This window comes from Caballeronia eucalypticola, assembly GCF_047608185.1.
Lineage (GTDB): Bacteria > Pseudomonadota > Gammaproteobacteria > Burkholderiales > Burkholderiaceae > Caballeronia.
The window spans coordinates 1-115,343 of record NZ_JBLKRU010000012.1; the positions used below are offsets into that span (position 1 = coordinate 1).

General features: G+C 60.3%; 103 protein-coding genes, 1 tRNA gene, 1 other RNA gene and 2 pseudogenes (1 of these 107 running past the window's edge). 55 read left to right on the plus strand and 52 right to left on the minus strand.

What is annotated here, in order from left to right:
* Positions 1-981 precede the first annotated feature (981 nt).
* Complete coding sequence (locus ACMX25_RS15830; protein ID WP_414950936.1) at positions 982-2,151, minus strand: MFS transporter; 1,170 nt, start codon at positions 2,149-2,151, stop codon at positions 982-984.
* Positions 2,152-2,389: 238 nt separating this feature from the next.
* Here ACMX25_RS15830 and ACMX25_RS15835 point away from each other — a divergent pair, with 238 nt between their 5' ends.
* Positions 2,390-2,842: a hypothetical protein gene (locus ACMX25_RS15835; protein ID WP_414950937.1), complete on the plus strand. Its 453-nt coding sequence runs from the start codon at positions 2,390-2,392 to the stop codon at positions 2,840-2,842.
* Here ACMX25_RS15835 and pdeM read toward each other — a convergent pair.
* The 6 genes and pseudogenes from pdeM to ACMX25_RS15865 all read right to left on the minus strand — a co-directional run bounded on the left by pdeM (position 2,836) and on the right by ACMX25_RS15865 (position 11,075).
* On the minus strand, positions 2,836-3,501 hold the full coding sequence (gene pdeM, locus ACMX25_RS15840; RefSeq protein ID WP_414950938.1) for a ligase-associated DNA damage response endonuclease PdeM: 666 nt from the start codon (positions 3,499-3,501) through the stop codon (positions 2,836-2,838). The genes ACMX25_RS15835 and pdeM overlap by 7 nt on opposite strands.
* On the minus strand, positions 3,498-6,128 hold the full coding sequence (locus tag ACMX25_RS15845) for a ligase-associated DNA damage response DEXH box helicase (RefSeq protein ID WP_414950939.1): 2,631 nt from the start codon (positions 6,126-6,128) through the stop codon (positions 3,498-3,500). The genes pdeM and ACMX25_RS15845 overlap by 4 nt, the downstream gene beginning before the upstream one ends.
* Complete coding sequence (locus tag ACMX25_RS15850) at positions 6,125-7,795, minus strand: ATP-dependent DNA ligase (RefSeq protein ID WP_414950940.1); 1,671 nt, start codon at positions 7,793-7,795, stop codon at positions 6,125-6,127. Before ACMX25_RS15850 ends, ACMX25_RS15845 begins: the two co-directional genes overlap by 4 nt.
* Positions 7,792-8,892 carry a ligase-associated DNA damage response exonuclease gene (locus tag ACMX25_RS15855; protein ID WP_414950941.1) on the minus strand — a complete coding sequence of 367 codons (1,101 nt, stop codon included), beginning with the start codon at positions 8,890-8,892 and terminating at the stop codon, positions 7,792-7,794. Before ACMX25_RS15855 ends, ACMX25_RS15850 begins: the two co-directional genes overlap by 4 nt.
* Positions 8,893-9,087: 195 nt before the next feature.
* A pseudogene (locus ACMX25_RS15860) lies at positions 9,088-10,058 on the minus strand (2-hydroxyacid dehydrogenase).
* 36 nt (positions 10,059-10,094) lie between these two features.
* Positions 10,095-11,075, minus strand: a complete 981-nt coding sequence (locus tag ACMX25_RS15865; protein ID WP_414950942.1) for a LysR family transcriptional regulator — start codon at positions 11,073-11,075, stop codon at positions 10,095-10,097.
* Between the two features lie 587 nt (positions 11,076-11,662).
* On the opposite strand from ACMX25_RS15865, the gene aspT (ACMX25_RS15870) reads away from it, so the two are divergent.
* The 3 genes from aspT (ACMX25_RS15870) to ACMX25_RS15880 all read left to right on the plus strand — a co-directional run bounded on the left by aspT (ACMX25_RS15870) (position 11,663) and on the right by ACMX25_RS15880 (position 16,178).
* The gene (aspT, locus tag ACMX25_RS15870) at positions 11,663-13,345 is read left to right on the plus strand and encodes an aspartate-alanine antiporter (RefSeq protein ID WP_414950943.1); all 1,683 of its coding nucleotides are present in this window, start codon (positions 11,663-11,665) and stop codon (positions 13,343-13,345) included.
* Between the two features lie 122 nt (positions 13,346-13,467).
* Positions 13,468-15,213 carry an aspartate-alanine antiporter gene (aspT, locus tag ACMX25_RS15875; RefSeq protein ID WP_414950944.1) on the plus strand — a complete coding sequence of 582 codons (1,746 nt, stop codon included), beginning with the start codon at positions 13,468-13,470 and terminating at the stop codon, positions 15,211-15,213.
* Positions 15,214-15,332: 119 nt separating this feature from the next.
* Complete coding sequence (locus ACMX25_RS15880; protein WP_414950945.1) at positions 15,333-16,178, plus strand: aldo/keto reductase; 846 nt, start codon at positions 15,333-15,335, stop codon at positions 16,176-16,178.
* 1,068 nt (positions 16,179-17,246) lie between these two features.
* Here the strand turns inward: ACMX25_RS15880 and ACMX25_RS15885 are convergent.
* The 10 genes from ACMX25_RS15885 to ACMX25_RS15930 all read right to left on the minus strand — a co-directional run bounded on the left by ACMX25_RS15885 (position 17,247) and on the right by ACMX25_RS15930 (position 28,800).
* Positions 17,247-17,666 (minus strand): hypothetical protein, encoded by a 420-nt coding sequence (locus ACMX25_RS15885; protein ID WP_414950946.1) that lies wholly within the window; start codon positions 17,664-17,666, stop codon positions 17,247-17,249.
* Positions 17,667-17,786: 120 nt separating this feature from the next.
* A complete protein-coding gene (locus tag ACMX25_RS15890; RefSeq protein WP_414950947.1) occupies positions 17,787-19,859 on the minus strand; it encodes an ABC transporter ATP-binding protein in 2,073 nt (690 codons plus the stop codon).
* Positions 19,856-20,719: an ABC transporter permease gene (locus ACMX25_RS15895; RefSeq protein ID WP_414950948.1), complete on the minus strand. Its 864-nt coding sequence runs from the start codon at positions 20,717-20,719 to the stop codon at positions 19,856-19,858. Before ACMX25_RS15895 ends, ACMX25_RS15890 begins: the two co-directional genes overlap by 4 nt.
* Complete coding sequence (locus ACMX25_RS15900) at positions 20,716-21,747, minus strand: ABC transporter permease (protein ID WP_414950949.1); 1,032 nt, start codon at positions 21,745-21,747, stop codon at positions 20,716-20,718. The genes ACMX25_RS15895 and ACMX25_RS15900 overlap by 4 nt, the downstream gene beginning before the upstream one ends.
* 64 nt (positions 21,748-21,811) lie before the next feature.
* On the minus strand, positions 21,812-23,497 hold the full coding sequence (locus ACMX25_RS15905) for an ABC transporter substrate-binding protein (RefSeq protein WP_414950950.1): 1,686 nt from the start codon (positions 23,495-23,497) through the stop codon (positions 21,812-21,814).
* A gap of 265 nt (positions 23,498-23,762) precedes the next feature.
* Positions 23,763-24,257 carry a cupin domain-containing protein gene (locus ACMX25_RS15910; RefSeq protein WP_414950951.1) on the minus strand — a complete coding sequence of 165 codons (495 nt, stop codon included), beginning with the start codon at positions 24,255-24,257 and terminating at the stop codon, positions 23,763-23,765.
* Positions 24,258-24,412: 155 nt separating this feature from the next.
* Positions 24,413-26,518 carry an elongation factor G gene (fusA, locus tag ACMX25_RS15915; RefSeq protein ID WP_414950952.1) on the minus strand — a complete coding sequence of 702 codons (2,106 nt, stop codon included), beginning with the start codon at positions 26,516-26,518 and terminating at the stop codon, positions 24,413-24,415.
* A gap of 323 nt (positions 26,519-26,841) precedes the next feature.
* Positions 26,842-27,396 (minus strand): DUF192 domain-containing protein, encoded by a 555-nt coding sequence (locus ACMX25_RS15920; RefSeq protein WP_414950953.1) that lies wholly within the window; start codon positions 27,394-27,396, stop codon positions 26,842-26,844.
* A 239-nt stretch (positions 27,397-27,635) separates the two neighbouring features.
* Complete coding sequence (locus ACMX25_RS15925; RefSeq protein WP_031359822.1) at positions 27,636-27,830, minus strand: hypothetical protein; 195 nt, start codon at positions 27,828-27,830, stop codon at positions 27,636-27,638.
* A 391-nt stretch (positions 27,831-28,221) separates the two neighbouring features.
* The gene (locus ACMX25_RS15930) at positions 28,222-28,800 is read right to left on the minus strand and encodes a pseudouridine synthase (RefSeq protein WP_414950954.1); all 579 of its coding nucleotides are present in this window, start codon (positions 28,798-28,800) and stop codon (positions 28,222-28,224) included.
* A gap of 421 nt (positions 28,801-29,221) precedes the next feature.
* Between ACMX25_RS15930 and icd the strand changes: the two genes are divergently transcribed.
* Complete coding sequence (gene icd, locus ACMX25_RS15935; RefSeq protein WP_414950955.1) at positions 29,222-30,475, plus strand: NADP-dependent isocitrate dehydrogenase; 1,254 nt, start codon at positions 29,222-29,224, stop codon at positions 30,473-30,475.
* A gap of 449 nt (positions 30,476-30,924) precedes the next feature.
* Positions 30,925-31,341: a DUF2442 domain-containing protein gene (locus ACMX25_RS15940; protein WP_414950956.1), complete on the plus strand. Its 417-nt coding sequence runs from the start codon at positions 30,925-30,927 to the stop codon at positions 31,339-31,341.
* Between the two features lie 169 nt (positions 31,342-31,510).
* On the opposite strand, the gene ACMX25_RS15945 is transcribed toward ACMX25_RS15940, so the two are convergent.
* Together ACMX25_RS15945 and ACMX25_RS15950 are read right to left on the minus strand one after the other, a co-directional pair.
* Entirely contained in the window at positions 31,511-31,720 is a 210-nt protein-coding gene (locus ACMX25_RS15945) for a cold-shock protein (protein ID WP_031359827.1), read from the minus strand.
* Between the two features lie 142 nt (positions 31,721-31,862).
* Positions 31,863-32,147: a hypothetical protein gene (locus ACMX25_RS15950; RefSeq protein ID WP_414950958.1), complete on the minus strand. Its 285-nt coding sequence runs from the start codon at positions 32,145-32,147 to the stop codon at positions 31,863-31,865.
* Between the two features lie 213 nt (positions 32,148-32,360).
* On the opposite strand from ACMX25_RS15950, the gene clpS reads away from it, so the two are divergent.
* The 6 genes from clpS (at position 32,361) to ACMX25_RS15980 (ending at position 39,716) form a co-directional block, all read left to right on the plus strand.
* Complete coding sequence (clpS, locus tag ACMX25_RS15955; protein ID WP_031359828.1) at positions 32,361-32,675, plus strand: ATP-dependent Clp protease adapter ClpS; 315 nt, start codon at positions 32,361-32,363, stop codon at positions 32,673-32,675.
* Positions 32,672-34,972 (plus strand): ATP-dependent Clp protease ATP-binding subunit ClpA, encoded by a 2,301-nt coding sequence (gene clpA / locus ACMX25_RS15960; RefSeq protein WP_414950959.1) that lies wholly within the window; start codon positions 32,672-32,674, stop codon positions 34,970-34,972. The genes clpS and clpA overlap by 4 nt, the downstream gene beginning before the upstream one ends.
* Before the next feature lie 142 nt (positions 34,973-35,114).
* On the plus strand, positions 35,115-36,488 hold the full coding sequence (locus ACMX25_RS15965; RefSeq protein WP_414950960.1) for an amino acid permease: 1,374 nt from the start codon (positions 35,115-35,117) through the stop codon (positions 36,486-36,488).
* An 81-nt stretch (positions 36,489-36,569) separates the two neighbouring features.
* Positions 36,570-37,376, plus strand: a complete 807-nt coding sequence (locus ACMX25_RS15970) for a DeoR/GlpR family DNA-binding transcription regulator (protein ID WP_414950962.1) — start codon at positions 36,570-36,572, stop codon at positions 37,374-37,376.
* Positions 37,377-37,450: 74 nt separating this feature from the next.
* Entirely contained in the window at positions 37,451-38,428 is a 978-nt protein-coding gene (locus ACMX25_RS15975) for a tagatose kinase (RefSeq protein ID WP_414950963.1), read from the plus strand.
* A gap of 4 nt (positions 38,429-38,432) precedes the next feature.
* A complete protein-coding gene (locus ACMX25_RS15980; protein WP_414950964.1) occupies positions 38,433-39,716 on the plus strand; it encodes a D-tagatose-bisphosphate aldolase, class II, non-catalytic subunit in 1,284 nt (427 codons plus the stop codon).
* 23 nt (positions 39,717-39,739) lie between these two features.
* On the opposite strand, the gene dut is transcribed toward ACMX25_RS15980, so the two are convergent.
* The 6 genes from dut to ACMX25_RS16010 form a co-directional block, all read right to left on the minus strand.
* On the minus strand, positions 39,740-40,186 hold the full coding sequence (dut, locus tag ACMX25_RS15985) for a dUTP diphosphatase (RefSeq protein ID WP_414950965.1): 447 nt from the start codon (positions 40,184-40,186) through the stop codon (positions 39,740-39,742).
* The gene (locus ACMX25_RS15990; RefSeq protein WP_414950966.1) at positions 40,183-41,196 is read right to left on the minus strand and encodes an LLM class flavin-dependent oxidoreductase; all 1,014 of its coding nucleotides are present in this window, start codon (positions 41,194-41,196) and stop codon (positions 40,183-40,185) included. The genes dut and ACMX25_RS15990 overlap by 4 nt, the downstream gene beginning before the upstream one ends.
* A 15-nt stretch (positions 41,197-41,211) precedes the next feature.
* Positions 41,212-42,429 carry a bifunctional phosphopantothenoylcysteine decarboxylase/phosphopantothenate--cysteine ligase CoaBC gene (gene coaBC / locus ACMX25_RS15995; protein WP_414950967.1) on the minus strand — a complete coding sequence of 406 codons (1,218 nt, stop codon included), beginning with the start codon at positions 42,427-42,429 and terminating at the stop codon, positions 41,212-41,214.
* Between the two features lie 20 nt (positions 42,430-42,449).
* Positions 42,450-42,956 (minus strand): signal peptidase II, encoded by a 507-nt coding sequence (gene lspA, locus ACMX25_RS16000; RefSeq protein WP_414950968.1) that lies wholly within the window; start codon positions 42,954-42,956, stop codon positions 42,450-42,452.
* Positions 42,956-45,790, minus strand: coding sequence for an isoleucine--tRNA ligase (gene ileS, locus ACMX25_RS16005; RefSeq protein ID WP_414950970.1), 2,835 nt, complete (start codon positions 45,788-45,790; stop codon positions 42,956-42,958). The genes lspA and ileS overlap by 1 nt, the downstream gene beginning before the upstream one ends.
* Positions 45,791-45,941: 151 nt before the next feature.
* On the minus strand, positions 45,942-46,931 hold the full coding sequence (locus ACMX25_RS16010) for a bifunctional riboflavin kinase/FAD synthetase (protein WP_414950971.1): 990 nt from the start codon (positions 46,929-46,931) through the stop codon (positions 45,942-45,944).
* A gap of 201 nt (positions 46,932-47,132) precedes the next feature.
* On the opposite strand from ACMX25_RS16010, the gene purN reads away from it, so the two are divergent.
* From purN to hutG, 15 genes are all read left to right on the plus strand, one after another.
* Complete coding sequence (purN, locus tag ACMX25_RS16015) at positions 47,133-47,783, plus strand: phosphoribosylglycinamide formyltransferase (protein WP_414950972.1); 651 nt, start codon at positions 47,133-47,135, stop codon at positions 47,781-47,783.
* Positions 47,780-49,093, plus strand: coding sequence for an RsmB/NOP family class I SAM-dependent RNA methyltransferase (locus ACMX25_RS16020; protein WP_414950973.1), 1,314 nt, complete (start codon positions 47,780-47,782; stop codon positions 49,091-49,093). Before purN ends, ACMX25_RS16020 begins: the two co-directional genes overlap by 4 nt.
* Before the next feature lie 281 nt (positions 49,094-49,374).
* Complete coding sequence (locus ACMX25_RS16025; RefSeq protein ID WP_414950974.1) at positions 49,375-50,571, plus strand: DesA family fatty acid desaturase; 1,197 nt, start codon at positions 49,375-49,377, stop codon at positions 50,569-50,571.
* Positions 50,572-50,707: 136 nt separating this feature from the next.
* Complete coding sequence (gene nadA, locus ACMX25_RS16030; RefSeq protein WP_414950975.1) at positions 50,708-51,838, plus strand: quinolinate synthase NadA; 1,131 nt, start codon at positions 50,708-50,710, stop codon at positions 51,836-51,838.
* Positions 51,838-52,749, plus strand: coding sequence for a carboxylating nicotinate-nucleotide diphosphorylase (gene nadC, locus ACMX25_RS16035; protein WP_414950976.1), 912 nt, complete (start codon positions 51,838-51,840; stop codon positions 52,747-52,749). Before nadA ends, nadC begins: the two co-directional genes overlap by 1 nt.
* A gap of 386 nt (positions 52,750-53,135) precedes the next feature.
* Positions 53,136-54,002 (plus strand): transporter substrate-binding domain-containing protein, encoded by an 867-nt coding sequence (locus tag ACMX25_RS16040; protein ID WP_414950978.1) that lies wholly within the window; start codon positions 53,136-53,138, stop codon positions 54,000-54,002.
* A gap of 84 nt (positions 54,003-54,086) precedes the next feature.
* Positions 54,087-54,809: an ABC transporter permease gene (locus ACMX25_RS16045; RefSeq protein WP_414951107.1), complete on the plus strand. Its 723-nt coding sequence runs from the start codon at positions 54,087-54,089 to the stop codon at positions 54,807-54,809.
* A gap of 40 nt (positions 54,810-54,849) precedes the next feature.
* Positions 54,850-55,629, plus strand: a complete 780-nt coding sequence (locus ACMX25_RS16050) for an ABC transporter permease (RefSeq protein WP_414950980.1) — start codon at positions 54,850-54,852, stop codon at positions 55,627-55,629.
* Positions 55,630-55,648: 19 nt separating this feature from the next.
* Entirely contained in the window at positions 55,649-56,440 is a 792-nt protein-coding gene (locus tag ACMX25_RS16055; protein WP_299711734.1) for an ABC transporter ATP-binding protein, read from the plus strand.
* An 84-nt stretch (positions 56,441-56,524) separates the two neighbouring features.
* Positions 56,525-58,048, plus strand: a complete 1,524-nt coding sequence (locus ACMX25_RS16060) for an HAL/PAL/TAL family ammonia-lyase (protein WP_414950981.1) — start codon at positions 56,525-56,527, stop codon at positions 58,046-58,048.
* Between the two features lie 274 nt (positions 58,049-58,322).
* Positions 58,323-60,005, plus strand: coding sequence for a urocanate hydratase (gene hutU, locus ACMX25_RS16065; RefSeq protein ID WP_414950982.1), 1,683 nt, complete (start codon positions 58,323-58,325; stop codon positions 60,003-60,005).
* A 2-nt stretch (positions 60,006-60,007) separates the two neighbouring features.
* On the plus strand, positions 60,008-60,589 hold the full coding sequence (locus ACMX25_RS16070; protein ID WP_414950983.1) for a HutD/Ves family protein: 582 nt from the start codon (positions 60,008-60,010) through the stop codon (positions 60,587-60,589).
* Between the two features lies 1 nt (position 60,590).
* A complete protein-coding gene (hutI, locus tag ACMX25_RS16075) occupies positions 60,591-61,823 on the plus strand; it encodes an imidazolonepropionase (RefSeq protein ID WP_414950984.1) in 1,233 nt (410 codons plus the stop codon).
* Positions 61,820-63,205 (plus strand): formimidoylglutamate deiminase, encoded by a 1,386-nt coding sequence (locus ACMX25_RS16080; protein WP_414950985.1) that lies wholly within the window; start codon positions 61,820-61,822, stop codon positions 63,203-63,205. The genes hutI and ACMX25_RS16080 overlap by 4 nt, the downstream gene beginning before the upstream one ends.
* A 12-nt stretch (positions 63,206-63,217) precedes the next feature.
* The gene (hutG, locus tag ACMX25_RS16085) at positions 63,218-64,018 is read left to right on the plus strand and encodes an N-formylglutamate deformylase (RefSeq protein ID WP_414950986.1); all 801 of its coding nucleotides are present in this window, start codon (positions 63,218-63,220) and stop codon (positions 64,016-64,018) included.
* A 26-nt stretch (positions 64,019-64,044) separates the two neighbouring features.
* Here hutG and nadB read toward each other — a convergent pair whose 3' ends face one another.
* The 4 genes from nadB to radC form a co-directional block, all read right to left on the minus strand.
* A complete protein-coding gene (nadB, locus tag ACMX25_RS16090; protein WP_414950987.1) occupies positions 64,045-65,643 on the minus strand; it encodes an L-aspartate oxidase in 1,599 nt (532 codons plus the stop codon).
* Between the two features lie 243 nt (positions 65,644-65,886).
* Positions 65,887-66,054 (minus strand): 50S ribosomal protein L33, encoded by a 168-nt coding sequence (rpmG, locus tag ACMX25_RS16095; protein WP_006478046.1) that lies wholly within the window; start codon positions 66,052-66,054, stop codon positions 65,887-65,889.
* A gap of 11 nt (positions 66,055-66,065) precedes the next feature.
* A complete protein-coding gene (gene rpmB, locus ACMX25_RS16100; protein ID WP_031359861.1) occupies positions 66,066-66,299 on the minus strand; it encodes a 50S ribosomal protein L28 in 234 nt (77 codons plus the stop codon).
* 339 nt (positions 66,300-66,638) lie between these two features.
* Positions 66,639-67,415 (minus strand): RadC family protein, encoded by a 777-nt coding sequence (gene radC / locus ACMX25_RS16105; protein WP_414950988.1) that lies wholly within the window; start codon positions 67,413-67,415, stop codon positions 66,639-66,641.
* A 315-nt stretch (positions 67,416-67,730) separates the two neighbouring features.
* Between radC and ACMX25_RS16110 the strand changes: the two genes are divergently transcribed.
* Together ACMX25_RS16110 and ispH are read left to right on the plus strand one after the other, a co-directional pair.
* Positions 67,731-68,186, plus strand: a complete 456-nt coding sequence (locus tag ACMX25_RS16110) for an FKBP-type peptidyl-prolyl cis-trans isomerase (protein WP_414950989.1) — start codon at positions 67,731-67,733, stop codon at positions 68,184-68,186.
* Positions 68,187-68,188: 2 nt separating this feature from the next.
* Positions 68,189-69,145, plus strand: a complete 957-nt coding sequence (gene ispH / locus ACMX25_RS16115) for a 4-hydroxy-3-methylbut-2-enyl diphosphate reductase (RefSeq protein WP_299712187.1) — start codon at positions 68,189-68,191, stop codon at positions 69,143-69,145.
* A gap of 77 nt (positions 69,146-69,222) precedes the next feature.
* On the opposite strand, the gene ACMX25_RS16120 is transcribed toward ispH, so the two are convergent.
* On the minus strand, positions 69,223-69,585 hold the full coding sequence (locus ACMX25_RS16120) for a hypothetical protein (protein WP_414950990.1): 363 nt from the start codon (positions 69,583-69,585) through the stop codon (positions 69,223-69,225).
* 50 nt (positions 69,586-69,635) lie between these two features.
* Between ACMX25_RS16120 and ACMX25_RS16125 the strand changes: the two genes are divergently transcribed.
* The 5 genes from ACMX25_RS16125 to ACMX25_RS16145 all read left to right on the plus strand — a co-directional run bounded on the left by ACMX25_RS16125 (position 69,636) and on the right by ACMX25_RS16145 (position 74,795).
* On the plus strand, positions 69,636-70,934 hold the full coding sequence (locus ACMX25_RS16125; protein ID WP_414950991.1) for a branched-chain amino acid ABC transporter substrate-binding protein: 1,299 nt from the start codon (positions 69,636-69,638) through the stop codon (positions 70,932-70,934).
* 185 nt (positions 70,935-71,119) lie between these two features.
* Entirely contained in the window at positions 71,120-72,070 is a 951-nt protein-coding gene (locus ACMX25_RS16130) for a branched-chain amino acid ABC transporter permease (protein ID WP_414950993.1), read from the plus strand.
* A gap of 16 nt (positions 72,071-72,086) precedes the next feature.
* Positions 72,087-73,256 (plus strand): ABC transporter permease subunit, encoded by a 1,170-nt coding sequence (locus tag ACMX25_RS16135; RefSeq protein WP_414950994.1) that lies wholly within the window; start codon positions 72,087-72,089, stop codon positions 73,254-73,256.
* A 25-nt stretch (positions 73,257-73,281) separates the two neighbouring features.
* A complete protein-coding gene (locus ACMX25_RS16140) occupies positions 73,282-74,058 on the plus strand; it encodes an ABC transporter ATP-binding protein (RefSeq protein ID WP_414950996.1) in 777 nt (258 codons plus the stop codon).
* A 32-nt stretch (positions 74,059-74,090) separates the two neighbouring features.
* Positions 74,091-74,795, plus strand: a complete 705-nt coding sequence (locus ACMX25_RS16145; protein WP_097265852.1) for an ABC transporter ATP-binding protein — start codon at positions 74,091-74,093, stop codon at positions 74,793-74,795.
* A 74-nt stretch (positions 74,796-74,869) separates the two neighbouring features.
* On the opposite strand, the gene ACMX25_RS16150 is transcribed toward ACMX25_RS16145, so the two are convergent.
* The 3 genes from ACMX25_RS16150 to ACMX25_RS16160 all read right to left on the minus strand — a co-directional run bounded on the left by ACMX25_RS16150 (position 74,870) and on the right by ACMX25_RS16160 (position 77,817).
* Positions 74,870-75,292, minus strand: a complete 423-nt coding sequence (locus tag ACMX25_RS16150; protein ID WP_414950997.1) for a GNAT family acetyltransferase — start codon at positions 75,290-75,292, stop codon at positions 74,870-74,872.
* Positions 75,289-76,473, minus strand: a complete 1,185-nt coding sequence (locus ACMX25_RS16155) for an acetylornithine transaminase (protein ID WP_414950998.1) — start codon at positions 76,471-76,473, stop codon at positions 75,289-75,291. Before ACMX25_RS16155 ends, ACMX25_RS16150 begins: the two co-directional genes overlap by 4 nt.
* A gap of 312 nt (positions 76,474-76,785) precedes the next feature.
* Positions 76,786-77,817: a CDP-6-deoxy-delta-3,4-glucoseen reductase gene (locus ACMX25_RS16160; RefSeq protein ID WP_414950999.1), complete on the minus strand. Its 1,032-nt coding sequence runs from the start codon at positions 77,815-77,817 to the stop codon at positions 76,786-76,788.
* 59 nt (positions 77,818-77,876) lie between these two features.
* Here ACMX25_RS16160 and ACMX25_RS16165 point away from each other — a divergent pair, with 59 nt between their 5' ends.
* Positions 77,877-79,013, plus strand: a complete 1,137-nt coding sequence (locus tag ACMX25_RS16165) for an NAD-dependent epimerase/dehydratase family protein (protein ID WP_414951001.1) — start codon at positions 77,877-77,879, stop codon at positions 79,011-79,013.
* Here the strand turns inward: ACMX25_RS16165 and ACMX25_RS16170 are convergent.
* The 3 genes from ACMX25_RS16170 to ACMX25_RS16180 form a co-directional block, all read right to left on the minus strand.
* Positions 78,979-79,155 carry a hypothetical protein gene (locus ACMX25_RS16170; protein ID WP_414951002.1) on the minus strand — a complete coding sequence of 59 codons (177 nt, stop codon included), beginning with the start codon at positions 79,153-79,155 and terminating at the stop codon, positions 78,979-78,981. The two genes, ACMX25_RS16165 and ACMX25_RS16170, sit on opposite strands and share 35 nt — an antisense overlap.
* Before the next feature lie 154 nt (positions 79,156-79,309).
* Positions 79,310-80,179, minus strand: a complete 870-nt coding sequence (locus ACMX25_RS16175; RefSeq protein WP_414951003.1) for an alpha/beta hydrolase — start codon at positions 80,177-80,179, stop codon at positions 79,310-79,312.
* A 91-nt stretch (positions 80,180-80,270) separates the two neighbouring features.
* A complete protein-coding gene (locus ACMX25_RS16180) occupies positions 80,271-80,984 on the minus strand; it encodes a pseudouridine synthase (protein ID WP_414951004.1) in 714 nt (237 codons plus the stop codon).
* A gap of 320 nt (positions 80,985-81,304) precedes the next feature.
* On the opposite strand from ACMX25_RS16180, the gene poxB reads away from it, so the two are divergent.
* The 3 genes and pseudogenes from poxB to ACMX25_RS16195 form a co-directional block, all read left to right on the plus strand.
* Positions 81,305-83,026 carry a ubiquinone-dependent pyruvate dehydrogenase gene (poxB, locus tag ACMX25_RS16185; RefSeq protein ID WP_414951005.1) on the plus strand — a complete coding sequence of 574 codons (1,722 nt, stop codon included), beginning with the start codon at positions 81,305-81,307 and terminating at the stop codon, positions 83,024-83,026.
* Positions 83,027-83,111: 85 nt separating this feature from the next.
* Positions 83,112-83,405 (plus strand): hypothetical protein, encoded by a 294-nt coding sequence (locus ACMX25_RS16190; protein WP_414951007.1) that lies wholly within the window; start codon positions 83,112-83,114, stop codon positions 83,403-83,405.
* An 84-nt stretch (positions 83,406-83,489) separates the two neighbouring features.
* Positions 83,490-83,603, plus strand: a pseudogene (locus ACMX25_RS16195) (2-hydroxycarboxylate transporter family protein); the annotation flags it as partial.
* Here ACMX25_RS16195 and ACMX25_RS16200 read toward each other — a convergent pair.
* Positions 83,600-84,505, minus strand: coding sequence for a LysR family transcriptional regulator (locus ACMX25_RS16200; protein WP_414951008.1), 906 nt, complete (start codon positions 84,503-84,505; stop codon positions 83,600-83,602). The pseudogene ACMX25_RS16195 and the gene ACMX25_RS16200 overlap by 4 nt on opposite strands.
* Positions 84,506-84,626: 121 nt before the next feature.
* On the opposite strand from ACMX25_RS16200, the gene ACMX25_RS16205 reads away from it, so the two are divergent.
* Genes ACMX25_RS16205 through ACMX25_RS16215 form a run of 3 tightly spaced genes read left to right on the plus strand, consistent with a single transcriptional unit; the run spans position 84,627 to position 87,639 of the window.
* Positions 84,627-85,931, plus strand: coding sequence for a CitMHS family transporter (locus ACMX25_RS16205; RefSeq protein ID WP_414951009.1), 1,305 nt, complete (start codon positions 84,627-84,629; stop codon positions 85,929-85,931).
* Positions 85,932-85,958: 27 nt separating this feature from the next.
* The gene (locus tag ACMX25_RS16210) at positions 85,959-87,329 is read left to right on the plus strand and encodes an acyclic terpene utilization AtuA family protein (protein WP_414951010.1); all 1,371 of its coding nucleotides are present in this window, start codon (positions 85,959-85,961) and stop codon (positions 87,327-87,329) included.
* 1 nt (position 87,330) lies between these two features.
* Positions 87,331-87,639: an AtuA-related protein gene (locus ACMX25_RS16215; RefSeq protein WP_414951011.1), complete on the plus strand. Its 309-nt coding sequence runs from the start codon at positions 87,331-87,333 to the stop codon at positions 87,637-87,639.
* A 120-nt stretch (positions 87,640-87,759) separates the two neighbouring features.
* Here ACMX25_RS16215 and ACMX25_RS16220 read toward each other — a convergent pair whose 3' ends face one another.
* From ACMX25_RS16220 to ACMX25_RS16235, 4 genes are all read right to left on the minus strand, one after another.
* Positions 87,760-89,379: an NYN domain-containing protein gene (locus ACMX25_RS16220; protein ID WP_414951012.1), complete on the minus strand. Its 1,620-nt coding sequence runs from the start codon at positions 89,377-89,379 to the stop codon at positions 87,760-87,762.
* A gap of 217 nt (positions 89,380-89,596) precedes the next feature.
* A tRNA-Leu gene (locus tag ACMX25_RS16225) sits at positions 89,597-89,681 on the minus strand.
* Positions 89,682-89,803: 122 nt separating this feature from the next.
* The gene (locus tag ACMX25_RS16230) at positions 89,804-90,964 is read right to left on the minus strand and encodes an ABC transporter substrate-binding protein (RefSeq protein WP_414951013.1); all 1,161 of its coding nucleotides are present in this window, start codon (positions 90,962-90,964) and stop codon (positions 89,804-89,806) included.
* Positions 90,965-91,086: 122 nt separating this feature from the next.
* Entirely contained in the window at positions 91,087-92,028 is a 942-nt protein-coding gene (locus ACMX25_RS16235; RefSeq protein ID WP_414951014.1) for a CysB family HTH-type transcriptional regulator, read from the minus strand.
* Between the two features lie 220 nt (positions 92,029-92,248).
* On the opposite strand from ACMX25_RS16235, the gene ACMX25_RS16240 reads away from it, so the two are divergent.
* The 6 genes from ACMX25_RS16240 (at position 92,249) to cobA (ending at position 98,386) form a co-directional block, all read left to right on the plus strand.
* Positions 92,249-93,928 (plus strand): nitrite/sulfite reductase, encoded by a 1,680-nt coding sequence (locus tag ACMX25_RS16240; protein ID WP_414951015.1) that lies wholly within the window; start codon positions 92,249-92,251, stop codon positions 93,926-93,928.
* Positions 93,929-93,960: 32 nt separating this feature from the next.
* On the plus strand, positions 93,961-94,503 hold the full coding sequence (locus tag ACMX25_RS16245) for a DUF934 domain-containing protein (protein WP_414951017.1): 543 nt from the start codon (positions 93,961-93,963) through the stop codon (positions 94,501-94,503).
* A complete protein-coding gene (locus tag ACMX25_RS16250) occupies positions 94,500-95,231 on the plus strand; it encodes a phosphoadenylyl-sulfate reductase (protein ID WP_414951018.1) in 732 nt (243 codons plus the stop codon). The genes ACMX25_RS16245 and ACMX25_RS16250 overlap by 4 nt, the downstream gene beginning before the upstream one ends.
* A 67-nt stretch (positions 95,232-95,298) precedes the next feature.
* Positions 95,299-96,261, plus strand: a complete 963-nt coding sequence (cysD, locus tag ACMX25_RS16255) for a sulfate adenylyltransferase subunit CysD (RefSeq protein WP_414951019.1) — start codon at positions 95,299-95,301, stop codon at positions 96,259-96,261.
* A 31-nt stretch (positions 96,262-96,292) separates the two neighbouring features.
* A complete protein-coding gene (locus ACMX25_RS16260; protein ID WP_414951108.1) occupies positions 96,293-97,618 on the plus strand; it encodes a sulfate adenylyltransferase subunit 1 in 1,326 nt (441 codons plus the stop codon).
* 9 nt (positions 97,619-97,627) lie between these two features.
* Positions 97,628-98,386: a uroporphyrinogen-III C-methyltransferase gene (cobA, locus tag ACMX25_RS16265; protein ID WP_414951021.1), complete on the plus strand. Its 759-nt coding sequence runs from the start codon at positions 97,628-97,630 to the stop codon at positions 98,384-98,386.
* A gap of 161 nt (positions 98,387-98,547) precedes the next feature.
* Here the strand turns inward: cobA and ACMX25_RS16270 are convergent, their stop codons facing one another.
* The 5 genes from ACMX25_RS16270 to lptF all read right to left on the minus strand — a co-directional run bounded on the left by ACMX25_RS16270 (position 98,548) and on the right by lptF (position 103,165).
* Complete coding sequence (locus ACMX25_RS16270) at positions 98,548-99,852, minus strand: type II toxin-antitoxin system HipA family toxin (RefSeq protein ID WP_414951022.1); 1,305 nt, start codon at positions 99,850-99,852, stop codon at positions 98,548-98,550.
* Positions 99,842-100,183, minus strand: coding sequence for a helix-turn-helix domain-containing protein (locus tag ACMX25_RS16275; protein ID WP_414951023.1), 342 nt, complete (start codon positions 100,181-100,183; stop codon positions 99,842-99,844). The genes ACMX25_RS16270 and ACMX25_RS16275 overlap by 11 nt, the downstream gene beginning before the upstream one ends.
* Before the next feature lie 320 nt (positions 100,184-100,503).
* The gene (locus ACMX25_RS16280) at positions 100,504-100,872 is read right to left on the minus strand and encodes a sirohydrochlorin chelatase (protein WP_414951024.1); all 369 of its coding nucleotides are present in this window, start codon (positions 100,870-100,872) and stop codon (positions 100,504-100,506) included.
* Positions 100,873-100,914: 42 nt separating this feature from the next.
* Positions 100,915-102,063, minus strand: coding sequence for an LPS export ABC transporter permease LptG (gene lptG, locus ACMX25_RS16285; protein WP_414951025.1), 1,149 nt, complete (start codon positions 102,061-102,063; stop codon positions 100,915-100,917).
* Between the two features lie 4 nt (positions 102,064-102,067).
* Positions 102,068-103,165: an LPS export ABC transporter permease LptF gene (lptF, locus tag ACMX25_RS16290; RefSeq protein WP_414951026.1), complete on the minus strand. Its 1,098-nt coding sequence runs from the start codon at positions 103,163-103,165 to the stop codon at positions 102,068-102,070.
* A gap of 256 nt (positions 103,166-103,421) precedes the next feature.
* Between lptF and ACMX25_RS16295 the strand changes: the two genes are divergently transcribed.
* The 3 genes from ACMX25_RS16295 to ACMX25_RS16305 all read left to right on the plus strand — a co-directional run bounded on the left by ACMX25_RS16295 (position 103,422) and on the right by ACMX25_RS16305 (position 105,963).
* Entirely contained in the window at positions 103,422-104,933 is a 1,512-nt protein-coding gene (locus ACMX25_RS16295) for a leucyl aminopeptidase (RefSeq protein ID WP_414951027.1), read from the plus strand.
* 37 nt (positions 104,934-104,970) lie between these two features.
* Entirely contained in the window at positions 104,971-105,396 is a 426-nt protein-coding gene (locus ACMX25_RS16300; protein WP_414951028.1) for a DNA polymerase III subunit chi, read from the plus strand.
* Positions 105,397-105,552: 156 nt separating this feature from the next.
* The gene (locus tag ACMX25_RS16305) at positions 105,553-105,963 is read left to right on the plus strand and encodes a DUF2486 family protein (RefSeq protein WP_414951029.1); all 411 of its coding nucleotides are present in this window, start codon (positions 105,553-105,555) and stop codon (positions 105,961-105,963) included.
* Positions 105,964-106,086: 123 nt separating this feature from the next.
* On the opposite strand, the gene ilvD is transcribed toward ACMX25_RS16305, so the two are convergent.
* Complete coding sequence (gene ilvD / locus ACMX25_RS16310) at positions 106,087-107,760, minus strand: dihydroxy-acid dehydratase (protein WP_414951030.1); 1,674 nt, start codon at positions 107,758-107,760, stop codon at positions 106,087-106,089.
* Positions 107,761-107,865: 105 nt separating this feature from the next.
* Between ilvD and ACMX25_RS16315 the strand changes: the two genes are divergently transcribed.
* On the plus strand, positions 107,866-108,813 hold the full coding sequence (locus ACMX25_RS16315; protein WP_414951031.1) for a LysR substrate-binding domain-containing protein: 948 nt from the start codon (positions 107,866-107,868) through the stop codon (positions 108,811-108,813).
* Positions 108,814-108,834: 21 nt separating this feature from the next.
* A complete protein-coding gene (gene lgt, locus ACMX25_RS16320) occupies positions 108,835-109,740 on the plus strand; it encodes a prolipoprotein diacylglyceryl transferase (RefSeq protein WP_414951032.1) in 906 nt (301 codons plus the stop codon).
* 84 nt (positions 109,741-109,824) lie between these two features.
* Here the strand turns inward: lgt and ACMX25_RS16325 are convergent, their stop codons facing one another.
* The 5 genes from ACMX25_RS16325 to ACMX25_RS16345 form a co-directional block, all read right to left on the minus strand.
* On the minus strand, positions 109,825-110,550 hold the full coding sequence (locus ACMX25_RS16325) for an SIMPL domain-containing protein (protein WP_414951033.1): 726 nt from the start codon (positions 110,548-110,550) through the stop codon (positions 109,825-109,827).
* A gap of 84 nt (positions 110,551-110,634) precedes the next feature.
* Entirely contained in the window at positions 110,635-111,093 is a 459-nt protein-coding gene (locus tag ACMX25_RS16330) for an EVE domain-containing protein (RefSeq protein ID WP_414951034.1), read from the minus strand.
* Positions 111,094-111,249: 156 nt separating this feature from the next.
* Positions 111,250-111,431: non-coding RNA, 6S RNA (gene ssrS / locus ACMX25_RS16335), on the minus strand.
* Positions 111,432-111,648: 217 nt separating this feature from the next.
* Positions 111,649-111,963, minus strand: coding sequence for a cell division protein ZapA (locus ACMX25_RS16340; RefSeq protein ID WP_158936365.1), 315 nt, complete (start codon positions 111,961-111,963; stop codon positions 111,649-111,651).
* Entirely contained in the window at positions 111,960-112,343 is a 384-nt protein-coding gene (locus ACMX25_RS16345; protein WP_414951035.1) for an ATPase, read from the minus strand. The genes ACMX25_RS16340 and ACMX25_RS16345 overlap by 4 nt, the downstream gene beginning before the upstream one ends.
* 892 nt (positions 112,344-113,235) lie before the next feature.
* Between ACMX25_RS16345 and ACMX25_RS16350 the strand changes: the two genes are divergently transcribed.
* The 3 genes in view from ACMX25_RS16350 to cobT are tightly spaced (at most 2 nt apart) and all read left to right on the plus strand, a layout consistent with a single transcriptional unit that may run on beyond the window.
* Complete coding sequence (locus ACMX25_RS16350; protein WP_414951036.1) at positions 113,236-114,228, plus strand: FecCD family ABC transporter permease; 993 nt, start codon at positions 113,236-113,238, stop codon at positions 114,226-114,228.
* On the plus strand, positions 114,225-115,010 hold the full coding sequence (locus ACMX25_RS16355; RefSeq protein WP_414951037.1) for an ABC transporter ATP-binding protein: 786 nt from the start codon (positions 114,225-114,227) through the stop codon (positions 115,008-115,010). The genes ACMX25_RS16350 and ACMX25_RS16355 overlap by 4 nt, the downstream gene beginning before the upstream one ends.
* 2 nt (positions 115,011-115,012) lie before the next feature.
* A protein-coding gene (gene cobT / locus ACMX25_RS16360; RefSeq protein WP_414951038.1) for a nicotinate-nucleotide--dimethylbenzimidazole phosphoribosyltransferase crosses the window boundary here: on the plus strand, positions 115,013-115,343 show its beginning. 725 nt of this gene lie beyond the right edge of the window; the window shows 331 of its 1,056 coding nt (coding positions 1-331); the start codon lies at positions 115,013-115,015; the stop codon falls past the right edge of the window.

Consider the following 115,343-nt stretch of genomic DNA (forward strand, 5'->3'; position numbering starts at 1 on the left):
AGACGCCTCACCAAATCAATGATGAGCGCGTCTTTCTGCTCGTCCGTTAGATTTTTAAGGTTGGGCACAAATGTCATCTCCGAATCATGCCGAGCTTCGCAGCAGTTTACAAGTGCTGACTAGTTACGTCCAAAGCGACAAAGAAACGAAGCAAAGAAAACGCTTTCACCTCTCTAAAAATTAAGTGTCCACAACGTGCGGTTTTGATTCATTGGTACCCCAAAAGCACGGTGCTCGCCAGAGCCACGGATGTGTGAACCCCTCTTTCTCCGAACACGGATACCCCACGCTTCGCCACCAGTGAGTGAACCTGCCAAGGGGCACCCCGCGCTATCCGCCTAGAACCACCCACCAAATTGTTCGCATGCCGAAACATGCCGCGAACCCGTTCGGGAAACAAAGCCTCCAAAATGCGTGAGGCCGTACCCGACAAAATGACTGCAAGCCACCAGCCGCTTCGCAAAAAACTGAAGCAGTAGTACACCTTGGTCCGCAATCCGCGAAACTGGCCATGCGTCTCTGCAGCCCAGACCGCACAACCAAACTTTAAAGGAACGGAACTTGGAAAGTGCGTGCGGCCGTGCGGGTTTGCTTGGAAAAGGTGCTAGCCCGAGAGCGTACGGGGCGAAGCGTTTTACTGTCAGGATTCGCGAGAAGGAGGGGTTCAAACATCCTTCGCTCTTGCGAGCACCGTGCTTTTGGGGCACCCATGAAATGGAACTGCACGCTGTGGACACTTAGGGTAGAGCGGTGAAAGCGTTTTCTTTGCTTCGTTTCTTTGTCGCTAAGGACCAAGAAATGACGCGCCGCCACGCGCAGTGGCTAATAGTGATAAAGAGAACAACTAACACTAAACGCGCGAAGACCTGTAAAGCAGCAACCCGGCATTGACCCCGACCGCTAACGCGAGAATCTAGCAACCCAGCATCAACCCCGCCCGCTAACCCCAGGACCTGCCCCCCGTCCACCGGCGCGAGCGAACTAAACCACCCCGATACTCGCCCGCCGCGCCCGTCGATCCATCGACGCAGACAGCAGGGTCAATCCAAACGCGCAGCACGCCATCAGCACCCCTACCCAAGGCAGCGAGCTAAGCGCTGCACCCGCGCCGATTGCCATCCCGCCGAGCCACGCGCCTATCGCGTTGCCAAGATTGAAAGCGCCCTGATTCAACGTCGACGCAAGATTCGGCGCATCGCTCGCGCGATTCACGATCAACATCTGCAACGGCGGAACAATCGCGAAAGCGAGCACGCCCCAAACAAAGACGGTGATCATCGCGGGAATGGCGGCGTGCATCGTGCCGGCAAAAATGGCCAGCACCACGACGATCGATACAAGGAACGTCAGCAGCGAGCGCAACAACTTCCAGTCCGCGAGCTTGCCACCAAGCGTGCTCCCCACCGTCAATCCAAGCCCGAACAACAGCAGCACCAACGTGACCGCATGCGGCGAGAAACCGGTGACGTCTTCGAGGATCGGCGTGATGTACGTGAACACGGAAAAGAGACTCGCCGATGCCAGCACGCTGATGCCGAGCACCATCAGCACTTGCGGATTCTTGAGCACATTGAATTCGCGCAAGATACTCGATTCCCGCATCTCGATGTGCTTCGGCAAGCACACGGCCAGCGCACCGGCCGCGCCCAGGCCGATCAGCGTGACTACCCAGAAGGTCGCGCGCCAGCCGGCTACCTGACCGAGCGCCGTGCCAAGCGGCACGCCGAGCACGTTCGCGAGCGTGAGGCCGGTGAACATCAGCGCAATGGCTTGCGCGCGACGATTCGGCGCGACCAGGTCCGCGGCGACCACCGAGCCGATGCCGAAGAACGCGCCGTGACAAAACGCGGTCAGGACGCGCGCGATCATCAGCATCCAGTAACCCGGCGCGACGGCGCACAGCAGATTGCCGACGATGAACACACCCATCAGGCCCATCAGCGCTTTCTTGCGCGGCATTTTCGCGGTGACGATAGCGAGAATGGGCGCGCCGATAGTCACGCCCAGCGCATAACCCGACACAAGCATGCCGGCCGCGGGGATGGACACCCCAAGATCGCGCGCGACGTTGGGCAACAGGCCCATGATGACGAATTCGGATGTGCCGATACCGAACGCGGCGATGGCGAGGGCGAGAAGGGGCAGAGGCATGGAGTGAGCAATGACTGTGCTGGCCGGTCGCGCGTTATCGGAGTGAAGAACGCAGGCTCGGGCAAGCTGAAGGGATCAAATTGTACCGAACGTTGTCGGGTTTGCTTGGTGAAAACCCTGAGATTTGTACAGTTGATTCAACGAGTTGGGTTTTCAGGCTGCTCCGAGCCGTTCGGTGTTGCTTTTTGCCATCGGGCGGACTAGGTTGCGGGTTCCCGCCTTTCAACCAAGGACCTTCATGACCGCGTTCCGGCATTTTTCCCCGTCGATGGTTGCCGCGCTGCTGATGTTCGCGGTCGTGCCGGAGGTGTTTGCTCAGGAAGCCGACGCGAGCGCGGGACCCATTCGAACCACGGGTGGGAGCGTGGTCTTCGTTCAAGAAGGCGCCACGATCGAAGCGCAAATCGATGGCAAACCGTTCGACAAGCTGAACGCTAGCCGCATTGCGCATTTCGAGGAGCCGTCGGGGGCGCGGATGCTTGTCGAAGCATTCGATACCGGCGCGCCGGAACTCGTTCTCTACGATTTCACCAAGCGGCCGCCCACGGTTGAGCGCATGACAAAGCGCATGAAACTCACCGGGGTTTTCTGGCAGCGCGACGAAGTGGTGATGAGAAGTGCCGATGGCTGGTACAGGTTCCAGCGCGGCACGCTGACGAAGCTGACGTCATCGAAGATGACTTATCACTGAGTTCGGACCGCCATCACGCGTTCCCCCGCAACCACGAAGATCCGCTCGCCGCGCGCGCTTTCGTTCACCTCAAAGCCGCCGGTAAACGCACCGAACGCAGGCAGCACGCCGGCATCGGCGCCAAAACGAAAACACGGCAATCTCGCGCTATCGCGTCGCGTGGCAACGCGGTACACCGGATGTTCATGCCCCGCCAACGCATACGCATTCGCCACGCGCTGCGGGTAATGACACAGCGCCCAAGGCCCGAACCTGTACGGCTCGTCGACCACGTCGAGCGCGAGCGCGTCGGGCGGCCCGCCGGCATGGCGATCATGATTGCCTTCCACCAGAATCAGCCGTAAGCCGGCATGCCGCTCGCGCCACTCGGCCAGCGCGCCGAGCGTGGTCAACGCGTGCGACTCACGGGCATGCAGCAAGTCGCCAAGAAATACGATCGTCGCCGGCCGGTGCATGAGGATCAAGGCGTCCAGGCGCGCAAGCGTTTCCGCCGTCGAACCTTCCGGCACCGGAATGCCCCGGGCGCGAAACACGGCGTCCTTGCCGATATGCGCATCGGCGACGAACAATGCCTGCCGCACCGGATCGAACGCCGCCCGTGCCGCCGACAACACTAGCGCATGCCCGCCAATATCCACCGTCAATGCCTCGAGCATCATGCGCGCGCCGCCTTTTCCAGATCGGCGAGCATGCGCGCGACGCGATCGGACATCTTCTCGGTGCTCACCTTCTCCCGCAACCGCGCGATGATCAGCGGAAACGCAAAGGGCGTCGGCTTCTTCGGTCGCGTCAGCGCGAGCCGGCTCGCGCTCATGCTTTTGAGCGCGGCCCGTATTCTGTCGAGTTCCAGTTCTTGCAACATCACCTCTTCCTCGGCCTGCGCAAGCAGCAGGTTGCCGCTGTCGTGCCGGCGAAAAACTTCGTAGAAAAGTCCGCTCGATGCCTGCAGTTGCCGCGCGCTTTTTTGTTGTCCCGGATGACCCTGGAAGATCAGCCCGGACACCCGCGCGATCTCGCGAAAGCGCCGTGCGGCAAGCTCGGACGAATTGAGGCTGGCGAGAATGTCGTGTTCGAGATTATCGGGCGAAAAAAGTCCGTCCTGTATGAGCGCCTCCCAGTCGAACGGTTGCGCCGATAACAACTCGAAGCCGTAATCGTTCATCGATATGGAAAACGTACTCGGTCGGTCGCGCGCCACGCGCCAGCCGATCAACGACCCAAGCCCGACGTGCGCCATCCGTCCCGCAAACGGATAACAGAACAAGTGATGCCCCTCGCGCGAACGAATTAGCTCGACCAGCAACACGCCCGGCTCGGGCAACGCCGACCACTTCGCTTGCAGTTCGAGCAGCGGCCGCACGGCTTGCATCTCGGGTTCATCGTAGATGTCGTTCACGGCGCGCGCGAGCATCATCAGCGTGGCATCGGCGAGTTCGGACGAGAGCGGCATCTTGCTGCCGGCCCATTGCGGCATTGCGCCGCGTGAGGACGTCGCGCGTTTTACGTACGCGGTCATCTCGCGCACGCGCACGAGTTCCAGCGCGCGGCCGCCGAACGTGAATACATCACCGGGCTTCAGACGCGAGACGAACGACTCTTCCATCGCACCAATCCGGCCGCCCGTCATGTACGCAATGTTGATGGTCGCGTTGGCCACGATCGTGCCGACATTGTTGCGATGACGCCGGACCAGATCTTCACGCGGCACGCGATACACACCGTCAGCATCGAGCGTCACGCGATGAAAGTCGGGATACGCCGCAAGCGACGTGCCGCCGCGTTCGACGAACGTCAGCGCCCAGTCGAACTCTTGCTGCGTCAGGCCGCGATACGCATATGTCGTGCGGACTTCATCGAAGAGATCCTGGGCCGTGAAGCCGCCGCCTATCGCAATGGTCACCAGATGCTGGACGAGCACATCGAGCGGCTTGTCGGGCATCTCGCGGCCTTCTATGCGCCGTTGCTCGACGGCCCAGCGCGCCGCGGCCGCTTCCACGAGTTCGAGCGCGTGCGTCGGTACGATGGTGACCCGCGATGCCCGTCCCGGTGCATGTCCCGAGCGTCCGGCGCGCTGCATCAGGCGCGCGACGCCTTTGGGCGAACCGATCTGGAATACGCGATCGACCGGCAGGAAGTCGACGCCGAGATCAAGGCTCGATGTGCAGACCACCGCTTTCAGCTGGCCGGTTTTAAGGCCGAGCTCGACCCACTCGCGGACTTCGTGATCGAGCGAGCCGTGATGCAACGCGATCAATCCTGCCCAGTCGGGACGCGCTTCAAGCAGCGCCTGATACCAGACTTCGGCTTGCGAGCGGGTATTGGTGAAGACGAGCGAACTGCGCGCCTGGTCGATCTCGGCAGCAACGGGGCCTACCTGACGCGTGCCGAGATGACCGCCCCATGGAAAACGTTCGATGGTGTCGGGAATCAGCGTATCGACGATCAGCGTTTTCGGCTGCGCGCCGCGCACCACGACGCGCGGCGTCTTGACCGGCGCGAGCAACGCATCGCGAGCGAGATCGAGATTGCCGAGCGTCGCCGATAACCCCCATACCTGCAAATCAGGCCGCCAGTGCGCAAGGCGAGCGAGGGCGAGTTGCGTCTGCGTGCCGCGTTTATTCCCAAGCAACTCATGCCATTCATCGACGACAACCAGCCGCACGTGCTTCATCTCCTCCGCGCCGTTTGCGCGTGTGAGCATTAGCGTGAGACTTTCGGGCGTGGTGACTAGCGCGCTCGGCATGCGCTTGTTTTGCCGGGCGCGTTCGGCGGACGGGGTATCGCCGGTGCGCAAACCAATGCTCCACGGCACGGCAAGTTCTGTCACGGCAGTTTGCAGCGCGCGGGCGGTGTCGGCGGCGAGGGCGCGCATGGGCGTGATCCACAGCACCGTCAACGGCGCGGGCAGGTTGCGGCTGGGGAGCTTGTCGGAATAGGCGGCCAGCGCGCCCAGCCACACCGCCCACGTCTTGCCGGCGCCGGTGGTCGCGTGGAGCAGGCCGCTCGCGCCGCCCGAAATCTCCTCCCACACCTCCCGTTGAAACGGAAACGCTTGCCAGCCGTGCCGATCGAACCACGCAGCGAGACGTGCTTCGAACGGCAGGTTCGCCGCGTCCTGATCGATGACTATCGGCACGGGCCGGAATAGTTCGGCAACCGCATCGGCCTTCGCTTGCGCGGCACGTGTTTTCGGCACCCGGCGCGGACGAGGCGAACGGCGTTTTGCATCGCTACTTGGTTGGGTATCCTGACGGTCTCTATCGTCTTCGTCCGAGGGCGCGCTCATGGCGTCGCTCCTTCGAGGAAACCCTTGAGCATGTCGAGCGTATCGGCGTCGTCAATATGCTTGTCCGTGCGCCATCTCAACATGCGTGGAAACCGCACTGCAATGCCGGACTTATGACGTGGACTCGCCTGAATTCCTTCAAAGCCGATCTCGAATACGAGTGTCGGCGTGACGCTGCGCACCGGCCCGAACTTTTCGATGGTCGTCTTGCGCACGACCGCGTCGACCTTGCGCATCTCTTCGTCCGTCAAGCCGGAATACGCCTTCGCGAAGGGTACGAGGGTGCGCACGCCATCGGCTTCGTCCCACACGGCGAACGTGAAATCCGTGTATAAACTCGCGCGCCGGCCGTGGCCGCGTTGCGCGTAAAGCAAGACGGCGTCGATGGCGTAAGGCTCGATCTTCCACTTCCACCATGTTCCGGAAGCCTTCGTGCGTCCCACGCCATACATCGATTCACGTCCCTTCAGCATCAAGCCTTCAACGCCACGGCCGCGGCTTTCGTCGCGCAATGTGGCGAGGGTTTCCCAATCGGGCGCCTGGACCATTGGCGATACCCGCAGCAAGTCCACCGCCAAGGTTTCGCCCAACGCGGTGGCCAATGCATCGAGTTGCGCGCGGCGTTCGATCAGCGGCGTGACGCGCAGATCGCGGCCTTCGGCTTCCAGCAGGTCGTAGGCGAGAAACGTGGCGGGCGAGTCGGCGAGCACTTTCTTCGACAAGGTCTTGCGCGTGATGCGCGGTTGCAGCCGCGCGAAAGGCAATGGAGCATCGCCGCCGGGTTCCCACGCGAGAATTTCGCCATCGATAACAGTCCCGTCCGCCAGCGCGGCGCCCAGCGAGGCGAGTTCGGGAAATCGCTCGGTGATGAGATCTTCACCGCGCGACCACAGCCACACCCGGCCGCCGCGTTTCACAAGTTGCGCGCGAATCCCGTCCCACTTCCATTCGATCACCCAATCCGACGGCGCGCCGAGCGTCGACGGATCGGCTTGCAACGGATGAGCCAGGAAAAATGGATACGGCAAACCAAGATCGCTTTCGTGCGGCGTGGCGGAGTTTTCATCGTCCGGGCTTTCCGGAGCGATCAGCCGCAAATAACGCGCCGCGCCCGGCGCTTGCTGCGAGTCGGTCCAGCCGACCATGCGCTGGGCGATGCGTTTGTGATCCACGCCCGCGACTTCGGCGAGCGCGCGCACCACAAGCTGCCGTGCGACGCCCACTCGGAAGCCGCCGCCTATCAGCTTGGTCAACAAGAAACGCTCGCTCCAGTCGAGTTCGTCCCAGTAGCCGAGCAAACGGGTTCGAAGCTCGCCCGGCTCCAGGCCGCGCAAGGTCAGCACGCGTCCCTCGATCCATTGCGCGAGGCCGAGTTCGGATGTGCGTTGCGCGGGCGGCAGGATATGCGCGATGGTTTCGGCCAGATCGCCGACCGCCTGATACGACTCATCGAAGAGCCATTCCGGCAGGCCGGCGCGCTCGCGGGCGAATTCGGTGAGAAGGCGGGTGGGCACCGATTGTCGAGGTTTGCCGCCGCTAAGAAAGTACGACGCCCACGCGGCGTCCTCGGGTTCGGCCGCCGAAAAATACGCGATCAGCGCCTCGAGTTTTTCTTTTGTCGACGTGGTGCCGTCCAGAGCGGTGTAGAGCGCGGCGAAGCGTTTCATTGCGAGTCGGCCCCGGGCGAAGGAGGGGCTTCAACGGCCGGCTGCTCTGGTTGCGCTGACGGACCCACCGGGCCGCTTTCCGCCGCGTCGGCTTCTATGGCGTCATCGCCGTATTCGGTTGTGAATGCGCCCGCTTCCAGACCTTGTTCGCGCAGCCAGCGCACCATCGGCTCGATCTGTCCGTGCGTGACGATCACCCGGTCCGCGCCCGTTGCGCCAATCGCTGTCTGTAATCCCGGCCAGTCGGCGTGATCGGACAGCACGAAACCGCGATCCAGGCCGCGTCGGCGCCGGGTGCCGCGAAGCCGCATCCAGCCCGACGCAAACGCGTCGCTGTAGTCGCCAAAGCGGCGCATCCACGCGCTGCCTTGTGCGGACGGCGGCGCAATGATCAGCGCGCCCTGGAACGCGGTCTTGTCTTTCGTGGCGATGTCGCTGACCGGCCGCGTCGGCGGCAGATCAACGCCCGCTTGCACATAGGCCCGATTCAGCGGCTCCACGGCGCCATGGCAGAAGATCGGCCCTATGGCCGGATCGACGCCACCGAGAATCCGCTGCGCTTTGCCGAACGAATAGCAGAACAGCACGGAAGCGCGTCCTTCAGCCGCGTTATGCCGCCACCACGAATTGATGCCGTCGAAAATCACACTGGACGGTTCCCATCGATAAATCGGCAGGCCGAACGTGGATTCTGTAATGAACGTGTCGCAGCGAACCGGTTCGAACGGCGCGCAAGTGGGATCGGGCTCGACTTTGTAGTCGCCTGAGGCCACCCAGACCCGGCCCGCGTGTTCCACGCGCACTTGAGCGGAGCCGAGCACGTGGCCGGCCGGATGTAGCGACACGGAGACGCCGTTGATGACCAGGCGTTCGCTGTAGGGAACGCCTTGCAACGAGATGCCCGGCAGTCGCGACAGCAACACGCCGACCCCCGGCTCAGCCGCGAGATAACGGGCGTGCCCGAAGCGGGCGTGATCTGCATGGGCGTGAGTAATGATGGCCCGGTCGACGGGACGCCACGGGTCGATATAAAAATCGCCCGGCGGGCAATAAAGGCCTTCCGGCCTCGCGACGATCAAGTCTTGCAATGCGTCCAACCGTCCCTCGCTCGCAATAAGAGATTCCGACAGTAAGAGAGCGATACAGCAAACGGCATGCCGTCGAACAGGAATGAAACGCTAATAAATTAGTAAATATTAATTATATGAAGAATAAATGGATTATCCGAAAAGCTGATTTATCGCGCGGGAAGTATAAAAACTTCCGCTCGATAAACTTCGCAATGGGATTGTCTACGGGAATACCTGATGGAGCGGAGAGCCATCGAACCAGGCTTTCACATTTCCGAGCGTGGTAGTGGCGATCTCTCTAAGCGCTTCGCGTGTGAAGAACGCCTGATGAGAGGTAACAAAGCGCGCAAGCACGTCGTCCTGCAGCATGTGATTCGAATGGTCTTCGAAAAAGAGTCCGCTCTCTTCCTCGTAGACGTCGAGGCCAAGGTGGCCCAGTTGCCCGCTTTTCAACGCGCCGATGAGTGCGCCACTGTCGATCAACCCGCCGCGGCCGGTATTAATCAGCATGGCGCCGTGTTTCATGCGGGCGAGTGCGGCGGCATCGATGAGGTGATAAGTGGAGGGTAAAAGCGGGCAATGCAGGCTGACGACGTCCGACCCAGCCAGAAGCGTATCGAGTGAAACATAACGTGCTCCGGCTTGTATAAGATCGGTTGCTGGCGTTCCAGGATCAAACGCCAGCAGCGTCATGCCGAAGCCGGCCATGATGCGGCCGAATACCCGCCCGATTACGCCCGTGCCAATAATGCCAAGCGTCTTGCCGTGCAGGTCGAAACCCAGCAGGCCGTTAAGCGAAAAGTCGCCATCGCGAGTCCTGGCATAGGCGCGATGCAACTTGCGATTCAGCGTCAGGGTCAGTCCGGCCGCGTGCTCCGCCACTGCGTACGGCGAATAAGCCGGCACGCGCACCACGCCGATTCTGAGCCTGACTGCCGCCGTGAGGTCGACGTGATTAAAACCTGCCGAGCGCAGCGCGACGAGCTGCGTGCCGCCCTCGCGAAGGGTTTCCAGGACAGTTTCGTCAAGGATGTCATTCACGAACGGGCATACCACTGCGCACCCGTGGGCCAGAATTGCCGTTTGCGCGTCAAGTTGTGATTCCTGGAAATGCAGGGAATAACCAACGCGGCGTTAGCCTCAATGAAGACGTCGCGATCATATTGCCGGCTGCTGAAGACGATCATCTGAATTGGCATCGAACGATCTCCCGCCAGCAGGCAATTAAATCAACTGGCAACTGCGCTCGCCGGAGGCACCATGGAAAGCCGGGAGAGAATGGTTTCCGGCTGCAGCAATCCAACTTCTCCGCCCGGGCCCATATGTTCGAGCGTGTAATCAATGAAGGCGCGCGTCTTGGCCGGCAGATACTGCCGTCCCGGATAAACGATAGATACCTTCACGTCCGGGTCATCAATGGCGTAATCACCCAGCACCCGTACCAGCGAGCCGTTTTCCAGATCCGCCGCGACAATGCCTTCCGGAATGATCGAAATGCCCATGTGCGCAAGCGTTCCGAGCCGGACCATCAAGGCGCTGTTGACCGTATAGACGGGGGCGAGCGTGACCTGGTCGGCGCTGCCGTTGTTGCGGTGCCGGAAGTGCCAGGTGGCGCTGCGCATTTCGCTGGGGAGCGCGACGAACGCGTGGTGCAGCAAATCGGCTGGCGTGCTGGGCGAGCCGTGCTCTTCCAGATAAGCGGGCGTGGCGACGGGAATCAGCGTGTTAGTGGCGACCGGGCGTTCTACCAACGCCGTGCTCGTCACCATGAATGCCGTGACAATACCGACATCGAAACCGTCTTCCACCAGATCTACGTGGCGCTCGGATAAGGTGAGCCGCACATTCACTTTCGGATAAACCTGCCGGAAGCCATCGATCAGCGGCGTCAGCGCCATGAGCGAAAGCGATCCGGACGCCACCACGCGCAATGTACCGCTGGGGTCGCCTTCGGTATGCGCCACCATTGACTCGAGGTGATCGAGTTCTTCGAGCAATGCGCGGCAGCCTTCGAGATAACGCGTGCCGGCTTCTGTGAGTGAGAGGTTGCGAGTAGTGCGGTTGATTAACCGGGTGCGCAAATGCGCTTCCAGCATTGCAATTGCGCGAGTCACAAGTGCGTTTGATACATCCAGTTGTTGTGCGGCACGCCGAAAACTTTCGGTTTCCGACACCCGCACGAACACACGCATGGCATGAATTTGATTCATTGTCTCTTACCTCTCAGTGTCCAAATCAGCGTGGAACCGTATTGCGAATCACCGCGCATACGCCATTTTTTTAGATCAGTGCCAAAAAGCGTATTGACACTCATGCGGAATTGCAATATCTCAGTCGTTTCATGTTTGCATTCCACATTAACCGCAAGACTTTCACATTTGCTAATTCATTGCAAATGAAAAATTACACTTCTCCGGATTTTGGAATGGATCGTCTGATTTATGCAGATTTATGTTTCAGGAGTTGTGTTAAGTCATTCGACTTCTGGAGGAGATCGATATATCGCTTGTCTTATTGCATGCAAACTGGCGATCCGACCTGCGGCAAGGCACGATAAGCTCTGCCGGGCGTTGCCAATAAAGATGTTTTATTGACCGGAAACCATCCCGGGGAGTGACCAAATGAAGTTGGGCGTTAAATTCTTACCGTCCCGACTTACCGGCTGGCAAACTGGCGTCTAAAAAGTACATTGTTCAACGATCTCAAAATCATGGTCAAAATTAATCGAATCCTTAATTCAAGTCATTCCAGGGCGCTTGATAGTTGCATTTAGATAATCAATGGAGACGATAATTTCATGATCTGGAATTTGCTGGCGAGCCAACTCGAAATCGCATTGTTTGCGAGTCTGGCAATCGGCTTTTTCATTGGTTCTTTCAAGCTCGGACCCATACAGCTCGGCGGCGTATGCGGCACCTTGATCGTGGCGCTGATTCTCGGACAAAGCGGTGCGCGCCTTTCACCAGATTTGAAGAATATTGCTTTCGCCCTGTTTATCTTTGCGCTGGGCTTCACCGGCGGACCGCAATTCTTCGCGAATATCGGGCGCGGCTGGCGCTATGGGCTGCTATCCGTTGTTGAACTCGTGGTGGTGCTTGGGCTGGTCCTCGGGGCTGTCGCGCTTTTCAAGCTGGACCGCGGCACTGCGGCCGGTCTGCTTGCCGGCGCCGCGACGGAATCGGCGGTGGTCGGCACGGCGTCCGAGGCAATCGGCAAGCTCGGGCTGCCTGCTGCCGAGATCGCCCGGCTGCAGGCCAATATCGTCACTGCCTATAGCGTGAGTTACCTCTTCGGGCTCGTCACTATCGTGTTGTTCACCAGCCAGATCGCGCCGCTCATGCTGCGCGTGAATCTGCGCGATGAAGCCGAGCGCCTGTGGCGCGCGCTCGGTGGCGACAGCGCGCTGGCGGAGGGCCAGCGGCCGGCGGCGCCGTCGCTCGTCGCACGCGAAGTCCGCGTCACGAGTGCGGCGGATCTGAGCATCAGTGCCCTTGAAAAACGCCATGGCAACGAGCTTACCGTGGCGCGCGTGATGCGTGGCCGCTCGATCGTCAAAGCGCAGCCGAATCTCGTGTTGAAGACGGGGGACCGGATCGTGATCGGCGGGCGCCGCGCGGCGCTCGTGGCGGCGTTGCCATCCATTGGTGAGGAAGTCGCCGGGGGCGATGTCGCCGATGTCTACGCTGACACTGTCGATGTCATGCTCACGCGGCGCGAAGTACACGGCCTGACGGTCGCGCAAGTGCGCGACCGGGCGACGCCCGCCGATAGCCACGGTATTTATATCTCGGCCGTCACGCGGCTGGACAGCATGATTCCCGCGTTGCCGGGGACGGAGCTGCATCGGGGCGACGTACTGACCTTGATCGGCGCAGCCGAGGACGTGCAGCGCGGCGTGGCGAAGCTCGGCTACGTGGTCCGCGCGACGCTGAAAACCGACTTCGTGTTTCTCGGTATCGGCGTGATCTTGGGGATTCTCGTCGGGCATTTGAGCGCGCGTATGGGCGGCGTGCAGATCGCCTTGGGGACCGGCGGCGGCTGTTTGTTGTCTGGGCTGCTGTTCGGCTGGATCCGTTCGCGCTATCCCGTGATCGGTTCGCTGCCTTCAGCTGCGGCGCAAGTGCTCAAGGATTTCGGGCTGTGCACGTTTATCGCCGCGGTCGGGTTGGGGGCCGGGGCCGATGCCATCCGCCTGATCCGCGAGTACGGCGTTGCGCTGCCGCTGGCGGGCGTGGTCATCACGCTCGGCCCGGCGCTGGTGTCGCTCGCGGTCGGCCGCTGGCTGTTGAAACTCGAAGTACCGATGCTGCTTGGCGCGATCGCCGGCCAGCAATGCAGCACGCCCGCGATCAGCGCGCTGGTGGGGGTGACGGGCAATGCGACGCCCGTGATCGGCTACACGATCACGTATGCATTGTCGAACGTCCTCCTGCCGTTGATGGGGCCCGTAATCGTCGGGCTCGCGGGGAAGTTGGGGTGAACAGGATCACGTGGTAGCAGCAGGATCAGGTGGTAGCAGCAGGATAGGTGCATGGGCAGGAGCGTCAGTGGGAAATCAGGTTCAGCAGGCCGGGCAGCGCATACGAAACTAACGAGGGCACTATGGAATGGATACATCAGATTTTCACGAAGTCACCGGAGATTGCGCTTTTCCTCTCTTTGGCGGTGGGGTACTTCATTGGCCAGATCAACTTCGGCAAGTTCCAGCTTGGCGGTGTGGGCGGGTCGCTGCTCGCGGCGGTCGTCATCAGTCAGTTCGGTGTCCAGATCGATAATGGCGTCAAGTCCGTGATGTTCGCGATCTTCATCTATGCGGTGGGTTACGACTCGGGGCCGCAGTTTTTCAACTCGCTGTCGCGCAAGACGCTGCGTGAGATTGCGATGGCGGTGTTTCTCGCGGTATCGGCGCTCGTGACCGTGTTGGTGTGCGCGAAGCTGTTCGGCTTGAACAAGGGGATTGCGGCGGGGTTGGCCGGCGGGGCGCTGACGCAGTCGGCGATCATCGGCACGGCCGGCGACGCCATCGCCCGGCTCGGGCTGCCGGTTGCCGAAACCAAGGCGCTTCAGGGCGACGTGGCCGTCGCTTATGCCGTGACGTACGTATTCGGATCGCTGGGCGCGATCATTGTGTGCGTGAATATCTTGCCGAAGTTCATGGGGCAGAGTTTGAAGGACGCCGCAGCGGAGGCGGAGAAAAGTTTGCTCGGCGGCGCGGTCGTGCATGGGGCCGGCCAGACGGCGGCGATGCCGGAACTCGTCGGGCGCGCTTATCGCGTGACCGGCGGCAAAGGTGCGGCGGCGCGCGTAGGTGGCGCCGATGCCGGAGGGTTGGCCTTGAGCGGTGCGGCGGGCCGGACAGTCGCCGAGATCGAGATGGCCGAGTCCGACATGATCACGATCGAGCGAATCCGCCGGGCCGGCAAGGCGCTGGAGCCGCGGCCGGACGTGATGCTGCAAGTCGACGATATCGTCCTGGTCGTCGGCCGGCGTGAAGTGATGGTGACGGCGGCGTCGAACATTGGTGAAGAAGTGGCGGATACCGATGGCATCAGCGTCGTGATGCAGAACCGGCAGGGCGTGTTCACGCGCAAGGGCATGAATCACATGACGATTGCCGCGGTGCGCACGACCGTGGATCGCGATTTGCGCCACGGCGTATTCGTGCAGGAAATTCGCCGGGCGGACCAGCCGCTGCCGATCCTTCCCGAGACCCAGCTCGAACATGGCGATGTCATCACGTTCTACGGTTCGCCGCAGGATACGAAGCGTGCGGTGGATGCAGCGGGTTATGAATTGCCGGTTACAAACAAGACCGATTTCATCTACATGGGCGTGGGGATTGTGCTTGGTTTGTTGATCGGATTGATCGTCGTCGACGTAGCCGGTGTGCCGTTGACGCTGGGCTCCGGCGGGGGCTGCTTGCTGGCCGGGCTGTTGTTCGGCTGGATGCGCGGCAAGCATCCGATGTACGGCGTGATGCCATCGGCGGCGTCGCAATTGATGAAGGATTTCGGGCTTGCCGCGTTCGTGGCGGCTGTCGGTTTGAACTCCGGGCTGGCGGCTGTGGTTACGGTGAAGAACAGCGGCCTCACGATCTTTCTGCTGGGCGCGGTTGTCACCATCTTGCCGCTCGTCCTCACGATGTTGTTCGGCCGATACGTGTTGAAATACACTAACGCGGCGCTTTTGGCGGGTGCCCTGACTGGCTCGCGCAGTGCGAATCCGGCGTTTGGCGGCGTGCTTGATAAGGCGGAAAGCGCGGTGCCGACGGTCCCGTTCGCGATCACCTATGCGTTAGCGAATGTGTTGCTGACATTGCTGGGTCCGCTAGTGGTGGGATTGGTCTGACGAAGGACAGAGCGTGCGTGGGTGCATGTGATTACACTTACGCGCGCTCAAAAAAGTTTGAACTGAGGCCGAAGACTCGAGCCCAACAACATTCGGTTCAGCAAGCAAGGGGAGCGCCCATGACGTCGCAGGAAAAAGTGGTTCATCTTCCGAGCGGAGAGCAGATCCCTGCGTTGGGTCAGGGAACGTGGGAAATGGGCGATAGCGCCAGAACCCGCAGCGCGGAGATTGCAGCGCTTAAAACAGGCGTGGATCTGGGCATGACCGTGATCGATACTGCGGAAATGTACGGCGAGGGCGAGAGTGAAAAGCTGATCGCCGAAGCTTTGAAGGATCGGCGTGACGAGCTATTCATTGTCAGCAAGGTTTATCCGCATAACGGTAGCGAGTCCGGCGTGAAGGCCGCGTGTGAACGAAGCCTCAAGCGGCTACAGACTGACCGCATCGATTTATATCTGCTGCATTGGCGCGGCGGCGAAGATCTGGAAGGGGTGATCGGCGGTTTTGAGGCGTTGAAAGCGCAGGGCAAGATTCGTCATTGGGGCGTGAGCAATTTCGACACCGACGACATGGTCGAGCTCTTTGCGCTGGAAAACGGCAACCGGTGTGCGACCAACCAGATTCTGTATAACGTCGCTCGACGCGGTCCCGAATTCGAACTCTTGCCGTGGATGCGCGAGCGCAATATGCCGGCGATGGCATACAGTCCTGTAGATCACGCGCGTCTGCCGAAACAAAGCGTGTTGAACGATATTGCGAAGGCGCGCGGTTTGTCGGCGATGCAAGTCGCGCTCGCGTGGGTCTTGCAGCAACCGCAGGTTATTGCGATCCCGAAAGCGGGGACTGTCGCTCATGTGATTGAGAACGCGGCTGCGCGAGAGGTGACTTTGTCGGGGGAAGAAATGAGTCTTATCGACTCTCAGTTCAAACCGCCAAGATCAAAACGGGCGCTGGAAATGCTTTGAGATGTTGGAGATGGAGGGGCGGGTTTTTGGGGCTAGCGGTAGGGTTGGTGCTGCGTTGCGCGGGTTCCGGGGTTAGCGGTCGGAGTCAATGCCAAGGTGCCAGGTTCCTGTGTTAGTGGTCGGGGTCATTGCTGGGTTGCTGCTTTCCAGGTCTTTGCGCGTTTAGTGTTGGCTGATCTTTTTCGCTCTATTAGCCACTGCGCGTGGCGGCGCGTCATTTCTTTGTCCAAAGCGACAAAGAAACGAAGCAAAGAAAACGCTTTCACCGCTCTACCCTAAGTGTCCACAGCGTGCAGTTACATTTCATAGGTGCCCCAAAAGCACGGTGCTCGCCAGAGCTCAGGATGTGTGAACCCCTCTTTCTCCGAACACGGATACCCCACGCTTCGCCACCAGTGATTGAACCTGCCAAGGGGCACCCTGCGCTATCCGCCTAGAACCACCCACCAAATTGTTCGCATGCCGAAACATGCCGCGAACCCGTTCGGGAAACAAAGCCTCCAAAATGCGTGAGGCCGTACCCGACAAAATGACTGCAAGCCACCAGCCGCTTCGCAAAAAACTGAAGCATAGTACACCTTGGTCCGTAATCCGCGAAGCTGGCCACGCGTCTCTGCAGCCCAGACCACACGACCAAACTTTAAAGAAACGAAGCCTGAAAAGCGCGTGAGGCCATGCGGATTTGCTTTGAAAAGGTGCTTGCCCGAGAGCGTACGGGGCGAAGCGTGTTCGTGTCAGGATTCGCGAGAAGGAGGGTTTCACACATCCGTGGCTCTGGCGAGCACCGTGCTTTTGGGGCACCCATGAATAGAAACTGCACGCTGTGGACACTTAGGGTAGAGCGGTGAAAGCGTTTTCTTTGCTTCGTTTCTTTGCCGCTTTCGGCTTTGGACAAAGAAATGACGCGCCGCCACGCGCAGTGCCTAATAGAGCGAAAAAGATCAGCCAACACTAAACTCGCGAAGACCTGGAAAGCAGCAACCCAGCAATGACCCCGACCGCTACCTAGCAACCGGCATCAACCCGACCGCTAACCCCGAACCCCATCCCGTCCACCGGCGCGAGCGACTAATCACACCCGTGGTGCGCATGCACAGACCCAAGCACCGCGACTTCCGCCGGCGTGCGCTTGAGCGATGCGTCATCGACTTGCTTGGCGTCGGCCAGAAATTCATCGACCAGCGTTGAGACCGGCGTATCGCTCAGGCATAGCGACACGCGCTGCGTTTCATTGGCCTTCAATTGCGATCGCTGGGCCAGAAACAGCACACCGTATTGATAACCGCGCACAATGCCGCGCACGGCGCCTACGCACTGGCCTTGCGCGGTATTATCGGATCTCTGCGAGCATTCTTGCGCGAGCGTATAGGCAGAGAAACTCGGATCGACCGGCGGCGGTTGAGTGGTTTGCTGTGCGCGGACGGCAGAGGCGCAGCCCAACACGGAGAAAGCAGCAAACGCGAACGCCGCGGAGATATTTCGCTTCATATTGTGATCCCTCATGTCGAACGTTGAACTCGATATGAGGGAACGAGCGGCGATTGGTTCCTTCAATCCTGACCTAGCGCCGACTTAACGCCGGCCCAAGCCCGACTTCAGCGCGCCGGTTTAGCCAGGCTTTTGCAAGCGCTTAAGCTCGGCCACGGGAATGTGGCATCGAATCCTGTGTCCATCGGTGGCGTGCGCATAGGGCGGCTCCTCCTGCTCGCAAATCGCACCTATCTTGCGCGGACAGCGCGTATGAAACACGCAACCCGACGGCGGGTCCGCTGCACTCGGCAACTCACCCGAAAGACGTATACGCTCCCGCGCTTGCGGTTCATCGCCAACGGCCGGAATCGATGACAACAACGCCTCGGTATAAGGATGATGCGGCCCGTCGAACACGTCCGTCGCGCGGCCGATCTCCATCAGCCGGCCGAGATACAGCACCGCAATGCGATCGGACAAATACCGCACCACGTGCAGGTCGTGCGAGATAAACACGTAACTTACGCCACGTTCACGCTGCAGGTCGGCGAGCAGGTTCAGGATGGCGGCTTGCACGGACACATCGAGGGCGGATGTCGGCTCGTCGCAAACCACCACACGCGGATCGCCAGCGAACGCACGCGCTATCGCCACGCGCTGTTTCAACCCACCCGACAATTGCCGCGTGCGCGAACTCAGGTAACGCTCGGGCAATCGCACGGCGGCAGTCAGCGATTGCAGCCGTGCTTCCTTCGCGGCCCCTCGCAACGCGCCGAGTTTCGACAACGACCGCGCGATCAGCCGACGCACCGAATGCGCCCGGTTCAACGCCGAATCGGGATTCTGGAACACGATCTGCAGCGACTTGACCTGTTCGTCGTTCCGGTTTGTCACGCGCGCGGGCAGGGCGGCGCCGTCGAGTTCTATGGAGCCGCCTGCATCGGGCGAGAGCAACCCGAGCAACAGCTTCGCGAGCGTCGTCTTGCCGCTGCCTGACTCACCGACCAGCCCGAGCGTTTCACCCAGCGCCAGTTCCAGCGATACATCGTGCACGGCCCGCAGCGACTCTCCGCCAACATGAAACGTCTTCGATAAATTCTCCGCGCGCAGGGCAATAGGTGCATCTGTCCTGTCGACAGCCGCGCTTAGAACCTCCGGCGTTGCGCGCGGCAAGTCGATTGCGCGTTCGTGATAATGGCAACGGGCCATCTGGTCGCCATGAGCGGCCAATACCCGATACGGCGGCGGCGCTTCACGATGACATCGGTCATCGGCGAGCTTGCAGCGTTGCGCATAGATGCATCCCTGCGTCACCGATCCCGGCAGCGGCAGCGAGCCCGGAATGGTGTCGAGCCGGCCCGTGTCCTTGCTTCGTCCCGTCGTCGGCAAACAGCGCAGCAGGCCCACCGTGTACGGATGCCGCGGCCGCGCGAATACATCGCGCGTGGTGCCTTCTTCTACAAGCTTCCCGGCATACAGCACGCCAACGCGATCACACATCCGGCCGATCACCGCCAGGTTGTGGCTGATGAAAAGCACCGCCGTGCCAAGCTCTTCGCGCAGTTGCGCGATCAGGTCGAGCACCTCCGCTTCGACCGTGGCGTCGAGCCCCGTAGTGGGTTCGTCGAGGATCAGCAATGCCGGATTGCACGCCAGCGCCATCGCGATGACCACGCGCTGCTGCATGCCGCCCGACAATTGATGTGGATAACTATCCATTACGCGTTCAGGCGACGAGATCCGTACGCGCTTCAAGATGTCGATGGTGTGCTCCAGCGCTTCACTCACCGACGCGCCCGCGAGCTCGAACGCTTCCGACACCTGCCGCGCGATGGTCAGCGACGGGTTCAACGCGCGGCCCGGGTCCTGATAAACCATCGATACCGCGTTGGCCCGCATGTGCCGCAACGCGTCGGCGTTCATCGAAGCGATGTCGTGGCCGGCGATCGAAATCTTCCCCGACTTCACGCGGCCGTTGCGCGGCAGATAACGCAATACGGCGAGCGCGGCCGTGGATTTGCCACAGCCGGATTCGCCGACGAGCCCGTACGCCTCGCCGCGTTTGACCCGCAGCGAGATGTCCTGCAGCACTTCGCGGTCGCGCCCGCGCGAACGGTAGGCGACCGTCAGGCCGACAAGCGTGAGTGCGTCGGTTTCGGCGCTCTTCGATCCATCGAAGATAGGGAAGGCCGATGGCGGCGGTCCGTTCATCGTTCGAGCACTCCTTGGATGCCATCGGCAACGAGGTTCACGCCCACGACCAGCGAAGCGATAGCGGCTGCGTCGAACACAACAGTCCACCATGCGCCGCCCGCCATCAGCGTGTAGCACTCGGACAGCGCAAGACCCCAGTCAGCCGACGGCGGCTGAATGCCGAAGCCCAGGAATGACAGCGTGGCAACCGCGAAAATGGCGTAACCGAGCCGCACAGTGGCTTCCACGATGATCGGCTGCAGCACGTTCGGCAGGATCTCCGCGAACATGATGTAGAACGCATTTTCGCCGCGCAATTGCGCCGCCAGCACGTAGTCGAGATTGCGTTCGGCGAACACGGCCGCGCGCACCGTGCGCGCGGTGATCGGCGTGAAGGTGATGCCGATTACGAGAATCACGGTGACGTTGCTGGCGCCGACCGCTGCAAGCGCAAGCAGCGCAACGATCACCAGCGGTAACGCGAGCACCGCGTCGATCAGCCGGCCGATCACGTTGTCCACCCATCCATCGAAGTAACCGACGATCAAGCCAACCGCGGTTCCCGCCACCGTGCCGAGCAACGTTGCCAGCGGTGCGATGGTGAGAATGTCGCGCGCGCCGACGATCACGCGCGCGAACACATCGCGGCCGAGTTGATCGGTGCCGAACCAGTGCGTGGCGTCGGGCGGGGTGAGGGAGTTCAACGGATCGGATGCGTACGGATCCTGCGGCACGACCCAATGCCCGACCAGCGCACACGCGACCCAGAACAGCAGGATCAGCACGCCGACCACGAACGTGGGTGAGCGCAGCAGCGCTTTGCTGCGTTCAAAACGCGGCGCCCTGCGCGGTGCGGGCGCGACGGTCGCTGTGCTCATTGCGCGTTCCTCACCCGCAAGCGCGGATTCAACACAACGTACAGCGCATCCGCGATCAGGTTCGCCGCCGTATAAATCACGCCGATGGTCAGCACGCCGGCTTCGAGCATCGGGAAGTCCTTGCCTTTGGCGGCGTTATAAATGAGTGAGCCAATGCCCTGATAGTGGAACAGCGTCTCCACGACCACCAGCCCGCCGATCATGTAGCCGAGCTGCGTGGCGGCAACGGTGACGGTCGGCAACAGCGCATTGCGCAGGACGTGCCGCATGATCACCACACGGCGCGGCAGGCCCTTGAGAATCGCAGTGCGGGTGTAGTCGGCATCGAGTGCTTCAACGGTGCCGGCGCGCGCCATGCGGGCGATGTAGCCGAAGAACACCAGCACCAGCGGCAACACGGGCAGGATCAGATGCTGCAGTTGAACGAACACATTCGACCCGGGTGGAAACGTTGCTTCAATCGGCAGCCATTGCAGCCAGATACCAAACACGAGAATCAGCACAATGGAAGAGACGAACTCCGGCACGACTGTCGCCGATAACCCCGCAATGCTGATCGTCCGGTCGATCCAGCGCCCTTCGTGGAGCGCGGCATAAACGCCGCCGGCAATACCAAGCGGCACGACGACGATAAACGCCAGCGCGCCCAGCTTGGCCGAGTTCAACAGCGCACTGCCGATGAACGGCGCCACCGGCGCGCGATACGAATACGACTCGCCCATGTCGCCGCGCAGGAAATGCGCGATCCAGCCGGCGTATTGCGTGAGCAAAGGCCGGTCGACGCCCAGTTGATGATTGAGCGCGGCGACCGCGCGCGCGTCGGCGAGAGGCCCGAGGATTGCGCGGCCGACATCGCCGGGAAGCAACTGGCCGCCCGCGAACACGATCACCGACAGCAGCCACAACGTGATGACCGCGAGCAGCAGCCGCACGCCTACGAACCGCGCAATGCGCGCGGCGCTTCCGGCGTTGCTGCGTGAGCTGATTTTCGGCGCGCCCGGCGCGGCGGAAGGAGAGACCGTGTTCATGATCGGAGCATCCTCGGGTCAACCTTCACGAGCGCAAATCTCTAAGAGATTCAAAATGAACCGGCTACGCGCCGATAGTCGCGCGTTGGAAATACAGCTGCGAAATTGCATTGAAGCGTACGCCGCTCACGTTAGCCCGCGTGACGATCAGCTGATCGTAGAAATAGGGAATCACGACCGGCGTTTCGTCGAGCAGCAAGGCCTGGATTTGCCCCGAGAGTTTTTTCTGCGATGCTACGTCGAGCGCCGCCACGAAATCCGCCACCAGCTTGTCGTATTGCGGATTCTTGAAATGCGCGGCGTTCCATGTGCCTCCGCTGGTCAGCGGCGCATTGAGAAACACGTTCGGCACGCCGCGATGTCCGTAATCCGTGATGCCCAAGGGCGAATCGAGCCAGTCCGACTTGCCAAAGGTGCCAGCGCCGTAATACAGCTCCTGGCTTTCCACCTTCAGCGTGATGCGGATGCCGACCGCCTTCGCTGCGTTCTGGATCACGACCGCGAGATCGGGAATCTCCATGTACTTCTCTGTCGTGAGCGTGACGTCGAAACCGTTCGGCACGCCTGCGGCCGCGAGCAATTGCTTCGCCTTCGCGACATCGAGCTTGCGCTGCGGCACGGACAAATCGCTCGATGGAAACACGGGCGAGAACGGACTGTCATTGCCCAACGCCGCGCGTCCCTTGAACAGCCCCTTGACCAGCACCTCGCGATTCACCGCCAGCGCCAACGCCTGGCGCACGCGTTTGTCCTTGAACGGACCCGTGTCGGTGCGCATATGCATCTGCCGATGCGCGCTCGACTTCACGCCGAGCACCTTGAACTCGGGATTCGTCATCATGCTGAGCCCGCCCTGCACGGTGAAGTCGCCCATCACGTCGGCTTGCCGGCCTTGCAACGCGAGCAGTTCCGATTGTTCGTCGGCGTAGAACGCGAACGTTATGCGCTCGGGCAGCGCTTTCTCACCCCAGTAATCCGGGTTGCGCACAAACGATGCACCCACCTTCGGCGTGTACTTTTCGAACTTGAACGGACCTGTGCCCGGGAACGACTTCTCGTAGGTGCCGCTGAAATTCGCCGGCAGGATCACCGCGTTGTACGTATCCGAAGAAACGTAATACGGGAAGTTGCCGTTCGGCGCGTCCAGATGGAACTCGACCGTCATGTCGTCGACCACCTTCACCGATCCCTTCGACAACACGCCCTTAAGCACGGAGAGCGCCGCCGAACCGCTGGCCGGATCGGCAAGCCGGTTGAACGTCGCTGCGACGTCCTTCGCGGTCATCGACTGGCCGTCGTGGAACTTGACGTTCGGGCGCAGCTCGAAGGTCCACACATCGCCCTTCTCGTTCGGCTTCCATGAAAGCGCGAGGGAAGGGCGGAGCACGAGCGCTTGACCGTCATCGTCGATGAGAAATTCGCCCGTCTGATTGATCAGCGCGAGGCCGGCAGGGTCGGTGACGGTAAGCGGATCGACCTGGCCCGAAGGCGTCAGATGCGCCACGCGGATCGTGCCGCCCGGCTTGCCCGCGGGCGCTTGCGCGCGTGCGTGCGGCATGCCGATCAAACCGCCGGCGGCCATCGATAAACCCAGCAAACTCGCGTGCCGTAGCAACTCGCGCCGCGAGAGCCGGCCGGCTTTGAATTCATCGATGGCATGGTTGCCGAGTTCTCCCGCTGATCCCCTCGACTGTTCGAGCGCGGCATTGAAGGGGGAAAGCGAGTCCAGATCGGTTGCGGTTTTTTTCATCGGGCTGTCCGGTTCAGGATTCGGTTGTTGTTTTGACTCGACGATACTGCGCGTCCCGGCAAAGGACGGCGGCAGCGGCGGAATCGGAGGCGCGTTCAGCTTTCAGTTTAGCGGAGCAAATAGTGTTCCGATTCCCGGCGGCCGTTTCGCGTGGCAATTAATTACCCGTGCCGTGGGACAGCCGCGACACTATGGCAAAGCTTGCGGGCTGTGCGGCGGCAAGGCGGTAGAAAATTCCGTGCAGGTGTCTGCTCATGCAATCGGATCAATGTTCGTGCGGATGCTTATGAATCGGATCGACCCAGAAGACCTCTTCAGGCTCCTCCACTGCATCGATAGTCAGATTCACCACCACCGCTTCATTGTCGCTGCGCACGAGCACGCATTCCAGCGGTTCGTCGGTGAGCGCATTGATTTCCTGATGCGGCACGTACGGCGGCACGAAGATGAAATCGCCCGGCCCGGCCTCAGCGGTAAATTCCAGATGATTGCCCCACTTCATGCGCGCTTGTCCGCGCACGACGTAGATCACGCTCTCCAGCGCGCCGTGATGATGCGCGCCGGTCTTCGCGTTCGGATGGATCGTCACCGTGCCGGCCCAGATTTTCTGCGCACCCACGCGCGCTGCGTTGATAGCGGCCGCGCGATTCATTCCGGGCGTCTGCGGGGTGTTGGTATCGAGTTGATCGCCCTTGATCACCTTGACGCCGTTCTCGCGCCAGTCGGTGTGCTCGTGGTCATGATCGTGTTCATCGCTCATTGTGTTTGTCTCCGTGTGTGCAGGTGTATCCATGGGAAAGCTGTCGTCAATTTACGTTGCAGTCGCCCAGGTAAAAAGCAAAAAGTCCGTCGCCGCCGGGAGGCGACAACGGACTTCGCTCAGTCACCGACTCGGGCTTCCGAATCCGGCAACGCCTACTTCCCCTTCGAGCTCACGATGGCTTCCGCGACGTTGTTCGGCGTCTCGGCGTAGTGCTTGAACTCCATCGTGTACGTAGCGCGGCCCTGGGTGAGCGAGCGTAGCGTGGTCGAGTAGCCAAACATTTCAGCCAGCGGCACCTCGGCGCGCACGATCTTGCCGCCGCCGCCCGCGATGTCCTCCATGCCCTGCACGATCCCGCGACGTGACGACAAATCGCCCATCACGTTGCCCATGAAATCCTCAGGTGTTTCCACTTCCACGGCCATCATCGGTTCGAGCAGTACCGGCTTGGCTTTCCTCATGCCGTCCTTGAACGCCATCGATCCAGCCATGCGGAACGCGTTTTCGTTCGAGTCCACGTCGTGGTACGAACCGAAGGTCAGCGTCACCTTCACGTCCACCACCGGATACCCCGCCAGCACACCGGCTTTCAGCGTTTCCTGAATACCTTTGTCGACCGCCGGAATGTATTCGCGCGGCACGACACCGCCCTTGATGGCATCGACGAATTCATAACCCGTACCCGGCTTTTGCGGTTCCAGCTTCAGCACCACGTGACCGTACTGACCGCGTCCGCCCGACTGCTTGACGAACTTGCCTTCAATATCTTCAACGGGAATACGAATGGTCTCGCGATAGGCCACCTGCGGTTTACCAACCGTCGCTTCGACGCCGAACTCACGGCGCATCCGGTCCACCAGAATTTCCAGGTGCAGCTCGCCCATGCCCGAAATAATCGTCTGGCCGGACTCTTCATCGGTCTGCACGCGGAACGACGGATCTTCCTGCGCCAGCCGGTTTAACGCGATACCCATCTTTTCCTGGTCGGGTTTCGTCTTCGGCTCGACGGCCTGGGAGATCACCGGTTCCGGGAAGATCATGCGTTCGAGAATGATCGGATGAGCGGGATCGCAGAGCGTGTCGCCAGTGGTCGCTTCCTTCAGGCCCACGGCCGCGGCAATATCGCCGGCGCGCACTTCCTTGATTTCCTGACGCTCGTTCGCGTGCATCTGGAGAATCCGGCCAAGCCGTTCCTTCTTCTCCTTGATCGCGTTGTAGACCGTATCGCCGGAATTCACCACGCCCGAATACACCCGGAAGAAAATCAACTGGCCGACAAACGGGTCCGTCATGATCTTGAAGGCGAGCGCCGAGAACGGATCTTCATCGGTCGGATGACGTTCCGCATGTTTGTCGTACTCGTCCACGCCATTGATGGCGGGCACGTCCGCCGGCGACGGCAGGTAGTCGATCACCGCGTCCAGCATGGCCTGCACGCCCTTGTTCTTGAACGCGCTGCCGCAGAACATGGGGACGATTTCGCTCCTGAGCGTGCGCGCCCGGATAGCTTCCTTGATTTCGTCTTCGCTGATGTCTTCGCCGCCGATGTACTTGTCCATCAGCGCTTCATTGGCATCCGCGGCGGCCTCGATCATCTTCTCGCGCCATTCTTCGGCGGTGGCGAGCAGGTTATCGGGGATTTCCTGGTATTCGAACAGCACGCCCTGGCTGGCTTCGTCCCAGATGATCGCTTTCATCTTCACGAGATCGATCACGCCCTGGAAGTGTTCTTCAGCACCCACGGGAATCTGCATGGGTACGGCAACGCCCTTCAGGCGCTCGCCGATCTGCCGCTGCACGCGGAAAAAGTCGGCGCCCACGCGGTCCATCTTGTTGACGAACGCAATGCGCGGCACCTTGTATTTGTTCGCCTGGCGCCAGACCGTTTCCGATTGCGGCTGGACGCCTCCGACCGAGTCATAGACCATGCAGGCGCCGTCGAGCACGCGCATCGACCGTTCCACTTCGATGGTGAAATCGACGTGTCCCGGTGTATCGATGATGTTGATCCGGTGCTCCGGATAATTCCCCGCCATGCCTTTCCAGAAGGCCGTGGTGGCGGCGGAGGTGATCGTGATGCCGCGCTCCTGTTCCTGCTCCATCCAGTCCATCGTGGCCGCGCCGTTGTGAACCTCACCAATTTTGTGATTCACACCGGTATAGAAAAGAATGCGTTCGGTGGTGGTGGTCTTACCGGCATCGATATGAGCGCTGATACCAATATTCCGATAGCGGTCGATGGGAGTCTTGCGGGGCACTTGAACCTCCTGTTGATTGGATGGAGCTTTGCAGCCCGGACTGGGCACGATGGCCCGGCCGGCGGCTCCGGAGCGAAGCTTTGTCGTGCTTGTGTGACGGCTTCGCTGGTTTATTAGGATAGCGCGTCGACAAGGTCTTTGCAGGATTCTTGCCAGCTCCGCGAAAAAGATGAATCTTTGATGACGCGCGGGCGGCATTCCGGGCCGTGACCGGGGCTGCACCTTCGGCCGCGAAAAGGAAAAAGCCGGCGCGCGCATGAGCGGGCGGCCGGCTTCGGATGAGGCGTGTCGGGGGATCAACCACCCCGCGCTCGAGGCCCTCGTTATTGCGCTGCGGGCAACCCCTTGATCTGCATGCCCGGCTGAATTCCCTTCGATGCAAACCAGCCCTTGCTCATTTCCAGCGCGTACACGCCATTGTTGCGCGGGCAGTGGTTGTTTTCCGTCTCGGCCTGCATTTCATCGATGTCCGTGACGGTCCCGTCTGCGCGGATAAACGCGATCGACAGCGGGATCAACGTGTTTTTCATCCAGAAACAGTGCACGGCCGTTTCATTGAAGACGAACAGCATGCCTTCATTCGGCTCGAGCTTCGTGCGATACATCAAGCCTTGTTCGCGATCGGCATCGTTCGCGGCAACGGCGGCGTCGATCACATACATGCCCGCGGTGAGTTTGGTGTGCGGAAAATCGGCGGGCTTTTTTGCACCCGGTGGCATTTGTCCCGGCTCTGCCGCGAGCGGTTGGGCGTGTGCCGCCATCGGCGCGACTGCAATCAACGAGACGAGCGGAACGGAAAACGCAACCAGCGCGCGGCGCACTAGACGTCCAAGATCAAACGATGAAACCGAACGGGGCGAGGGCCATGGAAGACGCACGGCGAAACTCCTGGTGAGATGAAGCCGGTTAGCTGAAGAATCAGTGAAGACTGGCGCATGTTACTTGAGCGCGCGCACGCCGACAAAAAGTGCCTGTGTGAGCGTGCGTGGATCCGTGTTGACATAACCGGACGACTCAAAGAAAAAGGCAGAAACCTTTACAGGTGTCTGCCTTTCAATGCCGCTATGGCGGCAGCACTGCTTGGTGTAGCGTCGCGTTACCGCGATCTATTACCAACTTACTCCGACGCGGCCGAAGCAGCTGCAGCCGAAGCTGCCTTCTTGTGCGTAGCCTTCTTATGCGTCGACTTCTTGTGGGTTGCCTTGTGAGCGGTCGAAGCTGCTGCAGGAGCCGATGCTTCCGGAGCCGAAGCTTGTGCAAATGCAGCCGTTGCGAACAGGCCAGCGACGAGAGCAGCGATCAATTTGTTCATGTTGTAAATCCTCAGCTTTAGTTTGATTTAACCTTGTGACCCGGTCGATGGAGTCATGACGGTAAACGAGCCATCCACCTTTTGGTTGACAGGGGATTCGAACAAACTTCGATCTCGCTGCGAGCGCTTTAACCTTACATAAAGCCTTCGTAAGTTGGCTCGGTGTTATGGTCCTTCGCTAATGCCGGATGGCGGTTTTAAGGCATCTGCAGCGAATAACGCCGCATGCCGGAAGTCCGTTGACGTGTTTTTGGGAATCGTGCCGAGATAATCGTTTGGAAGGCGAATCGATTTTGTAATGTTTTTGTTTCAGTTGAACGCAGTTGCGTCGTTGCTTCGTCGTTTGTTTCGCAGTTGCTTGTTTCGCAGTTGCTTGTTTCGCAGTTGCTTGTTACCCAATGCCGTTCCATGGTGCGCGCGGCGCCAGTTCCATCGATGCACCCGGCGCAAGTCCGAGACTGAATATATCCAGCGCACCGATACCCACGCGCACCAGCCGCAGTGTCGGGTATCCGACGGCTGCGGTCATTCGACGCACCTGCCGATTACGTCCCTCCGTTATCGACAGTTCGATCCACGTGGTCGGAGTGGCGGCGCGATATCGAATAGGCGGATTACGTGGCCAAAGCTGGTCTACCCGTTCAACGGGTTCAACGCGCTGCACGGTGCACGGACGTGTCACGAAATCCCCCAAGTCAACGCCGGCGGCCAGACGCTTGAGCGCGTCCGCGTCGGGTGCGCCATCGACTTGTGCCCAATACCGTTTCACCAACTTGTGACGAGGCTCGGCAATACGCGCCTGAAGCGCGCCATCGTCGGTGAGCAGAAGCAGGCCTTCGCTGTCGGTATCCAGCCGGCCAGCCGGATAAACGCTGGGCGTCTTCACCCATTCGCCCAGCGAGAGGTGTTTCTCGTGCGGCGAAAATTGACAGATCGTGCCGAATGGTTTGTTAAGGGCAAGCAGCGGCATGGCGAGGATCAATGAGGAAAACGCGATAAAAACGAGGCACCGCTCAAGCGCAGCGCGGCAATCCGCCTATGGCGAATGGCGCGATATTAATGCATAATCCGAAACATCAAGCCCCAACTCTTATATAAGACATAAGACTTAAGTCAGGACATGAATCGTACGGTAGCTGATCATGACAACGGCATCAACCGGCGGTCTTTGACCGGCGCACGCGTGCACCGTTTTGTTGCACTGCGGCGAAGCCGGGGTCGGGCGAGCCCTGTGCACCGTGGGCTAGAATACCGTTCAGGTCGCCCGGGCGCCGCGCCGGTATTGGCGCTGATCGCCGGGCCACCGTTCGCTCCTCCGCCTTTTCGCCGAATTTCCGAACGCATTCTGTGCATTTCTGTTTTAGCTAGCCCAGCCATCTTTGGAGTCGACCATGCCGTATCAGCACATCAAGGTTCCGACGGGCGGTGACAAGATCACCGTTAATGCGGATTACTCGCTCAACGTTTCCGACCAGCCGATCATCCCTTTTATCGAAGGCGATGGTACGGGTGTGGACATCACGCCGGTGATGATCAAGGTCGTCGACGCAGCGGTGGAAAAAGCCTATGCAGGCAAAAAGAAGATCCACTGGATGGAAATCTTCGCGGGCGAGAAGGCCACCAAGGTCTACGGCCCGGACGTTTGGCTGCCGGATGAAACGCTGGACGTGCTGAAGGAATATGTCGTCTCTATCAAAGGGCCGCTTACCACGCCGGTTGGCGGCGGTATCCGTTCGCTGAACGTCGCGCTGCGCCAGCAACTCGACCTGTACGTCTGCCTGCGCCCGGTGCAGTATTTCAAGGGCGTGCCGTCGCCGGTGCGCGAGCCGGAAAAGGTCAACATGATTATCTTCCGCGAGAACTCGGAAGACATTTACGCCGGCATCGAATGGGCGGCCGAGTCGGAAGAGGCGAAGAAGGTCATCAAGTTCCTGCGCGAAGAAATGGGCGTGACGAAGATCCGCTTCCCGGACACGTCGGGTATCGGTGTGAAGCCGGTGTCGCGTGAAGGCACGGAGCGTCTGGTTCGCAAGGCGATCCAGTACGCGATTGACCATAATCGCAATACCGTCACGCTCGTGCACAAGGGCAACATCATGAAATACACGGAAGGTGCGTTCCGTGATTTCGGCTATGCGCTGGCGCAGAAGGAGTTCGGTGCGGAACTCATCGACGGCGGCCCGTGGATGAAGATCAAGAGCCCGAAGGGCGGCGACGTTGTGCTAAAGGACGTTATCGCCGATGCATTCCTCCAGCAGATCCTGTTGCGTCCGGCTGAGTACGATGTGATCGCCACGCTGAATCTGAACGGCGATTACGTGTCGGACGCGCTGGCGGCTCAAGTTGGCGGCATTGGCATTGCGCCGGGCGCGAACATGTCGGATTCGGTGGCCATGTTCGAAGCCACGCACGGCACCGCGCCGAAGTATGCGGGCAAGGACTACGTGAATCCGGGCTCAGAAATCCTGTCGGCGGAAATGATGCTGCGCCACCTCGGCTGGACCGAAGCGGCGGACATCATCATCAAGTCGATGGAAGCATCAATTCTGACAAAGCGCGTGACATACGACTTTGCGCGTTTGATGGAAGGCGCGACGCAGGTTTCGTGCTCGGGATTTGGGCAGGTGCTGATCGAAAATATGTAGGTTCGGATAAATCTTCAAGGAAAGCCCCGGTTGAGTTTGACTCACTGGGGTTTTTTCATGAGATCGGCGTGAACTGATCTTCGATGGAGAGTCCGGTGTTCGCTGAGCAATGTCAGAAAACTGAAGTGTAAATTTTCACGATGGCAAAGGCCTGATGTAAAAAACCTAGCAGTTAGGTTTATGATCTTCCCATGCCCACTATCCTTCTACTGAATGGGCTCAGAGTGGTCATATACCCCGCAGATCATCGACCGGCGCACGTCCAGGTTCACGTTCACGTGCAGGGCAGGGCAGGGCAGGGTTTGAGATTGTGTTCGATCTGAACTGTCCGGACGGCCCTCTCGATGTACGCGGCATCAAAGGAAAAGTTTCCGATGCCGGCGTCCGCCACACGGCGAAATTGATCGCGCCGTCCCTACCTTCCCTGTGCGGAGCCTGGAGAAATATTCATGGCAATTACCATTGAGTCCATGGCAGCGGCCCGCAAGCGTGGGGAAGGCGTCGGACCTTGCGCGGTCAAGGCGCGCTACCGTCGTTCCATCGCCAAGATAGAGGTCGAATTCGACAACGGTGTAACGCTCGCAGTCCCGATTGCCCTGATCCAGGGGCTGGACGGCGCAAGCGATGCCGAGTTGAAGATGATCGAGATTTCCCCAGCCGGTTGGGGCTTGCACTTCCCAAAACTCGACGTGGACTTGTATGCGCTCGCGCTTTTCGAAGGGATCTACGGGTCACAGGTCTGGATGAAACACTTGGCAAGCCGCGCTGGTTCGGTCAAGTCGGATGCGAAGGCCGCATCGTCGCGAGAAAATGGCAAGAAAGGCGGGCGTCCGCGCAAGGTTCGGCCTGACCACGAGCAACCGTAGTTAGCCGGGTTCATCAACGGCTTGGTCCCAATGAAAAACGGCCCGACCGCAAATGCGTTCGGGCCGTTGAATCCCGCCGTTGCATTCGACCGTCGAATAACGCAGAAACGTTTATCTGAACGATGTCACGGCATGCGGCCGGTTTCGAGGACAGCGCGCTATCGAACGGTCAGGCAGCAGATTCCTGGATGTTCGATGCCTGTTTGCCCTTGGGTCCCTGGACAATCTCAAAGCTGACCTTCTGGCCTTCCTTGAGCGTCTTGAAACCATTCATTTGTATCGCCGAGAAATGAGCAAACAGATCCTCGCCGCCTTCATCGGGCGTGATGAATCCGTAGCCTTTCGCGTCGTTGAACCATTTGACCGTACCAGTTGACATCACTTCCCCTCTCACTCTCGTCGCTACCACGAGCACGCTCGAAAAGCTTGGCAACCCACAATGTGGACCGCCCCCTCCTCACAAGCTCACCGCGGCCTTTCTTCACCTGAAACGCTTCGGAAAAAAGTGCCAATTTGATTGTTTAATCTCTTAAATCAAGTGTCAAGAAAATTTTGAGATGGTCGTAAAGACGTTGTAAAGACCTCATTTCAAGGGTTTTTCCCGCTTTGCGCGTATCCCGCCGCACAAGCACGCCATCTTGAAAAGTCGCATAATCGACGCACATGAGGAGTACAGGCAGCAGGCGGTTATTACCCTTGACCGCCGCGGCTCGCAGTTCAGGCCGCACGATTGCTTCGAACGGTTGATTCGCTCGAGTGATTCTTATAAGGGTCACCCAGTCAGTCGCAGCGGGTTGAGCGTCCAAGTCGGCCGCGTCCAGGTGGACAATTCGTTTTTTTGAGAGCTGTGCGATACTGGATTCAACGATGTTTCAAGAGGGCTGGCCTGTGTCACGAGGGCCGGCAGAATTCAGCAAGCGACAGGTTGCGCGAAGTGTGCGGCGACACCGTTTCGGCTTATATGGCGAACGGAGTTTTGGCGAGATGGCGAGCCTGTCCGAGTTGTTTAGAATGGGCGTATGGCGATCAATCCCAACAAGCAGGATGGCACCGTACTGGAGCGGCAGGAACAAAAGCTGAAACAGCCGTCCATGTACAAAGTGGTGCTGCTGAATGACGACTTCACGCCGATGGAATTCGTCGTGTTCGTCGTGCAGGAACATTTCAATAAAGATCGTGAGACTGCGACGCAAATCATGCTGAAGGTTCATCGCGAAGGCAGGGGAGTTTGTGGGGTCTATACGCGGGACATCGCGTCGACCAAAGTTGAGCAAGTCGTTAGCCACGCGAGGCAAGCGGGTCATCCGCTGCAGTGTGTGATGGAGGAAGCATGATTGCCCAGGAACTGGAAGTCAGTCTGCACATGGCGTTTATGGAAGCACGTCAGGCACGGCACGAGTTCATTACGGTCGAGCATCTTTTACTGGCCTTGTTGGACAACCCGACCGCGGCTGAAGTGTTGCGCGCATGCGCAGCAAATATTGAAGATTTGCGTCAAAACCTGCGCAATTTCATTCACGACAACACCCCGACCGTGCCCGGCACGGACGATGTTGATACCCAGCCGACGCTTGGTTTTCAGCGCGTGATTCAACGCGCGATCATGCACGTGCAGTCAACATCGAATGGAAAGAAGGAAGTGACCGGCGCGAACGTGCTCGTCGCCATCTTCGGTGAAAAGGATTCACATGCCGTCTACTACCTGCAACAGCAGGGCGTGACGCGTCTCGACGTCGTCAATTTCATCTCGCATGGCATTGCGAAGACGAATACGGGCGACGCGGCGAAGGCAAGCAGCGACGCGAATCCCGAAGCGGAAGACGCGGCTGCGCAAAAGGAAACGCCGCTTGCGCAGTTCACGCAGAACCTTAACCAGCTCGCGAAAGACGGCAAGATCGATCCGCTGATTGGACGCGAATTGGAAGTCGAGCGTGTGGTGCAGGTGCTGTGCCGTCGCCGGAAGAACAATCCGCTGCTGGTCGGTGAGGCAGGCGTGGGTAAAACTGCGATTGCCGAAGGGCTTGCGTGGCGCATCACGCGCGGCGAAGTGCCGGACATTCTTGCGGACGCTCAGGTGTATTCGCTCGATATGGGCGCATTGCTGGCCGGTACTAAATACCGTGGCGATTTCGAGCAACGCCTCAAGACGGTGCTGAAAGAGTTGAAGGAACGTCCGCACGCGGTGCTGTTCATCGACGAAATTCACACGCTGATTGGTGCGGGTGCGGCGTCGGGCGGCACGCTGGATGCATCGAATCTGCTGAAGCCTGCTTTGTCGTCGGGCCAGTTGAAGTGCATCGGCGCGACCACATTCACGGAATATCGCGGAATCTTCGAAAAAGACGCAGCGTTGTCGCGTCGTTTCCAGAAGGTTGATGTCGCCGAACCGACCGTCGAGCAGACCATCGCCATCTTGCGCGGTCTCAAGTCGCGTTTCGAAGAGCATCACGGCGTGAAATATTCGTCGGGTGCGTTGTCCGCGGCTGCTGAATTGTCGGCGCGCTTTATCACCGACCGTCATCTGCCGGACAAGGCTATCGATGTAATCGACGAAGCGGGCGCAGCGCAACGCATCCTGCCGAAGTCGAAGCAGAAGAAGACTATCGGTAAGAACGAGATCGAAGAGATCATCTCGAAGATCGCGCGTGTCCCGCCGCAAAGCGTGTCGCAGGACGATCGCAGCAAGTTGCAAACGCTGGATCGCGACCTGAAGAGCGTGGTGTTTGGCCAGGACCCGTCTATCGATGCATTGGCCGCCGCCATCAAGATGGCCCGGGCAGGTCTCGGCAAGACGGACAAGCCAATCGGCGCATTCCTGTTCTCGGGGCCGACGGGTGTCGGCAAGACGGAAGTGGCGAAGCAACTGGCGTTCACGCTGGGTATCGAATTGCTCCGCTTCGACATGTCCGAGTACATGGAGCGTCATGCGGTCAGCCGTTTGATTGGCGCGCCGCCGGGATATGTCGGATTCGATCAGGGTGGTTTGCTGACTGAAGCCGTCACGAAGAAGCCGCATTGCGTGCTGTTGCTCGACGAAATCGAAAAGGCGCATCCGGATATCTACAACGTGCTGCTGCAGGTCATGGATCACGGCACGCTGACCGACAACAACGGTCGCAAGGCAGATTTCCGCAACGTCATTATCATCATGACGACGAACGCGGGCGCCGAAGCGATGCAGAAGTCGGCAATCGGTTTCACGAATCGTCGGGAAACCGGCGACGAAATGGCCGATATCAAGCGGATGTTCACGCCTGAGTTCCGGAATCGTCTGGACCAGATCATCAGCTTCCGCTCGCTCGATGAAGAAATCATCATGCGGGTGGTCGACAAGTTCCTGATGCAACTGGAAGATCAGTTGCATGAGAAGAAGGTCGACGCGGTCTTCACCGACGGCTTGCGCGCGCATCTGGCGAAGCACGGTTTTGATCCGCTGATGGGGGCACGGCCGATGCAGCGCCTGATCCAGGACACGATTCGTCGTGCGCTGGCGGACGAACTGTTGTTCGGCAAGCTGATGTCGGGTGGGCGAGTAACGGTGGACGTGGACGAGAACGACAAGGTCGCGCTCACGTTCGACGAAAGCCCGGTGCCGCGCAATCCGAATCCGGAAGCGGTCGAGGTTGAGTGATCAGGTAGGAAGCGATGACTGAAGTCAGGTGACACGCGCTTGAGGTGTGTCATCATCGGCGAGGCGGCGCGGGGAAGTTTCCCGTGCCGCCTCGCTTTTTTGCGTCCGCATTCGTTGCGGATATTGACTTCAAGAGGTTGATTTGAGCTTTAAACGTGGATCGTTCGAGACCATCGTCGAACGGGAAAAGGGGCTGCACCGGAGTTTGACCGCCGGGCAGATGTCGATGATTGCTATCGGCGGGGCGATTGGGACCGGGCTTTTTCTGGGCAGCGGTTTCGCGATCGGTTTCGCCGGGCCGAGCGTGTTGGTGAGTTACGCGATCGGCGCGCTGATCGCGTTGTTGCTGATGGGCGCGCTCGCCGAGATGACCGTCGCGCATCCGACGTCCGGGTCGTTCGGCGCGTACGCGGAGTTTTATATCGGGCCGCTGGCGGGTTATCTCGTGCGATACGCGTACTGGTCGGCCGTCGTGTTCGCGGTCGGCACCGAGGTCAGCGCGGTCGCCGTGTTCATGAAGTACTGGTTCGCGAACGTCCCGGGCTGGTATTGGATCGTCGGTTTTTCCGCCGCGCTGATCGGCGTGAACGCCGCTAGCGTCAAGGTGTACGGCGTGATCGAATACGCGTTTTCGATGCTGAAAATCGTGGCGATCGTCGCGTTCATCCTGCTCGGGGCGGTGTTCGTGTACGGCGCGCCGGTGTCGTCCGGCGTCGGGCTGAATAATTTCACGGCGCACGGCGGGTTCTTTCCGCACGGCGTGAGGGGCATGTGGTTCGCGGTCATTGTTTCCATCTTCAGTTATCTGAACATCGAGACGATCGCGGTCGCGGCCGGCGAAGCGCGTGATCCGCAGCGCGCCGTGGCGCGGGCGTTTCGGTCGACCGTATTCCGGCTGGTGCTGTTCTATCTGCTCACACTGGCGTTGATGCTCGCGATCGTTCCTTGGACGCAGGCCAGCACCGACGAAAGCCCATTCGTCAAGGTCATGGCCGCGACGCACGTTCCGTACGCTGCGGGCGTGATCAACTTCGTGGTGCTGATCGCCGCGCTTTCCGCCATGAATAGCCAGCTCTATATCACCACGCGCATGATGTTCAGCCTCTCGCGGGCCGGTTACGCCCCGGCGCGCTTCGGGCGCCTGAGCGCGAACGGTGTGCCGACGGCGGCGCTGTCGTTATCGACGAGTGGGATTGCGTTGGCCACCATCCTGACGGCGTTCTGGCCGGCGATGGCGTTCGGTTTGATGATGTCGCTGGCCATCTTCGGCGCGATGTTCGCCTGGCTGCTGATCTTCGTCACGCACCTGTTTTTCCGCGCTCGATATGACGGACCAGCGCTGTCTTTCCGGATGGTCCTGCATCCGTTCGGCAGTTTGCTCGGCGCGGGTTTGATGGCGGCGATCATGATCACCACCGCCTTCACGAGCGAATTCCGCATGACGCTTGTCTATGGGCTGGCGTTCATGGTCGTTCTTGCCGCGACCTATCTGCTTTGGTATCGAAAGCACGGGTAAACACCGATCAGAACCCCTTTGCACGTCTTTCGTTTCGAAATTAAAATCTTTCGAAACGAAAGTGCAAAGGTGGTGCCGCCCGTGCTGGCTAACAAGAATTCGCTCCATCGGCGTCTGCGTATCGTCGAACTTGTCCGCAAGCGGGGCGAAGTATCGGTCGACGAACTCGCAACGGCGTTCGACGTTTCCAGCGTCACGATCCGCTCGGACCTGAACTACCTGGAGCAGCAGCGCTACCTGATCCGGGCGTTTGGCAAGGCGCGCTACGTTGCTCAACGGCCCGGCGAGAATTTGCTGGCGGCCGTAGCTTCCAGTGCGACGCGGCAGGCTGCGGACATGGCGATTGCGCGCATGGCGGCTGATTTTATCGATGACCACGCGTCGGTGTTCATCGGCGCGGGATTGATTACGCACAAGCTGTTGCCGCTGCTCGCTGACCGCGCAAACTTGGCGCTAACGCTTAACGACATCGCGATGGCGCCGACCGTCCAGCGTTTCATGCGCTGCGAATTGCGTCTCACCGGCGGTTTGCTGGATGACGATTCCACTGTGCTGCTTGGCCCGGACGCCGAACGTTCGCTGTCTGCGCTGTCGCTGGATCTGGCGGTGCTTGAGGCGACCGGTATCGATCGCGAGGGCAATTTGCTGTGCGCCGATCCACGTCTTGCAGGCGTGTTCAAAGCTGCTTTAAAAAACGCTAAACGCTGTGCCGTCGTGGCTTACCAACCTGTGCTGCAAGGCGAAGGCGAGGCTTTCTGTCACGTCAGCCGCCTGGGCGGGCTGGTGCTCGATGACGCCATCGACCCGCCGACACTTGATCTGATTCTCAAAGCCGGACTAGCCGTGCATCGGCGGGAAGAAGGAATTCTTGAATTCCGCAATCAGTGATCTTGGTTTTGCTTTCCTGGCAACGCATCGTGATCCGATCGCGCTTTATATCGATGTCCAAACGAAGAAACGTCATGCCTAACTCAAACGGTATTCCCTCCAGAAAACCCGGCACCATCGTTGCGATGGGCGAGATTCTGGTCGAGATCATGGCCACTAAAATCGGCCAGCGATTTAGCGAACCAGGCACGCTCATTGGTCCGTTCGCGAGCGGCGCACCGGCTATTTTCATCGATCAGGTCGCGAAGCTTGGCAGTCCCTGCGCGATGATCGGCTGCGTAGGCGATGACGATTTCGGCGTGCTCAACGTCGAACGCTTGCGCGCTGATGGCGTGGATGTTTCGGGCATTGCTGTGCTGAAGGACGCGACTACCGGCAGCGCATTCGTCACGTATCGCGAAGACGGCGATCGCGATTTCATCTACAACATTACGAACAGCGCGTCGGCGCAGTTGTCGGTGGCGAATTTGCGTGACGATCTGCTCGCGACGTGTGGCAATTTTCACGTGATGGGGTCGTCGCTGTTCTCGTTCAGGATCATCGAAGCGATGAAGCAGGCTATCGAAACGGTGAAGACGAACGGCGGCACAGTGAGTTTCGATCCGAATATCCGCAAGGAAATGCTGCGGATTCCGGAGATGCGCGACGCGCTCGATTTCATCCTCGATTACACCGATGTCTTTCTGCCGAGCGGTCACGAAGTCACGTTGCTCGCGAGCGCTAAAACGGAGCAGGGCGCTGTCGAAGAATTGCTTAAGCGCGGCGTAAAGGAAGTGGTGGTCAAGCGCGGCGCGCAGGGCTGCAGTTTCTTCGATAGCAACAGCGAGACGCATCGGCCCGCTTTCAAGGTCGAGGAACTCGATCCGACTGGCGCAGGCGATTGCTTCGGCGCGACGTTCATCAGTTGCCGCGCGCAGGGCATGGACGTGGATGGCGCGCTGAAATACGCGTGCGCAAGCGGCGCGCGGGCGGTCGGTGTGAAGGGCCCAATGGAAGGCACCGCGACGTTCGCCGAACTGGATGCATTTTTAGCAACGGCAACCACGGAGTGATGTCATGAATTCGATCGTCTCGCGTTTGAGCAATGCGCATCCGGCGTCGGCGTGGCTTGCCGGGATCTATTCGATTTGCTCCGCGCACCCTTGGGTGCTCGAGGCGGCCATGCGGCAGGCGCTGGAAGACGAGACGCCGTTGCTGATCGAATCGACATCGAATCAGGTCGATCAATACGGCGGTTATACGGGCATGAAGCCGGCTGATTTTGTCGACTTCGTGCGAGGGATTGCTGAACGTGTTGGCTTCCCGCACGAGCATCTGATTCTCGGCGGCGATCACCTCGGACCGAACGCGTGGCGTCATCTTCCGGCCGAAGAAGCCATGCAACGCGCCGAGGCGTTGATCGATGCGTATGCATCGGCGGGATTCACGAAGCTTCACCTCGATACCAGCATGTCATGCGCCGATGACCCCGAGCGGCTATCGGATGCAGTGGTGGCTTCGAGGGCCGCGCGTTTGTGCGCGGTTGCGGAGGCCGCTGTGAAGCGTGCAGGTCTCAGCGTGAGTCCGGTGTATGTGATCGGCACGGAAGTCCCGGTGCCGGGCGGTGCAGCGGAAGAGTTGGAAGTGGTTGAGCCGACATCGCGTGAAGCGGCGATTGAAACGGCTTTAGTCCACAAAAAAGCGTGGCAAGAACAGGGCATACAAGACGCGTGGTCGCGCGTGGTCGCTTTGGTTGTACAACCCGGCGTTGAGTTCGATCACACGAAGGTGATCGATTACGTGCCATCGCGTGCGGAGTCGTTGAAGAGCGCGCTGGACGATTTACCCGGCATGGTTTTCGAGGCGCATTCCACGGATTATCAGACGCCTGAAGCATTGGCTGTTTTGGTGCGGGATGGCTTCCGTATTCTCAAGGTCGGCCCAGGCGTAACGTTCGCCTTGCGCGAGGCGTTGTACGCTTTAGCGGATATCGAAACGCAGTTGGTTTCGGAGAGTCAGCGATCCAATCTGCGAGCGGTAGTCGAGCGCGTGATGCTGAGCAAGCCGTCTAACTGGGAAAAGTATTATCACGGCGATGCCGGGCAGCAACGCGTTTTACGCACGTACAGTTATAGCGACCGCGTGCGTTATTACTGGGCCGATCAAGAGATCAACGCGGCCGCGGAAAAGCTGCTGGATAACCTCAGCGCTTTGAACATCCCGGAGAATTTGCTCAGCCAGTCCTTGCCGGATCAGTATTGGGCGGTGCGGCGTGGTCTGCTCAAAAACGAGCCGCTCGCGCTGGTTCAGGACCGCGTGCGGCAGGTCATTCGAACGTACGCAGCGGCGTGCCGCGCATAAGGTTTTTATACCGCGCTAGAAGCTCAGTGCTTGCCCGTGCTGCCGAAACCACCGGCGCCGCGCTCGCTCTGGGCGAAGTCATCGACAATATTAAACGTAGCCTGAACCACCGGCACGATCACCAGTTGCGCGAGGCGTTCAAACGGGTTCAGCGTGAACGCCGCCGCGCCGCGATTCCATGTAGAAATCATCAATTGGCCCTGGTAATCCGAGTCAATTAACCCGACCAGATTCCCCAACACCACACCATGCTTATGACCCAGCCCTGAACGCGGCAAGATCACCGCCGCATAACCCGGATCTTCGATATGAATCGCCAGCCCCGTCGGCACCAGCACGGTCTGGCCAGGTTCGAGCGTAATGGCTTCATCCAGGCAAGCACGCAGGTCGAGTCCGGCGCTGCCGGGGGTGGCGTAGGCGGGCAGATAGTCGCGCATGCGCGCATCGAGGATCTTGATATCGAGTTTCATGGAGTCTGTTTGTTGAGTTCGAAGGCTTCAGCCAGCAGTTCATACGAGCGCAAACGCGCCGGATAACTTCCTGCAACGGTCAGCACGATCAGTTCGTCGGCGTCGAAACGTTGTTGAAGTTCATGCAATTGTTCGGTCACCCGTTCCGGCGTGCCGATAATGCTGCGATTTTTTTCCCGCGCAATCACGCTCAGTTCACGTTCGCCGAACGCCTGATTTGCTCCCTGAGCAATCGATGGAATCGGCATGTTCAACCCGTACGCCATCTGCACGCGGCGTAGATCAACCGCGCGTTCGAGTGCGGCTGCTTCCGTTTCGGTATCGGCGCAAATCACGAAGACAGCCGCGGCAAGATAAGGCGTCGACCCATTCCGCGATATAAACCGCTCGCGATACGCCTCCGCCACCCGATGCCCATATTGCGCGTTAATAAAATGCGCGAACGCGAAACGAATGCCAAGTTGCGCCGCGAGCAGACCGCCGAAATCGCTGGAACCGAGCATCCACAACTCGGGACGCGTAGCAATTTCAGGCTGCAGCAACACGCCATGCGCGAGGTGATCTTCGGGCAGCGTGCCGTCGAACAGGCCGACGAGTTCGCCCACTTGCTGCGGGAAAATATCGCCGCGATTGTAGTCGCCCGCGGCCACCGCTTGCGCCGTGCGCATATCGCCGCCGGGTGCGCGTCCAACTCCAAGATCCACGCGATTCGGGAACAGCGCTTCGAGCATCAGGAACTGTTCTGCGACCTTGAACGAGCTGTAGTAGGGCAACATGACGCCGCCCGAGCCGATGCGTATTTGCTGGGTGATGCTGCCGATACGCGCGAGCAAAACCTCAGGACACGGATTCGATACCCCGCGCAAACCGTGATGCTCGGCGCACCAGTAACGCGTGTAGCCGAGGTCATCGGCAAGACGGGCGAGATCGAGCGTGGCCGCGATTGCGTCGGCGGTGCTGTGGCCGTGAATGACCGGCGTTTGATCGAGTACGGAGAGTTTCGTCGTCATGGTCTCTGGAAAAAGCTAAGACAGCAACGAACCGCCACGTGGCGCCCGCTTCGCAATCTCGCTGATCAGCAATTTCGCGAGCAGCTTTTTATCGGCGCGTGGCAGGCGGGTGATACCGGATGCTTCAAACAAGACGACCTCGTTATCGTCGAGACCAAACGTCAGCGGTCCGAGATTGCCGATCAGCAGCGGCACATTCTTGCGTGCACGCTTCTCCTCGCCGTGCACCTCAAGGTCCCCGCTTTCCGCCGCGAAACCCACGCAATACGGCGGGTTTGGCAGACGTGCGACGGTCGCGAGAATGTCCGGATTTTCGACGAACGTGAAGGAGGGCATCGGCTGGTCGGCGGTCTTCTTGATCTTGTGCTCGCTCAAGTGGTCCACGCGCCAATCCGCGACTGCCGCCACGGCGATAAAGATGTCCGAATCCGGCGTGGCATGCATCACGGCGTCGTGCATTTGCTGCGCGGTCTGCACATCTTCGCGATAAACACCCCAAGGTGTTTCCAACGAAACCGGACCGGCTACGAGATGCACATCTGCGCCGGCTTGAGCCGCCGCGCGCGCGAGCGCGAAGCCCATCTTGCCGGACGAGCGATTCGTGATGCCGCGCACAGGATCGAGCGGCTCGAACGTCGGACCGGCCGTAATCAACACGCGATGGCCTTGCAAAATCTTCGGCTGAAAGAACGCGCAAATAGCCTCGAATGTTGCCGATGGTTCCAGCATCCGGCCATCGCCCACTTCGCCGCAGGCTTGCGGGCCGGAATCGGGGCCGAGCACTTGCACGCCATCGGCACGCAGTTGCGCGACGTTGCGTTGCGTCGCCGGGTTTTGCCACATCTGGCGATTCATCGCGGGGACAACAAGCAATGGACAATCGCGCGCCACGCACAGCGTGGACAGCAAGTCGTCGCAATTGCCATGCGCTAGCTTGGCGATAAAGTCAGTGGAGGCGGGCGCGATCACGATGGCATCGGCTTCACGCGACAAATCGATATGCGCCATGTTGTTCGCAATCCGCGCGTCCCATTGCGATGTGTACACGGGACGCCCGGACAGCGCCTGCATGGTGACGGGCGTGATGAACTGGGTGGCGGCATCGGTCATCACGATCTGCACGGTCGCGCCGGCTTTCACCAGCAGACGCGTGAGTTCGGCGATCTTGTAGCACGCAATACCGCCTGACAGCCCAAGTACGAGATGCTTTCCTGCGAGTTCTGCGTTGTCCAACGATGCCTCCGTCAAGCTGGTTACTTCGCTCCGCGCACGCGCCGCAACTCATCGAAAACGAGCAGCACGGCGCCGATGGTAATTGCGCTGTCGGCGAGATTAAACGCCGGCCAGTGCCACGCATTAACGTGGAAATCCAGAAAGTCGATCACGTGGCCATACGCAATCCGGTCGATCACATTGCCGATCGCGCCGCCCATGATCAGCGCCAGCGCCGTGCAGAACAACCGTTGCGTGCCGTGCCGTTTCAGCAAGTAGCAGATCACGATAGCCGCGACCACGCCAAGCGCCGTGAAACCCCAACGCTGCCAGCCGCCAGCGGTGGCGAGAAAGCTGAACGCCGCGCCGCGGTTGTAGATCAGGAACAAGTTGAAGAACGGCGTGAGCGCATGCGGTTCGCCATACGCGAACACGCGCGCGACCGCGATCTTCGACAACTGGTCGAAGAGAATTACGATCAGCGCGACGCCGAGCCACGGCGCGAGTGAACCACTGCTTTGACTGGGTTTCGACATCGTTCTTGCCATTATGCTGCGCTCCGCGTTTCGCCGTTGCCGAAGAGATTGGTGATACAGCGGCCGCACAAACCAGGATGTTCCGCCGATGCCCCCACGTCCGCGCAATAGTGCCAGCAGCGCTCGCATTTCAGATACGTCGATGCCATCACGTCGACGCCTTCTTCCGCTTCGCTGGCCACCTTCACCAACCGCGCCGCCGATGTAATCAGCACGAAGCTGAGGTCATCGCCGAGACTATTCAGCGCGTTGTACCGCGCGCCGCTTGCCCGGACATCGACTTCAGCTTGCAGCGACGAACCGATCAGATTCGCCGTGCGCGCTTCTTCCAGCGCCTTGGTGACGTCGCTGCGCGCCGAGCGGATCAGCGTCCACTTGTCGAGCAGTTCGCCGGCTTCGGGCACTTGCGGATACGCGTGATACACCTCGGTGAAAATGGTGTCGCGGCCGGGTTGCAGCACCTTGTAGGCCTCTTCCGCCGTGAATGACAGATACGGCGCGACCAGCCGCAGCAAACCATGCGCGATGTGATGCAACACCGTCTGCGCCGCGCGCCGTTCGCGCGAATCGGGCTTCATGGTGTAGAGCCGATCCTTCAACACGTCGAGATAAAACCCGCCGAGATCTTCCGAGCAGAACGTCGCGAGCTTCGATACCACCGGATGGAACTCGAATTTCTCGTAATGCGCGAGCACATCGTCTTGCAGGTTCTGCGCGAGCGCGACAGCGTATTGATCGATTTCGAGCCAGTCTTCCACCGGACGCGCGTGCTGCTCGAAGTCGAAATCGGAGAGATTGGACAAGAGGAAACGCAACGTATTGCGAATCCGCCGATACGTCTCCGTCACGCGCTTCAGGATCTCTTCGGAGATCGCGAGTTCGCCCGAATAATCCGTCGATGCAATCCACAGGCGGATGATTTCCGCGCCCAGCCGGTTCGACACTTCATGCGGATCGATGCCGTTACCCAGCGACTTCGACATCTTGCGGCCTTCGCCATCGACCGTGAAGCCGTGCGTGAGCAGCGCGTTGTACGGCGGGCGGCCATCTAGCATGGACGCGGTGAGCAGCGACGAATGGAACCATCCGCGATGCTGGTCCGAGCCTTCCAGGTACAAGTCTGCCGGGAACTGCAGCGAATCCTTGTGCGAGCCGCGCAGTACGTGCCAGTGGGTCGTGCCGGAATCGAACCACACGTCGAGCGTGTCGCGATTCTTCTCATACATGTTGGCTTCGTCGCCAAGCAATTCCGCCGGATCAAGCGTTTGCCACGCTTCGATGCCGCTCACCTCCACGCGCTTCGCCACTTCTTCCAGCAGCTCCAGCGTTCGCGGATGCAGGTCGCCGGTTTCCTTGTGGACGAAAAACGCCATTGGCACGCCCCATTGGCGTTGCCGGGAGAGCGTCCAGTCCGGCCGATTCGCGATCATGCTGTACAAACGCTGCTTGCCCCATGCAGGGAAGAACGCGGTGTTCTCGATGCCTTCCAGCGCGGTTTCGCGCAGCGTTCGGGACGTATCGTTGGGCTTCACGTCCATGCCCGCGAACCACTGCGATGTCGCGCGATAGATGATCGGCGTCTTGTGGCGCCAGCAGTGCATGTAGCTGTGCTTGTAGTGCTCGGTTTTCAGCAGGGACTTCGCGCCGCGCAGCGCTTCCACGATCTGGTCATTCGCTTCCCAGATCGACAATCCGCCGAATAGCGGCAACGACTCGATATACCGCCCGTCGCCCATGACCGGGCCGATGATGTCCGAGTCCGTCATGCCATGCGCCTTGCACGACACGAAGTCTTCCACGCCATACGCCGGCGACGAATGCACGATCCCCGTGCCGCTTTCGGTCGTCACGTACTCGCCCAGATACACGGGCGCGGTGCGTTTATAGCCAGGGTGGGCCGCGCTCAGCGGATGATGAAAGCGCAGGCCGCTCAGTTTCTCGCCCGTCGTGGTCGCGATAGTCGAACCCGTCAGGCCGTATTGCTTCAGGCATTCTTCCACGCGGTCAGCGGCCAGGATCAGCAGACCCTTTTTCGTATCGACGAGGCTATAGACAATCTCCGGATGCACGTTGAGCGCCTGGTTCGCGGGGATGGTCCATGGCGTCGTCGTCCAGATCACGACGCCGCCTTCTTGCTTCGGCAACGCGGCAAGGCTAAACGCCTGCGCGGTCTTTTCCGGCTCGGCAAAAGCGAACAGCACGTCGATAGTCGGATCGACCTTGTCCTGATACTCGACTTCAGCTTCAGCGAGCGCCGAGCCGCAATCGAAACACCAGTTCACCGGCTTCAGCCCGCGATACACATAACCCTTCTCAAGGATTTTCCCCAACGCGCGGATTTCGCCCGCTTCGTTGGTGAAGTTCATCGTCTTGTACGGATTGTCCCAATCGCCGAGCACACCGAGACGACGGAAGCCGAGCTTCTGCTTTTCGATCTGCGCGCTCGCGTAGGTGCGTGCTTTTTCCATCACTTCGCGTGCCGGCAGCGACTTGCCGAACTGCTTCTCGATCTGGATTTCGATGGGCATGCCGTGGCAATCCCAGCCGGGGACGTAGACCGCGTCGAAGCCCGCGAGATTGCGCGCCTTCACGATCATGTCCTTCAGGATCTTGTTCACCGCGTGGCCGAGGTGGATGTCGCCGTTCGCATACGGCGGGCCGTCATGCAGGATGAACTTCTTGCGGCCCTTGCTGGCGGCGCGGATCTTCTCGTAGATCTTGTTGTCCTGCCATTCCTGCACCCATTGCGGCTCGCGCTTGGGCAAGTCACCCCGCATGGGGAACGGTGTATCCAGCAAGTTGACCGGATACTTCGACTGGGGCTTGGCTTCTTTCTTGTTGCTCATGGATGACTCGATATCTATTCGATGATGCGGCGGTGAGGCGGCGGTTCCAAGCGGACAAGCTCGGGAACGGGCTCGAAGGTGCGTGTTTAGCGAGGCAGCGGGCGGCGCGTCGGGGGCTTGATGAAAATGCCAAGCACCCGGCGCCACGCGCTCACCTAATTCGGTCGGTGGCCGAGGTGGCGAAACCGCTGTCGCGGCCACTTGAGTTCACGTCTGCAGCGAAATACGCGCGGGCGTTGGTCACGTCGCGCGCTATGGCTGCCGTCAGGGTTTCGAGGTCCACGTATTTCTCCTCGTCGCGCAGCTTTTTCAGGAATTCGATACGCACGAGCTTGCCGTACGCGTCGCCATGCCAGTCGAGCACGAAGGTTTCAAGCAGCACGCGGCCGGAATCGTCGACGGTCGGGCGCAGTCCGAGGCTCGCCACGCCGGGCAGCGGGTCGGGTCCGAGTCCATGCACAAGCACGACGAAGATGCCCGCGAGCGCCGGCCGCTTGTGGGCGATCGGCATGTTGAGCGTGGGAAAACCGAGATCGCGGCCGAGTTTTTGCCCGTGGACCACGTGGCCGCTAATCACATAAGGGCGGCCGAGTGCGAGGCGGGCGGCATCGAGATCGCCCGCGACCAGCGACGACCGCACGCCCGAACTCGAAATACGCGCGCCGTTCAGGTCCGCGACCGTTGCCATTTGTTCGACTTCGAAGCCGTGTTTGTGTCCGGCCAGTTGCAGCGATTCAAAATCGCCCGCGCGTTTGGCGCCGTAGCGGAAATCGTCGCCAATCATCACCCAGCGCGCATGCAGCCCGTTCACGATCACGTTTTCGACGAACGTATCGGGCGGCTGGCTGGCGAAGGTGTGATTGAAATGTTCGACTACGACGCGATCCACGCCGTTCGTGCGCAGCGCTTCAAGCTTGTCACGCAACATGGCGATGCGCGGCGGCGCGCCGGCGGGATTGAAAAATTCGCGGGGATGCGGCTCGAAGGTCATCACGCAGACCGGCAGGCCGCGGGCGTCCGCGGCGGCACGCACATGGGCGAGCAGCGCCTGATGGCCACGGTGGACACCGTCGAAATTGCCGATGGTCAGCGCACAGGGCGCGCGGCTTTCGGCATTGGGTAGGCCGCGAAAGACTCTCACGATATCGGTTGGGTCGGCGGTTAGCGGTTAAATGGGCTCAAAACAAGCCAAATGCGGTCTTGCAGGGCTCACGCAGCGCGAGGCTGGCAAAGCCGCAAAACGTTCGATTATAAACGCTCACAGCACAGGACGGAGGCCGGGCGCACTGTGGGGCGGGCGGATTCGCCAGGTTTTGACAGCATCGAATGATAAAATCCGTGGATGAAAAAAATCGTCATCCTGATTTCCGGGCGGGGAACCAATATGGAAACCGTCGTGCGGGCTTGCGCGCGCGAAGGCTGGCGGGCGCAGGTGGCCGCTGTCATATCGAATCGCCCAGACGCCGCCGGGCTTGCGTTCGCGGCGGCGAACGGGATTCCAGCAACAGTTGTAGATCACCGTGATTTCACCACGCGCGATGCCTTCGATCAGGCGCTTGCACGCAGTATCGACGGCTTCGAGCCGGATCTCGTCATGCTCGCGGGCTTCATGCGCGTACTGACCGATGCTTTCGTCGAGCGTTACGCGGGCCGCATGGTCAATATTCACCCGTCGCTGCTGCCGTGCTTTCCGGGGCTCAAAACCCACCAGCAGGCGCTGGATGCCGGCGTGCGCGTGCACGGCGCGAGCGTCCATTTTGTCACGCCAACGCTGGATCATGGTCCCATCGTCGCGCAGGCCGCGGTGCCGGTCATGGCCGGCGACGACGCCGCAGCGCTCGCTTCGCGCGTGCTGGCGGTCGAACACATTATTTACCCACGCGCGGTGCGCTGGTTCGTCGAAGGGCGTCTTGCCATCGACGGCGAGCGTGTCGTGCTCACGCCACCAGAGCCGCAATGGCTCTTTGCCGACATTGCCGGGGAGGGCGTATGAGGCTTCATGGATTTTTGATAGGACAGACAGAAACGTTGCTGGCTGACGTTTTACGCTTCAGCGGCCCAGCGGACGCGGCCACCAGCCGCTTTTTCCGCGCGCATCCGAAGCTTGGTCACAACGAACGCGGCGTGATCGCCGAAGCGGTGTTTGCCGTGTTGCGCCGGAAGATGGAGTTTTCGCATCTCGCCGAAAGCGGCAGCGGCAACTTGGCGCGGCGTCTCGCCTTGCTGGGCCTGATGCAGACGGCAGGTCTGTCGGCGGTAAAGCCTTTCATTTCCGCCGATGAATACCAGTGGCTCAACCAGGTCTCGAAGATCGATCCGGGCAGCTTGCCGGTGCGGGTGCGGACCAATTTGCCGCAGTGGATCTACGACGCCATGACGAAGCGCTTCGACACTGAAGAGTTGGCGTTGCTCGCCGCCGCGCTGAATTACCCGGCGCCGCTCGATCTGCGCGCGAACCCGATCAAGGCCACGCGCGAGCTGGTTATCAAGACGCTGACCGAAGCAGGTATTGATGCAGGCGAAATGCCGTATGCCCCGTTTGGCGTGCGTGTGGACGGCAAGCCGGCGTTGACGCGTCTGCAGCCGTTCCAGGATGGCTGGATCGAGGTGCAGGACGAAGGCAGCCAGCTTTTGTGCTCGCTGGTCGCGCCCCGGCGCGGCGAGATGATCGTCGATTTCTGTGCGGGCGCGGGCGGCAAGACGCTGGCGCTCGGCGCAATGATGCGTTCCACGGGCCGTCTCTACGCCTTCGACGTGTCGGACCGCCGGCTCGCGAAACTCAAGCCACGCCTGGCTCGCAGCGGTTTGTCGAATGTGAATCCGGTGTTGATCGACAGCGAACACGACGCCAAGATCAAGCGCCTGGCCGGCAAGATTGACCGTGTTCTCGTCGATGCCCCGTGTTCCGGACTCGGCACCCTGCGGCGTAATCCGGACCTGAAATGGCGCCAGTCGCCGGAATCGGTGGCCGAACTGACGCCGAAGCAGTTGTCCATCCTGACCAGCGCGGCGCGGCTGGTGAAGGTGGGCGGCCGTCTCGTCTACGCAACGTGCAGCATGCTGGAAGCGGAAAACGAAGGCGTGGTCAATCAGTTTCTCGCGACCCACCCCGGCTTCAGGCTGGTTCCGGCACGTGAGGTGCTGGCTGAGCAGCGTATCGACCTCGATACAGGCGACTATTTGCGACTGTGGCCGCACAAGCACGGCACAGACGGTTTCTTTGCCGCCGTACTTGAACGGTTGCCGGTTGCCGCCAAGGAAGCCGCAGTTGTGGAAGCGTCTGGGGAAGCCACTGAGGAATAAGTAAAGTCTGCTCGCTTTGGCCGGTGGAAACGCGTTCAATCGCCGGCCAAAGCTTTCAAAAGCGGGAAATTCGTGTTTACCGCACTAAACAGCGACGCGATTTAGCGGTCAAATTTCCTGTTGACCCTGCGCGAAATCAAAATTTTTCTTAATCGACACAAAGACTTGGAACGCATGGCGTAAAATGCCGTCGAACCAGATGCATGTTGCTTTCATGTACCCAACAGCCGTCGATCCTGTTTTCGTTCGGCTAATTTTTTCCGCCTTCCAGGTAAATTGCCTTGCTGAATTCATCGCTTGAATTTCTCGCCAACGGACTGCTCAACCTCTCGTGGTGGCAGATCGTGGTGTTCACTCTCGTGATGACGCACATCACGATCATCGGCGTGACCGTCTATTTGCATCGCTGCCAGGCGCATCGCGCGCTGGAACTGCATCCGGTCGTCAGCCACTTTTTCCGCTTCTGGCTCTGGATGACCACGGGCATGCTGACCGGTCAATGGGCCGCGATTCACCGTAAGCATCACGCCAAGTGCGAGACCGAGGAAGATCCGCACAGCCCGCAAACGCGCGGCATCTGGAAGGTCCTGCTTCAAGGCGCTGAACTCTACCGTTCGGAAGCGAAGAACGAGGAAACCTTGCGCAGGTTCAGTCACGGCACGCCGGACGACTGGATGGAACGCAACGTCTATACGCGTTATCCCATTCTCGGCATCAGCATCATGATGGTGATCGACGTTGCGCTGTTCGGCTTTGTCGGGCTGTCGGTGTGGGCCGTGCAAATGATCTGGATTCCGTTCTGGGCAGCCGGTGTGGTGAACGGGTTGGCGCACTGGTGGGGTTACCGGAACTTCAATTCCGCTGACGCCAGCACGAACATCTTCCCGCTCGGCATCCTGATCGGCGGCGAAGAACTGCACAACAATCACCACACGTACGCTACGTCGGCGAAGCTGTCGAACAAGTGGTACGAATTCGATATCGGCTGGATGTACATCCGCATCATGTCGGCGTTCAAGCTGGCCAAGGTCAAGAAGATTGCGCCTACGCCGCGTCTGTCGGCGTCCAAGCCGGTGCTCGATCACGACACATTGCAAGCCGTGCTGTCGAATCGCTACGAAGTGATGGCGCGTTACGGCAAGGCGCTCAAGCGGGCGTATCGTCAGGAATTGTCGAAGCTGAAAGAAGGCGGATCCGCAGACAAGTACCAATTGATGCGCGGTGCCCGCAAATGGGCGCACAAGGAAGAGGCGGGTCTGGACGAGCCGCAACGCCAGCAACTGCCGGCGCTTTTCTCCGACAACCACAAGCTGCGCACGTATATTGAGTTGCGTCAGGATCTGGCTGCCATGTGGGATCGCTCCAACGCGTCGCGCGAACAACTGCTCGCGCAACTGCAGGACTGGTGTCATCGGGCCGAGCAAAGCGGGATCAAGGCGCTGCAGGACTTTGCTTCACGCCTGCGTCGCTATGCCTGACGGCTTTACAGCACCGACCTTCGTCATCGATATCCGTTAAAATTTGACGACGTCACAAGACCCCGCTCTGGCGGGGTTTTTGCGTTTGGGGCGCAGAATTCGCGGTGTATTTGGAAGACATGGAGACGAGGCAGCGATGGAGCAGGCAATTAAAAGCGTCGAGTACGATCGGCCGCAGGGACTGACGTGCGGCATTGGACAGGCGTGGGCGAAAGTGCCGGACGCCCCTTCGCGTGAGGAAAAGCGCCAGTTGAAGGAGCGCATTCGAGCGTTGCTGGTCCGCGAGAAAGCGGTGCTGGTCGCGCATTACTACGTTGATGCCGAGCTGCAGGAACTCGCCGATGAAACCGGTGGTTGCGTGGCGGATTCGCTGGAAATGGCGCGTTTCGGGCGCGACCATGCGGCGCAAACGCTGATCGTGGCCGGCGTGCGTTTCATGGGCGAGACCGCGAAAATCCTCAGCCCGGAAAAGCGCGTGTTGATGCCTGATCTGGACGCGACCTGTTCCCTCGACCTGGGTTGTCCCGCTGACGAGTTTTCTGCTTTCTGCGACGCTCATCCCGACCGCACGGTCGTGGTGTACGCGAACACCAGCGCTGCTGTGAAAGCGCGGGCGGACTGGATGGTGACATCGTCGATCGGGTTGGAGATCGTTGCGGATCTCCACGCGCGCAGCGAAAAAATCCTCTGGGCGCCCGACCGGCATCTGGGCAGTTATATCCAGAAGAAAACCGGCGCCGATATGTTGCTGTGGCAAGGCTCATGTCTCGTGCACGATGAGTTCAAGGGCGTCGAACTCGATCTGCTGCGCGCCGAATATCCCGATGCAAAAATCCTCGTTCATCCGGAATCGCCGGAAGCGGTGGTCGCGCTCGCCGACGTGGTCGGTTCCACAACTCAATTGATCGACGCGGCGGTGAGGCTTGAGGCGAAGCGGTTTATCGTCGCGACGGATCTCGGGATCCTGCACAAGATGCGGCTTGCGGCGCCGGACAAGGAGTTCATTGAAGCGCCAACGGCCGGGAACAGCGCGAGTTGCAAGAGTTGCGCGCATTGCCCGTGGATGGCAATGAACGGCCTGGGGAATCTGGCGGAGGTGCTTGAACGCGGCCACAACGAGATCTTCGTTGATTCGCGGATCGCGGCGCGCGCACGCTTGCCAATCGACCGAATGCTCGATTTCGCCGCGCGTCACAAGAAGCGCGTGCAGGCGAGCGGGGACCTGGCGAGGGATGTTTCGTTGTTTTCAAACGTAGGAGCGGCGTGATGGTGGCGAAGGTGGAGAAGGTAGCAGTGGCGGCGAGTCAGTTGGTTTCTCCCTTGCTCGAAGAAATCCGGGCGTCGTACGGCGTTGCATTCGATCAGGCGCTTCAGCGCAACGTCACTGACGCGCTGGCTGAAGACGTCGGCGATGGTGACCGGACCGGGATGCTCGTGCCCGCCACCGTGCGGCGTACGGCCCGCATCATCGTCCGCGAAGAGGCGGTGTTATGCGGGGTTCCATGGTTCGAGGCGGTGATGCGCCGGGTGGATGAATCGATACGCGTGGAATGGCTGTATCGCGAAGGGGCGCGGATGGTCGCCAATACGCCCGTGGTCGTGCTGCACGGCCCGGTGCGCGCGCTGCTGACTGCCGAGCGCAATGGGCTGAACTTCCTGCAGATGATGTCCGGCGTGGCGACGGCGACGCGTCGTTATGTGGATTCAATCGAGGGGACGCGGGCGCGGATTCTCGATACCCGCAAGACCTTGCCCGGTTTGCGGCTCGCGCAGAAGTACGCGGTGCGCGTGGGCGGCGGTGCGAACCAGCGGCTGGCGCTTTACGACGGCATCCTGATCAAGGAAAACCACATTGCCGCGGCGGGCGGCGTGGGCGCGGCGATGGACGCGGCGCTCGCGTTGAACGCCAGCGTGCCGATCCAGATTGAAGTGGAGACGCTCGAACAGCTTGAAACGGCGCTGGCGCATCGGGCGGAATCGATCCTGCTGGATAACTTCGCCTTCGATGCCATGCGCGATGCCGTGCGGCTAACCGGCGGCCGGGCGGTGCTGGAAGTGTCGGGCGGCGTGAACTTCGATACCGTGAGAACGATTGCCGAAACCGGCGTGGACCGGATATCCATCGGTGCGCTGACGAAGGATGTGCGGGCCACCGATTATTCGATGCGGCTTGAGTAAGCCGTAGCCTTAAGGCGGCGCAACTTTCGCCACTTACGGTTGCTTGAGCCGGCCAATATGATTAAAAGAATAGCTGGCTCAAGCGCACTTCCGACTGCGACCGTGTGACCCAAAGCACCCAATCGCCGTCCTTCTCACCAACTGCCGTGTCTAGACAACTTTGAGAAATCTCTCAAAGAATTGACTGAACGTTCAGCAGATTCCCCGCATTGACCCCAGTAACACCTCTGTAAGCCATATCCATCAAGCGTCTCGGTATTTTCCCTAAGTTCTCTCGCTTAGGCGAAAAAACCGTTGCCAGTCCTTTTTGTTCACGCCATGCTTGTATATACAAGTTGGCGTTCGCCGCTTGGTCCAACAACCTTCGTGGAAAGAGTGGCTCAACAATGACAGGCAAAACGAAATTGCTCGCCCGGCTGGCTGCATCGGTGGCCGTTGGTGTAATCGCTCTCGGCGCTGCCAGCGCCCAGGCGAAAGACTGGAAATCCGTCACGATCGCCACCGAAGGCGCGTACGAACCGTGGAACCTGACGCTTCCCGGCGGCAAGCTCGGCGGCTTCGAGCCGGAGCTGATCGAGAACGTCTGCGCCCGCATCAAGATCCAGTGCAACCTGGTGACGCAAGACTGGGACGGCATGATCGCCGGCCTGCAAGCAGGCAAGTTCGACGTGCTCATGGACGCCATTTCGGTCACGCCGGAACGCGAGAAAATCATTGCTTTCTCGACACCGTATGCATCAACGCCCGCCGCTTTCGTGTCAGCCGACCAAAGCGCGTCCGCGCTCGCCAAGCAGCCCGGTGCAGGCCAGACCGTCAAGCTGACGGGCGACACTGCGCACGACAAAGCCACCGTCGATGCACTGCGTGTCGCGCTGAAGGGCAAGACCATCGGTATCCAGTCGGGCACGGTCTACACCAAGTTCATCGATACGAACTTCAGGGACGTGGCGACCATTCGCGAGTACAAAACCGCGCCGGAGCATGACCTCGATCTGGTCGCAGGCCGTATCGACGTCGCGTTCGACGACAGCACCTACTGGGCTTCGGCATTCACCAAGCCGGAAAACAAGGGTCTCGCGTTCACCGGTCCGAAGATTGCCGGAACGGTTTGGGGTCCGGGCGAAGCGCTGGCATTCCGTCAGTCCGACAAGGACTTGAAGGCGAAATTCGACCAGGGCATCCAGGCGGCACTCGCCGACGGCACGGTCAAGCGCCTCTCTCTGAAATGGCTGAAGGTCGACGCCACGCCTTGATGCGTTGCTGATTGACTGATGTTTGGCGAGCGCGAATCAAAAAATCGAACGCGCTCGACGATGTATCACCGCAGGAGATAAATGATGAGTCTGGTTCAACTACTCGGTTTCGGCGAGCAAGGGTGGGGCCCCACCTTGCTGCTCGCGCTGCTCATGACCGTGGTGCTGACGATCGCCGCGCTGGCCGTCGGCGCAGTGTTCGGTGCAATGGTCGCCGCCGCGAAGCTGTCGCGCAGCCGCACGCTAAGAATTATCGGCGATGCCTACACCACGCTTTTTCGCGGCATCCCCGAACTGCTGATCATCTATCTCTTCTACTTCGGCGGTTCGTCGGTGATGACCGCCGTCGGCCACTTTTTTGGTGCCGATGGGTTCATCGGCGTGCCGCCTTTCGTGGTCGGCGCGCTCGCCATTGGCCTGATTTCCGGCTCGTATCAAGCCGAGGTGTATCGCTCGGCGGTGCTCGCGGTCTCGCGTGGCGAGATCGAGGCGGCGCGGGCTATCGGCATGTCGACGGCAACGTTGTGGCGCCGCGTGCTGATCCCGCAAGTCATACGGTTCGCGTTGCCGGGTATTGGCAACGTCTGGCAACTGAGTCTCAAGGATTCTGCGTTGATCGCCGTGACCGGACTCGCCGAGCTGATGCGCACGAGCCAGGTTGCGGCCGGATCGACGCATCAATACTTCACGTTTTATATGGTCGGCGGGGCGATGTACCTGATCCTTACCAGCCTGTCGAACCGCGTTTTCGACCGCGCCGAAGCACGCATCGGTCGATCATTTCGCGGCACGCTCGCGCGGCACTGAGCTTCTGAGCCATTAATACGTTCCCCAAGCGAATCCGACCATGAACATCGATTTCGAATTTCTCGGCGATACGTTGTCGAAACTGTTAGCTGCTGTCCCCACCACGCTCGGGTTGTTCTTCGCCTCGCTGATCGCGGGCGGTTTGCTTTCCCTTGTGATCGTCGCGATGCGGGTGAGCCCGAACTGGGCGCTCAACCGTTTTGCGCGCGGCTACATCCTCGTGTTCCGCGGCTCGCCGCTGCTGATCCAGATGTTCCTTGTTTATTACGGTCTGGGTCAGTTCCCAGCCGTGCGCGAGAGCTTCCTTTGGCCGCTTCTGCGCGTGCCGTATGTGTGCGCGATTGTCTCACTTGCGTTGTGCACAGCCGGATATACCGCCGAAATTATTCGTGGCGGTTTGCAGTCGGTGCCGCACGGGCAGATCGAGGCGGCGCTCGCCGTTGGCATGTCGCGCTGGACCGTGTTGCGCCGGATCATTGCGCCTATCACGCTGCGTTACGCATTGCCGGCGTACTCGACCGAAGCCGTGCTGCTCGTCAAATCGACGGCGCTCGCGAGTCTTGTCACGGTCTGGGATGTGACAGGCATCGCACAGCAGATCATCCAGCGGACCTATCGGACGATGGAAGTCTTCATCTGCGCGGCGGCTATCTATCTCGTGCTGAATTTCATTATCGTGCGGGCGCTCGGCATGCTCGAAAAGAAGCTCTCGCCGCATCTGCGCGATCGCAACGCTGCCGCGCCGAAGAAGCGTTCATCCTCGTCCCCGGCCACGCTCAAAGCGGCGACTGTCCCCGACAGCCAGCACATCGATTCCTGAATCCAAGGGAGAAAACCTCATGAACACCAGCACCTCCATTGCGCTGTCCGCGACCAACATCCATAAGTCCTTCGGCGACGCGCACGTGCTCAAGGGCATTTCCCTCGACGCGCACGAAGGCGATGTGATCTCCATCCTCGGCGCGAGCGGTTCGGGCAAAAGCACTTTCCTGCGTTGTATCAACATGCTGGAAACACCCGACGACGGCGAAGTGAAACTCGCGGGTGAAGCGATCGAAATGAAGCGTGGCCGCGATGGCCGCCTGCAGCCAGGCAATCGCAAACAAGTCGATCGCATTCGTTCGCAGCTCGGCATGGTGTTCCAGAGTTTCAATCTCTGGTCGCACATGACGGTGATGCAGAACGTGATTGAAGGTCCGTTGCGCGTGCAGAAACGAACGCGTGCGGAATGCCTTGAAGAGGCGGAGCAGTTGCTGACAAAGGTCGGTCTTTACGAGAAGCGCGATGCGTATCCCGCGCATCTGTCGGGCGGTCAGCAGCAACGTGTCGCCATTGCGCGCGCGTTGGCCATGCACCCCAAGGTCATGCTCTTCGACGAACCCACGTCCGCGCTCGATCCGGAACTGGTCGGCGAAGTATTGCGCGTGATGCGCGCGCTCGCCGAGGAAGGCCGGACCATGCTGGTCGTCACGCATGAGATGGGTTTCGCGCGGCACGTGTCGAATCGCGTGATGTTCCTGCACCAAGGACAAGCCGATGCCGAAGGCGCGCCCGACGACCTGTTCAACGGCCGCTGCTCGGAACGCTTCCAGCAGTTTGTGTCGAGTCATCATTCCCGTACTGCTAACTAAATCCGCGAGGTTGACGTGCTTGCCAGTTCAGTTTCACCAACGCCATCGATTGATTCAGTTAATCCCATCATCATCGGCTTGGACTTGAGTGAGGATTGCGGCAACGAGCGCTCGCGCGCGTCCGTGTGTATCGACAAACCGCTCGACTGGCGTGGCGTCGCGCAGATTGCGCACGGCGCAGCGCTGGTTTTATCGCCGGACGCACGTTCGCGGATCGACCATGCGCGCGCGCTGGTCGAGCAGATCGTCGAGCGCCGGATTCGCGCGTATGGCGTGAACACCGGTGTGGGCGCGCTGTGCGATGTGGTCGTGTCGCCGTCGGAACAGCGCGCGTTGTCGCGCAATATCCTGATGAGTCACGCGGTGGGCGTGGGCGAGCCGCTGCGGCGCGAAGAGACGCGCGCGATCATCGCGGCTGCCGTGAACAACTTCGCGCACGGGCATTCCGGCGTGCGCCTTGAGCTCGTGGAGCTGCTCGTCACGTTGCTCGACAGCGGGTTGATACCCGAAGTCCCGGCGTTCGGCTCGGTCGGGTATCTGAGCCATATGGCGCATATCGCGCTGGTGCTGATCGGCGAAGGGTTTGTCCGCGACGACTCCAGCCGCATGAGCGCGGCCAGCGCGATGCAGCGCCTCGCGCGCGAACCGCTCGTGCTCGAGGCGAAAGAGGGCTTGAGCGTGGTCAACGGCACGCCTTGCGTGACGGGACTCGCTTCGCTGGCGCTGGCGCGCACCGAGCGGTTGCTCGAATGGGCCGACACCATTTCGGCGATGTCGTTCGAGAACCTGCGCGGTCAAGCGGCTGCCTTCGATGCCGATTCGCTTGCGCTGCGCATATCGGCGGGATTGTCGACGGTGGGCGCGCATCTGCGGGCACTTCTTGCCGACAGCGGCATCATCGCGGCGTCGTTCGGACGCAAGACGCAGGACCCGTTGAGCTTGCGAACCATTCCCCACGTTCACGGCGCGGCGCGCGATGTGTTCGCGACGACGGCGGAAGTGGTGAATCGCGAGCTGGCTTCCGTCACCGATAACCCCGTGGTCGCCGGCACGCTTGCGTCGCCGCGCGTGTTTTCGCAGGCGCATGCGGTGGGCGCGTCCATCGGCCTGGCCATGGACAGTCTGAGCACGGCGGTGGCCGAGGTCGCCGCAATGGCCGAGCGGCGCATCGACCGTCTGGTGAATCCGCTGGTCAGCGGCTTGCCCGCTTTTCTCGCCGACAGCGGCGGCACGTGTTCCGGTTTCATGATCGCGCAATACACGGCGGCTTCATTGGTCGCCCACAATCGCCGCCTCGCGATGCCCGCGAGCCTGGATGGCGGCATCACTTCCGGTTTGCAGGAGGACCATCTGTGCCACGCGACGCCGGCTGCATTGAAGGCGCTGGAAATCATCGCCAATGCCGAGCGCATCTTCGCGATCGAGTTGCTGGCCGCGACCCAGGCATACGACCTTCAGCCGGCCGAGCTGTCGCGCGCGCCTCGAACCGACGCGATTTATAGGAGCGTCCGGGCGGTCATTTCCCAATATAAGGACGACCGGCCGCTGGCAGGCGATATTGCCGCGGCGTGGGCGTTCGTCCACGAAGCGACGCCGAATTTTAATTAACAGGTCTTGTATAGACAGATTTGGTAATCGCAGTTGACATCGATCCCGCAGCTTTTACGTGGGATCGACCTCTGCCAGCCGCTTTATACCGAGCTACGCGGCACGTTCAAGTAAACCCCTATCCGAATCGATTGCACGCCGCTTGCACTCCGATTTGTTTTGATTCAGACTTGTATATACAACTCGCCGACCGAGCTCCATCGCTGGCTGAAACGCCCCGAGGAATTGGCTGCAAGATACCGAATGTTCACCATCCTGTCCGAGGAGTGCTTTGATGAAAAACCACAACCCGCGTCCCCTGCGCGCACCGCGCGGCACCGAGCTTACGTGCAAGAGCTGGCTCACCGAAGCGCCGTATCGGATGCTGCTGAATAACCTCGATCCCGAGGTCGCCGAGAACCCCGACAAGCTGGTGGTCTATGGCGGTATAGGCCGCGCTGCCCGCAACTGGGAATGTCTCGACAAAATCCTCGAAACGCTGCAACGCCTGGAAAGCGATGAATCGCTGCTGGTTCAGTCGGGCAAGCCGGTCGGCGTGTTCAAGACGCATGCCGACGCGCCGCGCGTGCTGATCGCGAATTCGAACCTCGTGCCGAAATGGGCGACGTGGGAACACTTCAACGAACTCGACCGCAAGGGCCTGTTCATGTACGGCCAGATGACGGCCGGCAGCTGGATCTACATCGGTAGCCAGGGGATCGTGCAGGGTACGTACGAAACCTTCGTCGAAGCCGCGCGGCAGCACTTTAACGGCGACTGGAAGGGCCGCTGGATCCTGACCGCTGGGTTGGGTGGGATGGGCGGCGCGCAGCCGCTAGCGGCGACGCTGGCGGGTGCGGTATCGCTGAATATCGAGTGCGACCAGACGCGTATCGATTTCCGTCTGCGCACGCGTTACGTCGATAAACAAGCGAAGGACATCGATCACGCGCTTGAACTGATCAAGCAGCACACCGCCGCTGGCGAGGCTATCTCGATCGCGCTGCTGGGCAACGCCGCCGATGTGCTGCCGGAACTCGTGCGCCGCGCAAAAGCAGGCGATATCAAGCCGGATCTGGTCACCGATCAAACCTCGTCGCACGACCTGATCAACGGTTATCTGCCGGCTGGCTGGAGCCTCGAGAAGTGGCGCGCAGCGTCGCTTGATCCTTCCCAGCACGCTGAACTGAAGGCCGCCGCGCAACGCTCGTGCGCCCAGCATGTCCAGGCCATGCTCGATTTCCACGCGATGGGCATTCACGCCGTCGATTACGGCAACAACTTGCGTCAAGTCGCTTACGACGATGGCGTCAAGAACGCGTTCGATTTCCCCGGCTTCGTTCCGGCATACATCCGCCCGTTGTTCTGCGAAGGCAAGGGCCCATTCCGCTGGGTTGCGTTGTCCGGCGATCCGGAAGACATCTACAAGACCGACGCCAAGCTGAAAGAGCTGTTCCCGCACAACGCAGGCATGAACCGCTGGCTCGACATGGCGCGCGATCGCATCGCGTTCCAGGGTTTGCCGGCGCGGATTTGCTGGCTGGGTCTGGGCGAGCGTCACGTTGCCGGTCTCGCATTCAATGAAATGGTCAAGAGCGGCGAGCTGAAAGCGCCGATCGTGATTGGCCGCGATCACCTGGATACGGGTTCCGTCGCCAGCCCGAATCGCGAAACGGAAAGCATGAAGGACGGCACGGATGCCGTCTCCGACTGGCCGTTGCTCAACGCGTTGTTGAACACCGCGGGCGGCGCGACGTGGGTCAGCTTGCATCATGGCGGCGGCGTTGGCATGGGCTATTCGCAACACGCGGGCATGGTCATCGTTGCCGACGGTACCGATGCAGCCCAGAAGCGTCTCGCGCGCGTGCTGGTGAACGACTGCGCGTCGGGCGTGATGCGTCATGGCGATGCCGGTTACGAGCAAGCCATCGAATGCGCGAAGAACTTCGGCCTCGATCTCCCGTTCATCACGACCTGATCATGGCGGCGGCCTTCAGCATTATTCGCGCGGCCGATTTGAAGGCCGTGCCGTGGAAAAACGGCGGTGGCGCGACGCGCGAGATCGCTGCGTCGCCGCCCGGTGCGGCCTTCGATGCATTCGACTGGCGCGTGAGCGTGGCGGATGTATCGGAGGCGGGGGCGTTCTCGGTGTTCGAGGGCATCGATCGCGTGCTGACGTTGATCGAGGGCACGGAGATGGTGCTCGTCGATGCGGTTGGTCCTCGGCATGTTCTTGCGCGTTGGGATTCACTCGCGTTCGCGGGTGAAACGAAAATAGCGGCGGAGTTGCCGCATGGTCCTACACGCGATTTCAACCTGATGCTGAGGCGCGATCGTGTGTCGGGGAACGTGACGGTGCGGCGTGATGCTGAAGCGTTGAGCGTGGAGCAGGGAAGCGTTGTGCTGGTCTGTGCGCTTGGCGAATTCGCGGTTGATGGCGAGCGTCTGTCCCCGGGCGATGCGCTTGTTTTCGAGGCTGGTGAGCTTTCTTCGTTAAACGTTGAACCGGTTTCGAAAGGCGCGGTTTTGATCGACGCTCGTATCGTTTCAAAGGACCGCTGACATGACCGATAACAGCGTGCAGGTCTGGCGCAACGCGCGTCTCGCGGCGCGTGCCGATCCCGCCGATGTGCTGGAAAACGCGGCAATTGTCGTGCGCGATGGGCGTATCGAATGGTTCGGTGCTGAAGCTGAAATGCCTTCGGCGTTTGCAGAAGCCATCAGCCACGATCTTGAACGGCGTCTTGTCACGCCGGGTCTCGTCGATTGCCACACGCATCTTGTCTACGCGGGAAACCGCGCAGAAGAATTCGCGATGCGGCTTGAAGGCGCAAGTTACGAAGGCATCGCGAAGGCCGGCGGCGGCATTGTGTCGACGGTACGCAACACGCGCGCCGCGAGCGAAGACGAACTCTTTGCGCAATCGCTGCGTCGGCTGGATGCATTGCTTGCCGAAGGCGTGACCGCGCTGGAAATCAAATCGGGTTACGGGCTGGATATTCCCACCGAACGCAAGATGCTGCGCGTCGCACGACGGCTTGCATCGGCGCGGCCGGTTACCATTGCCACAACGTTCCTCGGCGCGCACGCGTTGCCACCGGAATATGCCGGCCGCGCCGATGACTACATCGCCCATGTCTGCGAAGAGATGTTGCCGGCGCTTGCATCGGAAGGATTGGTCGATGCCGTCGATGTCTTCTGCGAGCGCATTGCGTTCACGCTCGAGCAAGCCGAGCGCGTTTTCAACGCGGCATCGACACTGAATCTGCCGGTGAAAATGCACGCCGAGCAGTTGTCGCTGATGGGCGGCGCGGCGCTCGCGGCGAAGCATCACGCGCTGTCTGCCGATCACCTCGAATTCCTCGACGAAGCCGGTGCAGTCGCGATGCGCGAAGCCGGCACCGTCGCCGTGTTGCTGCCGGGTGCGTTCTATTTCATCCGCGAAAAACAGTTACCGCCGATCGACTTGCTGCGGCGCCACGACGTGCCCATAGCGCTTGCGACCGACAGCAATCCGGGGACATCGCCGAGCACGTCGCTGCTGCTTATGCTCAACATGGGCTGCACGTTGTTCCGTTTATCGGTGGCGGAAGTGCTCGCGGGCGTGACGCGTCATGGCGCAAAAGCGCTTGGTCATGCCGATGTGAACGGCGAGATCAGCATCGGCGCGAAGGCGGATTTTGTTGCGTGGGATATCGGCTCGCTGGCGGAGCTGGCGTACTGGACCGGCCTTGATCGCTGCGCGCTGGTCGTGCGCCACGGCGCTGTGACTATCGATAAACGGACTAACCGATGACACGAAATAGCTTGTTCGCCGAGCACGCGCGTTTGCACGATGGCTGGCGTCGCGACGTGCTGCTCGAATGGGACGATCACGGCACGTTGGTCGCCGTGACGCCGGACAGCGCGCAACCGGCCGGCGTAAATAAAGCCAAAGGCCCGGTGCTCGCCGGCATGCCGAATCTCCACTCGCACGCGTTCCAGCGCGCGATGGCGGGGCTCACCGAATATCGTGCAAATCCGACTGACAGTTTCTGGAGCTGGCGCGACCTGATGTACCGGTTTGCCGCGCGCATTTCGCCGGACAGTATTGGCGATATCGCGCGCTGGCTTTACATCGAAATGTTGAAGGCAGGGTACACGTCGGTCTGCGAATTCCACTACGTGCATCACGCGCCCGATGGCGAGCCGTACGCAAATCCTTCGGAGATGGCCGCTCGCGTGGTCGATGCCGCGGCACAAACCGGCATCGGCATGACGATGTTGCCCGTGCTTTATCAATACGGCGGTTTCGGCGAACGTGAGCCAACATCCGGCCAGGCGCGTTTTGTCCATACGCCGGAAAATTTGCTCGACACCCTCGTTTCACTGCGCTCGATGCAGCCCGAAAATGGCAACCTTCGATATGGCGTTGCGCCGCATTCGCTGCGGGCGGTATCGAAGGAGTCGCTGGGCCGCTTGCTCAGCGGACTCGACAACGCATTTCCCGACGCGCCGGTGCACATTCACATCGCTGAACAGACGGCTGAAGTTGATGCCTGTCTCGACACGCTGAAAGCGCGGCCCGTGCGCTGGCTTCTCGATAATTTCGATGTCAACGAACGCTGGTGCCTCGTACACGCCACGCATGTAGACGAGGGCGAAGTCCGCGCAATGGCCGCGAGTCGCGCCGTTGCGGGTTTGTGCCTGACAACCGAAGCCAATCTCGGCGACGGCATTTTTCCCGCGCATGCATATCTCAACGATGGCGGACGTTTTGGGCTCGGCTCGGACAGCCACATAGCAGTCGATTGGCGCTCCGAACTGCGCCTGCTGGAATACGGACAACGGCTGACACGACGCGAGCGCAACGTGCTGGCGTCGAATGAACAAACGCATGTCGCCGATCGTCTCTTCGATGCCGCCACACAAGGCGGCGCCAGCGCCACCGGTCGCGCGGTCGGCGTGCTGGAGACGGGGCGCCGGGCGGACTTCATCGTGCTCGATCCCGACCATCCGGCGATCGCCGGGCATGCGCCGGACGCGTGGTTATCGGGCGTGGTGTTTTGCGAACATGGCGAGACGCCGGTGCTCGATGTGAGCGTCGGCGGGAAGGTCGTGGTTGAGGCGCGCCGGCATCGCGATGAAGGAGAGTCGTTCGGGCGGTATCGAAACACGCTGGCCGGATTGCTCAAATAAAGGACGTAGCCTGTGACCGATCAAGTTTTTACGTTGAAGCGCGGCAGCGCGCCGCTGTTGATTTCAATTCCCCATGCCGGCACGCAGATTCCCGCCGACATAGCCGCCACCATGACGCCGATCGCGCGTGAAGTCGACGACACCGACTGGCATCTCGAACGTCTCTACGCGTTCGCCGTGGAGATGGGGGCGTCGATCCTCGTGCCCGCGAATTCGCGTTACGTGATCGACTTGAACCGTCCGCCCGACGGGGCGAATCTCTATCCGGGACGCGATACGACCGGGCTTTGTCCCGTCGATACTTTCAACAGCGAGCCGTTATATCCTGCGGGCGCTGCGCCTTCGGAAGCCCAGATCGCCAATCGTAGGGAAAAATATTGGCAGCCGTACCACGATGCGCTGACCGAAGAACTGGCGCGTTTGAAAGCAGCGCACGGCAAGGCGTTGTTGTGGGAAGCGCATTCCATCCGTTCGCACGTGCCGCGTTTCTTCGATGGCAAACTGACCGACTTCAACTTCGGCACGGCGGGTGGAGAGAGCGCAGCAGCGGGTCTTGCAGAGAGGCTCGAAGCGCTGGTGGTCAAGCAGGGCGCTTACACGGCGGTGGCGAACGGCCGCTTCAAGGGCGGCTACATCACGCGACATTACGGCGCGCCGCAGGATGGCATTCACGCGGTGCAGCTTGAGTTGTCGCAGGTGACGTATATGGAAGAGACGCGGCCGTATGCCTACGACGAAGCTCGCGCCGCACGTGTCACGCCCTTGATGCGGGAACTGGTGCAATGCGCGCTGGACGCGGTGCGTTCGGCATGACCTGACCGCAATCGACCGCGCGCAGTTTAGATCTCCCGCCGCCTCACAACCGGCGGCGTCAACACAGTTGGCAACGCCTTCGGCAAGGTCTCCGGCCAGTCGCGGCTGAAGTGCAAACCCCGGCTTTCGCGCCGTGAACACGCGCTTTCCACGATCATCGAAGCGACATCAACCAGGTTGCGCAATTCAAGCAAGTCGCGGCTTACCTTGAAGTTCGCGTAGTACTCGTGAATCTCGTCACGAAGCAACGCTATCCGATGCTGCGCGCGTGCAAGCCGTTTATCGGTACGCACGATACCGACGTAATTCCACATCAGCCGCCGCAACTCGTCCCAGTTGTGCGCGACCACGACTTCCTCGTCCGGATCGGAGACGCGGCTTTCATCCCAGGCAGGCAAGGGTGCATGGGCGCCGGCGGCGAAGCCGTCCTCTTCCATGGCTTGCGCTGCTGCCCGCCCGACCACCAGGCACTCGAGCAAAGAGTTGCTCGCCAACCGGTTCGCACCGTGAAGCCCCGTGCACGATGTCTCACCCACGGCATAAAGCCCCGCACGATCGGTGCGGCCGGCCAGGTCCGTGACGACGCCTCCGCAGGTGTAATGCGCGGCGGGCACGACGGGAATCGGCTGTTTCGTGATATCGATACCGAACTCGCGGCAGCGCGCGAGGATGGTAGGGAAGTGCTCCTGAAGGAACACTTCCGGCTGATGGCTGATGTCGAGATACACGCAGTCAATGCCGCGTTTCTTGATCTCGAAGTCGATCGCCCGGGCGACGATGTCGCGTGGTGCAAGCTCAGCGCGTTCGTCGTGGGCGGGCATGAATCGCGTTCCGTCAGGCAGGCGCAGGATGCCGCCTTCGCCACGGACCGCTTCCGAGATCAGGAACGACTTCGCGTACGGGTGGAACAGGCAAGTCGGATGGAACTGGATGAATTCCATGTTCGATACACGGCAGCCGGCGCGCCACGCCATGGCAATGCCATCGCCTGTCGCCGTATCCGGATTGGTGGTGTACAGATATACCTTGCCGGCGCCGCCGGTCGCGAGCACGGTATGCGGCGCCTCAATGGTGACGGTACGTCCACTCGCGAGATCGAGTGCATAAAGCCCATGACAGCGATGCCCGGGCAAGCCGAGCCGCTCGGACGTGATCAGGTCGATGGCGTGATGATCCTCGAGCACCGTGATGTTCGGATGATTGCGCACGCGCTCGTTGAGGGTGGTGACCACGGCGTGACCGGTTGCATCGGCGGCATGAATGATCCGCCGATGGCTATGGCCGCCCTCACGCGTCAGATGAAAACCGAGCTCGGCGGACAGGTCCTTGGTGAACGGCACGCCTTCGCCGATCAGCCATTCGATGGCCGCACGCCCGTTTTCCACGATAAACCGCGTGGCCGCCTCGTCGCACAAGCCGCCGCCGGCAATCAACGTGTCGCGAACGTGGTTGTCGATACTATCGGCGGAGTCGAGTACCGCCGCAATACCACCCTGCGCCCAATCGCTGGCGCCTTCGCTTACGCCACGTTTGGCGAGGATGGCAACGCGCCGCGTGTCCGCCAGATTCAGCGCCACACTCAAGCCTGCCAGTCCGCTACCGATGATTGCCACGTCGAAATTCATCCCGCCACGTCTCCGTTTATAGTTGTCCGCCGCGACTTTACGAATTCACGCCGATGGCATGGGAAAGTCCGGGCAGTAAGGATAACGCGTGTCAGGTCATGCGCTCACTTGGCCGTTTGGTCAGTAGGGCGAACAGGGCGAGCCCGGGCCCAGGCAGACCGAGTGCCAAAAACGACGGCGCAAAAGCAAAAAGCCTCGCGTGAGCGAGGCTTTTTGTAAAACCGTAGCGAAAGAGACCGGATCTTATTTGATCTTGGTTTCTTTGTATTCAACGTGCTTGCGGACAACGGGATCAAACTTCTTGATCGCCATCTTTTCCGGCATGTTGCGCTTGTTCTTCGTGGTCGTATAGAAGTGACCCGTACCTGCGGTCGATTCCAACTTGATCTTGTCGCGTGCGCCCTTGGCCATGTTCGTGCTCCTTAGACTTCGCCACGTGCGCGCAGATCTGCGAGCACGGAGTCGATGCCGTTTTTGTCGATCAGGCGAAGGCCGGCGTTCGAGAGACGCAGACGAACCCAGCGGTTTTCGCTTTCAACGAAGAAGCGGCGATTTTGCAGATTGGGCAGGAAACGACGCTTGGTGCGGTTGTTCGCATGGGAAACGTTGTTGCCGCTCATCGGCCCCTTCCCGGTTACTTGGCATACACGTGCCATGAGAGCACTCCTAATACGCTTTAATTCTGAGTTCGAACGCCAGATACATTTGGGACCGCTTCGGGCTACCGAGAGGTTTGCCCGAAATGATGACCGCGTACGCTCGGAACAGGTTGGTTGAAAGAAGCAAACCGAGATTCTAACCGCAAAAAACCAGCAAAATCAACTCTTTTTGGTACCGGACAAGGTATCCGGTTATCCGGTCCGGTGCAGGTTTCATGCGGTTTTCCGCTTGCGAAGCCCCATTCAGCGCTGGTTTTGCCCAGTTTTGCGGCTGGCTGGCTATTAAATCAGCGCAATCCAGGTTGCGAAGCGGCTTCGGCCGCGCCGCGATTCGCCTTAAGCCGGCATCCATCCTTGTCGCGAAAAAGAGAAAACCTCGTTCGATGCCACCACCAGATGATCCAGCAGCCGGACGTCGATCAGCGCGAGTGAGTCCTGCAGCACCCGCGTCAGCCTGCGGTCGTTGGCGCTCGGCTCGACGCCGCCGGAGGGGTGATTATGCGCGACGATCAGGCTGGCCGCATTTAATGTGAGCGCCCGCCGCACGATTTCCCGCGGATAGACGGCAACACGCGAGATGGATCCCTTCGCCGATTCGTCCACCGTGATCAGGCAATGTTTGATATCGAGAAAGAGGGTCACAAACACTTCGTTGGGCCGCGTGCCGATCAGCCATTTCAAATAGTCTTCCACCGCCTGCGGAGCGTCCAGCAAGGGCCGGTCGCGGGTTTTTTCCGCGAGCGAACGCTGGCATAGCTCGGAGACCGCGAGCAATAGCGCCGCCTTGGCCGGGCCGATACCGCCAAACCTGCGTAATTCCGTCGCGGTCGTGCCCAGCACGCCTCTAATAGATTCGAACCGGATCAGAAGGTCGCGCGCCACGTCAACGGACGTCATGCCCGGGCGGCCGGTATTCAGGAACAGCGCCAGCAACTCGGCGTCCGATAACGTCTGAGCGCCCAGTTTTAACAGGCGTTCCCGCGGACGGTCACGCGCAGGCCAGTCGAGCATGCGCGTGACGGCAGGCGCGATCTGTGCGTGAGGCTCCGCGGCGAGGAGTGCATCGGCGGGATAGGGTGCGTTGTTTAGCACCAGTTCGAGCCGGGCGTTCATGTCACGCTCCGGCTCGCGTGCAACGGCGGGAAGATTGCCGAAATTGGCGGCTGACTGCGCCGTTCCCTGTTGAGCCAAGGCGTTGATGGGAGGGAGGCGACGCGGTCGCACTGTGGCTTACAATGGCGGTTTGGCAATTCCCTGAGCGCCCGTTTGGCGGCTTGCGCCCCGAGGCTGTTGGTTCCGGCGATGCGGCGCCCGTTTGCTGGCCAAGCTTTCGCCATGACGGCGTCCTGTTCGGACGCCCGGCCGTTTATTGGACGGCGGAACCGGTTGAGAAGGTAATTCAGGCTTTTACGGCTACGACGATCAAACATGAGCATCATTGATATTTCCGAGGTGAAACCCGGTTCGCATGTCACGCTTCATTACCGGCTTACGCTTGAGAATGGATCGGACATTGTCAGCACGTTCGCCGACAAGCCCGCTACGCTGTTGTTAGGCGCCGGCCATCTCGCGCCGCCGCTTGAAGACATTCTGCTTGGTCTGAAGGTGGGCCACCACTCGACCTTTCGGCTGATGCCTGGCCAGGCGTTCGGTCAGCGCAATCCTGAAATGCTGCAGTGGGTGTCGCTGGCCACGTTGCGTCAGAACGCGATGATCGGCGAGAATTTTTCTCCCGGTGATCTGGTCGAATTCAATGCGCCGGGCGGTGGCCGCTACGCGGGCGTGCTCAAGGAGGTCGGCGAGACCTCCGCGCTGTTCGATTTCAATCATCCTCTTGCCGGCCAGGCGCTGGCGTTCGAAGTGAAAATCATCGGAATTCTGTAGCCATGAGCTCCACTGACACCCTTCTCGATGTCGAAATTCTCCTCGCTCAGCCGCGCGGTTTCTGTGCCGGTGTCGATCGTGCAATTGAAATCGTGGAGCGGGCCATCGCGCTGTTCGGCGCGCCTATCTACGTACGCCACGAGATCGTGCACAACGCCTATGTGGTCGAGGATTTGCGCAAGAAAGGCGCCGTGTTCATTGAAGACCTGGCCGACGCGCCCGAAGGCAGTACGCTGATTTTCAGCGCGCACGGCGTGTCGAAGGCGGTGCGCTCGGAAGCGGAAACGCGCAAATTGCGCGTGTTCGACGCCACCTGCCCGCTCGTGACCAAGGTGCATATGGAAGTCGCGAAGATGCGCCAGGAAGGCTTCGACATCGTGATGATTGGCCACAAGGGCCATCCCGAAGTGGAAGGCACGATGGGGCAGAGCGGCGAAGGCATGCATCTGGTGGAAGACATTGAGGACGTGGAAGCGCTCGCGCTTGCGGACCCCGACCGGATTGCCTATGTCACGCAAACCACGCTGTCAGTCGACGATGCGTCCGCGATCATCGGTGCATTGAAGTCTAAATATCCGTCGGTGAAAGAGCCGAAGAAGCAGGATATTTGCTACGCCACGCAGAATCGTCAGGACGCGGTGAAGTTTCTCGCGCCTCAATGCGATGTGGTGATCGTGGTGGGCAGCCCGAACAGTTCGAACTCAAGCCGGCTACGCGAAGTCGCTGAAAAGCGCGGCATTCCCGCGTATATGGTTGATTCGCCCACGCAAATCGATCCGAAATGGGTGGAAGGGAAAAAGCGCATTGGCGTGACGGCGGGCGCATCGGCGCCGGAAGTGCTGGCGCAGGCCGTGATCGCGCGCTTGCGGGAGCTGGGCGTGAGAAACGTGCGTCCGCTGGAAGGGATCGAAGAGACGGTTTCCTTTCCGCTGCCGCGTGGGCTGACGCTGCCGGGCTGACAGACCGGTTTCGAAGCGTCGAACGCTGCTCCTTGATAGAGGCGACAACCAAAAATTGTATTAAAGGCCGTTCCAATTCACGTTGGCGCGGCCTTTTCTTTGCCTGCGGCAAAAACGCTGCCGACGCGCCGCAAAAAAATCCCGCCCACACGTGCCCCGCCGAAGCTCGCTACGAGAACCACCGGATTGACCGGCTGATTTTGCACTCGCACCATGAAAGTGCGTTTCCGGAAATTTGCGGCGTCGCCCAGGCCATGCAAAGCATCGGTGTTTACCCACGATGCCAACCGATGGTGCAACTTGCGCACCGACGCGGGGCGCAACCGGGTTGCTCCGAGATGTCCGCCGGAGGCCACGGAGCGGGTTGCAATGGAGGAAAACCCCTGTCGCTGAACAATATTGCACGTCTCAAAAACCGAGTTACAATGCGCGCGTTCCAAGCCGGAAGGGCTGGAAACACCAGCTTTTCAAGGCGCCGGAGACCCACTGAATGCGAATGAAGTTTGGCTTTGCCGTGACCATCGCGGCTGCGGTTGCGATGACAACGGCATGCGGCAAAAAGAGTGATAACGAGCCGGCCGCGGGGGCGTCGGCGGTGTCGGAAGCCTCGGCGGCAGCGTCGTCGAGCGCTGGGGCAAGTGCGCCGGCCGTATCGGGTTCGGAAGCGTCGGCGGCGTCAGTGGCTGCGGCGTCCGCGCCCGCGCCCGCACCGGCCAGCAACGCCACGGTGGTCAAGATCGGCCACGTTGCGCCCGTTAGCGGACCGCTGGCTCATCTCGGGCATGACGACGAAAACGGCGCACGGCTCGCTATCGAAGAAATAAGCGCGCAGGGCCTGACTATTGACGGACACGCGATCCATCTCGAACTGGACACGCAGGACGACGCAGCCGATCCCAAGAAAGGGATCGCGGCGGCGCAGCAACTGGTGGCCGATCACGTGGTGGCGGTCGTCGGTCATTTGAACTCGGGCGTGTCAATTCCAGCATCGAAGATCTATAGCGACGCGAACGTGGCGCAGATCTCCGGCGCGACGACCAACCCGACGTTCACGCAGCAAGGATTCAAAACGACGTTCCGCGTGGTGCCGACGGACGCGCGCCAAGGGCCGGTGCTGGCGACCTACGCGCTGAAGACGTTGCACGCGCGGAAAATCGTGGTCGTCGATGACGCCACGCTCTACGGCCGTGGTCTCGCGAACGAGTTTGCGAAAGCCGTGGTCGCTGGCGGCGGCCACATCACGGGGCACGAAGTTACGACCGACAAAGCGCGCGATTTCAAGGCGATCCTGAACAAGATCAAGCGCAGCCAGCCCGACGCGGTGATGTTCGGCGGCATGGACGTGACCGGCGGACCGTTTGCCAAGCAGGCCGCGGCAATGGGCATCAAGGCAAAGATTCTGGGCGGCGACGGCATGTGTTCCACCGACATCGCCACGCTCGCGGCCGACGCAGCGCCGAACGTGGTGTGCTCGGAACTCGGTACTGACGTGTCGAAACTGGACAAGGGCGGAGATTTCGCGGGGCGCTACGAAGCTCGTTTTCATTTGCCGCTTCAGGGCTATGCGCAGTTCACCTATGACGCGGTGTACGTGATTGTCGATGCCATGAAGCGCGCGAATTCGATTGAAGCGCCAAAGGTGCTTACAGCGATTGCATCGACGGATTTCAACGGCCTGACAGGACACATTGCATTCGATGACAAGGGCGATCTGAAAGGCGGTGGTGCAATCACGCTAATCGATTTCAAGGATAACAAGAAGAACGTCATTGACGTCGTTACGCCGTAAACCTGTGCTGCAGCGCCGTGAGGCGAATGCACATTTGGTTGAGCAACCCCTCGATACGTAGTTACTTTCGGACGTTTTAGAGTTTTTTTTCAATTACGCGCGGTGCGGTTGCGTTTTTTTCTTCCCTTCGGTTTATCGGCCAGCGATAAAGCGTAAATCTAGTCGCACGGGCTAAGGAGCCTTCAATGGATATCTTCATCCAGCAGATTATCAACGGGCTGGTGCTTGGCAGCGTCTACGCCATCATCGCGTTGGGTTACACGATGGTGTACGGGATTCTCGGCATCATCAACTTTGCACACGGGGACGTGCTGATGGTCGGCGCCATGGTCGCGCTGTCCGCCATCGGCGTCATGCAGAACCACTTTCCAGGATTGCCGTTATCGCTGGTATTGGTCATCGCGCTGCTGGTCGCCGCAGTCGTCTGTGCGCTGGTCGGCTACACCATCGAACGCGTGGCTTACCGGCCTTTGCGCCGCGCGCCGCGTCTGGCTCCCTTGATTACAGCGATCGGCGTATCGATTCTTCTCCAGACCATCGCCATGATGATCTGGGGCCGTAATCCGCTGGCCTTCCCGCAGCTGCTGCCAACCGATCCGATCAACGTGATCACCGCCACAGCCGATCGTCCGGGCGCCGTGATTTCGATGACGGAAATCGTGATCATCGTGGTGGCGTTCATCGTGATGGGCGGCCTGCTGCTGCTCGTGCACAAGACGAAACTCGGCCGCGCGATGCGCGCCATTGCCGAGAACCCGGGCGTCGCCAGCCTGATGGGGGTCAACCCTAATTTCGTGATCTCGGCGACCTTCATGATCGGCTCCGCGCTCGCAGCGCTCGCCGGTGTGATGATCGCCTCCGAATACGGCAATGCGCACTTCTACATGGGCTTCATCCCCGGGTTGAAGGCGTTCACGGCGGCGGTGCTGGGAGGGATCGGCAACCTGGGCGGCGCAATGGTCGGCGGCGTGCTGCTCGGCCTGATCGAACAGCTCGGTGCCGGGTATATCGGCAATTTGACCGGTGGCGTGTTCGGCAGTAACTACCAGGACGTGTTCGCGTTCATCGTGCTGATCATCGTGCTGGTGTTCCGTCCGTCCGGCTTGCTCGGCGAACGTGTCGCAGATCGCGCTTAAAACAGGGAGACCAAGCATGACTTCAATTCAACCGATCGAGCCGTCGACCACGCTCATCCCTGAAAAAAAGACCGCGAAGAACTACGCCGTCACGGTGCTGGTGACCGCGCTCGTGATCCTCGCGCCCATGCTGATCGGCGCGGCCGGCGGCAACTACTGGGTCCGCGTGCTCGACTTCGCGATGCTGTACGTGATGCTGGCACTCGGCCTTAACGTGGTGGTGGGTTTTGCCGGGCTGCTGGACTTGGGCTACATCGCGTTTTATGCGGTGGGCGCTTACGTGGCTGCGTTGCTGTCGTCGCCACAACTGACCACGCAGTTCGAGTGGATCGCGCACCTGTTTCCCAATGGCCTGCACACGCCGTTCTGGATCATCGTGCCGTGCGCGATGGCGCTGGCGGCCACCTTCGGCGTGTTGCTCGGTGCACCAACGTTGCGTCTGCGCGGAGATTACCTCGCTATCGTGACCTTGGGCTTCGGGGAAATCGTCCGGATCTTCATGAACAACCTGGATCGTCCGGTCAACATCACGAATGGCCCGAAGGGGATTACCGGGGTGGATCCGGTGTCGCTGTTCGGCTTCGATTTATCGAAGTCCCATTCGTTGTTCGGGTTCAACTTCCCCTCGGTCTACAACTATTACTACCTGTTCGTGCTGTGCTCGCTGTTCGTGATCTTCGTGTGCGTACGCTTGCAGCATTCGCGTATTGGCCGCGCGTGGGCCGCGATCCGCGAAGACGAAATCGCCGCCAAGGCGATGGGCATCAACACCCGTAATGTGAAATTGCTGGCCTTCGCGATGGGTGCGTCGTTCGGCGGTTTGTCGGGCGCGATGTTCGGTACGTTCCAGGGATTCGTCTCGCCGGAATCGTTCACGTTCTGGGAATCCATCGTGGTGCTGGCCTGCGTGGTGCTCGGCGGCATGGGCCACATTCCGGGCGTGATCCTGGGCGCGGTGCTGCTGGCCGTGTTCCCCGAATTCCTGCGCTCGACCATGGGTCCGCTGCAGAACTTCATCTTCGGTCACCAGATCGTGGACACCGAAGTCATCCGCCAGTTGCTCTACGGTCTCGCGATGGTGCTGATCATGCTGTATCGCTCGGAAGGCCTGTGGCCGTCTCCGAAACATGAAGACAAGATCGCGAAGATTGCGAAGCGCGCTGGCAAGAAGCCGGTTCGCGCCTGAGCCCCGATAGAGCGGAGAAAAAACAATGAGCGATAAACCCATTCGACTGTCCGTGAAGGGCGTGAACAAGCGCTTCGGCGGCTTGCAGGCATTGGCCGAAGTTGGCCTGGAAATCAGGGAAGGCGAAATCTACGGCCTGATCGGCCCGAACGGCGCAGGCAAGACCACGTTCTTCAACGTGATCACGGGTCTGTACACACCGGATTCGGGTACGTTCGTGCTCGACGGTACGCCGTACACGCCGACCGCCGTGCATCAGGTGGCGAAGGCGGGCATTGCGCGTACGTTCCAGAACATTCGTCTCTTCGGCGGCATGACGGCGCTGGAGAACGTGATGGTCGGGCGCCACGTGCGCACGAAGCACGGGCTGATCGGCGCGGTGTTGCAGACGCCGTCCGAGCGTCGTGAAGAGAAGGAAATCAAGGAGCGTGCGCTGGAGTTGCTGGAGTACGTGGGCGTGCTGCAATACGCGGACTACACGTCGCGCAACTTGTCGTACGGACACCAGCGCCGTCTGGAAATTGCGCGTGCGCTGGCCACCGATCCGAAGCTGCTCGCACTCGATGAACCCGCCGCCGGGATGAACGCGACGGAGAAGGTCGAGCTCACGCGCCTGCTCGACAAGATTCGCAGCGACGGCCGCACGATCCTCTTGATCGAACACGATGTGAAACTGGTGATGGGATTGTGCAACCGGATGACGGTGCTCGATTACGGCAAGGTGATCGCCGAGGGTCTGCCGCAGGACGTGCAGAAGGATCCGAAGGTGATCGAGGCTTATCTCGGGGCAGGGGTTCACTGATGGCTACGACGAATGGCGCCAACGGCGCAGCAATGCTGAAGATCAAGGGACTGCAGGTCAGCTATGGCGGCATTCACGCCGTCAAGGGCGTGGACCTGGAAGTGGGCAAGGGCGAACTCGTGACGCTGATCGGCGCGAACGGCGCAGGCAAGACGACCACGATGAAAGCCATCACGGGCCTGAAGGCGTATTCGGCGGGTGACATTGAATATATGGGCGAGTCGATCAAGGGTGTGCCGTCGCATGAATTGCTCAAGCGCGGCCTCGCGATGGTGCCGGAAGGACGCGGTATTTTTGCGCGCATGTCGATTCTTGAAAACATGCAGATGGGCGCGTACTTGCGCAACGACAAGGACGAGATCGACAAGGACACCGACCGCATGTTCGGCTTCTTCCCGCGGCTGAAAGAGCGGGCGTCGCAGTATGCGGGCACGTTGTCGGGCGGTGAGCAGCAGATGCTGGCCATGGCGCGTGCGCTGTTGTCGCGGCCGAAGTTGTTGCTGCTCGACGAACCGTCGATGGGTCTCTCGCCAATAATGGTCGAGAAGATCTTCGAAGTGGTGCGCGAGATTTCGGGCGAAGGACTGACGGTGCTGCTGGTTGAGCAGAACGCGCGGCTGGCGTTGCAGGCGGCGAATCGCGGGTATGTGATGGATTCGGGTCTGGTCACCATGTCGGGTGACGCGAAGACCATGCTGGACGATCCAAAGGTGCGGGCTGCTTACTTGGGTGAGTAGGATCGTAGATTGATGAATGAAGAAGCCGCATGCCTTTGAAGAAGGGCATGCGGCTTTTTCAGTTTAATGCGTGATCAAAGCCGCTTGCCGAAGCTCACCACTTCATCCATCTGATAACCGAGCTTCGCGTAAAACGCCTTCGTTTCAGGCTTGTTCGCCATGATCTGCAGATTCAGCTTCGGACACCCGATAGCGGCAAGCGCGCGTTCCGCGTGCTCGACCAGCGCGCGGGCATAACCGTTACCGCGTTGATCCTCGGCGACCGCGAGCGAATACATCCATCCGCGGTGCCCGTCGTAACCCACCATCACCGTTCCGATCAGACGCTCTTCCAGCATGCCGACGAAGAAAAACTCCGGCTGCATGGCGAGCTTGTTTCGAATCGATAAACGCGGATCACGCTGTGGTTTGCCAGGCGCGGCGTATTCCGGAAACGCTTGTGCCCAGAGCGCGAGCACGTCCTGCGTGTCGCGCTCATCGAAGACCCGGATAATCACAGCGCGTCCAGCACGGAACGGAGCATCGACATCATCTGGTCGATCTCGTCCTTCGTCACGTTCAGCGCAGGCATGAAGCGCAAGAGGTTCGGGCGCGCGGCGTTCAGCAGCAAACCGTCCGGTCCCATGTCACGTGCCATTTCGACAATCTTCGGACCGTTGTCGTTATTGAGCAGCAACGCGCGCAACAAACCTTCGCCACGTTCACCGTTGAAACCGCGCTCTTCCGATAGCTGCAACAACTGCGCCTTCAGGTATTCGCCACGCTCGCGCACGCCTTCGAGGAAGCCCGGCGCGGTCAGTTGCGAAATCACCGAGAAGCCTGCTGCTGTCATCAGCGGATTGCCGTTGTACGTGCCGCCCTGGTCACCGGGTTCGAAGCACGCCACTTCCTTGGTCGAGAGCAACGCGGCCAGCGGCACGCCGCCGCCAATGCCCTTGCCGAGGGTCATGATGTCCGGTTCCACGTCCGACAATTCATACGCGAACAAAGTGCCGGCGCGGCCGCAGCCGCTTTGCACTTCATCGACGATCATCAGCAGGTTGTGTTTCTTCGTCAGCGCGCGCAATGCCTGCATGAACTCGCGTGTGGCCGGGATCACGCCGCCTTCGCCCTGGATAGGTTCGAGCATCACGCCGACGGTTTTATCGGTGATGAGTTTTTCCACCGACGCGATGTCGTTCAGGTCAGCCTTCGGGAAGCCCGGCACTTGCGGTGCATAGATGGTGTCCCAGCCCGGCTTGCCGCTCGCCGACATGGTCGCCAGCGTCCGGCCGTGGAAGCTGTGATCGAACGTGATGATCTCGTACGCACCGCCCTTGAATTTCTTGCCCCACTTGCGCGCGAGCTTGATCGCGCCTTCATTGGCTTCGGCGCCGCTGTTGGCGAAGAACACCTTGTCGAAGCAGCTATTCGCGGTGAGCAAACCGGCGAGCTGGGCCATCGGCGCGTTGTAGAACGCCGGCGACGGATTGATGAGCGTGCGCGCCTGTTTGTCCATGGCTTCGATCATGCCGTCGTTGCAATGACCCAGACTATTCACCGCCCAGCCCTGGATGAAGTCGAGGTATCGCTTCTCGTTGTTGTCGTAGAGCCAGGAACCCTTGCCGTGCGTGAACACGATCTCAGGACGGTTCGTGATGAACATCAGCGATTCGACGGGATACTCTTGGAAATTCATGACGGCGGGCTCCACGAAAACAGCAAGTAAAAAAAGCGGCGAGATAAAAAACCGAACCCACAATGCAAAAAGCCACGGAATTCCGTGGCTTCATAGTGGCGAAGTGTGCGCTGGTTCGAAAACTCAAGCGCCAATCCGTGACGAGCCAGCGGCATCCCTAAGGGAGCGGCGAGCGACGTCGAAGAGCGGCGTAAATTTTGAGCATTCGCGAAGAATACGATACGAAGTTCCTGCGTGTAAACCATGGCGGCCCGATTTTTTTGTCGAGCCGCCACGCTCTCAACTTGCGGAAGTACGTTTAAACCGGCGCATTCATACCGGATTAGCGAGATCCGCCGCGCTGGTGAACGAATCGGCGTAGAACTCGTCCTCCGGCAAACGGTGGTGGCTCGTGAAATCACGCTGCGCGGATTCCACCATCACCGGCGCGCCGCAGGCGTACACCTGATATGCGCTCAAGTCTGGCAGATCTTCAATGACAGCACGATGAACAAAGCCCGTGCGGCCGGTCCAGGCGTCGGTTGCATCGGGTTCCGACAGCACCGGCACGAACGAGAAGTTCGGCACGTCCTTCGCCCATTGCTCCGCCATGTCCATCATGTACAGGTCTTGCTTACGGCGGCCGCCCCAATAGAGTGTCATCGGCCGGTTCAAATTCTTGAACACCGCGTGTTCGATGATCGCCTTGATCGGTGCGAAGCCCGTGCCGGAAGCCAGCAACACGATGGGTTTCTCTGAATCTTCACGTAGGAAGAACGTGCCGAGCGGGCCTTCGAAGCGCAGGATGTCACGCTCTTTCATGGGGCCGAACACGTGGTCCGTGAAGGTGCCGCCGGGCATGTGGCGAACGTGCAGTTCGATTGGGCCCTCGTGGTGCGGCGGACTTGCCATCGAATAACTGCGGCGCTTGCCGTCCTTCAGGATGAATTCGATGTACTGGCCGGCCAGGTACTGCAGCCGTTCGTTGGCCGGCAATTGCAGCTTCAGTTCAATGACGTCAGCGGCCTTGCGCTCAAGCGCATTCACGCGGCAAGGCAGCTTCTTGACTTGTATGTCGCCTACGCCCGCCACTTCGCGCACGTCGACCGTCAGGTCGCCCTTGGCCGTCGCGCAGCACAGCAGCGCCATGCCGCGGGTTTTTTCGTCGTTGGACAACGCCGACGACGAATGCGGCGCTTGCTCGACTTCGCCGGAGACGATCGTGCCCTTGCATGAACCACAGGCTCCGTTCTTGCAGCCGTAGGGAAGACCGATGCCCTGCCGCAGGGCGGCGAGCAGCACCGCTTCGTCGGGTTCTACCTGGAACTGCCGGCCGCTTTGCCGGAGCGTAACGTTGAAAGCCATAGATCCTGGATGAGTTGAATGAAACAAATGCAAAAGCTGTCGCGGCTACAATCGACAGCATGATCGCCACTCGAAAACTACGCCGCGCGCGTGTGCTGATTGCCGGTTGCGGCGATGTCGGCCTGCGTTGCGTGCCGCTTCTCGCACACCGCGCTGACGCGCCTCGCGTGATAGCACTTTCAAGTCAACCGGCGCGCGCCGCCGAGCTGCGCGCAGCCGGCACAACGCCGTTGATTGGCAACCTGGACGAGCGCCGCAGCCTGCGACGGCTGGCCGGTCTTGCATCCACGGTGCTGCATCTCGCGCCACCCCAGAAAACCGGCGACGACGACAGCAGGACCCGCGCGCTGATTGCCGCGCTGAGTGCGCCGCGACGGTCCGTTGCGCGCGAAGCGACCAGCGCCGTGGCTCGTCAGCGAGGGTGGCGCGGATGGTTTCGCGCGACCTTCAAAAGCAGCATGCCAGCGGCGGCCAGAATGGGTATCAACGCGCACGCCAGGCCCATAAAAAGTGCGTCTATTGTACCCGACCGGGTTTGGGGCGCCGTCGCTCGCCGGGCGCCGATCCGCCTGATTTATGCGAGCACGTCCGGCGTTTACGGCGATTGCGGCGGGGCGTGGATCGACGAGACTCGCCCGGTCAGGCCGGACAACGTGCGCGCGAAACGGAGGGTATCGGCGGAAACGCAATTGCGCGGTGCGACCCGGCGCGGTGTGATGAGTGCATCGATTGTGCGGATTCCCGGGATCTACGCCGGCAACCGCCTGCCGTTGGCACGGCTGCAGAAGGGCACGCCGGCCCTGGCGCCTGCCGACGATGTCTACACGAACCATATCCACGCCGACGATCTCGCCGCCATTCTCGTGCTCGCGATCCGGCGGGCGCTGCCGCAGCGCGTGGTGCATGCATCGGACGATAGCGACTTGCGCATGGGCGATTATTTCGACCTGGTTGCCGATGCGTTCGGATTGCCACGCGCGCCTCGCATTTCACGCGAGCAGGCAGAGGCGCAACTCGAGCCCATGATGCTCTCGTTCATGCGCGAATCGCGACGTTTGCAGAACGCCCGGCTGCGAGACGAGATGCGTTACGCGCTGCGTTATCCGAGCATCGACGACTTCCTGCGCGAGTTCCTGAGCAAGCAGGACGTTCACTCCGCCGTCACATCAGAACCGGAAGCGTCTCCAGCAGGATAAAGCACAGCAAGGCCCCGATAAGCGCACCAATCAGGTTGGGCTGATAGCGATGGCGCAGATGCATGGTCACCCCCAATCCGACGATAAACAACACGCTGACTGCCACGAACGCAATCATTGCAATGGTCATGTGAGCGGCCATGGTGGCCCTCCTGCTTCTTTTAATAGTCGTGAAAGCAGTATAGATTTCCGTCGTAAGAAAGGCATGCTGCAGTGCAGCGCCAACGTATTGTGTTAACACCTATTGAATTGGCGCGGTGCGATTCATGGCGTTTATCGGGGCGCTCATCGGGCGCTTATTGCGAATCAATGAACGACGATAAATCCGCCAGCACCGTCGAGCTTCCCCGCAGCGGCAACGCCAGTGCCGAGACAATTCGCACATGGCCGAAACCGTCGTAATGCTTCACTTCCACCGAGTCGCCATGTTTGCGCAACACGGCCGCCAGACGGTCGGTGTTGCCGGGATCGACGACGGTGTCGGCGGTGCCGGCGGCGAGGAACATCGGCGGCTCGTGGCCTGTGACGTAATTGATCGGCTGGCTCTCGGCGCGCGTGTTTGCCGGGAAGACATCGAATAGCGTGCGATCGGTGAGCGGCAGGAAATCGTAAGGTCCAGCCAGGCCGATCATCCCGCGCAAGTCGGCTTTTGACATCGATTGCGAAGCGAGGTATCGCGGATCGGTCGCGATCAGCGCGGCCAGATGAGCGCCTGCGGAATGGCCCATTACAAAAAGCCGCGACGGATCGCCGCCGAATTCGTGTGCGTGGTCGCGTGTCCAGCGCGTGGCGGACGCGGCATCGTTTACGAAACCAGGAAACGCTGTTTCCGGATACGTGCGGTAATCCGGCAGCACCGCCACGTAGCCTCGCGACGTCAAGGCTTGCGCGACAAACAGGTAATTGGCCCGATCGCCGGTTTGCCAGCTTCCGCCGTAGAAAAACACGACGACCGGACGCGGTTGAGTACTTGCCGCGGCGGTGGGCACGTAGACATCGAGCACCTGACGCGGATCGCTGCCGTACGCAATGGCTGATGTTTTCTTGTAGCCACTCGACGGAATCGTGGCGTTCAAAAGCTTCACGGGACTGCACGCGGCGAGCGCCGCAGCGCCAAGACTGGCAAGACCGAATGTCACGATGCGGCGTTTTTGTTGTTGGGGCATAGGTATTTAAAACAGAGGGATACCACCTTTACGCTTGCCACTATCGGATGGATGCAGCGCGTGGTCTTGCGAACATGACGCACGACGCGCGTCAGCTTTGCCGCAGCATCGCGAGGTCTGCATCGTCCAGCCAGCGCCATTGGCCCTCGGTCAGATCATCGGGTAGCGCAAAACCGCCAATACGCTCCCGATGCAATTGCTCCACGCGGTTCCCCGCCGCTGCAACCATCCGCTTCACCTGATGGTATTTGCCTTCGAGCACCGAGAGCTCGAGTTCCCGCTCGTCGCGCTTTTCTGCGCCAACAGCTGCGATTGGCTGTGATTCGCCATGCAGCAACACGCCGTTGCGAAGCGCCGAGAGTTGAGCATCGTCTAACGGATGGCGCGTGGTCGCGAGATATACCTTCGGCACCTTGCGTTTCGGCGATGTGAACGCATGCACGAACGCGCCGTCATCGGAGAGGAGCAGAAGGCCGGTCGTGCCCTGATCAAGACGTCCCACGCATTGCACGCCACGCTCCGTTAATTGCGGCGGTATCAGGTGAAAAACGCTCAGATGATGCTGCGGATCACGTGAACACTCGTAGCCCGGTGGTTTGTTCAGCGCCAGATATGCCTTTTCCCGATACAGCCATTGAGCGCCATCGACTTGAAACTCGAACGACGAGAGCGCGTCGGATGCGATATCGGTGGCGGCATTCGTACACGGCGAGCCCGCGATGGACACGCGGCCGTCAGCGACGAGCGCCCGGCATTGGCGGCGCGAGCCGAAGCCCTGCGTGAAGAGAATGCGTTCGAGATCCATCGGGGCGGTTCTTGGCTCAGGCGGGGAGAGGGGACGGACATTCTAGCAACCAGCGTGTTTCTATCCCGCGCGGAGAACGCCGAGCTCGACGTTTGTCCCTTCGTGCCTGAACGCTGCACGAACATCCTTCAACCGCCGTCGTCGGCCATTCGTAAAGCATGTCGATTAAGGTTTTTTCATATTTGATCCGCTCCATCACGTTTATGCTTTTCCCTTTGCACCTGTTTTGATCTGTTTTTGCACGTGTATGACGAAAGGATGCTGACGACCCGGCCTCCGATCGACCACTCCGATTCGCTTATCCATCCAAGGAGCAGGACATGGCAAGAAACACGGTTGCGGAATTTTTGGCCAGGACGCTGGCGGCAGCGGGCGTCGAGCGCATCTGGGGCGTGACGGGCGACAGCCTGAACGGGCTCGCTTATAGCCTCGACCAGGCCGGCTCCATCCGCTGGATGCACACCCGCCACGAGGAAGTAGCCGCGTTTGCAGCAGGCGCCGATGCGGCATCGACGGGCAAGCTTGCCGTGTGCGCCGGCAGTTGCGGCCCGGGCAATCTGCACCTGATCAATGGCTTGTACGACTGCCATCGTAACCAGCAGCCGGTGCTGGCGATTGCCGCGCATATTCCATCGACGGAAATCGGGCTGGGCTATTTCCAGGAAACTCACCCCACCGCGCTGTTCAAGGAATGCAGCCACTACGTCGAACTGGTGTCGAGCGCCGCGCAATTCCCCCGCGTGCTCGCCCGCGCGATGCGCACGGCGATCGAAGAGCGCGGCGTTGCCGTGATCGTGTTGCCCGGCGACGTGGCACTGAGCGACGCGCCCGCGGAAAAGCCGGCGTGGTCGGCCACGGGGCCGTCGACCATCCTGCCCTCGGACATCGATATAGACCGTCTCGCGGCCATGCTGAACGGTTCGGACGCGGTGACGCTGATGTGCGGCAGCGGCACCGCGGGCGCGCACGACGAAGTGGTCGCGCTCGCGGACGCGCTCGGCGCACCGGTCGTCCACGCGATGCGCGGCAAGCAGTTCATCGAATGGGATAACCCGTATGATGTCGGCATGACGGGGCTGATCGGTTTCAGCTCCGGCTACCACGCGATGATGTCGTGCGACACGCTGCTGCTGCTCGGCTGCGATTTTCCCTACCGGCCGTTCTATCCCACCGACGCCAAGATCATCCAGGTCGACTGGCGCGGCTCGAAGCTCGGCGCGCGTGCACCACTCGCGCTCGGACTGGTCGGCACGGTCAAGGAGACGATCGCGGCCGTACTGCCGAAACTCACGCGCAAGACCGACCGCAAGTTCATCGATACCGCCCGCAAGCACTACGCAGAGGCGCGAAAGGGACTCGATGAACTCGCCACGCCGTCCGGCCCCGGCAAGCCGATTCACCCGCAATACCTGACGAAACTGATTAACGAAGCCGCATCGGAAGACGCCATTTTTACCGCCGATGTCGGCACGCCGACCGTCTGGGCGGCGCGTTATCTCACGATGAACGGCAAACGCCAGCTTCACGGCTCGTTCAACCACGGTTCCATGGCCAATGCGATGCCCCAGGCCCTCGGCGCACAGGGCGCAAATCCGGGGCGGCAAGTGGTCTCGCTCTCGGGCGACGGCGGTTTATCGATGCTGCTCGGCGACTTGCTCAGCGCCCGCCAACTCGATCTGCCGATCAAAGTGGTGGTTTATAACAACAGTCTGCTCGGCTTCGTTTCGATGGAGCTCAAGGCCGCCGGTTACCTCGATACCAACGTCGATCTGGCCAAAACCGACTTCGCGGCCATTGCCCAAGGGGCGGGCATTTTCAGCATCCGGGTGGAGGAGTCGGAAGACATCGCAGAGGCTCTGCAGAAGGCTTTCGCTTATCCGGGGCCGGCGCTCGTCGATGTCGTCACGTCAAAGCACGAGCTCGCGATGCCGCCCAAAGTGGAATTGGCGCAGGCAAAAGGCTTCAGCCTCTACATGTTGCGAGCGATCCTGAACGGTCGCGGCGACGAAATCGTGGAACTCGCCAAGACCAATTTTCGCTAGGAATATTCTGAATTCGTTGAAATTCCATGCATTTCGAACAACAATGCGGTGCTGCAATCGATTCACAACTCCAGGGAGATTGGTAATGAAGAAGTTCTCGCAAATTGCAATGGTTGGTGCGCTCGCTTTCGCGTTCGCTGGTGCGGCAATGGCTCAAGGTGCTGGTGGCGGCGGCGGTCCGAAGACGGACGAAAGCAAGCCTCCTGTCAGCCCGAAAGAACCGAAACCGCATCTGCCGCATTTCAAGCATAAGAAGGCTGCGTCGGGCACAGGCGGTACGACGTTGCATCAGCAAGACAAGGCATCGCACGCGAAGGGCGCATCGGCTGCTGCAGCCGCTTCGGCCATGGGTACCAACGACAAGGGCCAGCCGCAGTAAGCGGCAAGGGCTCAAGGTCGGCGCCTGGAGACAGCATGTTTCAAGCGCACCATACGGCGGCACGCGCAAGCTTGCCGCCGTATGGTTTTTTGGGGTGGCAATCGCATGGAGCTGATGCCGTTCGCGCAGATCGCGACGCGCATTGGCGGCGCGATCACGGTCATGGCGGCGCTGGCGGTGTTCGCTTACGTGCGTTAGTTATGTTCTTCACGCTCCCCGAGCCCTTTCACGATCAAGCTTACAAACGCCTCTGTCACCGGCGGCAAAGTACGCCCGCGTTTTTTCACGAGCGCGATGGGCCGCACGAAACTCGGTTCATCGATAACCCTAGCCACCAGCGCCGGTTCAGCGCGCACCTCGCGCGCTGAACGCGGCAGGATGGTCACACCGAGCCCGGCACGAACCATGGCCACCGCCGTCATCATGTAGGTCGGCTCGCAGGTCGGTACGGGCGCGTAGCCCGCGAGTTCGAACGCGGCGTCAACCACCGCTCGCACGCTCGTTCCCGCCGCCGTCAATACCAGCGGATAACGGACGATCTTCTCCAGGCCGATCCGCTTGCCCGATGTCATCGGATGCCCCTCCGGGCACACGACGCACAGCCGGTCCTCACCCGCGTACAGAACTTCCAGCGAGGGATCGGTGACATCGCCGCCGGTCAGTCCTACGTCTACATCCTCGTTCCGTACCAGCGTATTGACAACGCTCGCGACCACATCGCGGATTTGAAACGACGCGTGCGGCAACTCGCGCCTGAAATCCTGGATCAGGTCGGGCAGCAAGCTTGCGGCGAACGACGGCAGGCACGCCAGCCTCACCGTGCCGGCGGAGCCGTCGCTGAGCGCGCGGGCGTCGTGGAGAACCTGCTCCATGTCGCCGAGCGACCTTTGCAGGACCGGCAGCAGGTCCCGACCGACCGGCGTCAGCGCAACGCTGCGGCTATTGCGGTCGAACAGCCGCGCGCCAATCGTCTCTTCGAGGCGCCGTATCTGCACGGTCAACGCGGGCTGCGATAAATGCAGCCGCACGGCAGCGCGCGTGAAACTGCCCGCCTGCGCGACGGCGATGAACGCGCGGATATCGCGGAGATTCAGGTCCATGTTTTCGGTCTATTACGAAACGTGATTGCTGCCATCAAATCATTTCAATTGTTTTATCGACGTTGCGAAACTACGCTTGGTTGACACATAAAACAATCGATGAAAAGATTGGAGACAAACCTTGCTGCCTCTACTTGGCCTCGCCACTATCGTCGTCCTGCTCGCGGCGATTCTTTCAAAACGGATGTCGCCGCTGGTGGCGCTGATCATCGTGCCGATAGCGGCATCGCTGATTGGCGGCTTCGGCTTGCAGACCAGCAAGTTTGTCATCGACGGGCTGAAGAGCCTCGCGCCTGTGGTCGGCATGTTCGTCTTCGCGATCCTGTACTTCGGCACGATTACCGACGCCGGCACGCTCGATCCGATCATCGACCGCATCTTGCGCACGGTGGGCACGCGGCCGACGCGCATTGTGATGGGCACGACGCTGCTCGCGCTGCTGATTCACCTCGACGGCTCGGGCGCGGTGTGTTTTCTCGTCACCATCCCCGCGATGCTGCCGCTTTACGATCGTCTCAAGATGGATCGGCGCGTGCTCGCTGCGGCGGCATCGATGGCAGCCGGGATCAATTTCCTGCCATGGACCGGGCCGATGATCCGGGCGTCGGCGTCGTTGCATCTGCCTATATCGGCGTTATTCAATCCGTTGATTCCGGTGCAGATCGTGGGTCTCGTGTTTGTGTTCAGCGTGGCCTGGTGGCTCGGCCGACGCGAGGAGAAGCGCTTGGGATATACCGGCGCTGACGGCGCAATCCCGATGCCGAAACGCGAACTCACCGACGAACAAAAGGCGCTGCGTCGTCCGAAAAATTTCTGGTTCAACATCGTGCTGACGCTGATAGTGCTCGGCACGATGGTCGTCATGGGCGAAAAGATTCCGCCGGCGATCATGTTCATGGTCGGGCTGTGCGTCGCGTTACTGGTCAACTATCCGAACGTGGATATGCAGCGCCAGCGCATTGATGCGCACGCGCGCGCCGCGCTGTTGATGGCCGGCATTCTGCTCGCAGCGGGTGTGTTCACGGGTGTCATGCAAGGCAGCGGCATGCTCAAGGCAATGGCGCAAGCCGCCGTAGGTTTTGTGCCGGCTTCGATGGCCACGCACATTCCCGTCGCACTTGGCTTCCTGTCGATGCCGCTTAGCATGCTCTTCGACCCCGACTCGTTCTACTTCGGCGTGCTGCCGGTCATCGCGGAAGTAGCGGGGCAGCTTGGCGTGCCGGCCGTGCATGTCGGACAAGCAGCGTTACTCGGCCAGATGACAACGGGATTCCCGGTCAGCCCGCTCACTCCCGCGACATTCCTCGTCGTCGGGCTGACGGGTATCGATCTCGCCGATCATCAGAAATTCACTTTTCCGCTGCTGTTCGGCGCATCGATCGTCATGACGATCGCGTGCGTCGTGCTGGGCATCTTTCCTCTTTGAGCGCGTTTTTTAACGCAAGGAATGGGTATGACTGCTGCACTCAACGTTGCGACCCGGGCTACCCGCGTGCGGATCGGCGCGGGCGCGGGTTACTCGGGCGATCGCATCGAACCCGCTGTCGAACTGGTCGAACACGGGGCGCTCGACTATCTCGTGTTCGAGTGCTTGGCAGAACGAACCATTGCACTGGCGCAACAAGTGCGTCGGAGAGATCCGGAGCTGGGTTACGACCCGTTGCTCGAAGCCAGGATGCGCGCGGTATTGCCGGCCGCCGTGCGTAACGGTGTGAAGATTGTCTCGAACATGGGCGCGGCGAATCCGCTGGCGGCGGCACGCAAGACGGCATCGATTGCGCATGAGCTGGGGTTGAGCGGTTTGAAAATCGCGGCCGTGAGCGGCGACGATGTACTCGATGTAGTGAGGCAAGGGGCGTATGTGTTCGAAGAGTCGGGCGACAGCGTTGCCACCTACGACAGCCGGCTTGTTTCGGCGAATGCGTATTTGGGCGCGGAGCCGATTGTCCATGCGTTAAAGGCCGGCGCCGATATCGTGCTCACCGGCCGCGCGGCCGATCCGTCGTTGTTCACGGCGCCGCTGATCCACGCATTCGGCTGGCCGATGGACGATTGGAACACGCTCGGTCAGGCAACCGTGGTGGGGCATCTGCTCGAATGCGCGGGACAGATTACGGGCGGTTATTTTGCTGATCCTGGTTTCAAGGATGTTCCGATGCTCGCGCGCCTCGGCTTTCCGATAGGCGAGGTCGACGCCGATGGAAACGTCACGATCACGAAGGTCGCGCACGCCGGCGGTCGAGTAACGGAGGCCACATGCAAGGAGCAGCTGCTGTACGAAATCCACGATCCCCGCCGATATCTGCAGCCAGATGTAGTCGCCGACTTCACGCAGGTTTGCGTGGTGGAACAGGCGCCGGATCGCGTGCGGGTGAGCGGTGGACGCGGGACATCGCGCACGGAAACATTGAAGGTGACCGTGGCTTACGTGGATGGGTTTATCGGCGAGGGGCAGATTTCGTATGGCGGTCCGGGCGCGGTCGCGCGCGCGAAACTGGCGCTCGAGATTGTGCGTGAACGGTTGGAGATAACGGGCGTCGTGACCAGCGAACTGCGCTTCGATTTGATCGGTATCGATTCATTGCATGGCGCGACGCTGGGAGAGCGTAACGCGGAGCCGTATGAGGTTCGTTTGCGCGTGGCCGGTCGAACGGATTCGATGGATGAAGCGGTTCGTATCGGCAATGAAGTCGAGACGCTTTATACCAATGGTCCGGCTGGCGGCGGCGGGGTGACAAAGACAACGCGCGAAGTGATAGCGGTGCAGTCGGTGTTGTTGCCGCGCGAACTTTTACGGCCATCGTTTGAAATGGTGGAGGCTTGAGATGAAACTACGCCAACTTGCTCATTCCCGAACCGGCGATAAGGGCAATACGCTGAATGTATCGGTGATCTGTTACGACGCGCGGCACTACGATCATCTGCTCGCGCATATCACGCCGGAGCGCGTAAAAGCGCATCTCAGCGATGTGGTGAAGGGCGATGTGACGCGCTTCGAATTGCCGGGAATAGCGGCGATGAATTTCGTGCTCGGGCGCGCGCTGGGTGGGGGCGTGACGCGATCGCTCGCTTTGGATGCGCACGGGAAATCGCTAAGCTCGGCGCTGATGGATCTCGAGATCCCGGAGCCTTGACGTGATGTGAGGTGATGCGACGTTGCGTTGAGCGCTGCGGCATAGGCAGCCGGACGTTCAGCCACCCAGACCGTCATCGCCATGACAACCAAGTCATGGCGATGACGCGTCCTCAACCGTTCACTCTTCGCTAGTTGCGGCCGCCGTCTTTCGCGGACGCCGGCTGGCCGGGGCCGTTTTACGCGGTGCCCTTTTCGCTGCCGTTTTCTTTGCGGCGGGCTTGTCCGTGCTGGCGACACTTTCGGCTGCGGCGACACTCTCAACCGGCGCTTCCGGCTGAGTTTTTTCCACGACTTTTTTCGCCGCTGCTTGACGTCCACGCCGCGCCGCGCCAGTTTTGGGTGACGGCGCTTCACTGACTTCGATGGGATGCGCAGGCGTTTCTTCCGAGCGCTCCACGAACACGAATTCATCCTTAGCCTTCACCGGCAGCGTGAAGAATGGTCGCTCGCCGACGGCTTCCGCGCGAGTTTCTACGTGAGTTTCGGGTGGCAGTTCCTGTGCTACATCGAACAGCGGTTCGTGAACCTGCGGCCTAGGGTTCCGATTGTTCCGACGATTGCGGTCACGCCCTTGCCTGGGTCGCGCTTCCGGCTGCGCCTCAGGTTGTTGCGCGGTTTGCGATGCGTCGACAAGCGGTTCCCCGACTTGCGATCGTTGGTTCGGTTCGTCCCCGCGATCGTGTTCGTCACGCGCTTCGGAAGGCGTTACGGCTTGAGCATCGCGCGGTTCATCGAAGAGGGGTTCGGAAACTTGCTGACGCGGGTTGCGGCCTTTCCTCCGATTCCGGTCGTTGCCTGAGTTGCCTGAGTTACCCGCCTGCCGATTTTCCTTCTGCGCGATGGGCGCCTCGATATCCCTCACGGATTCAGTGACCGCCACCGATTGCGTGCGAAACACGAACGAACCCGATTTCTCGTCCCGGCCCACTTCGAGCAGACCACGCACTTGCGCTTCTTCCAGCAGATTGCCAAATGCGCGAAACCCGTAGTACGACTCGTTGAAATCGGGCTTGCGCCGCTTGATTGCGCTCTTGAGCACCGACGCCCAGATCTTCCCGCTTTCGCCGCGCTCGGAGGCGAGGTCATCGAACGTTTCCACCGCAATCGCGATGGCCTTGGCCTTGCGGGCTTCGAGTTCCTGCTTGGGCTGGCCTTCCTCGGGTGAGCGCTTCGCCGACGATGATGCCGCTGCGTTCGCATCCCGTGCGTCGCGTGCTTCACGCGCCTCGCGCGCTTCACGTTTGGCGATCGAGCGTTGCTGCTCGCGCACGAGGTCATCGTAGAAAATAAATTCATCGCAGTTCGCGACGAGCAGGTCGGAGGTCGAGTTTTTTACACCGACGCCAATCACCTTCTTTGCGTTCTCGCGCAGCTTCGAGACGAGCGGCGAGAAGTCCGAATCACCGCTGATGATGACGAATGTATCGACGTGAGATTTGGTGTAGCAGAGATCGAGCGCATCGACGACGAGCCGGATGTCCGCTGAGTTCTTGCCTGACTGGCGCACGTGCGGGATTTCGATCAGCTCGAAACTCGCTTCGTGCATGGCCGCTTTGAAACCTTTGTAGCGATCCCAGTCGCAATAAGCCTTTTTCACCACGATGCTGCCTTTGAGCAGCAGCCGTTCGAGCACCGGCATGATGTCGAACTTGTCGTATTTCGCGTCGCGCACGCCGAGGGCGACGTTTTCGAAGTCGCAAAACAACGCCATGCTGACGCTATCAGGGGATGAGGCCATAGAAACTCCAGCAGGAATGCCGGGTAAGCACGGCAGGTATTAATGAGCGCACATGATATCTGTTTGTGCGGCCCGGCTTTTAAAGGAGAGAAACAATCGTGGCGGCGAAGGGCGGCCAGTGGCTTTCGGTCGTCAGCCGCAACTGCCCAGCAGACTCCAACCAGCGCCCAAATGCGAAAAAGCCGTCTCTGCATACGCAGAAACGGCTTTTCGGAAATGGTGCCCGGGGCCGGAATCGAACCGGCACGCCTTGCGGCGGGGGATTTTGAGTCCCCTGCGTCTACCAATTTCACCACCCGGGCAAACAGCATTTGAATCAGCCGACTGGAGGCGGAAAAATCCGACGCCAACCGGCAAGTCAGCGATTATGCCGAAAATCGTTTCCGCGGGCAAGCCCTTGGAGACACGTGGCAGACCGCTGCACTCACTGGCTCAAATACGTGAACTGGCCGTTCTTGATGATGCCCATCACGCTGGCCCGCTGATCCAAGCCGACGTGATCGGTGGCGCTGGTGTTGACCACGCCGTTCGGCACGACCAGTTCATGCGCGTGTTCCAGCTCCGAGCGCAGCGCCACCCGAAATGCCACCGTCCCCGGCTGCCCGGCCTTCAGCGCGCGTCCGACCGCATCCTGCAGCCGCGGATAAACCCCGGCCGAATCGCCGGCAAATTGCGTGACCGTGCCCTTGCCGTACTTCGCCTCGTAAGCATCGACAAAAGCCAGCGCCGCTTTCTTCGACGGATGATCAGCCGGCAACGTCCGCGCGACCACGACCGGTTGCGTGGGGAACAGCGTTCCTTCCACGTCCTTGCCGCCGAGCTTGATGAACTCCGGCGTCGCAATGCCGTGCGTCTGATAAATCGCGCCTTTATAACCGCGCTCGATCAACGTGCGTTCCGGCAACACCGTCGGCGTACCCGCGCCGGCAATCAGCACCGCATCCGGCTTCGCGGCCATCAGCTTGAGAATCTGCCCGGTCACGCTAGCGTCGGTACGATTAAAGCGCTCGCTCGCGACCACCTTGATATGCCGCAGCTCGGCGAACTTCGAAAACTCGTTGAACCAGCTATCGCCGTAACTATCGGCGAAACCGATGAAACCAACCGTCTTCACGTTCCGGCTGACCATCGTGCGGGTCATGACGTCGGCCATCGCGCGGTCGGTCTGGGCCATCTTGAACGCCCACACCTTCTTGCCTTCCTGCGGCTCGACAACCGACGCCGAGCCGATCAGCGTAATCATCGGCGTCTGGTATTCGGCCACCGGATCAAGCGCCGCCATGGCTGCCGGCGTGATGTTCGGTCCGACGATCACATCGACCTTGTCTTCTGTAATCAGCTTGCGGATATTGCGCACGGCCGCGCCCGGATCGGAGCCATCGTCGAGAATGATGTATTCCGCTTGCTGACCCGCAATCGTCTTCGGCCACATCAGCATGGCGTTCTTGCTCGTGATGCCGATAGCGGCCGCCGGACCCGTACTCGACAAATCGATACCGACTTTCAGTTGCGCGCTGGCCGCTGCGCTAAGGAACGCGAGCGCGCTGAACATCAGCGCCGGGCGCATGAACTTCGACAACTTCATTGGATGGTCTCCGCGAAGAGGTGTGGTTTAAAAATGCTGAAGTGTGGGATGACAAAAATCGCGCGGCACGACTTAAGACGTGAGCGTGGCTCTTGTCTCACGTCGTACGCCAATCCGCTCAATCAAAGCTCGTAAGTTTCGTGCTCACCCGACAGCGCCTGCTCGATCAGCTTGCGGTTCATCGAAGGCGAGAGCAGTTCGACCAGCGTGTACACATAACTGCGCAGATACGCGCCTTGTTTCAAAGCGAGCCGCGTGACATTCGTGCCGAAAAGATGACCGACGGGCATCGCGCGAAGGTGTTTATCGCGTTCCGGATTAAACGCGATATCCGCGAGAATGCCCACGCCCAGGCCCAGCTCGACGTAAGTCTTGATCACGTCGGCATCAATGGCTTCCAGCACAATGTCCGGCGTCAGGTGACGCAGCGCGAACGCCTGGTTGATTTTCGTGCGGCCGGCGAACGCGTTGTCGTAGGTGATAATCGGGTATTGCGCGAGGTCGTCGAGCGTCAGCAGCTTGCGCTCGAGCAGCGGATGGTCCGGCTGCACCACGGCCACGTGATGCCACTGGAAACACGGCAACGAAACCAGTTCTTTATAGTTGGCGATGGCTTCCGTGGCGATCGCAATATCCGCCTGATCATGTATGACCATTTCCGCGACCTGCGTCGGACTGCCTTGCAAAATTGAAAGGTGCACTTTCGGAAAGCGCTTCTTGAATTCCGCGATTGCATTCGGCAACGAATACCGCGCCTGTGTATGCGTGGCGGCAATCACGAGATTGCCCTGATCTTGCGCGGCGTAATCTTTACCGACTCGTTTCAGGCTTTCAACTTCCTGCAAGATTTTTTCCACCGATGCCAGGATAATTCGTCCCGGCTCCGTCAGCGAACGAACCCGTTTGCCATGACGTGTGAAGATCTCGACCCCGAGCTCATCCTCCAGCTCGATGATCGCCTTCGATACCCCGGGCTGTGACGTAAACAACGCTTTAGCGGCTTCGGTGAGGTTGTAATTCTGCCGGACGGCTTCGCGCACGAAGCGGAACTGGTGCAGATTCATATATAACCCATCCGCATATCAAAGTAATTTATCAGTCGTTTGCAATATATAGGAAGTTTATTACCATCGAGCCAATTTTTCCAATATCGATATCTGTATTTGTCATAAGCAAATGAACACACCGTCCGAACGGCGTTCCAGACAATGACTCTACTAATAGCGATGTGCGGCGTGGCTAGGACGCCGTACTGATGGAACTACTAAAAACTGGGGCCCCCGAATGTATCAATACGATCAGATCGACCAGAAAATCGTCGACGAACGCGTCGCTCAATACAGCGACCAGGTACGCCGCCGTTTGTCCGGCGAGTTGAGCGAAGAAGAATTCCGGCCGCTGCGCCTGCAAAACGGTCTCTATATGCAGCGGCACGCGTACATGCACCGCATCGCGATTCCGTACGGCAACTTGCGCAGCGACCAGATGCGCATGCTTGGCACCATCGCGCGGGAACATGACCGCGGCTACGGCCACTTTTCGACGCGGACCAACATCCAGTTCAACTGGATTCAGCTCGAAGAGACGCCGGAAATCCTGCGCAAGCTGGCATCGGTGCAAATGCACGGCATTCAAACGTCAGGCAATTGCATCCGCAATATCACCGCAGATCAGTTCGCTGGCGTTGCGCCCGATGAAATCGTCGATCCGCGTCCGTGGGCCGAAATCCTGCGTCAATGGTCGACTTTTCACCCTGAGTTCGCGTGGTTGCCGCGCAAGTTCAAGATCGCCGTGAACGGCTCGGTGGAAGATCGCGCAGCCGTGCAAGTGCACGATCTGGGCGTCTATCTGAAGAAGAACGCTGACGGCGAAGTGGTCGCGAGCATTCTCGCGGGTGGCGGTCTGGGCCGTACGCCGATCGTCGGCGCGGTCATCAAGGAAGATCTGCCCTGGCAGCATCTGCTGACGTATTGCGAAGCCGTGTTGCGTGTCTATAACCGCTACGGCCGTCGCGACAATATGTATAAGGCGCGGATCAAGATTCTCGTGAAAGCGCTGAGCCCCGCGAAATTCGCGCAGCAAGTGGAAGAAGAGTGGGCGCATTTGAAGGATGGTCCTTCCACGCTCACACAAGAAGAACTCGACCGCGTGTCGCAGTTTTTTGCACCGCCCGCGTATGAAAAGCTGCCGGACACGGATGCATCGTATGAAAAGCATCTCATCGATAGCAAGCCGTTCGCGCGCTGGATCGAACGCAACGTGCGTCCGCACAAGGTGCCGGGTTATGCGTCGGTGACGTTGTCGCTGAAGCCGACGGGCATTGCGCCGGGCGATGCAACGGACGTACAGATGGAAGCCGTCGCCGATCTCGCCGATGAATTCTCGTTCGGTGAAATCCGCGTCTCGCACGAGCAGAACCTGATCCTCGCGAACGTGAAAAAGCGCGATTTGCATACGGTGTGGGAACGCGCGAAGGCGCTGGGATTCGCGACATCGAATATTGGTTTGCTCACCGACATCATTGCGTGCCCGGGCGGCGATTTCTGCTCGCTCGCGAATGCGAAGTCGATCCCCATTGCGCAAGCGATTCAAGAGCGTTTCAGCGATCTCGACTACGTCTACGACCTTGGCGACCTGACGCTCAACATCTCGGGTTGTATCAATGCGTGCGGTCATCATCACATTGGCAACATCGGTGTGTTGGGTGTCGATAAAGACGGCTCGGAGTGGTATCAGGTCACGCTCGGCGGAGAGCAAAGCTCGGGTGCAACGGGCGCGCATCTTGGCCGCGTGATCGGCCCGTCGTTCTCGGCGGAAGAGATGCCCGACGTGGTGTCGCAGGTGATCGATACGTTCGTCGAGAACCGCATCGAAGGCGAGCGTTTCATCGAGACGTATGGCCGTATCGGCATCGCACCGTTCAAGGAACGCGTGTACGCGTCGCGCCAGCCGGCGCATGCCTGATTTGCTACGTTGAGTCGCTAAGGAATAAGCATATGGCTTTGATTATCAAGAATCGCGAAGTGGTGGAAGACGACTGGACCGTGGTGCGTGCTGCTGAAGACGGCACGCTGCCCGCAGTCGATGCATTGTTGCCCGGCAAGGTGATCGTGCCGTTCGCGTGGTGGAAAGAGCACAAGAGCGCGTTGACATCGGCGCACAAAAAAGAACCGATAGGCGTGTGGCTTGCCCCCGACGATGAACCCGCCGAACTGGTCGAAGATTTCGACAAGATCGCGCTGATCGCCGTCGATTTCCCCAAGTTCAGCGATGGCCGTGGTTTCAGCATCGGCCGTTTGCTGCGCGAACGTTATCAGTGGAAGGGTGAGTTGCGGGCTATCGGCGATGTCTTGCGCGACCAACTGCGTTTTCACGCGCGTTGCGGTTTCGATGCGTTCGCCGTCCGCGCCGACAAAGACATTCACGACGCGCTGAATGCGTTCGGTGAACTGAGCATTCCGTATCAAGGCGCGGTAGACGATCCGAACCCGTTGTTCCGTCGTCGTGAAAAAGCGGCCGCCGCCGGAGCGTCTGCATGAATGCCGAACTGCAAGCCAAAGTCGAACGCCTGGATGCGTTGCTCGATTCCATCGCGCAACGTCATGCGAACGTCAAGCTAGCCAGCAGTCTCGCCGCCGAAGATATGTTGCTCACGCACGCGATTCTTTCGCGCGGTGTGAAGATCGGCATTTTCTCGCTGAACACGGGCCGTCTGCATGCTGAAACGCTGGGCATGATCGATCGCGTGAAAGAGCGGTATGGCTTCGACATCGAACAGTTTCATCCGCAGCCGCAAGCGGTTGAAGAATATGTCCGCGATCACGGTCTGAACGCGTTCTATGAGAGTGTCGATCTGCGTAAAAGCTGTTGCGGCATTCGTAAGGTCGAACCGTTGAATCGCGCGCTGAAGGACGTGAGCGCGTGGGTCACGGGACAGCGGCGCGAGCAATCCGTCACGCGCGTAGAGTTGCACGAAGAAGAGCACGACGCGCCACGCGGAATCGCCAAGTTCAATCCGCTCGCGGACTGGACCGAAGCCGATGTCTGGGCCTATCTGAAAGCCTTCGATGTCCCCGTCAACCCGCTGCACGCGCGTGGTTATCCGAGCATTGGCTGTGAGCCGTGCACGCGCGCTATCCGTCCGGGCGAAGACAGCCGGGCAGGGCGCTGGTGGTGGGAATCGCGGGACACGAAGGAATGCGGCTTGCACGTGACGAACATCAAGATCGTGGAAGATCGCAGCGCAGCGCCAAGTTCGGCGCTCTGAACGCATTGATATTGACGCACGACGCCACAAGCTGGGTGTCATGCAAAGCAACCAAGGAACGACGCATATGAGCAGCACGCTCGATTCAACAGTCAACGCCCCCGTCGCCAATCGCGGCGACCGCATGGACCACCTCGACTGGCTCGAAGCCGAGTCCATTCATATCCTGCGCGAACTCGTGGCCGAATGCAGCAAGCCTGCGTTGCTGTTTTCGGGCGGCAAAGATTCGGTCGTCGTGCTGCATCTTGCGTTGAAGGCATTTGGCATTGGCTCGGGTCGCAAGACCGTGCTGCCGTTCCCGCTGGTTCATATCGATACCGGTCATAACTTCAGCGAAGTCATCGACTTCCGCGATCGTCGTGCTGCTGAAATTGGCGCTGAGCTCGTGGTCGGTCATGTCGAAGATTCGATCAAGAAAGGCACCGTGCGCCTGCGTCGCGAAACGGATTCGCGTAACGCCGCGCAAGCGGTTACGCTGCTTGAAACCATCGAAGAATATGGTTATACGGCGCTGATCGGCGGCGCGCGTCGCGATGAAGAGAAGGCCCGCGCTAAAGAGCGCATCTTCTCTTTCCGCGATGAATTCGGCCAGTGGGATCCCAAAGCGCAACGCCCGGAATTGTGGAGCATCTATAACGCGCGCCTGCATAACGGCGAGCACTTGCGCGTGTTCCCCATTTCGAATTGGACCGAGCTGGATATCTGGCAATACATCGGCCGCGAGAAGCTTGAGTTGCCGTCTATTTACTATGCGCACGATCGCGAAATTATTCGTCGTAATGGCTTGCTCGTGCCGCTGACGCCGATCACGCCGCTGCTGGAAGGCGAAGTATCGGAAGTCGCACAAGTGCGTTTCCGGACCGTTGGCGACATCAGTTGCACCTGCCCCGTTGCCAGCGATGCCGACGATGTCGAGAAGATCATCGCGGAAACGGCCGTGACGGAAATCACGGAACGCGGCGCCACGCGCATGGACGATCAAGCGTCCGAAGCTGCGATGGAAACCCGCAAGAAACAAGGTTATTTCTAAGCATCACGCCGCAAACAAGGAACAGGGAAACATCATGAGCATTCATCAACCCGAAGACCTCGGCGTATTGCGTTTCATCACGGCAGGGAGCGTTGACGACGGCAAGAGCACGCTGATCGGGCGCCTCTTGTTCGATAGCAAGGCGGTGTTGTCGGATCAGTTGTCCGCGTTGTCGCGCGCGAAGAATAAGCGCACCGTTGGCGATGAAATCGATTTGTCACTGCTGACCGATGGTCTTGAAGCCGAGCGCGAGCAGGGCATTACGATCGACGTTGCATATCGCTATTTCGCAACGGCGAAGCGCAAGTTCATCATCGCCGATACCCCCGGCCACGAGCAGTACACGCGCAACATGGTCACGGGCGCATCGACTGCGCACGCTGCGATTATTCTTGTCGACGCTACGCGCGTGACATTGAAGGATGGCGTCGCGCAGTTGTTGCCGCAGACGGTGCGCCATAGCGCGATCGTCAAGTTGCTTGGGCTGCAGCATGTGATCGTCGCGATCAACAAGATGGACCTGATCGACTTTAGCGAGTCGCGCTTCAACGAGATCCGCGACGCGTACGTTGAACTCGCGCGCCGGCTTGGAATTGCCGATGTGCGCTTCGTGCCGGTGTCAGCGTTGAAGGGCGACAACATCGTGACCGCGAGCGAGCGCATGCCCTGGTACGCGGGCGAGCCGCTGCTCGATCTGCTTGAAGCGCTGCCGGTGTCGCAGCCTGTCGATCAGGCGCTGCGTTTCCCGGTGCAATGGGTCGCGCGTCAGGACGGCAGTCAGGCCGATGATTTTCGCGGCTACATGGGCCGGGTGGAATCAGGCGAAGTGAAGCTGGGCGATACCATCACGGTGCTACCGGCTAATCGCGACGCAACCGTCGCCGAGATCATCGCGCCGGTTCCGGGCGGCGTGGCGCAAGTGGATCGTGCGTTCGCGGGCCAGACGGTGACCATTCGCCTGGCCGAAGATATCGATGTCTCGCGCGGCGATACATTCGTGCCGCGCAACACGACTGGCGCGAAGATCGAGCCGGCGAAGAGGCTGGATGCGGACCTGTGCTGGTTCGATGAAGAGCCGCTCTCGCCGCAGCGCAAATACTTGCTGAAGCAGACCACGAACACGGTGTTCGCGCGGATTGGCGCGATCAAGGAAGTGCTCGACGTGCATACGCTGCTGCACGCGGTGGACCGCCATGATCTGACGATGAACGACATCGGCCGCGTGGCGCTGACGCTGCAAAAGCCGATCGTCTGCGATGCCTACGACACGCATCAGGGCACGGGTGCGTTTGTTCTTATTGATGAAGCGACGCATCACACGGTTGCGGCCGGAATGATTCGCTCTTATTCAGCCTGAGTATTGATTATGGGTAAGGTGTATCTGATCGGTGCGGGACCGGGTGCTGCGGACTTGATTACGGTTCGTGGCGCGAAGTTGTTGAGCCAGGCGCAGGTCGTCCTGCACGATGCGTTGATCGAGCCGGCCATGCTCGACTACGCGCCGGAAGCACGCAAGATCGCGGTCGGGAAACGTTGCGGACAGCGGTCGACGGCGCAGCATTTCATCAACAAGCAGATCGTCGATGCCGCGCTCGAACACGAAATTGTCGTGCGTTTGAAGGGCGGAGACCCCATGTTGTTCGGCCGCGCCGACGAAGAAATGCGCGCGCTCGAAGCAGCGGGTATTGAGTACGAAGTGGTGCCGGGAATTACGGCCGCGCTGGCGAGCGCCGCAACGTTGAAGCGCTCGCTGACCTTGCGCGGGGTAGCGCGCAGCGTTGCGTTGGCGACCTATAGCCGTGCGCCCGACAGTGACGAAATCCGCGAGCAGGCAAGCGCGGATTCGCTTGTGTTCTACATGGGCCGCGACAGCGCACCGGAGATCGCGCAGCAACTGATCGATGCAGGAAAGGCAGCGTCGACGCCGGTTGCTATCGTCGAGGCTTGCAGCACACCGCGCGAGCGTTCGCTGACGCTCACGCTGGGCGACATGGCGATTGGTCAGGCGCAGGATTGGCTCGATGCATCCCAGCCGAGTTTGCTGATGATTGGCGAGGCATTTGCGGATCGGTCGGCATTGGAGCCGGTCCAAAGCGCGGAAGGGGCGTTGCAGGCTGCCGCTTAATTCAAGCCGAAAGGGAAGTTCAGAGAGGTCGCCTCTCATCGCATCTAAAAGCCCTCGTCGGTTACTGACCTACGAGGGCTTTTTCAAATTCGTTCGAGGTCGTCCGGTCCTTGAGAAAATTGCGCTTGTAACGAACGTCTTGTTCAGCAGCGTTTAAAGAATTATGTCTTCTCTACTTCGCGCAGACCAATGGTCTGCGGTTTCCGAAACGCCGACGCGATCTTGTCGCACTCGCGCTTGGGAACGCCAAATTCCTCGAAGTAAGTCCGCCATTCCCTCACAACCGCCGATAGCTGCTGGATGATTTCGACGCCCGCATGCTTGAGCAGCCCGAATCGCCCCGCCGCTGAGAGCGCGTTATCGAGCGTCGCCAGCCGGCCCATTGCCGGGCCTACGCCTAGTACGAGGAATCGATCGGAGCCGACCTGCGGCTTCGGCACAACGTCGTAAAGGTCACTCAGGCGCCAGCCCTTGTTCGCTCCGTCCCACACAAACGCATGATTTCGCAGATGGTCATCGTCATTCGTCACGAGGATGTTGAATACCATCCGCTTGAACAATTCGACCTTGTCAGCCGCCACGAAACCGGTCGCACCGCGTTCACCGAGCAGGTCGGCCAGATCGGCGTAGTTGGCCGATGCGGTGTCGCTCTCATGCATCCGGAGCATGGTCAGCGCGCTTACGACATGCCGTTTGCCAAACCCGCCCGCGGCCAGTGGCACGCGGTCAAAGCGTTCGATCAGCATGACATCACGGCCATCGGGCAAGTGAACGGGCTTGGTCGCGGGAACGCGCATACCGCACTTGCGGGCGAGTTCAAGCGTCGCGCGCTCGACTAGAGGCACATTGAAACCGTCTCGGGCGACAGGGAATTTGGCGACCCATTGCCGTCCATCGTCCAGCAGCACGGCTTTGGGTCTTGCGCCGCCGAAAGTTGCGCCGACACTGAAGAGCAACTGCAGCTTCTTCGGAACCGGCTTGCCGTCCTGGATCATGGCTGCGGCGTCGAGCAGATAAGACAGCTCTTTTGCATCCGGCAGCTTGCCGGGTTCCGCCGGGGCCGTGGGGGAATCCCTGAAATCCAGCGCGCCGGTCCGATGCGGGCCGGCGTGAGCGAGGTACTCGGTTTCAGGCAAACCGTCGGGTGCAGCCCTCAACATATTCTCAATGACGCGCCGTCCCCAGGAGTCTGGGGCAGCGTCACGAATGGCGCCAAACAGCGCCAGTCCTGCAGGGGGCTGGAATTCGGATTCCTTGGAGTTCTTCGCTTCGTCCAAAGTCATGCTGACCGGGTCCACGGCAACGGCGTTGGCGCGTTGCAAATACTTGTTGCCGTAGACGAAGGTAGACCCGACCGGCCTGATGCCTTCCTCGAGTATTTCGAGCTTACCGGCAGGAACCGCCTCGGCCGCGCCTTCCAGGGCGATGAAGACGTATTTGCTCCATGTGGTCGTATTAAAAATCATACTCGCCTGTCTTCGAAGCGGGCTTGCGGGGACGTACACGGGATTCCGTTTTACGTCGCGCTTCACCGATTACATCGTTCTGCGGATTCGTGAGCGGCTGGAGTAATCCGAGCAGTCCGGCCCGTTCGAACGCGTGCAGCCACGATGAGAAACTGACCGAGACATCGCCGTTTTCAATGCGTACCAGCGTGCTTGGGCTAATGTTGGCTCGTTCGGAAAAGTCCTTCCGGGTCATATTGCGTGCGATCCGGGCGGCTGCAACCGCGTGTCCCAGTCCCGCAGCCTGTTGGCTGAGTTCCGGGGAGGAAAATTCTCGATTATTGCGCTTCATTTTGTCGTATCTGACATATAAATCTGCTTAATTGGTCAGTATAGACAAAAAACGCAATTCGTCAATGAGGTCATATAGCAGCATTAGTCATATCTGAACAATTAAGTGGCTTAATTGGTCAGATATGACTATTTTTGCCCGTCGATGGATATTAAACTAATGAAATGTTCAGCAATCAGCGGGGAAACTTGCCGGGTTGTCGGGGACAGCAGGTTCCGCGGCGCGGGTCGAAATTTCCGGAACAAGACAATGCCCCGGAAGTCTGTGACTCGCGGGGCATCGAGAAATTCGTCAGGATCTTGGTGGGAGGGGTAGTCGACTTACTCGATCTGCCGAACGCAATACGCCGCGACCGCGTCGAGCACTGAATCGTCTTCGCCGACTGCCGTTGCACAGCGAATGGTTATCGATGGAAACATCGCCCGGCATCGATCGAGCAGCTCAGGCAGGTCGCGCCGTATATGGCCGCCCTGACCGAAGAACACAGGCACAACGGTAACCGCATCACAGCCATCGGCCGCCATATGTTCAATCGCCGTGGGTAAATCAGGTGGCATCAGTTCAAGAAACGCCAGCGACACCGGTTCGCTGCGCCGCGCCCGAAGCTTCGTGGCGAGCCGTTCGAAAGGCTCTGCCCAGCGTGGATCGCGGGCGCCGTGGCCGAACAAGATCAAAGCGTGCTTGCTCATCGCGTTCTCCGCTGTTTCCAAAGCCGAAAAAGTCCCAAAGTCCTAATGCCGGTCCACCCACCGCAACCCGATCAAGCCGACGACCAGATACGCCAGCGCCGGCGCGGCGGCCGTTAATGGCGCAGGCCATGTATTCAGCGTACCTATGTGCGAGAACAGCGTGTTGATCAACTGGAAGCTCATGCCGATCATGATGCCGCCGAACACCTTCACACCCACTACGCCAGCGCGCGTATGCAGGTACGCGAACGGCAGCGACAGGATCAGCATCACCAGCACCGCGAGCGGATACAAGATCTTGCGCCAGAACGCGATCTGATAACGCTGGGTGTCCTGATGATTCTCCGTCAAATGCTGGATGTAGTGGAACAGGTTGAACATCGACATCCGGTCCGGCGACACCAGCAGCACCGACAAAATCTGCGGCGTCAATTCGGAGCGCAGCGAATACTCGGGCAGCGTAATCTGTTTCGCGCGATACACGGGATTGAGCGCGTCGCCGGGATTCACGGCTTGCGGCGGCGCGTCGACCAGTTCGGTATCCGTCACATCGGTGAGCTTCCAGTGGCCCGGCGGCTGGAACACACCGCTCTTCGCAATCCGCACATTGGTCAGGCGGAACAGCGAATCGAATTCGTAGATGCGCACGTTCGCAATGGTCGTATCCGGATTCAGCGTGCCGACGTTCACGAAGCGCGTGACCTGTTCGCCGTCCGCGCGCGCGGTCAGCGTGTCTTTCACCCAGACGCCCGATTCGAAGTTCATCGATACCGATGACCCCAGCGCCTCTAGCCGCACTTTCTCGGAGAGCTGGTCGGAGTAGGGGCCGACCACTTCGCCGATCACATAGGTGAGAAACACCATGGGTATGCCGATCTTGAGCAGCGAGCGCAGCGCCTTGCCCGTAGACAATCCGGACACGCGGAAAATGGTGAACTCGGACGCGGCGGCCATTTGCGCGAACACGTAGATGGCCGCGATCAACGCAGCAACCGGGATGATTTCGTAGAAGCGCGAGGGCGTCTGCAAGGCCACGCGCAGCACGGCGAGCCCGAACTTGTAGTTGCCGTGGCCAACCGTGTTCAGTTCGTTGATCAGGTCAAAGAAGAAGAACAGGCCGGAGAACGCAAACAGGATGAAGATGAACGCGAGATAGATCTGACGCGCGAAATACCGTTCGTAAATGCGCATTGCGTCAGGCCCCTTTCGAGCGGGTGAACGCTGATAGTTTGAACAGCGGGCGGTTGCGTATGCGCAGCCAGAAGATGAACCCGACCATGATCGAGACAAGTATGTGCAGTCCTACGAGCCCGACAACGAACGACACCCGGCCTTGCTCGATCCACGACTGCACCACGTTCAGCAGGTTGGAATAGGTCAGATAGATGAGCACTGCCATCACAAGATTGATTGTGCGACTGCGTCGCGGATTCTGATAGGACAGCGGAATGGCAAGCAGCATCAAGTTGATAGCGATCAGCGGCAGACCCGCGCGCCACGCAATTTCGGCAAGGTTGTCGCGAGTAGGATTAGCCAGCAATTCATCCGTGTACATACCGGTCGTGGTGGGCGTATTCACGAATTGCTGGCTCTGGATTTTCACGCCGTAGCGCTCGAACTCCATGATCCGGAAATTGGGCTGCCCCGGAACGCCATCGTAACGGCGGCCGTTTTCCAGCACCACGAAACGATCGCCGTTCGCGTGCGTTTCAGTATGACCATTTTTCGATACCACCACGTTGACCTTGCCGCCTTCCGTGCTCGTCACGAACACGTTCTGCACGTGCCCCTGATCCGGTGACATCTTCTCGATAAAAAACACGCGGTGGCTGGTCTGCGATTCGCGGAACTGGCCGGGTGCGAGCAACGACACTTCGTCGCGCTGCTGGAACCGCGCCTTGATCAGCTTGCTTTGCAAATTGGACCACGGCCACACGACGAACGCGAAAAATACAATGGCGATGATGATAGGCGTAGAGAAGATCGCGACCGGTTTGATCAGCGCTGTTTGACTGACGCCCGACGCGAGCCACACGACCATCTCCGAGTCGCGATACCAGCGCGTCAGCACGAAGAGGATGGACACGAACAGGGTCACGATCATGATCACGGCAAGATAGCCGATGACGGTAAGACCGATCAGGACGACGACGTCGCGTGGATCGACCTGGCCCGATGCAGCAAAGCCGACGATGCGGATCATCATCGTGGTCAGCATGATCGTGAGCAGCACCATGAATACGGCGCCAGCCGTATACGCGAGTTCACGCTGAAGGGAGCGTTCGAAGATCATTGATTGTCAGGTGGAAACCGGCGACGACGAGGCGGTTGGATTATGTGCGGTCCGCGTTCGGATCCGCGTCTGGACCACACGCCATGACAAACGTGCCGATTTAACGTGTCGAGCGAGCGTTTCGAGCGAACGTGTCGAACGAGTCATGAGCGGGACATTCAATCCTGGTATTGCTGCTCGCGACCGCCTCGGAAAAAAATAGCGGATAATTGCGGCTTTCATCCTTCAGCCCAGATTTTATCCGAGGATAAGCGCGATGGACTTTAGCATAAAAGCCTGTGATTGGAGCAAAGGCTCGGCAAATGGTTTCCTTAACGGGAAGGCCGATGTAGTGGTGCTCGGAGTGTTCGAAGCGCAGACGTTGACGGGTGCCGCCCGTGAGATGGATTTGGTGACCAAGGGGCTGCTTACACGCACGGTGAAGGCAGGCGACATGAGCGGCAAGGCTGGTTCCACGCTGATGTTGACCGAAGTGACGGGCATCGGCGCGTCGCGGATTTTGCTGGTGGGGCTCGGCAAGCAAGACGGTTTCAATCAAAAGGCTTACGCGGAAGCCGCGCGTGCCGCATGGCGGGCGCTGCTTGCCACGAAGATCGCGAACGTGGCCTTCACGCTCGCCCAACTGCCGGTGCCGGAGCGTACCAGCGACTGGGGTGTGCGCTGCGCCATCCTCGCCCTGCGCGAGCTGACGTACAAGTTTACGCAGATGAAAAGCAAGCCGGAAAACGGCGATCGCGCGCTGAAGAAAGTGGTGTTCAGCATCGATGCCGCCGACGAAAAAGCCGCGAAGCTTGCGGTGAAACACGCCACGGCGCTTGCCAACGGCATGGACCTGACGCGCGATCTCGGCAACCTGCCGCCGAACGTCTGCACGCCCACGTATCTCGGCCATGCCGCGAAAAAGCTGGGCAAGGAATTCAAGCTGAAGGTCGAAGTGCTTGGCCAGAAGCAGATCGAAGCGCTCGGCATGGGTTCGTTCCTGTCGGTCGCGAAAGGCTCGATCGAACCGCCTGCGTTCATCGTGATGCATCACCAGGGCGCGGGCGCGAAGGCAGCTCCCATCGTGCTGGTCGGCAAGGGCATCACGTTCGACACCGGCGGCATCTCCATCAAGCCGGGCGAAGGCATGGACGAGATGAAGTACGACATGCTCGGCGCCGGCTCTGTGTTCGGCACCATGCGCGCAATCGCGGAAATGGGGCTGAAGCTCAATGTGATCGGCGTGGTGCCGACCTGCGAGAACATGCCGGCCGGCAATGCAGTGAAGCCGGGCGACATTGTCACGTCCATGTCGGGCACGACGATCGAAGTGCTGAATACGGACGCGGAAGGCCGCCTGATTCTCTGCGACGCGCTGACCTACGTGGAACGCTTCAAACCCGCGGCAGTCATCGATATCGCCACGCTCACGGGCGCGTGCGTGGTGGCCCTTGGCCATCACAACACAGCCTTGTTCTCGAAGGACGACGCGCTGGCGGGCGAGTTGCTGGACGCATCGAAGGAAGCTATCGATCCGACCTGGCGCATGCCGCTCGACGACGAGTACCAAGACCTGCTGAAGTCGAATTTCGCCGATGTCGCGAACATTGGCGGACGGCCGGGCGGCGCGATTACCGCGGCGTGTTTCCTGTCGCGATTCGCGCAGAACTATCCGTGGGCTCACCTCGACATCGCGGGCACGGCGTGGAAAAGCGGCGCGGCAAAGGGTGCAACCGGTCGTCCGGTACCCTTGCTCACGCAGTTCCTGGTCGATCGCGCGGGCCAATGAGCGTGGTTGAACGAAGCATGAGCGGGGAGGCGCAGGCATGACGCGTATCGATTTCCATTCGAATGTGGGGGATTCGATCGCGTATGCCTGCCGCCTCGTGCGCAAGGCTTATATGAGCGGCCAGCCGTTGATCGTGCTGGCCGAACCCGAGCGGTTAAAACGGTTCGACGAGCAATTGTGGACGTTCAAGCCGCTTGAGTTCGTGCCGCATTGCATGGCGGACAGCGCGCTGGCGTCTGAAACGCCCGTGTTGCTGACGGAATCCCTAGAGGCGCTGGGGCAGGATCTGCAGCAGCAGATCCTGCTGAACCTCGGCGCAACAGTACCGCTGCAGTTCGCGCGGTTTGAACGCCTGCTGGAAGTGGTCGGCAACGAGGAGCACGAACTCGTGGCCGGGCGCGACCGGTACAGGTTCTACCGCGATCGGGGCTACGTGCTCAACAACTACACGCAAGGCGGCTGAGCATATCGCTCAGTCGCTGCCTCAGTCCGATGCAAGACGGCCACGCGGTAGAATCCCAAAAACGCCCGCCGTTAGCCCGCAGCCGGCCTGCCTTCAGGTTGCCATCGGTTGCCATTGGGTTGCCAACAGCCTGCCATCAAGAGACGGAGTCCACTCGTGCCCATCACCATCGCGCCCGATACGGCTGAAACACCCGAAAATTTCGATTCCTCCATTCCCGTGCTGACCGATGTCATCGCACCGGGGCGGCCGGACCGCGCCCGCGTGGCACCGCGTGCGCCGGAACCCGTGTTGTCACCGGCTGCTGTGCCATCGCTGGATGAGCTCGCGCACGGCGCGGATCGCGACGCCGATGTAATCGCAGACAGGCTGCGAGGGCGTTTCACGCACTTTTTGACTGGCGATGGCCGGGCGTTGATCGAAGAACGTTGCAGGGAGTCGTTGCAGGAGCATTCCAACTGGCTGGTCAGCCAGATTACGCGGGAGGTTGCGTTGGCGCTGGAAACCGAGCTGACGCAATGGGTGCGCGAGGCGGTGGCGGATGAACTGGAGCGGCGGGGGCGCTAGTAAGGTGGGGTTTTGGGATGCGGCCGGAACTTAAACCCCAAACCCCAAGGCAACATCAATCGCCGTTGAGCGCCGGCAGATGCTGAAACAGTCCACCGGCGCCAAGCGAAAAACAACCAGCAATCAGCCCGTTACCGCGCCCTTGTTCGCCGGCTGCGCGAGCGCAGCATACTTGGCCAGCACGCCGCGCGTGTAACGTGGCGCAGGCTGCGTCCACTCCCCTCGACGGCGCTCGATCTCGGCATCGTCCACGTTCAGCTGCAACAGTAGCTTGTGAGCGTCGATGGTGATCGAATCCCCTTCCTTGATGAACGCAATCGTGCCGCCCGCATACGCTTCCGGCGCGACGTGACCCACGACCATGCCCCACGTGCCGCCAGAGAAGCGGCCATCGGTAATCAGGCCCACTGATTCACCTAAGCCCTGGCCGATGATCGCTGAAGTCGGCGCCAGCATTTCCGGCATGCCCGGACCGCCCTTCGGCCCGAGATAGCGCAACACCACGATATCTCCCGCCTTGATCTGACCCGCGACAATCGCGGTCATCGCGGTTTGCTCGTCTTCGAACACGCGTGCCGGGCCGGTGATGACCGGGTTCTTCAGGCCGGTGATCTTGGCGACGGCGCCATCCGGCGCGAGATTGCCCTTCAGGATGGCCAGATGGCCTTCGTCGTAAAGCGCCTTGTCGATGGGGAAAATCACGTCCTGATCAGCGCGCGGCTTCGACGGCACGTCCTTCAGTTCTTCGGCGATAGTCTTGCCCGTGATCGTGATGCAATCCCCGTGCAGCATGCCTGCGTCGAGCAAGATCTTCAGCACTTGCGGAATACCGCCGGCCTTGTGCAGGTCGGTCGCGACGTACTGGCCCGACGGCTTCAGGTTGCAGATCACCGGCACTTTCTTGCGCATGCGCTCGAAGTCGTCGATGCTCCATTCCACTTCCGCCGCATGGGCGATCGCCAGGTAATGCAGCACGGCATTGGTCGAGCCGCCGGTCGCCATGATCAGCGCAACGGCGTTTTCAATCGATTTCTTCGTGATGATGTCGCGCGGCTTGAGGTCGGCCTTGACCGCTTCGACCAGCACGCGCGCCGATTCCGCGGCGGAATCGACCTTTTCCTGGTCGGGGTTCGCCATCGTCGATGAATACATCAGCGACATGCCGAGCGCCTCGAACGACGAGCTCATGGTGTTGGCCGTGTACATGCCGCCGCACGAACCGCTCGACGGGCACGCGTTTTTTTCGATGCCGTCGAAATCTTCCTTCGACATCCGTCCAGCCGAAAATTCGCCCACCGCCTCAAACGACGAGACGATGGTCAGGTCCACGCCCTTCCAGTTGCCCGGACGGATCGTGCCGCCGTACACGTAGATGCCCGGCACGTTCATGCGCGCCAAGCCGATCATGCCGCCGGGCATGTTCTTGTCGCAGCCGCCGATCACGACCACGCCGTCCATCCACTGGCCTTGCACGGCCGTTTCGATACAGTCGGCGATCACTTCGCGCGACACGAGCGAATACTTCATGCCTTCGGTGCCCATCGACATGCCGTCCGAGATGGTCGGCGTTCCGAAGGTCTGCGGATTTGCGTCGGATTTGCGAATTGATTCGACGGCGGCATCCGCCAGCTTTTGCAGGCCGGAATTACACGGCGTGATGGTGGAATGACCGTTGGCGATGCCGATCATCGGCTTGTCGAAGTCTTCTTCCTTGTAGCCAAGGGCGTAATACATCGAGCGATTCGGGGAACGCGCGATGCCTTGCGTGATGTTTTTCGAGCGGCGATTGAAGGCCATGTGGAGCTCCTTGAGGATTTTATTGTCTGGTCGCGAAAGGATGAAGCTTGTGCGAACGCGTGTCCAATATATTATTCAGGGTCTATTAGGTCGCGGAGGATATCAATGGATGCGCGGAACATTGAACTGAGGTTGTTGCGGTATTTTGTGACGGTTGCGGAAGAAATGCACTTCGGGCGAGCCGCAGTCCGTCTCGCGATGACGCAGCCGCCGTTGTCGCAGGCCATCCGGGCGCTGGAGGACATGCTCGGCGTGGCGCTGTTCGTGCGGACGAAGCGCTCCGTCGAACTGACGCCCGTGGGCAAGGATCTGCTGCCGGAAGTGCGACGGCTGCTCGCGGGCGCGGATGCGTTGCGACCGCTGGCCCAGTCGCTCGCGCGGGGTGAGGCGGGGGTTCTGTCGCTGGCGTTCGTTTCCACCGCGGATTACGGCCTCCTGCCGCTGCTGCTGCGCGATTTCGGCGCGCGCTACCCCGGCGTGCGCCTGCAACTCGTGGAAGCGACCAGCGACGTCCAGGTGGAGGAGCTGGTGGCGGGCCGCATCGACGCCGGTCTCGTGATTCCGCCGCTGCCGCCGCGCCACGCCGTCGCGCTGTCGTATTTGCCGATCGCACGCGAGCCGCTGGTCATCGCCATGTCGAGTGATGCCGCGGCCGAGCTCGGGCTAGGCGCCGATGAGTGGTCGGAGACGCCTGTGAGCCTGCATCAACTCGCCGATGCCCCGCTCGTCGTCTTTCCGCGGCGTCTCGCGCCCGGTTTCTATGACATGATTATGGGTTGCTACGGCGCGGCTGGCCTGATGCCGCGTATCGGGCAGGAGGCCATCCAGATGCAGACCATTGTCAGCCTGGTATCGGCCGGCATGGGGGTCGCGCTCGTGCCGCAATCGCTGCGACATCTGCGCCGGACCGGAGTGGTGTATCGTCCGTTGCTCGAATCCGGGCTGGTGGTTGAGACCGGACTCGTGTGGCGCGCGGCGGAGGTTAGCCCGGTGCTCGCCGGTTTTATCGATATAGTGCGCGCTCATGCGGCTACCGTGCCTGCGTTGCCGTGACCCCAACACGTAAATAGAAACATGCTCATTCACCCGAATTTCGATCCCATCGCGCTTCATCTCGGTCCGCTCGCTGTGCGCTGGTACGGCCTCATGTATCTGCTGGCGTTCATCCAGTGCATTGTCGTCGGCCGCTTGCGGCTGCGTTTGCCTTACGTCGCGGCGCAAGGGTGGACGACGAAAGACATAGACGACATCCTGTTCTACGGCGTGCTCGGTACCATTCTGGGCGGCCGTCTTGGCTATGTGGTGTTCTACAAGTCGAGTTTCTACCTCGCGCATCCGCTCGATATCTTCAAGGTCTGGGAAGGCGGCATGTCGTTCCATGGCGGCATGATCGGCGTGACGCTTGCGATGGTCGTGTTTGCGTGGCAAAGAAAGCGGACCTGGCTGCAAGTCACCGATTTCGTCGCGCCGCTGGTCCCACTCGGGCTTGCAGCCGGGCGCTTCGGCAACTTCATCAACGGCGAGTTGTGGGGCCGCGTGACCAATCCGAATGCACCGTGGGCCATGCTGTTCCAGAATGCATCCCCCGATGACGCCGTCTGGTTGCGCACTCATCCGCAACAGGCCGCGCAATGGAATCTGAACGAGATTTTCGAGCGTTACCAGATGCTGCCGCGCCATCCGTCGCAGCTGTATGAAATCGCGCTGGAAGGGTTCGCGCTGTTTATCGTGATGTGGCTGATGTCGCGCAAGCAACGGCCGGTCGGCGCGATTTCGGCGGTGTTCCTGATCGGTTATGGCCTTGCACGCTTCACGGTCGAATTCGCGCGTGAACCCGATGATTATCTGGGTCTTCTGGCCATGAATCTGTCAATGGGCCAATGGCTTTCGCTGCCCATGATCATTGGCGGAATTGGACTGCTGATCTGGTCGTATCGACGGGGACGCGCAGTGCCTTCCGAGTCCGCGAAACTCTCCTGAATGAGAGATCGGCATTTGTTTTAGCGATGAAAAAGCCTCGCACGCAGCGAGGCTTTTTTATATCGCGAGCGTTGAACCGGGCGCTTAGCGGTTCATCTGTACCGAGCCCGACACGTTCACGGTCACCGTCGAGGTGCCGCCTTCCAGCGCCATGGGTGCAGACATCTTGGCATCGGCGCCCATGCTGCGCGCGGCCATCATCATGACCGGACGCGGCGACGACCCGTTATGGCCGATGTTCACTTCACGGATCGCATATCCGCTATAGCCGAACGCCTGTGCCGAACTTTGTGCCTGCTGCTTGAACGAAGCAATGGCTTGCGTCGACAGTTTCTGTTCCGCCGCGCGCTGCGCTTCCGGTGAGAGCGAGAACGTCACGCTGCCTACTTGCATGGAATCGCTCATCTTGCCGGCCAACTTGGACGCAGCGGCGAAGTCCTTCGATTCCAGCACGACTTCCGTGCGGCCGCGCCAGGCGGAGATGCGGCCATCGCGATCGGTCGACGGATAGACGGTGAACGAACCACTGTGCGCGGTGACGTTATCGACACCTTTCGCCTGGCGCAGCGCAGCGTCCGCGCGCTGATTGAGCGCCGATGTCAACGAGGCCGGATCTTGCGCTTCCTGCTCGTAGAACAGCGTGATGTCGACCACGTCCTGCGGTACGTCTGCGCTGGCCTGCGCTGCGAGCGACAGCACGCCCGACGGCTGCGTCTGAATGACGTTTTGCGCAAACGCGCTTTGTGCCATGGCAGCGCCTGCAAGCAGCACGGCGGCTGCCAGCGCGCAAGTGGTGTTTTTCTTTGTCATCGTTTAACTCCGTAAGCATGAGTGCACGTCATGTGACGCGAAGCTTAGGCGCAACTCATGCACGCGAAGTTCCCTTCAGGAAGGTTACAGAAGGTGTTTGGTGATGAAGCGCCATTGCGCTTCGGTGACCGGCGTGATGGAAAGCCGATTCCCTCGGGCGAGCACTTGCATGTCTGCGAGCTCCGCATGATCGCGCAGCGTGGCGAGGGGAATGAGCGGCGTCTTCTTTACGAAACGAACGTCGACGAGCAACCAGCGCGGTTTTTCCGGCGATGACTTCGGATCGTAGTAGTGGCTGGTGGAGTCGAATTGAGTGGGATCGGGATAAGCGGCCGACGACACCTTCGCAATGCCTGCGATGCCCGGTTCCGGACAGCTCGAGTGATAGAACAGTACGCCGTCGCCAATCTGCATGCCGTCGCGCATGAAGTTGCGTGCCTGGTAATTACGCACGCCCGTCCACGGCAAGGTTTTTTTCGGAGCGTGAGCGAGATGGTCGATGCTCGCTTCATTCGGTTCCGACTTCATCAGCCAGTAGTGCATGAATGTCTTCCATGAGAAAGGTGCAGTGCAAAGAAGCATGCACGATGCAGGATTCACGATGCAAAAGAAAACGGCGCCGGAGAAGCTCCAGCGCCGTTAGTCCATTCAGTCAACTCAACCGCTTGCAAACGTGCGTAAGTTACGCATGCCGCTAAAAAGGTCCCCGCCCAAGCCGCTAGGCCGGCATCCTGAACCTGGGTTCAAGATTGGTCGCAGTAAGCAACACTTTGGGCTCATCAGACAGAGTGACGCGCTCGCCAGTGCTACAAGGTCCCACAACCGTGCACAATGGCATTGGTTCAAGGAATATATGACCTTGGCAAACCAGGCAGGGAGCAGTCACTTTACACCAATCAACGAGACGATGCAGCAATGATCCGGGAAAACTTCGTGTTGACCGATGAATTTGTTAAATGCATGAAGACGATGCGCAGCGCGATGCACAACGCCATGGAAATGTGCTCGAATTCAAGCAATAAAATAACATTCGCATGCTAGCTCGAGCGTCAAGCATATAAAGCAATCCCAGCAACTACCTCGACAACCACTGCACACCTATTGCGCTTCGTATTGTGAAATCACGACGCCGAGTTGTTCGTTCATTTGATGCATGGTGCGGCGAATTTCTTCGGCCGGGAACGCTTCGCCGTGACGCACGCTGTTTTGCAACTTGAGCAATTCCGACGCCAGCGACAACGCCGCCATCACCGCGATCCGGTCCGTGCCGCGCACGCTGCTTGCGCTTCGCACTTTCGACATTTCCGCATCTACGCGTGCCACCGCTTCGCGCAATGCACCTTCCGTTTCCGGAGAACACGCAAGCCGATAAGGCGCGCCGAGAATGGATACCTCGATCTGTTTCGTCGTCATGCCTTTTCTCCGTGATGGTGTGATTCTTCATGCAACGCACCGTGCGCCGTGTCGACGGTATCCGGTTCGATGCCGCCATCGGGAGGCAAAAGGGCAAGCTGGTTATCCGGCTCAGGTGCAGCTTTCGCACGCGGTAATTTCTCGAGAATCGCGTTGAGGCGAATCTGTGCGTCCTCGATCTTCGCCGACAGCGAGTCACGCTCCGCGATCAGTGCGTCGCGTTCTTCGCGCACGGCCGCAAGTTCGCCCTGCGTGTTGGCATGGTCGGCGCGCAACTGTTCGAGTTGCTGGGCCAGCGCGTTCTGAGCTTGATGATGGCGTTCGCTAATCTTGATCAGCCGGCCGATATTCTGTGACAGTGATTCGAGTTCGTTGAGCATGTGCTGCGTCCTCTTAAGACCTCGCATTTTAGCGCGCTTCTCAGGCGCTTCAGAAAATTGGTTCGTTTCCAGACGTAACAGCAATCAGTCTTCAAAGCATGGGCGCGGCCCTTTATTTGTAAGGGGAAACGTTTTACAGGGAGTCATTTTCCTATTCATTCAGGCGTGCGAGCGTTTGTCGGAATATCGCGCGGGAGCCTATGAAAACAGGGGTAAATCGAATAATCGAACAACGGCAAGGACAGTCTTTACGCCTGCGTTGTGCCGCTTTCTTGACGGGCCATTGTGCCGCTTTTACACTCCCGCCACCCCGGTGCTCGCAGGGGTCTGCCTACGCGCAGTGAAGCGGGAAGCAGGGAAAAGACAGGGAACAGACGAGCCAATCTTCGCTGCCCCCGCAACGGTAAGCGACTACAACGCAAGTTGCAAGCCGGTCCGGGTGTGCGTTGCCCGACCCATTTCACCACTCGAAAAATGACGTCCGTGAGTTCAATGCTGTCCTTGAGCGAGGAGCAGGCTGATGTGGGATCGATGGCATGAGGCCGACAATCCGCGGGATGTGATGCAGCACAACGGCCGCAGCGGACACTTGCTTATGTTTATGTAGGAGTGCCGGCGCTGGTTAGATCGAATCTGGTTGGCGGGGCGGCGCAGGTCTTCAACAGGAACGGCTGTGGTTATCCATCGTGCTTCAATCTCCCACGATCTGTACCATCCGTTCAGCAGCAATCGTTCGATTGTCTCGTGGGTTTGCCATTCCGTGGGTTAATGCGCTTATCTTCTATTTGGACGAACTCTTCATCAAGGATCATCAGTTTGCGCACCCGTACAACCTGCCGCGTTCCGGCGCCGCGTTTTCGTTCGGACGACACCATCTGTGAACGTTAAGCGCATGAACGCCCAGCGCGCATTCATGGTCTGGACCGTGCTGGGTCTGGCCGCGCTCGTTGTATTCGTGGCGTCGCTGGCGCTGGGCAGTATCGCCGTCTCGCCACTGCGCGTGATGCAGGCACTTGCGTCCCGGTCGACTGACGTGATCGATGAAATCGTGCTCAGCCTGCGCTTGCCGCGCGCGCTCGGCGGCTTTGCGGCGGGTGCCTTGCTTGGCATGGCCGGCGCGCTGCTACAGGTCCTGCTGCGCAATCCGCTGGCTGAACCGTATGTGCTTGGCGTATCGGGCGGCGCAGCCGCGTTCGCGCTCGCCGCGATGTTGTTCTCCTTCTCGTGGTGGAGCGTCGATGTTGCCGCGTTCACAGGCGCGTTCTTATCGATACTGCTTGTACTCGGCCTCGCCCGGCGCGAGTTGTGGCGCGGCGAACCGCAGGACACATCGCCTAGATTGCTGTTGACCGGCGCGGTGATCGCGGCGGGGTGGGGCGCGTTGATCACGCTCATGCTCGCGGTTGCGCCCGAGAATCGCTTGCGCGGCATGGTGTTCTGGCTGACCGGCGACCTGAACGGCGTCGCGATGCCGTGGACCGCGTTGATCGCGCTCGTGATCGCGTTGGTCGCGATCGTGCCGGTCGCGCCGCAGCTCAACGTCTTGCTACGTGGCGATGTCGCGGCCGAAGCGCTGGGCGTGCGGGTCGTGCAGTTGAGATTGCGCGTGTATCTGGTGGCGTCGCTGGCGGCGGCCGCGGCGGTGACGACGGCCGGGACCATTGGTTTTATCGGCCTCGTGGTGCCGCATGTGTTGCGGCTCGCGTTCGGCAACGATCAACGCATGCTGCTGCCTGCATCGGCGCTTGCTGGCGGGCTGGCCGTGATGGGAGCGGACCTGATCGCGCGGACGGTGATCGCGCCGGCGCAGTTGCCGGTGGGCGTCATTACCGCGCTGATCGGCGTGCCGGTGTTCTTGTGGATGCTCCTCAGGCGCGCGCGATGAATGGACTTCAGCTCAGCCAACTTACGCTGCGTGCAGGCAAACGTGTGTTGATCCAGGATCTCACGCTGACGTTCGCGCCCGGCGAACTGTGGTGCATCGCCGGTCCGAACGGTGCGGGCAAGACGACCTTGATTGCGGCGATGGCGGGGGTATCGAAGGCGGCATCGCATGCGATTTCACTCGATGGACGCGCGTTGACCGCGTGGGGCGCGAGCGAACTCGCCCGCCGCCGCGCGTTGATGCCGCAAGCTACGCACGATGCATTCAGCGCCACCGTTCTGGGCACCGTCATGCTCAACCGCTTTCCGCATCTCACCGGCTGGGGCTGGGAAACCGATGCGGACCGTGCGGCTGCGCACGCGGCGCTCGATACGCTCGGCCTCGCTGATTTCGCTTCACGCGATGTCCTCTCGCTCTCCGGCGGCGAACGCCAGCGCGTGGCGCTCGCGGCAACCTTGTGCCAGGACGCACCGCTTTTATTGCTCGATGAACCGCTTGCGCATCTCGACCTGCATCACCAGATCGATTGCCTTGAAGCGTTGAGCCGATGGGTCCGCTCGAAACAACGCAGCGTGATTTTCTCGTGTCACGATCTGAACCTTGCCCGGCGTTTCGCCACGCACGCTTTGCTGCTCGATGGCGCCGGCCACGCGCACGCCGGCCCCGTCCGCGATGTCCTCACGCCCGAGCGTGCTGGCGCCGCATTCGGTTATCCGCTTACTCTCATCCAGCAGGACGGTCACGAGGCGCTCGTGCCCGTGATGCGTCAAAGACAACCCTGAACATGACTATGAACGACACACTTCCCCGTCCTGAACCGCTCGATCGATCGATGGCGGCCGAGCTGCAACATGTCATCGATACAAAGACAAAACCGCCCGGCAGTCTTGGGCGGCTCGAATCGCTTGGGTTGCAAATCGGGCTGATCCAGCGGACTTTGAAGCCGCGCATCGAGCGTCCGGCAATCATTGTTTTTGCTGGCGATCACGGCATCGCGGCCGAAGGCGTGAGTCCGTTCCCGCAGGAAGTCACCGTGCAGATGGTCGCGAATTTCATCGCGGGCGGGGCGGCGATCAATGCGTTGTCGAAGGCGGCGGGCATGACGCTCGAAGTGG

What these genes read in the sequence shown, in the direction of transcription:
- ACMX25_RS15830 (WP_414950936.1), bottom strand. Translation starts at nt 2,151, where the DNA reads ATGCCTCTGCCCCTTCTCGCCCTCGCCATCGCCGCGTTCGGTATCGGC.
- ACMX25_RS15835 (WP_414950937.1), top strand. Translation starts at nt 2,390, where the DNA reads ATGACCGCGTTCCGGCATTTTTCCCCGTCGATGGTTGCCGCGCTGCTG.
- pdeM (WP_414950938.1), bottom strand. Translation starts at nt 3,501, where the DNA reads ATGATGCTCGAGGCATTGACGGTGGATATTGGCGGGCATGCGCTAGTG.
- ACMX25_RS15845 (WP_414950939.1), bottom strand. Translation starts at nt 6,128, where the DNA reads ATGAGCGCGCCCTCGGACGAAGACGATAGAGACCGTCAGGATACCCAA.
- ACMX25_RS15850 (WP_414950940.1), bottom strand. Translation starts at nt 7,795, where the DNA reads ATGAAACGCTTCGCCGCGCTCTACACCGCTCTGGACGGCACCACGTCG.
- ACMX25_RS15865 (WP_414950942.1), bottom strand. Translation starts at nt 11,075, where the DNA reads ATGAATCAAATTCATGCCATGCGTGTGTTCGTGCGGGTGTCGGAAACC.
- aspT (WP_414950943.1), top strand. Translation starts at nt 11,663, where the DNA reads ATGATCTGGAATTTGCTGGCGAGCCAACTCGAAATCGCATTGTTTGCG.
- aspT (WP_414950944.1), top strand. Translation starts at nt 13,468, where the DNA reads ATGGAATGGATACATCAGATTTTCACGAAGTCACCGGAGATTGCGCTT.
- ACMX25_RS15880 (WP_414950945.1), top strand. Translation starts at nt 15,333, where the DNA reads ATGACGTCGCAGGAAAAAGTGGTTCATCTTCCGAGCGGAGAGCAGATC.
- ACMX25_RS15885 (WP_414950946.1), bottom strand. Translation starts at nt 17,666, where the DNA reads ATGAAGCGAAATATCTCCGCGGCGTTCGCGTTTGCTGCTTTCTCCGTG.
- ACMX25_RS15890 (WP_414950947.1), bottom strand. Translation starts at nt 19,859, where the DNA reads ATGAACGGACCGCCGCCATCGGCCTTCCCTATCTTCGATGGATCGAAG.
- ACMX25_RS15895 (WP_414950948.1), bottom strand. Translation starts at nt 20,719, where the DNA reads ATGAGCACAGCGACCGTCGCGCCCGCACCGCGCAGGGCGCCGCGTTTT.
- ACMX25_RS15900 (WP_414950949.1), bottom strand. Translation starts at nt 21,747, where the DNA reads ATGAACACGGTCTCTCCTTCCGCCGCGCCGGGCGCGCCGAAAATCAGC.
- ACMX25_RS15905 (WP_414950950.1), bottom strand. Translation starts at nt 23,497, where the DNA reads ATGAAAAAAACCGCAACCGATCTGGACTCGCTTTCCCCCTTCAATGCC.
- ACMX25_RS15910 (WP_414950951.1), bottom strand. Translation starts at nt 24,257, where the DNA reads ATGAGCGATGAACACGATCATGACCACGAGCACACCGACTGGCGCGAG.
- ACMX25_RS15925 (WP_031359822.1), bottom strand. Translation starts at nt 27,830, where the DNA reads ATGAACAAATTGATCGCTGCTCTCGTCGCTGGCCTGTTCGCAACGGCT.
- ACMX25_RS15930 (WP_414950954.1), bottom strand. Translation starts at nt 28,800, where the DNA reads ATGCCGCTGCTTGCCCTTAACAAACCATTCGGCACGATCTGTCAATTT.
- icd (WP_414950955.1), top strand. Translation starts at nt 29,222, where the DNA reads ATGCCGTATCAGCACATCAAGGTTCCGACGGGCGGTGACAAGATCACC.
- ACMX25_RS15940 (WP_414950956.1), top strand. Translation starts at nt 30,925, where the DNA reads ATGGCAATTACCATTGAGTCCATGGCAGCGGCCCGCAAGCGTGGGGAA.
- ACMX25_RS15945 (WP_031359827.1), bottom strand. Translation starts at nt 31,720, where the DNA reads ATGTCAACTGGTACGGTCAAATGGTTCAACGACGCGAAAGGCTACGGA.
- clpS (WP_031359828.1), top strand. Translation starts at nt 32,361, where the DNA reads ATGGCGATCAATCCCAACAAGCAGGATGGCACCGTACTGGAGCGGCAG.
- clpA (WP_414950959.1), top strand. Translation starts at nt 32,672, where the DNA reads ATGATTGCCCAGGAACTGGAAGTCAGTCTGCACATGGCGTTTATGGAA.
- ACMX25_RS15975 (WP_414950963.1), top strand. Translation starts at nt 37,451, where the DNA reads ATGCCTAACTCAAACGGTATTCCCTCCAGAAAACCCGGCACCATCGTT.
- ACMX25_RS15980 (WP_414950964.1), top strand. Translation starts at nt 38,433, where the DNA reads ATGAATTCGATCGTCTCGCGTTTGAGCAATGCGCATCCGGCGTCGGCG.
- dut (WP_414950965.1), bottom strand. Translation starts at nt 40,186, where the DNA reads ATGAAACTCGATATCAAGATCCTCGATGCGCGCATGCGCGACTATCTG.
- ACMX25_RS15990 (WP_414950966.1), bottom strand. Translation starts at nt 41,196, where the DNA reads ATGACGACGAAACTCTCCGTACTCGATCAAACGCCGGTCATTCACGGC.
- lspA (WP_414950968.1), bottom strand. Translation starts at nt 42,956, where the DNA reads ATGGCAAGAACGATGTCGAAACCCAGTCAAAGCAGTGGTTCACTCGCG.
- ileS (WP_414950970.1), bottom strand. Translation starts at nt 45,790, where the DNA reads ATGAGCAACAAGAAAGAAGCCAAGCCCCAGTCGAAGTATCCGGTCAAC.
- purN (WP_414950972.1), top strand. Translation starts at nt 47,133, where the DNA reads ATGAAAAAAATCGTCATCCTGATTTCCGGGCGGGGAACCAATATGGAA.
- ACMX25_RS16020 (WP_414950973.1), top strand. Translation starts at nt 47,780, where the DNA reads ATGAGGCTTCATGGATTTTTGATAGGACAGACAGAAACGTTGCTGGCT.
- nadA (WP_414950975.1), top strand. Translation starts at nt 50,708, where the DNA reads ATGGAGCAGGCAATTAAAAGCGTCGAGTACGATCGGCCGCAGGGACTG.
- nadC (WP_414950976.1), top strand. Translation starts at nt 51,838, where the DNA reads ATGGTGGCGAAGGTGGAGAAGGTAGCAGTGGCGGCGAGTCAGTTGGTT.
- ACMX25_RS16040 (WP_414950978.1), top strand. Translation starts at nt 53,136, where the DNA reads ATGACAGGCAAAACGAAATTGCTCGCCCGGCTGGCTGCATCGGTGGCC.
- ACMX25_RS16045 (WP_414951107.1), top strand. Translation starts at nt 54,087, where the DNA reads ATGAGTCTGGTTCAACTACTCGGTTTCGGCGAGCAAGGGTGGGGCCCC.
- ACMX25_RS16050 (WP_414950980.1), top strand. Translation starts at nt 54,850, where the DNA reads ATGAACATCGATTTCGAATTTCTCGGCGATACGTTGTCGAAACTGTTA.
- ACMX25_RS16055 (WP_299711734.1), top strand. Translation starts at nt 55,649, where the DNA reads ATGAACACCAGCACCTCCATTGCGCTGTCCGCGACCAACATCCATAAG.
- hutU (WP_414950982.1), top strand. Translation starts at nt 58,323, where the DNA reads ATGAAAAACCACAACCCGCGTCCCCTGCGCGCACCGCGCGGCACCGAG.
- ACMX25_RS16070 (WP_414950983.1), top strand. Translation starts at nt 60,008, where the DNA reads ATGGCGGCGGCCTTCAGCATTATTCGCGCGGCCGATTTGAAGGCCGTG.
- hutI (WP_414950984.1), top strand. Translation starts at nt 60,591, where the DNA reads ATGACCGATAACAGCGTGCAGGTCTGGCGCAACGCGCGTCTCGCGGCG.
- ACMX25_RS16080 (WP_414950985.1), top strand. Translation starts at nt 61,820, where the DNA reads ATGACACGAAATAGCTTGTTCGCCGAGCACGCGCGTTTGCACGATGGC.
- nadB (WP_414950987.1), bottom strand. Translation starts at nt 65,643, where the DNA reads ATGAATTTCGACGTGGCAATCATCGGTAGCGGACTGGCAGGCTTGAGT.
- rpmG (WP_006478046.1), bottom strand. Translation starts at nt 66,054, where the DNA reads ATGGCCAAGGGCGCACGCGACAAGATCAAGTTGGAATCGACCGCAGGT.
- rpmB (WP_031359861.1), bottom strand. Translation starts at nt 66,299, where the DNA reads ATGGCACGTGTATGCCAAGTAACCGGGAAGGGGCCGATGAGCGGCAAC.
- radC (WP_414950988.1), bottom strand. Translation starts at nt 67,415, where the DNA reads ATGAACGCCCGGCTCGAACTGGTGCTAAACAACGCACCCTATCCCGCC.
- ACMX25_RS16110 (WP_414950989.1), top strand. Translation starts at nt 67,731, where the DNA reads ATGAGCATCATTGATATTTCCGAGGTGAAACCCGGTTCGCATGTCACG.
- ispH (WP_299712187.1), top strand. Translation starts at nt 68,189, where the DNA reads ATGAGCTCCACTGACACCCTTCTCGATGTCGAAATTCTCCTCGCTCAG.
- ACMX25_RS16125 (WP_414950991.1), top strand. Translation starts at nt 69,636, where the DNA reads ATGCGAATGAAGTTTGGCTTTGCCGTGACCATCGCGGCTGCGGTTGCG.
- ACMX25_RS16130 (WP_414950993.1), top strand. Translation starts at nt 71,120, where the DNA reads ATGGATATCTTCATCCAGCAGATTATCAACGGGCTGGTGCTTGGCAGC.
- ACMX25_RS16135 (WP_414950994.1), top strand. Translation starts at nt 72,087, where the DNA reads ATGACTTCAATTCAACCGATCGAGCCGTCGACCACGCTCATCCCTGAA.
- ACMX25_RS16140 (WP_414950996.1), top strand. Translation starts at nt 73,282, where the DNA reads ATGAGCGATAAACCCATTCGACTGTCCGTGAAGGGCGTGAACAAGCGC.
- ACMX25_RS16145 (WP_097265852.1), top strand. Translation starts at nt 74,091, where the DNA reads ATGCTGAAGATCAAGGGACTGCAGGTCAGCTATGGCGGCATTCACGCC.
- ACMX25_RS16155 (WP_414950998.1), bottom strand. Translation starts at nt 76,473, where the DNA reads ATGAATTTCCAAGAGTATCCCGTCGAATCGCTGATGTTCATCACGAAC.
- ACMX25_RS16160 (WP_414950999.1), bottom strand. Translation starts at nt 77,817, where the DNA reads ATGGCTTTCAACGTTACGCTCCGGCAAAGCGGCCGGCAGTTCCAGGTA.
- ACMX25_RS16165 (WP_414951001.1), top strand. Translation starts at nt 77,877, where the DNA reads ATGATCGCCACTCGAAAACTACGCCGCGCGCGTGTGCTGATTGCCGGT.
- ACMX25_RS16170 (WP_414951002.1), bottom strand. Translation starts at nt 79,155, where the DNA reads ATGGCCGCTCACATGACCATTGCAATGATTGCGTTCGTGGCAGTCAGC.
- ACMX25_RS16175 (WP_414951003.1), bottom strand. Translation starts at nt 80,179, where the DNA reads ATGCCCCAACAACAAAAACGCCGCATCGTGACATTCGGTCTTGCCAGT.
- ACMX25_RS16180 (WP_414951004.1), bottom strand. Translation starts at nt 80,984, where the DNA reads ATGGATCTCGAACGCATTCTCTTCACGCAGGGCTTCGGCTCGCGCCGC.
- poxB (WP_414951005.1), top strand. Translation starts at nt 81,305, where the DNA reads ATGGCAAGAAACACGGTTGCGGAATTTTTGGCCAGGACGCTGGCGGCA.
- ACMX25_RS16190 (WP_414951007.1), top strand. Translation starts at nt 83,112, where the DNA reads ATGAAGAAGTTCTCGCAAATTGCAATGGTTGGTGCGCTCGCTTTCGCG.
- ACMX25_RS16200 (WP_414951008.1), bottom strand. Translation starts at nt 84,505, where the DNA reads ATGGACCTGAATCTCCGCGATATCCGCGCGTTCATCGCCGTCGCGCAG.
- ACMX25_RS16210 (WP_414951010.1), top strand. Translation starts at nt 85,959, where the DNA reads ATGACTGCTGCACTCAACGTTGCGACCCGGGCTACCCGCGTGCGGATC.
- ACMX25_RS16215 (WP_414951011.1), top strand. Translation starts at nt 87,331, where the DNA reads ATGAAACTACGCCAACTTGCTCATTCCCGAACCGGCGATAAGGGCAAT.
- ACMX25_RS16220 (WP_414951012.1), bottom strand. Translation starts at nt 89,379, where the DNA reads ATGGCCTCATCCCCTGATAGCGTCAGCATGGCGTTGTTTTGCGACTTC.
- ACMX25_RS16230 (WP_414951013.1), bottom strand. Translation starts at nt 90,964, where the DNA reads ATGAAGTTGTCGAAGTTCATGCGCCCGGCGCTGATGTTCAGCGCGCTC.
- ACMX25_RS16235 (WP_414951014.1), bottom strand. Translation starts at nt 92,028, where the DNA reads ATGAATCTGCACCAGTTCCGCTTCGTGCGCGAAGCCGTCCGGCAGAAT.
- ACMX25_RS16240 (WP_414951015.1), top strand. Translation starts at nt 92,249, where the DNA reads ATGTATCAATACGATCAGATCGACCAGAAAATCGTCGACGAACGCGTC.
- ACMX25_RS16245 (WP_414951017.1), top strand. Translation starts at nt 93,961, where the DNA reads ATGGCTTTGATTATCAAGAATCGCGAAGTGGTGGAAGACGACTGGACC.
- ACMX25_RS16250 (WP_414951018.1), top strand. Translation starts at nt 94,500, where the DNA reads ATGAATGCCGAACTGCAAGCCAAAGTCGAACGCCTGGATGCGTTGCTC.
- cysD (WP_414951019.1), top strand. Translation starts at nt 95,299, where the DNA reads ATGAGCAGCACGCTCGATTCAACAGTCAACGCCCCCGTCGCCAATCGC.
- cobA (WP_414951021.1), top strand. Translation starts at nt 97,628, where the DNA reads ATGGGTAAGGTGTATCTGATCGGTGCGGGACCGGGTGCTGCGGACTTG.
- ACMX25_RS16270 (WP_414951022.1), bottom strand. Translation starts at nt 99,852, where the DNA reads ATGATTTTTAATACGACCACATGGAGCAAATACGTCTTCATCGCCCTG.
- ACMX25_RS16275 (WP_414951023.1), bottom strand. Translation starts at nt 100,183, where the DNA reads ATGAAGCGCAATAATCGAGAATTTTCCTCCCCGGAACTCAGCCAACAG.
- ACMX25_RS16280 (WP_414951024.1), bottom strand. Translation starts at nt 100,872, where the DNA reads ATGAGCAAGCACGCTTTGATCTTGTTCGGCCACGGCGCCCGCGATCCA.
- lptG (WP_414951025.1), bottom strand. Translation starts at nt 102,063, where the DNA reads ATGCGCATTTACGAACGGTATTTCGCGCGTCAGATCTATCTCGCGTTC.
- lptF (WP_414951026.1), bottom strand. Translation starts at nt 103,165, where the DNA reads ATGATCTTCGAACGCTCCCTTCAGCGTGAACTCGCGTATACGGCTGGC.
- ACMX25_RS16295 (WP_414951027.1), top strand. Translation starts at nt 103,422, where the DNA reads ATGGACTTTAGCATAAAAGCCTGTGATTGGAGCAAAGGCTCGGCAAAT.
- ACMX25_RS16300 (WP_414951028.1), top strand. Translation starts at nt 104,971, where the DNA reads ATGACGCGTATCGATTTCCATTCGAATGTGGGGGATTCGATCGCGTAT.
- ilvD (WP_414951030.1), bottom strand. Translation starts at nt 107,760, where the DNA reads ATGGCCTTCAATCGCCGCTCGAAAAACATCACGCAAGGCATCGCGCGT.
- ACMX25_RS16315 (WP_414951031.1), top strand. Translation starts at nt 107,866, where the DNA reads ATGGATGCGCGGAACATTGAACTGAGGTTGTTGCGGTATTTTGTGACG.
- lgt (WP_414951032.1), top strand. Translation starts at nt 108,835, where the DNA reads ATGCTCATTCACCCGAATTTCGATCCCATCGCGCTTCATCTCGGTCCG.
- ACMX25_RS16325 (WP_414951033.1), bottom strand. Translation starts at nt 110,550, where the DNA reads ATGACAAAGAAAAACACCACTTGCGCGCTGGCAGCCGCCGTGCTGCTT.
- ACMX25_RS16330 (WP_414951034.1), bottom strand. Translation starts at nt 111,093, where the DNA reads ATGCACTACTGGCTGATGAAGTCGGAACCGAATGAAGCGAGCATCGAC.
- ACMX25_RS16340 (WP_158936365.1), bottom strand. Translation starts at nt 111,963, where the DNA reads ATGACGACGAAACAGATCGAGGTATCCATTCTCGGCGCGCCTTATCGG.
- ACMX25_RS16345 (WP_414951035.1), bottom strand. Translation starts at nt 112,343, where the DNA reads ATGCTCAACGAACTCGAATCACTGTCACAGAATATCGGCCGGCTGATC.
- ACMX25_RS16350 (WP_414951036.1), top strand. Translation starts at nt 113,236, where the DNA reads ATGAACGCCCAGCGCGCATTCATGGTCTGGACCGTGCTGGGTCTGGCC.
- ACMX25_RS16355 (WP_414951037.1), top strand. Translation starts at nt 114,225, where the DNA reads ATGAATGGACTTCAGCTCAGCCAACTTACGCTGCGTGCAGGCAAACGT.